The 115,343-nt window shown below is 71.5% G+C and carries 91 protein-coding genes, 3 tRNA genes and 1 pseudogene (2 of these 95 only partly in view); 46 read left to right on the top strand and 49 right to left on the bottom strand.

The window, feature by feature from the left end:
- The 3 genes in view from ACFYMM_RS14405 to ACFYMM_RS14395 are tightly spaced (at most 29 nt apart) and all read left to right on the top strand, a layout consistent with a single transcriptional unit that may run on beyond the window.
- Positions 1–208, top strand: the end of a protein-coding gene (locus ACFYMM_RS14405; RefSeq protein WP_388386206.1) for a hypothetical protein. It extends 1,154 nt beyond the left edge of the window; the window shows 208 of its 1,362 coding nt (coding positions 1,155–1,362); its start codon lies beyond the left edge, outside the window; it ends in the stop codon at positions 206–208.
- 29 nt (positions 209–237) lie between these two features.
- The gene (locus ACFYMM_RS14400; RefSeq protein WP_388386205.1) at positions 238–1,539 is read left to right on the top strand and encodes a hypothetical protein; all 1,302 of its coding nucleotides are present in this window, start codon (positions 238–240) and stop codon (positions 1,537–1,539) included.
- Positions 1,540–1,568: 29 nt separating this feature from the next.
- Positions 1,569–2,471, top strand: coding sequence for a hypothetical protein (locus tag ACFYMM_RS14395; protein WP_388386204.1), 903 nt, complete (start codon positions 1,569–1,571; stop codon positions 2,469–2,471).
- A 42-nt stretch (positions 2,472–2,513) separates the two neighbouring features.
- On the opposite strand, the gene ACFYMM_RS14390 is transcribed toward ACFYMM_RS14395, so the two are convergent.
- A complete protein-coding gene (locus ACFYMM_RS14390) occupies positions 2,514–3,206 on the bottom strand; it encodes a response regulator (protein WP_388386203.1) in 693 nt (230 codons plus the stop codon).
- On the bottom strand, positions 3,200–4,894 hold the full coding sequence (locus ACFYMM_RS14385) for an ATP-binding protein (RefSeq protein ID WP_388386201.1): 1,695 nt from the start codon (positions 4,892–4,894) through the stop codon (positions 3,200–3,202). The genes ACFYMM_RS14390 and ACFYMM_RS14385 overlap by 7 nt, the downstream gene beginning before the upstream one ends.
- Before the next feature lie 257 nt (positions 4,895–5,151).
- Here ACFYMM_RS14385 and ACFYMM_RS14380 point away from each other — a divergent pair, with 257 nt between their 5' ends.
- The 6 genes from ACFYMM_RS14380 to ACFYMM_RS14355 all read left to right on the top strand — a co-directional run bounded on the left by ACFYMM_RS14380 (position 5,152) and on the right by ACFYMM_RS14355 (position 11,659).
- On the top strand, positions 5,152–6,012 hold the full coding sequence (locus ACFYMM_RS14380; protein ID WP_388386200.1) for an ABC transporter ATP-binding protein: 861 nt from the start codon (positions 5,152–5,154) through the stop codon (positions 6,010–6,012).
- Complete coding sequence (locus tag ACFYMM_RS14375; RefSeq protein WP_388386199.1) at positions 6,009–6,884, top strand: ABC transporter permease; 876 nt, start codon at positions 6,009–6,011, stop codon at positions 6,882–6,884. The genes ACFYMM_RS14380 and ACFYMM_RS14375 overlap by 4 nt, the downstream gene beginning before the upstream one ends.
- A gap of 92 nt (positions 6,885–6,976) precedes the next feature.
- Positions 6,977–8,080 carry an ABC transporter substrate-binding protein gene (locus tag ACFYMM_RS14370; RefSeq protein ID WP_388386198.1) on the top strand — a complete coding sequence of 368 codons (1,104 nt, stop codon included), beginning with the start codon at positions 6,977–6,979 and terminating at the stop codon, positions 8,078–8,080.
- Between the two features lie 129 nt (positions 8,081–8,209).
- Complete coding sequence (locus tag ACFYMM_RS14365) at positions 8,210–9,349, top strand: hypothetical protein (protein ID WP_388386197.1); 1,140 nt, start codon at positions 8,210–8,212, stop codon at positions 9,347–9,349.
- The gene (locus tag ACFYMM_RS14360; protein ID WP_388386196.1) at positions 9,342–10,928 is read left to right on the top strand and encodes a polyprenyl synthetase family protein; all 1,587 of its coding nucleotides are present in this window, start codon (positions 9,342–9,344) and stop codon (positions 10,926–10,928) included. The genes ACFYMM_RS14365 and ACFYMM_RS14360 overlap by 8 nt, the downstream gene beginning before the upstream one ends.
- 185 nt (positions 10,929–11,113) lie before the next feature.
- The gene (locus ACFYMM_RS14355; RefSeq protein WP_388386194.1) at positions 11,114–11,659 is read left to right on the top strand and encodes a hypothetical protein; all 546 of its coding nucleotides are present in this window, start codon (positions 11,114–11,116) and stop codon (positions 11,657–11,659) included.
- A 99-nt stretch (positions 11,660–11,758) separates the two neighbouring features.
- Here the strand turns inward: ACFYMM_RS14355 and ACFYMM_RS14350 are convergent, their stop codons facing one another.
- Together ACFYMM_RS14350 and ACFYMM_RS14345 are read right to left on the bottom strand one after the other, a co-directional pair.
- A complete protein-coding gene (locus tag ACFYMM_RS14350) occupies positions 11,759–12,817 on the bottom strand; it encodes a M56 family metallopeptidase (RefSeq protein WP_388386192.1) in 1,059 nt (352 codons plus the stop codon).
- Positions 12,780–13,193, bottom strand: coding sequence for a BlaI/MecI/CopY family transcriptional regulator (locus tag ACFYMM_RS14345; RefSeq protein WP_388386191.1), 414 nt, complete (start codon positions 13,191–13,193; stop codon positions 12,780–12,782). The genes ACFYMM_RS14350 and ACFYMM_RS14345 overlap by 38 nt, the downstream gene beginning before the upstream one ends.
- A 166-nt stretch (positions 13,194–13,359) precedes the next feature.
- On the opposite strand from ACFYMM_RS14345, the gene ACFYMM_RS14340 reads away from it, so the two are divergent.
- The 4 genes from ACFYMM_RS14340 (at position 13,360) to ACFYMM_RS14325 (ending at position 20,249) form a co-directional block, all read left to right on the top strand.
- Positions 13,360–14,754: a glycosyltransferase gene (locus tag ACFYMM_RS14340; RefSeq protein ID WP_388386190.1), complete on the top strand. Its 1,395-nt coding sequence runs from the start codon at positions 13,360–13,362 to the stop codon at positions 14,752–14,754.
- Positions 14,751–15,500, top strand: a complete 750-nt coding sequence (locus ACFYMM_RS14335) for a polysaccharide deacetylase family protein (protein WP_388386189.1) — start codon at positions 14,751–14,753, stop codon at positions 15,498–15,500. The genes ACFYMM_RS14340 and ACFYMM_RS14335 overlap by 4 nt, the downstream gene beginning before the upstream one ends.
- 115 nt (positions 15,501–15,615) lie before the next feature.
- Positions 15,616–18,441, top strand: a complete 2,826-nt coding sequence (locus tag ACFYMM_RS14330) for an AAA family ATPase (RefSeq protein WP_388386187.1) — start codon at positions 15,616–15,618, stop codon at positions 18,439–18,441.
- 179 nt (positions 18,442–18,620) lie between these two features.
- Entirely contained in the window at positions 18,621–20,249 is a 1,629-nt protein-coding gene (locus tag ACFYMM_RS14325) for a protease pro-enzyme activation domain-containing protein (protein WP_388386185.1), read from the top strand.
- 202 nt (positions 20,250–20,451) lie between these two features.
- On the opposite strand, the gene ACFYMM_RS14320 is transcribed toward ACFYMM_RS14325, so the two are convergent.
- Positions 20,452–21,837 carry a glycosyltransferase family 39 protein gene (locus ACFYMM_RS14320; RefSeq protein WP_388386184.1) on the bottom strand — a complete coding sequence of 462 codons (1,386 nt, stop codon included), beginning with the start codon at positions 21,835–21,837 and terminating at the stop codon, positions 20,452–20,454.
- A gap of 325 nt (positions 21,838–22,162) precedes the next feature.
- On the opposite strand from ACFYMM_RS14320, the gene ACFYMM_RS14315 reads away from it, so the two are divergent.
- On the top strand, positions 22,163–23,350 hold the full coding sequence (locus ACFYMM_RS14315; protein WP_388386183.1) for a PP2C family protein-serine/threonine phosphatase: 1,188 nt from the start codon (positions 22,163–22,165) through the stop codon (positions 23,348–23,350).
- A gap of 169 nt (positions 23,351–23,519) precedes the next feature.
- Positions 23,520–23,948 carry a hypothetical protein gene (locus tag ACFYMM_RS14310; RefSeq protein ID WP_388386182.1) on the top strand — a complete coding sequence of 143 codons (429 nt, stop codon included), beginning with the start codon at positions 23,520–23,522 and terminating at the stop codon, positions 23,946–23,948.
- 234 nt (positions 23,949–24,182) lie between these two features.
- Here the strand turns inward: ACFYMM_RS14310 and ACFYMM_RS14305 are convergent, their stop codons facing one another.
- Positions 24,183–24,764: a class I SAM-dependent methyltransferase gene (locus ACFYMM_RS14305; RefSeq protein WP_388386181.1), complete on the bottom strand. Its 582-nt coding sequence runs from the start codon at positions 24,762–24,764 to the stop codon at positions 24,183–24,185.
- A gap of 132 nt (positions 24,765–24,896) precedes the next feature.
- On the opposite strand from ACFYMM_RS14305, the gene ACFYMM_RS14300 reads away from it, so the two are divergent.
- From ACFYMM_RS14300 to ACFYMM_RS14285, 4 genes are all read left to right on the top strand, one after another.
- Entirely contained in the window at positions 24,897–26,171 is a 1,275-nt protein-coding gene (locus ACFYMM_RS14300) for a sensor histidine kinase (RefSeq protein ID WP_388386180.1), read from the top strand.
- Complete coding sequence (locus ACFYMM_RS14295) at positions 26,168–26,866, top strand: response regulator (RefSeq protein ID WP_388386179.1); 699 nt, start codon at positions 26,168–26,170, stop codon at positions 26,864–26,866. The genes ACFYMM_RS14300 and ACFYMM_RS14295 overlap by 4 nt, the downstream gene beginning before the upstream one ends.
- Positions 26,867–26,975: 109 nt before the next feature.
- Complete coding sequence (locus tag ACFYMM_RS14290) at positions 26,976–27,245, top strand: type II toxin-antitoxin system Phd/YefM family antitoxin (RefSeq protein WP_388386177.1); 270 nt, start codon at positions 26,976–26,978, stop codon at positions 27,243–27,245.
- Positions 27,235–27,693, top strand: a complete 459-nt coding sequence (locus ACFYMM_RS14285; protein ID WP_388386175.1) for a type II toxin-antitoxin system VapC family toxin — start codon at positions 27,235–27,237, stop codon at positions 27,691–27,693. Before ACFYMM_RS14290 ends, ACFYMM_RS14285 begins: the two co-directional genes overlap by 11 nt.
- Positions 27,694–28,139: 446 nt before the next feature.
- Here the strand turns inward: ACFYMM_RS14285 and ACFYMM_RS14280 are convergent, their stop codons facing one another.
- Genes ACFYMM_RS14280 through ACFYMM_RS14265 form a run of 4 tightly spaced genes read right to left on the bottom strand, consistent with a single transcriptional unit; the run spans position 28,140 to position 36,353 of the window.
- The gene (locus ACFYMM_RS14280) at positions 28,140–29,402 is read right to left on the bottom strand and encodes a TIGR02679 family protein (protein WP_388386174.1); all 1,263 of its coding nucleotides are present in this window, start codon (positions 29,400–29,402) and stop codon (positions 28,140–28,142) included.
- Positions 29,399–33,520: a TIGR02680 family protein gene (locus ACFYMM_RS14275; RefSeq protein WP_388386172.1), complete on the bottom strand. Its 4,122-nt coding sequence runs from the start codon at positions 33,518–33,520 to the stop codon at positions 29,399–29,401. The genes ACFYMM_RS14280 and ACFYMM_RS14275 overlap by 4 nt, the downstream gene beginning before the upstream one ends.
- Positions 33,517–34,746, bottom strand: a complete 1,230-nt coding sequence (locus ACFYMM_RS14270; RefSeq protein WP_388386171.1) for a TIGR02678 family protein — start codon at positions 34,744–34,746, stop codon at positions 33,517–33,519. Before ACFYMM_RS14270 ends, ACFYMM_RS14275 begins: the two co-directional genes overlap by 4 nt.
- Positions 34,743–36,353, bottom strand: a complete 1,611-nt coding sequence (locus tag ACFYMM_RS14265) for a TIGR02677 family protein (RefSeq protein ID WP_388386170.1) — start codon at positions 36,351–36,353, stop codon at positions 34,743–34,745. The genes ACFYMM_RS14270 and ACFYMM_RS14265 overlap by 4 nt, the downstream gene beginning before the upstream one ends.
- Positions 36,354–36,511: 158 nt before the next feature.
- Here ACFYMM_RS14265 and ACFYMM_RS14260 point away from each other — a divergent pair, with 158 nt between their 5' ends.
- A complete protein-coding gene (locus ACFYMM_RS14260) occupies positions 36,512–36,769 on the top strand; it encodes a type II toxin-antitoxin system VapB family antitoxin (protein ID WP_388386168.1) in 258 nt (85 codons plus the stop codon).
- Positions 36,766–37,179 carry a PIN domain nuclease gene (locus ACFYMM_RS14255; protein WP_388386166.1) on the top strand — a complete coding sequence of 138 codons (414 nt, stop codon included), beginning with the start codon at positions 36,766–36,768 and terminating at the stop codon, positions 37,177–37,179. The genes ACFYMM_RS14260 and ACFYMM_RS14255 overlap by 4 nt, the downstream gene beginning before the upstream one ends.
- A 46-nt stretch (positions 37,180–37,225) precedes the next feature.
- Here the strand turns inward: ACFYMM_RS14255 and ACFYMM_RS14250 are convergent, their stop codons facing one another.
- The 4 genes from ACFYMM_RS14250 to ACFYMM_RS14235 all read right to left on the bottom strand — a co-directional run bounded on the left by ACFYMM_RS14250 (position 37,226) and on the right by ACFYMM_RS14235 (position 39,776).
- Entirely contained in the window at positions 37,226–38,908 is a 1,683-nt protein-coding gene (locus ACFYMM_RS14250) for an SWIM zinc finger domain-containing protein (protein ID WP_388386165.1), read from the bottom strand.
- A gap of 464 nt (positions 38,909–39,372) precedes the next feature.
- Positions 39,373–39,449, bottom strand: a tRNA-Ile gene (locus tag ACFYMM_RS14245).
- A gap of 176 nt (positions 39,450–39,625) precedes the next feature.
- Positions 39,626–39,698: transfer RNA gene (locus ACFYMM_RS14240), tRNA-Asn, on the bottom strand.
- Positions 39,699–39,703: 5 nt separating this feature from the next.
- Positions 39,704–39,776: transfer RNA gene (locus ACFYMM_RS14235), tRNA-Asn, on the bottom strand.
- A gap of 157 nt (positions 39,777–39,933) precedes the next feature.
- On the opposite strand from ACFYMM_RS14235, the gene ACFYMM_RS14230 reads away from it, so the two are divergent.
- The 4 genes from ACFYMM_RS14230 (at position 39,934) to ACFYMM_RS14215 (ending at position 45,575) form a co-directional block, all read left to right on the top strand.
- Entirely contained in the window at positions 39,934–40,239 is a 306-nt protein-coding gene (locus ACFYMM_RS14230) for a YtxH domain-containing protein (protein ID WP_388386235.1), read from the top strand.
- A 95-nt stretch (positions 40,240–40,334) separates the two neighbouring features.
- The gene (locus ACFYMM_RS14225; protein ID WP_388386164.1) at positions 40,335–41,786 is read left to right on the top strand and encodes an FGGY-family carbohydrate kinase; all 1,452 of its coding nucleotides are present in this window, start codon (positions 40,335–40,337) and stop codon (positions 41,784–41,786) included.
- A 127-nt stretch (positions 41,787–41,913) separates the two neighbouring features.
- Positions 41,914–43,647 carry an ABC transporter ATP-binding protein gene (locus tag ACFYMM_RS14220; protein WP_388386162.1) on the top strand — a complete coding sequence of 578 codons (1,734 nt, stop codon included), beginning with the start codon at positions 41,914–41,916 and terminating at the stop codon, positions 43,645–43,647.
- Complete coding sequence (locus ACFYMM_RS14215; protein ID WP_388386160.1) at positions 43,647–45,575, top strand: ABC transporter ATP-binding protein; 1,929 nt, start codon at positions 43,647–43,649, stop codon at positions 45,573–45,575. The genes ACFYMM_RS14220 and ACFYMM_RS14215 overlap by 1 nt, the downstream gene beginning before the upstream one ends.
- A gap of 50 nt (positions 45,576–45,625) precedes the next feature.
- On the opposite strand, the pseudogene ACFYMM_RS14210 reads toward ACFYMM_RS14215, so the two are convergent.
- The 5 genes and pseudogenes from ACFYMM_RS14210 to ACFYMM_RS14190 form a co-directional block, all read right to left on the bottom strand.
- Positions 45,626–46,858 (bottom strand): annotated as a pseudogene (locus tag ACFYMM_RS14210) (RNA polymerase sigma factor).
- Positions 46,859–46,924: 66 nt separating this feature from the next.
- On the bottom strand, positions 46,925–48,823 hold the full coding sequence (dnaG, locus tag ACFYMM_RS14205) for a DNA primase (RefSeq protein WP_388386159.1): 1,899 nt from the start codon (positions 48,821–48,823) through the stop codon (positions 46,925–46,927).
- Between the two features lie 58 nt (positions 48,824–48,881).
- A complete protein-coding gene (locus ACFYMM_RS14200; protein WP_388386158.1) occupies positions 48,882–50,147 on the bottom strand; it encodes an NAD(P)/FAD-dependent oxidoreductase in 1,266 nt (421 codons plus the stop codon).
- A 104-nt stretch (positions 50,148–50,251) separates the two neighbouring features.
- Positions 50,252–51,526 (bottom strand): deoxyguanosinetriphosphate triphosphohydrolase, encoded by a 1,275-nt coding sequence (locus ACFYMM_RS14195; RefSeq protein ID WP_388386157.1) that lies wholly within the window; start codon positions 51,524–51,526, stop codon positions 50,252–50,254.
- Positions 51,527–51,899: 373 nt separating this feature from the next.
- Positions 51,900–52,685, bottom strand: a complete 786-nt coding sequence (locus ACFYMM_RS14190; protein ID WP_388386156.1) for a sirohydrochlorin chelatase — start codon at positions 52,683–52,685, stop codon at positions 51,900–51,902.
- A 195-nt stretch (positions 52,686–52,880) separates the two neighbouring features.
- Here ACFYMM_RS14190 and ACFYMM_RS14185 point away from each other — a divergent pair, with 195 nt between their 5' ends.
- A complete protein-coding gene (locus ACFYMM_RS14185; RefSeq protein WP_388386155.1) occupies positions 52,881–53,561 on the top strand; it encodes a vancomycin high temperature exclusion protein in 681 nt (226 codons plus the stop codon).
- On the opposite strand, the gene ACFYMM_RS14180 is transcribed toward ACFYMM_RS14185, so the two are convergent.
- From ACFYMM_RS14180 to ACFYMM_RS14130, 11 genes are all read right to left on the bottom strand, one after another.
- A complete protein-coding gene (locus ACFYMM_RS14180; protein WP_388386154.1) occupies positions 53,562–54,185 on the bottom strand; it encodes a LysE family translocator in 624 nt (207 codons plus the stop codon).
- A 124-nt stretch (positions 54,186–54,309) separates the two neighbouring features.
- Entirely contained in the window at positions 54,310–55,515 is a 1,206-nt protein-coding gene (locus tag ACFYMM_RS14175) for a cytochrome P450 (RefSeq protein WP_388386153.1), read from the bottom strand.
- Between the two features lie 34 nt (positions 55,516–55,549).
- Positions 55,550–56,062 (bottom strand): diaminobutyrate acetyltransferase, encoded by a 513-nt coding sequence (gene ectA / locus ACFYMM_RS14170; protein ID WP_388386152.1) that lies wholly within the window; start codon positions 56,060–56,062, stop codon positions 55,550–55,552.
- A 41-nt stretch (positions 56,063–56,103) separates the two neighbouring features.
- Positions 56,104–57,366 (bottom strand): diaminobutyrate--2-oxoglutarate transaminase, encoded by a 1,263-nt coding sequence (ectB, locus tag ACFYMM_RS14165; protein WP_388386151.1) that lies wholly within the window; start codon positions 57,364–57,366, stop codon positions 56,104–56,106.
- Complete coding sequence (locus tag ACFYMM_RS14160) at positions 57,363–57,626, bottom strand: acyl carrier protein (protein WP_388386150.1); 264 nt, start codon at positions 57,624–57,626, stop codon at positions 57,363–57,365. Before ACFYMM_RS14160 ends, ectB begins: the two co-directional genes overlap by 4 nt.
- A 51-nt stretch (positions 57,627–57,677) precedes the next feature.
- A complete protein-coding gene (locus tag ACFYMM_RS14155; protein ID WP_388386149.1) occupies positions 57,678–59,228 on the bottom strand; it encodes a class I adenylate-forming enzyme family protein in 1,551 nt (516 codons plus the stop codon).
- Complete coding sequence (locus ACFYMM_RS14150; protein ID WP_388386148.1) at positions 59,228–60,157, bottom strand: 4'-phosphopantetheinyl transferase superfamily protein; 930 nt, start codon at positions 60,155–60,157, stop codon at positions 59,228–59,230. The genes ACFYMM_RS14155 and ACFYMM_RS14150 overlap by 1 nt, the downstream gene beginning before the upstream one ends.
- On the bottom strand, positions 60,157–61,440 hold the full coding sequence (locus ACFYMM_RS14145) for a type III PLP-dependent enzyme (RefSeq protein ID WP_388386147.1): 1,284 nt from the start codon (positions 61,438–61,440) through the stop codon (positions 60,157–60,159). The genes ACFYMM_RS14150 and ACFYMM_RS14145 overlap by 1 nt, the downstream gene beginning before the upstream one ends.
- Positions 61,441–61,707: 267 nt before the next feature.
- Positions 61,708–61,995 carry a hypothetical protein gene (locus ACFYMM_RS14140; protein ID WP_388386146.1) on the bottom strand — a complete coding sequence of 96 codons (288 nt, stop codon included), beginning with the start codon at positions 61,993–61,995 and terminating at the stop codon, positions 61,708–61,710.
- Between the two features lie 67 nt (positions 61,996–62,062).
- Positions 62,063–63,040, bottom strand: a complete 978-nt coding sequence (locus ACFYMM_RS14135; protein ID WP_388386145.1) for a LuxR C-terminal-related transcriptional regulator — start codon at positions 63,038–63,040, stop codon at positions 62,063–62,065.
- A 96-nt stretch (positions 63,041–63,136) separates the two neighbouring features.
- Entirely contained in the window at positions 63,137–63,712 is a 576-nt protein-coding gene (locus tag ACFYMM_RS14130) for a CGNR zinc finger domain-containing protein (RefSeq protein ID WP_388386144.1), read from the bottom strand.
- 308 nt (positions 63,713–64,020) lie between these two features.
- Between ACFYMM_RS14130 and ACFYMM_RS14125 the strand changes: the two genes are divergently transcribed.
- The 3 genes from ACFYMM_RS14125 (at position 64,021) to ACFYMM_RS14115 (ending at position 67,643) form a co-directional block, all read left to right on the top strand.
- Entirely contained in the window at positions 64,021–64,209 is a 189-nt protein-coding gene (locus ACFYMM_RS14125; protein WP_388386143.1) for a ferredoxin, read from the top strand.
- Entirely contained in the window at positions 64,209–65,432 is a 1,224-nt protein-coding gene (locus ACFYMM_RS14120; protein WP_388386234.1) for an NAD(P)/FAD-dependent oxidoreductase, read from the top strand. Before ACFYMM_RS14125 ends, ACFYMM_RS14120 begins: the two co-directional genes overlap by 1 nt.
- A gap of 129 nt (positions 65,433–65,561) precedes the next feature.
- A complete protein-coding gene (locus ACFYMM_RS14115) occupies positions 65,562–67,643 on the top strand; it encodes a molybdopterin oxidoreductase family protein (protein WP_388386142.1) in 2,082 nt (693 codons plus the stop codon).
- Positions 67,644–67,962: 319 nt separating this feature from the next.
- Here the strand turns inward: ACFYMM_RS14115 and ACFYMM_RS14110 are convergent, their stop codons facing one another.
- Positions 67,963–68,406: a gamma-glutamylcyclotransferase family protein gene (locus ACFYMM_RS14110; protein ID WP_388386141.1), complete on the bottom strand. Its 444-nt coding sequence runs from the start codon at positions 68,404–68,406 to the stop codon at positions 67,963–67,965.
- Between the two features lie 174 nt (positions 68,407–68,580).
- On the opposite strand from ACFYMM_RS14110, the gene ACFYMM_RS14105 reads away from it, so the two are divergent.
- The 6 genes from ACFYMM_RS14105 (at position 68,581) to nirD (ending at position 76,066) form a co-directional block, all read left to right on the top strand.
- Positions 68,581–70,224, top strand: coding sequence for a M4 family metallopeptidase (locus ACFYMM_RS14105; protein ID WP_388386140.1), 1,644 nt, complete (start codon positions 68,581–68,583; stop codon positions 70,222–70,224).
- Positions 70,225–70,493: 269 nt separating this feature from the next.
- Entirely contained in the window at positions 70,494–71,021 is a 528-nt protein-coding gene (locus ACFYMM_RS14100; protein ID WP_388386139.1) for a hypothetical protein, read from the top strand.
- Between the two features lie 116 nt (positions 71,022–71,137).
- Positions 71,138–71,758, top strand: a complete 621-nt coding sequence (locus tag ACFYMM_RS14095; protein WP_388386138.1) for a class F sortase — start codon at positions 71,138–71,140, stop codon at positions 71,756–71,758.
- A 146-nt stretch (positions 71,759–71,904) separates the two neighbouring features.
- On the top strand, positions 71,905–73,131 hold the full coding sequence (locus ACFYMM_RS14090) for an NAD(P)/FAD-dependent oxidoreductase (RefSeq protein ID WP_388386136.1): 1,227 nt from the start codon (positions 71,905–71,907) through the stop codon (positions 73,129–73,131).
- Complete coding sequence (nirB, locus tag ACFYMM_RS14085) at positions 73,131–75,719, top strand: nitrite reductase large subunit NirB (RefSeq protein ID WP_388386135.1); 2,589 nt, start codon at positions 73,131–73,133, stop codon at positions 75,717–75,719. Before ACFYMM_RS14090 ends, nirB begins: the two co-directional genes overlap by 1 nt.
- A complete protein-coding gene (gene nirD, locus ACFYMM_RS14080) occupies positions 75,716–76,066 on the top strand; it encodes a nitrite reductase small subunit NirD (protein WP_388386134.1) in 351 nt (116 codons plus the stop codon). The genes nirB and nirD overlap by 4 nt, the downstream gene beginning before the upstream one ends.
- Before the next feature lie 48 nt (positions 76,067–76,114).
- Here nirD and ACFYMM_RS14075 read toward each other — a convergent pair whose 3' ends face one another.
- Positions 76,115–77,047 carry an oxidoreductase gene (locus tag ACFYMM_RS14075; protein WP_388386133.1) on the bottom strand — a complete coding sequence of 311 codons (933 nt, stop codon included), beginning with the start codon at positions 77,045–77,047 and terminating at the stop codon, positions 76,115–76,117.
- Positions 77,048–77,128: 81 nt separating this feature from the next.
- On the opposite strand from ACFYMM_RS14075, the gene ACFYMM_RS14070 reads away from it, so the two are divergent.
- A complete protein-coding gene (locus ACFYMM_RS14070) occupies positions 77,129–77,554 on the top strand; it encodes a TIGR03668 family PPOX class F420-dependent oxidoreductase (protein ID WP_388386132.1) in 426 nt (141 codons plus the stop codon).
- Positions 77,555–77,567: 13 nt separating this feature from the next.
- Here ACFYMM_RS14070 and ACFYMM_RS14065 read toward each other — a convergent pair whose 3' ends face one another.
- The 6 genes from ACFYMM_RS14065 to ACFYMM_RS14040 form a co-directional block, all read right to left on the bottom strand.
- Positions 77,568–79,838, bottom strand: coding sequence for an FtsX-like permease family protein (locus tag ACFYMM_RS14065; RefSeq protein ID WP_388386131.1), 2,271 nt, complete (start codon positions 79,836–79,838; stop codon positions 77,568–77,570).
- Positions 79,835–80,515 (bottom strand): ABC transporter ATP-binding protein, encoded by a 681-nt coding sequence (locus ACFYMM_RS14060; protein ID WP_388386130.1) that lies wholly within the window; start codon positions 80,513–80,515, stop codon positions 79,835–79,837. The genes ACFYMM_RS14065 and ACFYMM_RS14060 overlap by 4 nt, the downstream gene beginning before the upstream one ends.
- 10 nt (positions 80,516–80,525) lie before the next feature.
- Positions 80,526–80,939 carry a hypothetical protein gene (locus ACFYMM_RS14055; RefSeq protein WP_388386128.1) on the bottom strand — a complete coding sequence of 138 codons (414 nt, stop codon included), beginning with the start codon at positions 80,937–80,939 and terminating at the stop codon, positions 80,526–80,528.
- 188 nt (positions 80,940–81,127) lie between these two features.
- Complete coding sequence (locus ACFYMM_RS14050) at positions 81,128–83,350, bottom strand: alpha-L-fucosidase (RefSeq protein ID WP_388386127.1); 2,223 nt, start codon at positions 83,348–83,350, stop codon at positions 81,128–81,130.
- A gap of 665 nt (positions 83,351–84,015) precedes the next feature.
- Positions 84,016–86,736 (bottom strand): pyruvate, phosphate dikinase, encoded by a 2,721-nt coding sequence (gene ppdK, locus ACFYMM_RS14045; RefSeq protein WP_388386126.1) that lies wholly within the window; start codon positions 86,734–86,736, stop codon positions 84,016–84,018.
- Between the two features lie 406 nt (positions 86,737–87,142).
- A complete protein-coding gene (locus ACFYMM_RS14040) occupies positions 87,143–88,339 on the bottom strand; it encodes an ROK family protein (RefSeq protein ID WP_388386125.1) in 1,197 nt (398 codons plus the stop codon).
- Between the two features lie 279 nt (positions 88,340–88,618).
- Between ACFYMM_RS14040 and ACFYMM_RS14035 the strand changes: the two genes are divergently transcribed.
- The 3 genes from ACFYMM_RS14035 to ACFYMM_RS14025 all read left to right on the top strand — a co-directional run bounded on the left by ACFYMM_RS14035 (position 88,619) and on the right by ACFYMM_RS14025 (position 94,382).
- Entirely contained in the window at positions 88,619–90,049 is a 1,431-nt protein-coding gene (locus tag ACFYMM_RS14035; protein ID WP_388386124.1) for a hypothetical protein, read from the top strand.
- Positions 90,046–91,983, top strand: a complete 1,938-nt coding sequence (locus tag ACFYMM_RS14030; protein WP_388386123.1) for a glycogen debranching N-terminal domain-containing protein — start codon at positions 90,046–90,048, stop codon at positions 91,981–91,983. Before ACFYMM_RS14035 ends, ACFYMM_RS14030 begins: the two co-directional genes overlap by 4 nt.
- Positions 91,984–92,318: 335 nt before the next feature.
- Entirely contained in the window at positions 92,319–94,382 is a 2,064-nt protein-coding gene (locus ACFYMM_RS14025) for a CDP-alcohol phosphatidyltransferase (protein ID WP_388386122.1), read from the top strand.
- Between the two features lie 2 nt (positions 94,383–94,384).
- On the opposite strand, the gene dusB is transcribed toward ACFYMM_RS14025, so the two are convergent.
- The gene (gene dusB, locus ACFYMM_RS14020; RefSeq protein ID WP_388386121.1) at positions 94,385–95,524 is read right to left on the bottom strand and encodes a tRNA dihydrouridine synthase DusB; all 1,140 of its coding nucleotides are present in this window, start codon (positions 95,522–95,524) and stop codon (positions 94,385–94,387) included.
- Positions 95,525–95,605: 81 nt separating this feature from the next.
- Here dusB and ACFYMM_RS14015 point away from each other — a divergent pair, with 81 nt between their 5' ends.
- Positions 95,606–97,051 (top strand): MFS transporter, encoded by a 1,446-nt coding sequence (locus ACFYMM_RS14015; protein WP_388386120.1) that lies wholly within the window; start codon positions 95,606–95,608, stop codon positions 97,049–97,051.
- Here ACFYMM_RS14015 and ACFYMM_RS14010 read toward each other — a convergent pair.
- Entirely contained in the window at positions 97,000–97,911 is a 912-nt protein-coding gene (locus ACFYMM_RS14010; RefSeq protein ID WP_388386119.1) for a helix-turn-helix transcriptional regulator, read from the bottom strand. The genes ACFYMM_RS14015 and ACFYMM_RS14010 overlap by 52 nt on opposite strands.
- Positions 97,912–98,012: 101 nt before the next feature.
- Between ACFYMM_RS14010 and ACFYMM_RS14005 the strand changes: the two genes are divergently transcribed.
- Positions 98,013–99,443, top strand: a complete 1,431-nt coding sequence (locus ACFYMM_RS14005; RefSeq protein ID WP_388386118.1) for an MFS transporter — start codon at positions 98,013–98,015, stop codon at positions 99,441–99,443.
- 108 nt (positions 99,444–99,551) lie between these two features.
- Positions 99,552–99,950: a hypothetical protein gene (locus tag ACFYMM_RS14000; RefSeq protein ID WP_388386117.1), complete on the top strand. Its 399-nt coding sequence runs from the start codon at positions 99,552–99,554 to the stop codon at positions 99,948–99,950.
- Here the strand turns inward: ACFYMM_RS14000 and ACFYMM_RS13995 are convergent.
- The 3 genes from ACFYMM_RS13995 to ACFYMM_RS13985 all read right to left on the bottom strand — a co-directional run bounded on the left by ACFYMM_RS13995 (position 99,943) and on the right by ACFYMM_RS13985 (position 103,097).
- A complete protein-coding gene (locus ACFYMM_RS13995; RefSeq protein ID WP_388386116.1) occupies positions 99,943–100,527 on the bottom strand; it encodes a TetR family transcriptional regulator in 585 nt (194 codons plus the stop codon). The two genes, ACFYMM_RS14000 and ACFYMM_RS13995, sit on opposite strands and share 8 nt — an antisense overlap.
- A 25-nt stretch (positions 100,528–100,552) precedes the next feature.
- The gene (locus ACFYMM_RS13990) at positions 100,553–101,575 is read right to left on the bottom strand and encodes an aldo/keto reductase (protein ID WP_388386115.1); all 1,023 of its coding nucleotides are present in this window, start codon (positions 101,573–101,575) and stop codon (positions 100,553–100,555) included.
- A gap of 139 nt (positions 101,576–101,714) precedes the next feature.
- Positions 101,715–103,097 (bottom strand): glycine--tRNA ligase, encoded by a 1,383-nt coding sequence (locus ACFYMM_RS13985; protein ID WP_388386114.1) that lies wholly within the window; start codon positions 103,095–103,097, stop codon positions 101,715–101,717.
- Positions 103,098–103,281: 184 nt separating this feature from the next.
- On the opposite strand from ACFYMM_RS13985, the gene ACFYMM_RS13980 reads away from it, so the two are divergent.
- Genes ACFYMM_RS13980 through ACFYMM_RS13965 form a run of 4 tightly spaced genes read left to right on the top strand, consistent with a single transcriptional unit; the run spans position 103,282 to position 106,431 of the window.
- Entirely contained in the window at positions 103,282–104,238 is a 957-nt protein-coding gene (locus ACFYMM_RS13980) for a metal ABC transporter substrate-binding protein (RefSeq protein WP_388386113.1), read from the top strand.
- Between the two features lie 17 nt (positions 104,239–104,255).
- Complete coding sequence (locus tag ACFYMM_RS13975; RefSeq protein WP_388386233.1) at positions 104,256–105,059, top strand: metal ABC transporter ATP-binding protein; 804 nt, start codon at positions 104,256–104,258, stop codon at positions 105,057–105,059.
- Positions 105,059–105,961 carry a metal ABC transporter permease gene (locus tag ACFYMM_RS13970; protein ID WP_388386112.1) on the top strand — a complete coding sequence of 301 codons (903 nt, stop codon included), beginning with the start codon at positions 105,059–105,061 and terminating at the stop codon, positions 105,959–105,961. Before ACFYMM_RS13975 ends, ACFYMM_RS13970 begins: the two co-directional genes overlap by 1 nt.
- 59 nt (positions 105,962–106,020) lie before the next feature.
- Positions 106,021–106,431, top strand: coding sequence for a Fur family transcriptional regulator (locus ACFYMM_RS13965; protein WP_388386111.1), 411 nt, complete (start codon positions 106,021–106,023; stop codon positions 106,429–106,431).
- Between the two features lie 29 nt (positions 106,432–106,460).
- Here the strand turns inward: ACFYMM_RS13965 and ACFYMM_RS13960 are convergent, their stop codons facing one another.
- The 6 genes from ACFYMM_RS13960 to leuA form a co-directional block, all read right to left on the bottom strand.
- On the bottom strand, positions 106,461–107,312 hold the full coding sequence (locus tag ACFYMM_RS13960; RefSeq protein WP_388386110.1) for an isoprenyl transferase: 852 nt from the start codon (positions 107,310–107,312) through the stop codon (positions 106,461–106,463).
- A gap of 70 nt (positions 107,313–107,382) precedes the next feature.
- A complete protein-coding gene (gene recO / locus ACFYMM_RS13955) occupies positions 107,383–108,132 on the bottom strand; it encodes a DNA repair protein RecO (RefSeq protein WP_388386108.1) in 750 nt (249 codons plus the stop codon).
- Positions 108,133–108,384: 252 nt separating this feature from the next.
- Positions 108,385–108,615, bottom strand: coding sequence for a DUF397 domain-containing protein (locus ACFYMM_RS13950; protein ID WP_388386107.1), 231 nt, complete (start codon positions 108,613–108,615; stop codon positions 108,385–108,387).
- A gap of 199 nt (positions 108,616–108,814) precedes the next feature.
- Entirely contained in the window at positions 108,815–112,771 is a 3,957-nt protein-coding gene (locus tag ACFYMM_RS13945) for a tetratricopeptide repeat protein (protein ID WP_388386106.1), read from the bottom strand.
- A 78-nt stretch (positions 112,772–112,849) separates the two neighbouring features.
- Positions 112,850–113,545, bottom strand: a complete 696-nt coding sequence (locus ACFYMM_RS13940; RefSeq protein WP_388386105.1) for a TerB family tellurite resistance protein — start codon at positions 113,543–113,545, stop codon at positions 112,850–112,852.
- A 186-nt stretch (positions 113,546–113,731) separates the two neighbouring features.
- Positions 113,732–115,343, bottom strand: the 3' portion of a protein-coding gene (gene leuA, locus ACFYMM_RS13935; RefSeq protein ID WP_388386104.1) for a 2-isopropylmalate synthase. It continues 110 nt past the right edge of the window; only the last 1,612 of its 1,722 coding nucleotides appear in the window; its start codon lies beyond the right edge, outside the window; it ends in the stop codon at positions 113,732–113,734.

Below are 115,343 nucleotides of genomic sequence, written 5' to 3'. Positions count from 1 at the left end.
GAGCATCCCGTTCAACACGTCCGTGCCGGTGTCCTGCTGGACGGCCGACGCCTCCGGCATGGCGTCGGTCAACGCGTTCTACCTGATCGGCGGCGGCGCCTGGAAGGGCCTGTACGCCCCGGCGAACACCTTCGCGAACGGGGATCCGGTCGGCGAACAGGGCGGCAGCCACGACATCGACCCGAAGGTCCCCCGGTGCGCTTCATGAACCTCACGAACCGGAAGGAGTCGAGCGGCATGCGTCGACGCCGTACGACAGTGATCACCGCGGCACTCGTCGTGCTCGGCGCGGCCGGTGCCGTCGCCTCGCAGCTGCATGTGGCGGACGCGGCGAGCACCACGCTGCCCGGCGGTCAGGTGCTGGCGGCCGGCGAGTCGCTGCTGTCGGCGGACGGCGACTACGAGCTGCGCATGGGCACGGACGGCGACCTGGTGGAGAACTCCCTGTTCGGGGTCTCACCGATCTACCAGGAGGTGAACGACCGCTACGGCAACGCGTACTTCGGCGGCGGCAACGCGGCCGGCGGCATCCTGGTGGGCGAGCACGTGGAGCCGATCTGGAGCAGCGGCACCGGCGGGCATCCGGGCGCGCGAGCGGTCATGCAGAACGACGGCAATCTCGTGGTCTACGCGCCCGACGGGCACCCGCTGTGGGCCAGCGGCACCGCCGGGCACCCCGGAGCCCGCATCGTGGTGCAGTCCGACGCCAACGCCGTCGTCTACGGCGCCGACCACCGCGCCCTGTGGTCGACCGGCCGGGTCAGCACGACGGACTCCGGCGACAGCGGGCCGACGAACGTACGCAACTGTCCGACCGTGGGCGGCGGTCCGCGGTGCGGTATCAGGGCGTACGTGCCCAACGGCACCGGTGTGACGATGAAGTGCTGGACGACGAGCGAGCCGCCCGCGTACGCCCACGTCCCCAGCGACAAGTGGTTCTACGTCCAGGTCCACGACCCGCGCGGCGACTACTACGGCTTCGTCGACGCGCCGTACGTCGCCGGGCAGATCGCCACCCCGCGCTGCGTCGACCCGCCCGGCCTGGGCGGCAGCGTGCCGCCCGCGCCGACCGTGAGCACCGGAACGACACCGCCCGGCAGTCCGCCGCCGCCCGCCACCACGAGCGCGCCGCCGCCCCCGCCGTCACCCACGGCCACGGCTCCCACCACCTCGGCGGCCCCTTCCGTGTCGGACCCGCCGGTGTCCAGGCCGCCCGTGTCGGATCCGGCCACGCGGCCGCCCGGAGGTTCCGGCGGCCGGCAGGAGCAGTCCGGCTCGCACGGCTCGCCGACGTTCACGGATCCGTACAACGCGTCCGGCGAGGGCCCCCGGGTCCCGGCGATGAGCACGGTGACGGTCGCCTGCCGCGTCTACGCGCCGCAGATCGCCAGCGCCAACCCGGACGGCTGGTGGTACCGCATCGCGTCGAGCCCGTGGAGCGGCACCTACTACGCGGTGGCCAACACCTTCTGGAACGGCGACACGCCCGGGAAGACGCCGTACACGCACAACACGGACTGGTCGGTCCCCGTCTGCTGAGACCGGCCGTCGGGGAAGGGGGGAGCTTCATGGACCGGAACTTCACGAACGGGAACTTCGTGGACGAGGAGGACGGGCGCGGAGAGTCGTACGAGCTGCCCCCGGTGGCACTCACCCGCCGACCGGGCACCGCACGGCCCCGGAGGGCGTTCCGGCGCGGCCTCCCGGACCGGCGCGGCCGGCGTGTCCTGGTGGCCGTCGGGGCGGTGCTGGTGTCGCTGGGCGCCGCGCTGTCGCTGACGTGGTTCCTGACCCAGCCGGAGCACCGGCCCACCGCGCTGGTGCTGCCCGGCCCCGGCCGGAGCACCGCGACACCGACCCGGACGCACACCGGAACCCGGGCACCGACGGCCACGGACACCGGCCCTCGGGCGCGGAACACCTCCAGCGCGTCCGCCTCGTCCACCGGGTCGCCGTCGGGCACCCCCACGTCGACCGCCTCGACGACCGCGTCGACGGCCGCTGCCCGGCCGCCGTCCGGCCCGGCCCGTGCCACCGGCCCCGGTGCCGGCCCCGGGCCGGGACCGTCCGGCACCACGGGCGGCGGCCGGACGACCGGGCCGCGCCACGGCGGAACCGGCACGTCACCGACGCCGGGCGGGAGCGGGAGCGGCACCTCCGCCCCGCCGCGCCGCACCGGGCGGGCCGAGACGGAGGGCAACCGCCATGGCGCCGACACCTTCGCCAACCACACCTCGGCGTCCGGCGCGGGCCCGCACCTCGGCTACCTCGTCACGGTGACGGTCACCTGCAAGGTGTACGACCCGGCCATCGGCTCGGCGAGCCCCGGCGGCTACTGGTACCTCATCGCCAGTCCCCCGTGGTCCGGCGGCTACTTCGCGGTCGCCAACACCTTCCTCAACGGCGACCCCGTCTCCGGCCCGTACACCCATGACGTCGACACGTCCGTGCCCGACTGCCCGGCGTCGTAGGGCCGGCCGCGCGAGGGGCCCTCGGACGACGAGCCCCCGGGCTCAGTGGGCGATCCGGTAGAGGTGCTCGGGGCGGCCCGCGGCGCCGTAGCGGAGTTCGAGGCGGACCATGCCCTCCTTGACGAGGTAGGAGAGGTAGCGCTGGGCGGTGGCGCGGGAGACGCCGGTGCGTTCGGCGGCCTCCGCGGCCGACAGGGCGTCGGGCGCGGTGCGCAGGGTCTGGTGCAGCAGGGCGAGGGTCGGCGCGGAGTGCCCCTTGGCCGGGATGCGCGGTACGGCGGGCGGCCGGGCGGCGCTGAACAGGGCGTCCACGTCGGCCTGCTCGGTCTCGGGCACCGAGCCGAGGGCGTCCATGCGGTGCTGGAGCTCACGGTAGGCGGTCAGCCGCTCGGCCAGGTCGGCGGAGCCGAAGGGCTTGACGATGTAACCCACCGCCCCGAGTTTCATCGCGGTCCGCACGGAGGTGATGTCCCGGTCCGCGGTGATCATGATGGCGTCGGGGCGGTCGCCGCCCGCGTCACCGCTGAGCCGGCGCAGCACGTCGAGGCCGCTGCCGTCGGGGAGGAAGACGTCGAGCAGCAGCAGGTCCGGGTGGAGCCTGGGCACCGCCTCCAGCGCCTCGGCCACGGTCGACGCCCGGCCGACCACCTCGTAGCCCTCCACCCGGGACACGTAGTCGCAGTGGATGTGACTCACCCGGAAGTCGTCGTCCACCACCAGGGTACGGATCACCATCGATCGCCTCCCTCGCCTGCGTCGCCCGCGCCGGCCGGTACCGGCAGGGCCGTCGTGAACAGGGCGCCCGCCGGTGCCGGCGCGTGGTCCGGCAGCGGCAGCAGCACGGTGAACACCGCGCCCGGGCCCTCGCTGACCGTGATCGTGCCGCCGTGCCGCTGCACCAGCCGGTGCACGAGGGCCAGCCCCAGCCCGCGCCGCGCCGTGCCCCGGTCCGGCCTGGTCGAGAAGCCGTCCTCGAAGATCGACTCGCTGGCGCCCGGCGGAATGCCCGGACCGCTGTCCGCCACCCGCACCATCACCTGGTCGACGGCCTCGACCAGCGACAGCCGCACCTCGGGACCGCCCGGCCGGGCCGGTCCGGTCATGGCCGCGTCGATCGCGTTGTCCAGCAGGTTGCCGACGATGGTCAGCAGCCGGCGCAGATGCTGCGGGTCCGCGCCGACGGCGGAGTCGTCGCTGAGGACGATCCGCACCCCGCGCTCCGCGGCCACCGTGGTCTTGGCCACGATCAGCCCCACGAGCAGCGGATTCCCGATCCGTTCGCGTACGGACTCGGTGAGCGCCTGCTCGGCGCCGGCCGACTCGACGGCGAACTCGTACGCGGCGTCGTGGTCGCCGATGTCCAGCAGCCCGGCCATCGTGTGCATACGGTTGGTGAACTCGTGCTGCTGGGCGCGCAGCGCGTCGGTCAGGCCGCGCACCGAGTCCAGTTCGCGCAGCAGCCCGATCAGCTCGGTGCGATCGCGCACGGTGACGACGGCGCCCAGTTCGCGGCCGTGCAGCTGCACCGGCATCCGGTTGACGACCAGGCAGTGGTCGTCGGTGAGCACGCTGAGGTCGGGGCCGGTCAGGGTGCCGTCCAGGGCGCGGCGCAGCCGTCCGTCCGGCAGCACCTCCTCCAGTCGCCTGCCGAGCGCCGTGCCGAGACCGAGCAGGTTGCGGGCCTCGTCGTTGACGACGGTGATCCGGCCGTCGGGGTCGAAGGCGATGACGCCCTCCCGGATGCCGTGCAGCATCGCCTCACGGTCCTGCAGCAGTCCGGCGATCTCCTCCAGCTCCAGGCCGAACGTCGTCCGCTTGAGCCGGCCGGCCAGCAGGAAGGCCGCCGCCGAACCGAGCACGAAGGCGATCGCCGTATACAGCCCGAAGGTGGGCAGCTCGCGCCACAGCTCGCCCAGCACGTAGTGCTCGGGAATGCCCGCTGACACCTCGCCGACCAGGGCCCCGCTGGGCCCCTTCAGCGGGGCCTTGCCGTTGGCGGACCTGCCGGTGGCGCCCTGGTCGGTGCCGACGTGCGGCTTCCCGTCGAGCACCGCGAGCGGTTCGTCCACGGGCCGGCCGATCAGTGCCCGGGTGGGGTGCGAGTGGCGGACGCCGTGCAGGTCGATCACCACGACGTAGGACGCGCCCGACGCCTTGCGGATCCGTTCGGCGACGGTCTGCACCACGTCGCCGCCACCCCCGTACTCCATGGCCCGCTTGATCTGCGGGTCGGCGGCCGTGGTCTTCGCGATGGCCAGCGCCCGCTGCTCGTAGGCACGGTCGATCTCCCCGCGCTGCGCGACCGCGAACAGCATGAAGCCGATCGCGCCGGTGAGCGCGAGGATGACCAGCTGGTTGGCCAGGATCCGCGCGGAGAGCCTCCCCTTCCCGCCGCGGCCGATCCGGAAACGGATGGGTATCAAGGTCTCTCTTCGCCCTGTCCGGATACCGGGCGCGGCCCCTGCGCCGTACCCGTGGTGGCGTGATTGTGCCCCACCACGGACATTCTGCCCACCCCTCGGTCCGCTTGGCAGAACGAGCAGAACCCCGATTAAGGCGAGCAGAAACCCGCTTAACGCCACTAACACGAGATACGGCTGAAACAGCGACGTCACACTCGGGGACCTCTAGCGTCTGCCATCACCTCGAACTGCGAGGTGAGAAGGGAGACGACCCCAAGATGGCTTCGCGAAACGACATCGCGCCGAGCCCGGTCGCCGAGACAGCCGGCCAGGACAGCGCACGAGTCGAGATCTCCGGGCTCACGAAACGGTTTCTGACTCCTGCGGGAGAGGTGTTCACCGCGCTGCAGGACGTGTCGTTCACCGTGGAGCCCGGCCAGTTCTGTGCGGTGGTCGGCCCCACCGGCTGTGGCAAGTCGACGACGCTGAGCATGGTGTCCGGGCTCGACCGGCCCAGCGAGGGCTCGGTCAAGGTCGGCGGCCGTGAGGTGGACGGCGTCGTCGACGGCGTCAGCTTCATGTTCCAGGCCGACGCCCTGCTGCCGTGGAAGACCGTCCTCGGCAACGTACTGATGGGGCCCGTCTTCCGCGGTGTCCCCAAGCAGAAGGCGCAGGCCTCGGCGCGCGACTGGCTGCGCCGGGTGGGCCTGTCCGGCTTCGAGGACCGCTACCCGCACCAGCTCTCCGGCGGTATGCGCAAGCGGGTCGCCATGGCCGCGGCCCTGATCAACGAACCCAAGATCCTGATCATGGACGAGCCGTTCGGCGCCCTGGACGTGCAGACCAAGGCGATCATGTCGACCGAGCTGCTCGGCCTGTGGGAGCAGATCCGGCCGTCGGTCATCTTCATCACCCACGACCTCGACGAGGCCGTGGCGCTCGCCGACCGGGTCGTCGTCATGACGTCCAGCCCCGGGTCGGTCAAGGCGGTCTTCGACATCGATCTGCCGCGCCCGCGCGGTTCGGTCCAGGAGATCCGCTTCCAGCCCCGCTTCATCGAACTTCAGCACCAGATCTGGGACTCGCTGCGCGAGGAGGTGGAGCGCGCCTACGCACGCACCGCAGGAGGTAAGGCATGAGCACGACGACCGTTTCCACCGCTCCGGTCACGGGCGGCGGACAGACCTCGGCCGCGGCCGCGGCCAAACGCAAGGTCCGCAAGCGCGTCGCACTGGTGTGGGCCGGCCGCGTCGGTCTCGCGGCCATCGTCATCGGCGGCTGGCAGGCGTTCACCGCCTGGGGGATCGTCGACAAGTTCTTCTTCGGGCAGCCGACCGGCATCGCCAAGCGGCTGGTCGAGCTGTTCCAGCACGGCACCGAGACCGGCTCCTTCTACTCGAACATCTGGACGACGCTGCAGGAAGCGCTCATCGGTTTCGCCCTCGGCACCGTCGCCGGAGTGATCTTCGGTGTCGCGCTGGGCCAGAGCCGCTTCCTCTCCGAGGTACTCGGCCCCTACATCAAGATCGTGAACGCGATCCCGCGTATCGTCCTCGGTTCGATCTTCATCGTCGCGTTCGGCATCGGCACCCTGCCGAAGGTCCTTCTCGCCGCGGTGCTGGTCTTCTTCATCGTCTTCTTCAACGCCTTCCAGGGCGTCCGTGAGGTCGACCGCAACATCCTCGCCAACGCCAAGGTGCTCGGCGCCTCGCAGCTGCAGATCATCCGGCACGTGACCGTGCCGTCCGCGCTCACCTGGATCATCGCCAGCCTGCACAGCGCCTTCGGCTTCGCCATCGTCGGTGCGCTGGTCGGCGAGGTGCTCGGTGCGCAGAGCGGCCTCGGCCTGGTCATCAAGACCGCGCAGGACCAGTTCGACCCCAACGGCGTGTTCGCGACGATGCTCGTCATCGCGGTCATCGTGCTCGGCGCCGAGTGGCTGATCGGCAAGCTCGAACACCGGCTGCTCTCCTGGCGTCCGCCGGCCCCGACCGAGGCCAACAGCCTCTGATCCGGCCACCCCGTCCCCACCCCTCCCCGTCCCCACCCCGCCCCCTTCTGTTCCTCCCCGGGTTCCACCTCAGCAAAGGAATGTGGCAAGTCATGTCCAGACGACCCGTCGCCGTCGCCGCGTCTCTCCTCACCGTTCTCGCCCTGGGTGCCGTCAGCGCCTGCTCCAGCAACTCCGGCAGCTCCAGCACCTCCGCCGGCAGCGGTGGCTCGGGCTCCGTCCCGACCGTCAAGCTCATGGTCGGCGGCATCGACAAGCAGATCTACCTGCCGTACCAGCTCGCCCAGCAGCTCGGCTTCTACAAGAAGTACGGCGTCAACGTCGAGCTGAGCACCGAGCAGAACGGCGGTATCGGCGCCGAGGAAGCCATGGCCTCGGGTCAGGTGGACATGGCAGGCGCCTGGTACGAACACACCATCGAATTCCAGGTGAAGGGGAAGGCGGTCGAGGACATCGTCCAGCTGTCCGGTGCGCCGGGCGAGCGGGAGATGTGCACCAAGAACAGCGGCGTGCACTCGGGCGCCGACTTCAAGGGCAAGACGTTCGGCGTCACCGACATCGGTTCGGGCACCGACACCCTCACCCAGTTCATGGCCGCGCAGAAGGGCGTCAAGGCCGGCCAGTTCCACCGGATCGGCGTGGGCGCGGGCGCCACCGCCGTCGCCGCGCTGCAGAACGGCAAGACGGACTGCGTCATGACGACACAGCCGACCGTCGCCGCGATGGAGAAGAAGGGCGTCGGCTCCTCCGCCATCAACCTGGCCAGCACCGACGGCGCGAAGGCGGCCCTGGGCGGCGCCTGGCCGGCCGCGTCCGTCATCGCCCAGACCAGCTGGGTCAACTCGCACAAGGACGCGGCGCAGAAGGTCGTCGACGCGCTCGTCGCCACCATGCACTGGATCAACACGCACAGCGCGGCCGACATCGCGAACAAGCTGCCGGCGTCGTACGTGTCGAACCAGCTGGTGACCAAGGCCGACTACATCTCGGCGCTGACCCAGGACAAGGGCCAGTTCCTCCCGGACGGCATCATGCCGGCCGGTGGTCCGAAGACCGTTCTGGCGACCGAGGAACTGGTCGGGCAGGCGACCTCGAAGGTGAACCTCGGCACGACGTTCACCAACGAATTCGCCCTCAAGGCCAACAAGGACGAGGGCTTCAAGGTCACGACGACCCCGGCCGGGCCGACCGGCTGACCTGCCGCCACGCACGGGGCCGCCCGGACGCACCGCGTCCGGGCGGCCCCGCGTCGTTCACCCCGGACCGCGTCCCGCACTTCGGTCACCCTGAGTGTCGAGTCGCTTCACTCCGTTACCATCCGGGGTGTGTCGACGACGCCCACGCTCCGGCCGGGCACCGATTTCGGTGTGTCCGGGCCCTTTCCGCTCGCTCCGCTGAGTCATCCGCTGGACCGCAGATGGCTCCATTACGCCTTCCTGTCGCGGCAGGGCGGCCAGGCGGTCATCGCGAACCTCTCGGTGCTCGGGGCGTCCAGGGGCGTCGCGTTCGGTGAGCCGGGGGCGGCCGGGGAGGGCGGAGCGGAGAGCCGTACCGGCCCGCGACCGCAGCGCACGGCGATCCTGCTCGTCCACCAGGAGGGCCGGGGCTGGTCGTCGAGCCGGTTCGACGCGGAGCAGCCGGCCGCCCCCTGGTCGGCGTTCCGGCTACCGCGCCCGCGTCCGCAGGGCGGCACCGGGCCGCCGGACGGGTTCCGGGTCGCCGGCCGTGGCGTCGGCCCGCTGGCCGACCTGCGGCTGCGCCGCACCGGCAGGCCGTCCGTCTCCCAGTGCGCGTCCTTCGGCGACGGCGAGCACCTGCGCCGGCAGTGCGAACCGGGCGTCCTCGCGACCGGCACCGTCCGGTGGTCGCGCGAGGACACGGACGGCACCGGCGCCGGACGGCCGACCGAGCTGATCGGCTGTCACGAACGGGTGCGCGGGCGGTGGAGCTGGCCCGCGCTGGGCGGCTGGGTGTCCGGCTTCGCGCACGACCCGGCGGGCGACCCCTGCGGACCGCCGCCGTCCGCCGTGGTCTTCACCCTCGTCCAGCCGTCCCGCACGGGCCGCGCCGCCGACGCGGCGAACGGCTCGGTCATGCTGTGGCGGGACGGCCGGCCCGTACGCCACTTCCCGCGTCGCGGCCTGCGCGTCACCGTGCGGGACACCCTGCCCAGGGACCGGGTCACCCTGGTCCCGCCGCTCGCGGGGCTGCTGGGCGCGGCCCCGGCCGCCGCCGTTCCCCGACGGCTGCTCGTCACGGCGCGGATGGGCGAGGACCGGCTCGTCATCGACTTCCTCGCCCGCACGGCGGCCCGGGTCGCCGGTCCGTCGGAGACGGGCGTCAACCCGTTCAGCGTGCACGAGACCCTCGGTGAGTACGTGGTGGAGGCCCGGGTCTCGGGACGGCGTACGTCCTTTTGCGCCATGGGTCTCGTGGAGTTCGCCGGTGGTGCGGGCGATGGCTGAGCGGCCCGTGCCCCGTAGCGGGGCGGCCCTGTTGACGGCCACCGTCGACGAACTGGCGCGGCGGGCGCCGGCGATCGTCGCGGCGGCGGCCGAACAGCTGCGCGGCATCCGGCTCGGGCTCGGCTTCCACGACGGCAGCCGGGTCCTGCTCTCGGCCCGGCACAGCCGCCTGGTCGTCGAACGGCCCACCGGCGGCGCCCAGTTGCCCGGCCCCGATGTCGAGGTCGTCTTCGACGACCGGGCCATGAACCTCCTGTTCGACCTGGAGCACCGCCCGGCGGACCAGCCCCTGCCGGACGGTCTGGACGCCCGCGGCCCCAGGGAGCAGGTGCTGGCGGTCTGGCGGGCGTTCAGCCTGCTCGCCCGGCGCGCCGCCGGACTGCGCTCGGTCCAGGAGCTGTGGCGGTCCTACCGGGACGAGGTGCCCTTCGCGGGGCGCCCGAGGGAGGACGGCAGGGAGCCCGAGCTGGTCGGCGGGACGGTGGTGACCCGGCCGCGCGTGCTGTGGGACGGCCGCGGCGGGTCGCCCTGGTGGCAGGAGTCGCCGGTGCACGACGCCGACCTGCTGGAGACGATGGCGGCCTGCCGCGCCCGCACCGGCGAGGTGATGGCGTCCCTCGTCCCGGACCGTGAGCCGAGGGCCGAGCTGTACGACCTGATGCGGCAGTATCCGTCCCGGCAGGGCAAGGGGCTGCGGCCGACGCTCGCCATCGCCGCCTGCACCGCCCTCGGCGGACGGCCGGAGGACGCCGTACGCGCCGCCGCCGCGCTGGAACTGTTCCACAACGGCTTCCTCGTGCACGACGACATCGCCGACGAGTCCACCCACCGGCGGGGTCTGCCCACCCTGCACGAGCAGCACGGCGTCGGGCTCGCCCTCAACTGCGGTGACGGGCTCAACCTGCTCGCGCTCGACGCCCTCCTGTCCAACCTGGAGACGCTCGGTCTCGCCCGCACCCTGGCCCTGGTGCACGAGGCGGTCCACATGTGCCGGGAGTCCGTCGAGGGCCAGGCCGTGGAACTCGGCTGGATCAGCCGGAACGTGGTGCCGGAGCGCGACGAGGCGTACTTCACCATGAGCACCAAGAAGACGGGCTGGTACACCTGCATCACCCCGTGCCGGGTCGGCGCGGTGTGCGCGGGCGTGACCGACCCCGCGCTCCTCGGCCGCTTCGACGAGGCGTTCCGGTTGATCGGCATCGCCTTCCAGATCCGTGACGACCTCCTCAACCTGGTCGGCCAGGAGGAGCTGTACGGCAAGGAGCTCCTGGGCGACCTGCTGGAAGGCAAGCGCACCGTGATGCTGATCCACCTCTTCCGCACCATGTCCGCCGTCGAACTCCCCGGCATCCGGCAGATCCTGAAGCGCCCCCGGTCCGAGAGGACGCTGGGCGACGCGGAGGAGGTCCTCGCCGCCATGCGCCGCCACGGCTCCCTCGACCACGCCGCCGGCCTCGCCGACCGGCTGGCCGACGAGGGCATCGCCCGCTTCGAGAGCGACCTCGACGTGATCCCCGAGAACGAGGGCAAGGCCGTGCTCCGCCAGATCGCCCACTACGTCACCACGAGGCCCCGATGACGACCGAGACCCCTGAAACGCCCGAGTCCTCCGGGTCCGCCGAATCGCCCGAGACTGCGGAGACGCCGGAGGTACCGGAGGCAGCGGAGCCCTCGGCGACATCGGCGACATCAGACACTTCGGAGAAATCCGATGCTTGCGACGCGCCGGAGACGTCGGCGACCGCGGAGAGCGAGGACGCGGCGGTGCTCGACCTCGTCCGCCGGTCCAACGCCCGCACGCGCGCGGTCCTGTGCACCCTGGCCCGGCTCGGAGTCGCGATGCGCCACGAGGAGCCCGAGCGGGCTGCGCGGCTGCTCGAGGCGCTCGGGGTGTGGCCGGTGTACAAGGGCGGACAGTTCCTGTTCGACCTGCTGGAATGGGAGGACTTCCTGCTCGACGGCACCCCTCCCCCGCCGGTCGGGGCCGAGGACCTCGCGGCCGCGCTGCGCCTGCCGCTGCGGCTGCTGTCGGAGGCCGTCGACACCGCGCCGGCCGTGCTGCGGGGGGTGCCGACGCAGCGCACGGCAGCCGCCTTCGACCTGCCCCTGCGCTTCCTCACCGCCACGGCCAAGGCGGCGCTGGACGGCATCGCGGGCGATCTGGGAAGCATGACCGCTCCCGCCTCCGGCCCGTCCGACGAGCCGGAGCGGGAACTGCCGCCGCTGGAGGCCGGGTTCCACCTCTACCAGGACATCGTCCTCGGCACGGTCGCGACCGCCGGCCCCCTGCTCGACGGCCCTACGGGGTAGGCAGCGGGCGTCGCCGACCGGCGCGACCGGTCCGCCGGGCCAGGGCCGGCGGTATGGGCTGCGAGCGGTGCGTGGTGCGCCGTACGCCGGGACCGGCCGCTACCTGCTGTGCCTGCCGTGGGGGGCGTCTTCCCGGTGGTGGCAGCAGGCGTCCGGCCTCGGGGTCGGGTGCCCCGTCCACGTCACGCCCGTCGCCCCGGCGTCCGCGGCGCACTGGGCCCGCTCCGCGCCCTCGACCAGGTTCTCGCTGTCCGACGCGGCGTTGGCGAGGCAGCCGCAGCACAAGGTGAGCAGGAGGGCGCCCGCCACGAAGGGCAGGGTGCGGCGCGGCGGGGGCGGGGCCAGCAGGGCCCGCACCCGCTGGGGCACCGCCCCGCCGGTCGCGGCCAGGGCGGCGGGGCGGGCGGCGTCGGCGGTGGCGAGAGCCGCCCGGCCGACGGCGCGGGCGACGACCGTACGGCTGCCGACGTGCACCGCGGCCTCCTCGTCGGCCCACCGCTCCAGTACGAACCCGCCCGCCGCGGCCAGCGGTCGCAGCAGCGGGTTGACGGCCGCCGCCAGCCGCCACACGGTCTGGAAGAGGTGGTGGCGGTCGCGCAGATGGGCCCGTTCGTGCGCCAGGAGTGCCTCGCGCTCGGCGTCACCGAGGCAGCGCAGCATCCCCCGGGACACCACGATCCGTCCGGGCGCACCGGGCAGCGCGAACGCGTGCGGCGCCTCGTCGTCGAGCACCGCGAGTTCGGTGTCTCCGGGCATACGTCCGCACTCCCGGCGCGCCCACAGCAGATGGCGGACCTGCCGTGCGGCCGCCACGGCCAGCGACACGAGCCCCGCCGCCAGGGTCACGGCGCTGACGGCGGCGACGGCCAGGGAGACCGGGTCCTGGGTGCGCAGCGTGTCCACCGACCAGTGGGCCTCCCGCGCGACCGGGGGGAGTTGCGCGAAGCCGTTGAACGCCAGCAGGGCCAGGGAGCCGAGCCAGCCGGTCGCCGTCACGAGCGCGGCGCACGCCAGCGACCAGGCCGCCGGCCGGGGGGCCGGCCGTCGGGCCGCCCACGGGGCGAGCACCGCGAGGACCACGGTGACCAGGAGCGGGACGTAGACGCTGAACCTCACCCCCTCACCGCCCGTCGTCGCCGCGTCCGGCGTCGTGCTCACCGAGCAGGCGGTGCAGCAACTGCTCGTCCTCCTGGGACAGTTCGGACACGAAGCGGGTGAGCACCGCTTCCCGGTCCGAGCCGCGCTCCAGCAGGCTGTGCATCCGTACGGCGGTGTCGGACGCCTCGTCCCGGACGGGCGCGTAGGCGTATCCGCGGCCCGCCGGATGCCGTACCAGCCTGCCCTTGTCGTGCAGGCGCGTCAGGATCGTCAGCACCGTCGTGTAGGCGAGGTCGCCGGGCAGCCGCTCCAGGACCTGACGTGCGGTCAGGGGCTCGTCCGCGCCCCACAGGGCGGCGAGGACGCCGCTCTCCAGCTCACCGCGCGCCCTCCTGCCGGACGCCTCGCCACTCTCGCCGCTCTTCCGGTCGCGCACCGTGCACCGCCTTCCCGCTCGGCGCCCCAGCCTACCGGGCGGGCTACTACGGCTTGTAGGAAGCCGGACCGGGACCCGCCGACGGACCTACTACATCTCGTACGAGTTTACCTACTACATGTTGTAGAGTTCGGCCGCCCACTCCACCAGCGGAGGAACGAGCCCCATGCCCTACCTCGGAAGTTCGGTGCATCTGCGCGCCCTGGCGGCCGCCGCTCTGCGTCCCGAGCCGGTGCCCGCGACGGCACGGACCGAGCGCGTCGCGATCGTCTCGGCGAGCATCGGTGCCGGCCACGACGGCGCCGCCGCCGAACTGGACCGCCGGCTCACCGCCGCCGGCCTCACCGTCGACCGGCTCGACCTGCTGGATCTGCTGCCGGCCCGCCTCGGACGGCTCGTCCGGGACGGCTACCACCGCATGCTCGTCCAGGCCCCCTGGGCCTACCAGCGGGTCTACCGCAGCACCGAACGCGCCGGCGGCGGCGGTCCGCTGGCCAGGGCGCTGCTGCGCACCGCCGAGAGCCGCATGCTGCGGGCACTGCACCCCGCGACCGGCGCGGTCGTCTCCACCTACCCGGGGGCCAGCCGGGTCCTGGGCGGCCTGCGGCGCGAGGGACGGCTGGCCGTGCCCGTCCTCACGTACCTCACCGACTTCTCCGTGCACCCCCTGTGGGTGGCCGACGGCGTGGACGTACACCTCGCCGCACACGCCGTGCCCGCCGCCCAGGCCCGGGCCGCCGGGGCACGGGACGTCCGGGTGGCCGGTCCGGTGGTGAACCCGCGGTTCCGCCCCGGCGGCGCGCGGGAACGGGCGGCGGCCCGGACCCGTTTCGGGCTGCCGGCAGGCGCTCCGCTGGCGCTGCTGGTCGCCGGTTCGTGGGGCGTCGGACCGGTCCGTCAGGTCGCCCTTGAGCTGCGCGACTGCGGTGCCGCCGTACCCGTCGTCGTCTGCGGCCGCAACGAGGCGCTGGCAGCCCGACTGCGCGCGGACGGCATCGAACACGCCTACGGCTGGGTCGACGACATGCCCGCCCTGATGCACGCCGCCGACGTCCTGGTCCAGAACGCGGGCGGCCTCAGCTCCCTGGAGGCGTTCGCCACCGGCCTGCCGGTCGCCGGCTACCGGTGCATACCCGGGCACGGGCTGACCAACGCCGCCGCCCTGGACGAGGCCGGCGCGGCCGTCTGGATCCGCGACCCGGCCGACCTGAAAACCGTCCTGTGCGATCTGATCGACGGCCCGCTCGGGGAGCGCCAACGCGCGACCGGGCTCGCCCTCTTCGCCACCGGCCCGGACGGTGGTCCGGCCGCCGAGATAGCGCGCGTCGGCCGCTCGGGACCGCCGCCGCTGCCGCCCCGGCCGGCCGCGCCCCGCCGCCGTCCGGCCCGCCGGCTGGTCACCACCACCGCCGCGGCGTGCACCGTATGGGCGTGCGCCGTCGGCACCGGGATGGCGACCGCGTACGACGGCCCGGGCGTGATCCACGCCATCGGACACGGCCTCGACCTGGACGACCACCCCGCCGGCCGCGCCCTTCACCCGGAAGGCCACCACTCGTGACCGCCGCCCGGCTGCTGCGCACCGCCGCCCTCGCCGCCCTGCCCGCCCTGGTGACGGCCCATGCCGCCCCCGTCGTCTCCACCTTCGGGCCGCTGCGCAACCGCTGCATGCCCCGCCTGTCGGGCCGGGGCCGCCCGGGCCACGTCGCCCTCACCTTCGACGACGGACCCGACCCGTTGTCCACCCCGCTCTTCCTGCGCCTGCTGGCCGAGCGCCAGGTCCGGGCGACCTTCTTCCTGCTGGGCCGCGAGGCCCGCCGCTCGCCCGGTCTGGTCCGCGAGATCGCCGCGGCGGGACACGAGATCGGCATCCACGGCTGGCTGCACCGGCCCCTGCTGCTGCGCGGCCCGCGCGCCACGTACGACGACTTCGCCCGCGCCCGCGACACCGTCGCCGACCTGACAGGGCGTCGGCCCTCCCTGTTCCGGCCCCCCTACGGTGTCATGTCGACCGCCGCCCACCTGGCGGCCCGCCGCCTCGGACTCACCCCCGTGCTGTGGACCAGCTGGGGCGAGGACTGGACCGCCCGCGCCACCGCGGGCTCCGTCCACCGCACCGTCGTGTCCGACCTGGACGGCGGCGGCACGATCCTGCTCCACGACTCCGACTGCACGTCCGCCCCGGGCGCCTGGCGCTCGGCGCTCGGCGCCCTCCCCCGCATCCTCGACACCTGTGAGCAGGAGGGCTGGGAGGTCGGACGGCTGCGCGACCACGGCTGGGCCCACCCGGACGCCGGAGGTCATTGACAAGCCGAATCCCCCGAGGTTGTCATGAACACATGCTTCGATGCCTCGGGACCCGCCGCACCCGCCCGGCCGACCGCTCCGCGCTCGGCCTCAGGGCAAAGGGCGGGCGGCTGCCGTGGAAGTACGGTCACTGACCGGGCGCCGCGAGCTGCTGGACACCGCCAGGGCCGAGTTGGGGGACCGTCCCGGAGTGCTGTTCCACGGTCCCGCCGGGATCGGCAAGTCCGTGCTCGTGGCCGCACTCATGGCGTCCATGACCGCGCCCGGCCGGCCGGCCGGCACGGTGCTGCGCTGCTCGCCGGCCCGGGAGGACGCCCGGCTCCCGTTCGCCGGCCTCCTCGACCTGTTCGCGCACGTGCCGGAGAGCTGCTCGGCGGCCCTGGCGCCCGAGCCCCGGGCGGCGCTGGACGCCGCCCTGCTGCGCGGCCGGGAACCGGCGGTCGACCGCGACCGCCTCGCGCTGCGCGTCGCCGTCCTCGACGTGCTGCGCGCCCTGGCCGCCACCGGACCCGTCCTGCTGGTCGTCGACGGCCTCCAGTGGCTCGACGGGCCGAGCGCCGAGGTGCTCGCCTTCGCCGTACGCCGTGTCGAGGGCCTCGGCATACGGATGCTGGCCGCCGAGCGGGTGGCCGACGGCGAGCAGCCCGAGCGGCTGCGCTGCTGCCCGCCGGGCACCGTCGAACTCCCCGTGCCCCCGCTGACGGACCCCGAGGTGGCCCGCCTCCTGCGCACCTGTGCCGGTCCCGGTGCCGGTGCCGAGCTGTCACCGGCGCTGCTGCGCGCCGTCCTGGAAACCGCCGCCGGAAACCCCTGGTACGCGCTGGAGTTGGCGCGCGAGGCGCGGCGCGAGAAGGCGTCCACCGGCTTCGGCCGGACCCCGCCCGTGCCCCCCAGGCTGCGCGCCCAGCTGCTGGCACGGGTGCGTACGCTGCCGCCGGCAGCGCGGCACACGCTCCTCGTCACGAGCGCAGCCGACCGCCCCAGCCTCACCCTGCTGCGCGCCGCCCATCTCCAGGACCCCGCCGCCGACCTCGCGGCGGCCGACCGGCTGGGCGTCGCGACGGCCCACGCCGACGGCACCGTACGCTTCCGGCATCCGCTGCTCCGGGCCGCCGTCTACGCCGACGCCCCGGAACACACCCGCCGGCAGGCGCACGCCCTGCTGGCCCGCGCCGTCACCGACCCCGTGGAGCGGGCCCGCCACCTCGCGCTCGCCCACCCGTACGAGGACGAGGGCACCGCGCGCACCCTGATGTCCGCGGCCGGGACCGCACGCCACGACGGCGCTCCCGACACCGCCTTCGAACTGGCCGAGCTGGCCGCCCGGCACACGCCCGGCGCCCGCCCCGAGGACCGTGCCGACCGGCTGCTGGCCGCCGCCGAGTACGCGTGCGACGCCGGACAGCTGGAGGCGGCCGGGCAGGCGGCCGGGACCGTCCTCGCCGGGTCCAGTTCCGCACGGCGGCGAGTGCGGGCCCGGCTCGTCCTGCTGCGCAACGCCGGGCAGGCGCTGGACGGCGCCCACGGCCTGATCGAGGAGGGCCTGCGGGACGCCGACGGCGACCCGGAGGCGCAGGGCTGGCTGCACCACTGGGCGGCGGTACGGGGCCTGCTGTGCGGGGAGCTGGAGGAGGCGGCCCGGCACGCCCGGCGCGCCGCCCGGCAGGCGGCCCGGGCGGACGACACCGACACCCGGATCGGGGCACTCGCCACCCTCGCCCGGGTGCGGTCCCTGGCCGGGGAACCGGTCGCCGCCGACGCCGCCCTCCAGGAGGCGCTCGCCCTGGCCGGCGGCGTCGACGCCGGCCCGGAGAGCTGGGGACTGATCCGGATGCGGGCGATCCTCGCCCTGGACTCCGACAAGGTCACCGAGGCCCGGGAACAGGTCACCGGACTCCTGGCGGAGATCGGCGAGTTCGCCGGTGTCGAGGAGGTCGTGGCCACCTTGGTGTCGCTGACCCGTATCCAGGTGCGCTCCGGCCACTGCCGCGAGGCGTTGCGCACCGCCGCCCGCTGCTCGCGCACCCTGGCCGGCACGGGCGTACAGGCGGCTCCGGCGCTGTACGCGGCGGCGCTCGCGGCGACCGCGGGCGGCACCGCCGACGAGGCCCGGCGCCTCGCCGGGCAGGCGGTACGGGCCTCGGAGGCGGACGGCGACCGCTTGTTCCTGCTGCGCGCGCTCGCGGTGCTCGGGCAGGCCGAACTGCTCATGGGCGACTCGCGGGGTGCCGCCGCCGCGGTCGAGGCGCTGCAGCGGGTCAAGGAGATCGGCGAGGCCATGTCCGCCGCCGACCCGCCGTTGCTGCACTGGTACGGCGACCTGGCCGAGGCCATGGTCGTGCTGGGCGAGACGGACGCGGCCGGCGCCGTGATCCGCGAGGCCCGCGCAAGGGTGTCCGGCGACGCGCCCGGGAGCGTACTGGCGGCTCTCGAACGGGCGGAAGGACTGCGTGAGGCGGGGCTCGGCCGGGCGAGGGAGGGGGCGGTCCGGCTGCGCGCCGCCGTGGACCGGCTGCGCCGGCTCCCGTTGCCGGTGGAGCTGGTCCGCACACTGATCGCGCTCGGCGCGGTCGAGCGTCGTTCGCGCCGCAGGAACGCGGCCCGGACGGCCCTCGCCGAGGCACTGGAGACCGCGACGCGGATCGGTGCCGCTCCGCTGGCGGCGCGGGCCCGGGACGAGTTGGCGCGGCTGGAAGCCGGCGAGCGACACGCCGAGACGGGCGCGGGCGGGCCCGAACTCACGCCCACGGAAGCCAGGATCGCCCGGCTGGTCGGCGGCGGGGCCACCAACCGGGAGGTGGCCGCGGAGCTGTTCATCAGCGTCAAGACGGTGGAGGGCGCCCTGTCGCGGGTCTACCGCAAGCTCGGGGTCCGCTCCCGCACCGCGCTCGCCCACGCGATGGCGGTCGCCGTCGACGTGCCGTCCCCGGTCAGGACGTGACATCCCTCGTCAGCACGGGCGTGAACACGAAACGTGAAAACGGGGGGTGAACACGGGACGTGACACTTCTAGTTAACACGTGAAGCAAGGGTTCCCCCGCTTATGCGGGTGGGGCCGGTGTTCCTACGGTGAAGCCGTTCCGCTTCCCGGACATCACCCCCACTCTCCGGAGGACCTCAGTGAAGTCACGCCTGAAACTGGTCGGTCTGGTCGCCGTGCCGGCCCTGCTCGCCGCCGCCGTCCCCGCCGCCTACGCCGCCGGAACCCCCCAGCCGCAGTCGACTCGCGCGGCCGTCACCGGAGACGTCCTCAAGGGCCTCGGCAGGGACGCGACCCGCACCGGAGCGGTCGCCGCCGGGAAGCGGATATCGGTGGCGATCAGCCTGACACCCAGAAACGACAGGGCACTCGACACCTTCGTCGCTGACGTCAGCGACCCGAGGTCGAGCTCCTACGGCCACTACCTGACGAAGCGCCAGTTCGCGGCCCGTTTCGGGCGGACCGACGCCGAGATCGGGCAGCTCAAGGACTATCTGCGCGCGCACGGGCTGACCGTCACCACCGTCCACTCGGGGAACCTGCTGGTCGACGCCAGCGGCACGGCCGCCCAACTGGAGAAGGCCTTCGGCACCAGGCTGTCCACCTGGAAGGACGCCGCGTCGGGGCGCTCGTTCTACGCCAACGACGCCGCACCGACCCTGCCGGCCTCCATCGCCTCCCTGGTCAGTGACGTGGCCGGCCTCAACAACCGCCTCCACCTGCACCACCAGGCGCCCTCCACCGTCACCCCCCACAACGGCCCGGGCGGCGGTTACACCCCGGCCCAGCTCAAGGGCGGCTACAACGTCTCCGGTACGTACACCGGCAGCGGTCAGAAGATCGCTCTGCTGGAGTTCGACGGCTTCCAGCAGTCCAACATCACCAAGTACGACACCAACTACGGTCTGGGCTCGCCCAACCCGACCGTGCAGAAGGTGGACGGCGGCTCCGGCGCGCTCGGTGACGGTCAGGTCGAGGTCGAGCTGGACATCGAGGTCCTGCACGCGATCGCCCCCAAGGCGAACGTCACCGTGTTCGAGGGCCCCAACTCCGACGCAGGCGAGGTCGACACCTACCAGGCCATCGTCGACTCCGGGATCCCGACCACCTCGATCAGCTGGGGCGCCGCCGAGAGCGCCCGCACCACGTCCGGCATCAACGCGGTGGACGCCGTCTTCAAGGCGGGCGCGGCGCAGGGTCTCGGCTTCTACGCGGCCTCCGGCGACAGCGGTTCCGACGACGCGGGCGACGGCGGCACCTCCGTCGACTACCCGGCCAGCGACCCGTACGTCACCGGTGTCGGCGGCACCAAGCTGACCGTGACCTCGTCCAACGCCTTCAGCAAGGAGGTCGCCTGGTCCGGCGGTGGCGGTGGCAAGTCCTCCGTCTTCACGATCCCCAGCTGGCAGACCGCGGTGCAGAAGAGCGCCGGCGGCGGCTTCCGCCAGGTGCCGGACGTCTCGGCCCACGCCAACCCCAGCCCCGGCGTGTCGATCTACTCGCAGGGTTCCTGGTCCTCGGTCGGCGGCACCAGCGCCGCCGCGCCCGAGTGGGCGGCGTTCGCCGCGCTGTACAACCAGCAGGCCGCGGCGGCAGGCAAGGCCAACCTCGGCTTCGCCGACCCCGCCCTCTACACGGCGAGCGGTACCGGCTTCCACGACATCACCAGTGGCAGCAACGGCGCCTACTCGGCCGGCACCGGCTGGGACTTCACCAGCGGATGGGGCTCGTACAACGCCGCCACCCTGGCGAAGAAGCTGCTCGGCTGACACGGCGGCCGAAGACCGGTCGGTGAGGACCAGACCGGTCGGTGAAGAGCGTCGGTGAGGCGCGGGCCGGGGCCACCCCCCGGACCGCGCCTCGGCGTCACGGCGTACGGCGCGCGGCTTCCGGCTTCCGGGTTACGGCTTCCGGCTTCCGGCTTCCGGCTTCCGGCTTACGGGTTACGGCTTACGGGTTACTGCCCCCGGCTCAGCCGCTCCAGGCGTGGCCGCCGTTCATGTGGACCATGGCCAGGGCGGTCGTCGTCAGCAGGAGCCAGCGCAGGAGCGGGCCCCGCAGGAACTGGGCCGCGGTCGCCCAGGCGGTCGCCCCGTACCAGGGCATCGACCACGGCGCCACCAGCACCCAGGCGAAGCTGAGCGCGAACGGCATCGTGCGGAAGGACGGGGCGCCGGGCGGAAAGCGGCCGTGCAGCCACCGGGCGAGCGCGACGGTCAGGACCGGCCATACGACCGTGATGACCGCGCTCGTCCCCCGGGGGCCGAACACCGCCTCGCCCAGGGGCCGGAGCGTCGCCCACAGCGAGGGCGAGGAGACCATGGAGGACGCGCTCGACAGCGACTGCGCCACATGCGGCCAGTTGCGGCCGTACAGCACCACGAGGGTCAGCACACCGGCTCCCGCCGTCCGCGCGGCCGCCCGCCAGCGGTGCCTCAGCAGCAGAGCCCCCACCAGCGCCGCCCCCACCAGCACGGCGCTGATCTTCACCCCGCAGGCCAGCCCGGCGAGGACGCCGACCAGGACGTCCTGTCGCGGCCGGCCGGACCTGCGCGCGCAGTGCACGGTGCAGGCCGCCAGCGCGGCGACGACGGTGTCCAGATGGCCGCCCCCCACCAGCAGCACGATGAGGAGGGGGTTGGCCACCCACATCAGGGCCGCCCGGACGGGGTCGTCGGAAATACGCAGCAGCACATAGCCGGTGGCGAGGAACATCGCGCCGTTGGCCAGCATCAGGAGCCAGATCGTCGTCCTGGCCTCGCTGCCGCCCACCATGGCCGCCGCTTCCTGGAACCAGGTCGCGACGGGACCGTACACGGAGGGCGCGTGCCTCCACGCCGACCCGACCAAGTCGGCGTACGTGCCACCGAGTTCGTCGGGTGTCGTCGTGTACGGATCACCCCCGAGGGCGGCGATCCGGCCGTAGGCCGCGTAACTGGCCACATCGGAGGATCCGACGGGCGTGAGGTTGACGACGACCAGGACCGCGACCAGACCGGCGCCGAACAGACGGCGGGGACTGGGGCGCCAGCCACGGCCGCACGCGGCGAGCATGCCCGCCAGTCCGAGGGAGGACAGGACGAGGGCCGGGTAGACGAGCACCGTGGAACCGATGCCGGGCAGCATGCCCGGCCAGCCCGGTCCGATCCGCGTGTTGAGCGTGTGGTCGTTCGGGGCGCCGGCCCCCACCAGTGCCAGCAGGACGATCCCCGCCGTCGCGAGGCCCACGGCCACCGCCGGCCGGGCGACGATCTCCACGACGCTCCGGGCCCACGTCCGTCCGTGCGGGGAGGGAGCGAGCAGCTCCGCCGGCGCCTCGGCGGGGCCGCGCGGGCCCGCCTCGCTCGGCCGGCTCAACGGCGGCACTTCAGGGACGCGCGCCAGGCACCGACGTCCGGCGGCCGAGTGTCGGTCGTCACGTCACTTCTCCCCGGATCGGCCCGGCACAGCCGCGCACCCGGCACTGACCACCGGGAGCACTCACATGATCACTGTATGTATCCCGGGGGTGGCTCGCAACAGGACGGGCACCGAACCGTCCGCACGAGCCGTCCGCGCCGGTCCGGCCCGATCCGTCAGGTCCCCTCCGGCCCCACCCGCTGCCTGACCAGGCGAAACGGTCCCATGAGGTGATGCCGTGAAAACTCGGGGAATAAGTTGCGGCAGCGGATAGGAGGATGCCGTGGAGGGTGGAGATCTGGAACTGGGCGAGTTGCTGGCCGCTGCGGAGGCGGCCCCGCCCAGCGAGTCTGTCGACGTGATAGCGCAGGACCTGCAAAAGCGGTTCGGTGCGGCACGCGTGTCCTTCCTGTTCGTCGACCTCATCGGTCAGCGGCTGGTACGGCTCGCCGCGACCGGCGCCGAGAGCGCGGACCGCGCCGAGCCGATCGCGCTGCAGGGCAGCGTCTACGACAGCGTTCTGCGGAGCCAGCGCCAGCACGTGGAGCCGGACGGCCAGGAGGGACAGCGCGTCATCACGCCGGTCACCAACCGCGGTGACTGTCTTGGCCTGTTGGAGGTGACGTTGCAGTCCGCCGACGGCACCGTGCTGCGCCAGGTCCGCGACGCGGCACACGCGCTGGCCTACATCATCGTCACCGACGGCCGCTTCACCGACCTGTACCACCTGGGACGGCGCACCACCGAGACGAGCCTGGCCGCGGAGATCCAGCACCAGTTGCTCCCCTCGGCCCCCTGCTGCGAGGCCTCCGAGTTCACCCTCGCCGCCGGGCTGGTCCCGGCCGATGACATCGGTGGCGACACCTACGACTACACCCTCGACCGGGACACCCTGCACCTGTCCATCACCGACGCCATGGGCCACGACACGAACTCCGCCCTGCTGGCGACCTTGCTGGTCGGCGCGCTGCGACGGGCCCGCCGCAGCGGCTGCGACGCCCTCAGACAGGCCCACCACGCCCACCACGCCATGCTGAGCCACGGCCGGGGCCTCGCCACCGGCCAGCTGCTGTGCGTCGACCTCGGAACAGGCCTGTGCGAACTGGTCAACGCCGGCCATCCCTGGCCGCTGCGGCTGCGCGACGGCACCGTCGAGGAGGTCAAGCTCGCCGTGAACATGCCGTTCGGTGTGGCGGCACCGAGCTCCTACCACGTACAGGAACTGCAACTGCTGCCCGGCGACCGCCTGGTCCTGCTCACCGACGGAATGCAGGAACGCGAGGCCGCGACCGTCGACCTGCCCTCACTCGTCCGGGACACCCGCCCATTGCACCCGAGAGAAGCCGTCCGAGCCCTGACCGCGGCGGTGCTCGAAGCCTGCCACGGCAACCTCAAGGACGACGCCACGGTCCTGATACTGGACTGGCACGGCACTCGCCGCACACCACCCGAACCCGGACCCGGGCGGTAGGACGCCCCTGCCTTCGACCGACCTCCGGGGTGGCGGCTCGGTCACCTTCGGGCAGCACGCCGAAAAGGCCCGGGGCGCCCGGAAAGATCGCGTAAGGTCCATCCTGACCAAACCGAACAACTATTGCAGTCACCATCGTTGTGACCGCCAGGGGGAAGGGATGAACCACATGAAGGCATTCCGGATCAGACGCGGCGTGGCCGTCGCCGCCACTGTCGCCGCGCTGGCCGTCGCCGGCGGCGTGGCCACCGCGCCCACGGCCGCGGCCAAGGCCAATCTGCTGGACATCACCAAGGTCTCGCTCGCCAAGCCGGGCCTGCGGCTGGACATCAAGTACTCCTGCGACACCGGCGTGGACATGCAGATGGTCGGCTACGCCTCCAAGGTCACCGACTCGCCTACCGGAAAGCGGAACGCGACGGGAGCCATCGACGCCTCCAAGGTCACCTGTGACTTCGTCAGCCGCAGCGTCCAGATGAATCTCCGCCCGGCCGGCAGCGGCTTCGCCAAGGGCGACAAGGTGAAGGTCACCGTCTTCTACTGGGACGAGAACGGGGGCTTCGGCACTCAGCAGGAGATCACCACCGCGGTCCTCTGACGTACCGCGCCCTGCACGCAGGCCCTCGACTCGACCGACCGGCGCAACTGCGCCCCGCGCCGCCCGAGTCGGGGGCCTCCGGGACACGTACTCGCTCCGCCGACGGCGCACAGTGGTACGTCCGGCGACCTTCCGCCCTCAGGCCGCGGCCAAGGCACCACCGGCCGGCGACGGTGACGGCCGGCGTGGACTCCTCACCCGCGGCGATCCGCCCGGGCAGCCCGGCCTTGCCCCTCACCTCGGTGCGATCCTCGGCCCCAGGGTGGCCCGGTGCGCGAAAGCGGGCGGCAGGTTCGCCCACACCGTCCTAGAGCGTTCCAACCGGTCGAAACGGCAGGCCAGTTCGGCGGTGAAGTGACGGGCGGGCGGGGTCCAGGCCGCGTGCAGATAGGCGAAGGTGGTGAACCGGCCACCGGGCGCGAGGACTTCGGTCACGGCGTCCAGGACGTACCCGCGCCGGTCCTGCGGCATGACCGTCCACGGCAGCCCGGAGACCACCGCGTCGACCGGTTCGCCCACCGCGTCGGCCAGCCCGGCGGCCGAGCCCTGGACCACGGTCAGCCGGCTGTCGCGTCGGGTGGCCGACAGCCGGGCGGCCAGCAGCGGGTTGAGCTCGACCGCGACGAGACGTGCGTCGGGGGCGAGCCGGGCGAGGATCGCGTCGGTGAACACCCCGGTCCCCGAGCCCAGTTCGGCGACGAGCCTGGCCCGCTCCAGGCCGATGCCCTCGGTCATCGCGTGCGCCAGCCGCCGTGAACTGGCCGCCACGGCACCGGTCATGAGGGGCCGCCTGAGGAACTCGGTGGTGATCGACATGGCGGCCATGCTGGAAGCGCCCCGGGTGGCCGCACGTCGTATCCCCGGCCGGTGTCCGTACGACTGCGGGAGGACCTGGTGACGCCCGCCAGGACGATGCCGGGGTGCGGGCCCCGGCCGTAGCGTGAGGCGGTGCAACGGCTGATCGAGACCCTGCCCCGCCTGCGGCGCGAACATCCGTGGCTGACGGACGTCCTGCTGCTCGTGCTGGTCGCCGTGCCCCCGGCGATCCGCCCGCAGCCGGGCTGGCGACCGGTCTGGGTGCAGGCGGGCGTCTACGCCGCCCTGGTGCTGCCACTGCTGTGGCGCCGCCGCCGGCCGGTGCTCGTCGCGGCCCTGGTGACGGCCGCCTTCTGGGCGCAGTACCTCGGCCAGGTGTGGGGACAGGAACCGGGACGCGGGGCCGTCGCCCTGGCCGCGGTCCTGGCCACCCTCACCGTTCGCGGCCTGCGCCGGGCCGCCGCGGCGACGGTTGTCTGCGCCGCCGGCTGCGTCGTGCTGTGGCTTCCCGCCTGGCAGCGGGACTACGGGGGCGCGGGTGCCCGCGGAGCCTGGCTCACCCCGCTCGCGGTGGGGCTCCTGCTGGCCGGGGCCTGGGTGTTCGGCGAGTACGTCCGTGCCCGGCGCGCCTATGTCGCCGAGTTCGAACGCAGGGCCGCGCTTGCCGAGTCGGAGCGTCTCGCGCTGGCCCGGGTCGCCGTCGCCGAGGAGCGGGCGCGCATCGCACGCGAGATCCACGACGTCCTCGCACACGGTGTGAGTGTGATGGTGCTGAACGCCGAGGGCGGCAGGCTGATGCGGCACGCCGACCCCACGGTCGTCGACCGCACCCTCGGGGTCATCAGCGCGACCGGCCGTGAGGCCCTGGACGAACTGCGCCGACTGCTGGAGGTGCTGCGCGCCCCGGACGCGCACGCCTTGCCCGGCGAGCCCGGACCCGGCCCCGGACCCGGCGGGGCAGGCGAGTCCCTCTCGGCCGATCTGCGGCGGCTGGTCGGGCGCCTCGACGCGAACGGCACGCGCGCCCGGCTGGACCTACGCGGAGAGCCGGGCGGCCTTCCGGCGGATCTCAGCGCGCAGACGTACCGCATCGTGCAGGAGGCGCTCACCAACGTCGTCAAGCACGCGCCGCCGGACGCCACGGTCCGCGTACGGGTCGACACCGGTACCCAAGGGCCCGGACGGCTGGTCCGCGTCCGGGTGGAGAACTCGGCCGGAGCCGGAGCGCGAGCCGTCCCGCAGCACCCCGCCCGGCTGCTCTCCCGCGGTCACGGACTCACCGGCATGCGCGAGCGCACCGCCCTGTACGGGGGGAGCGTCGACGCCGGACCCACACCCGACGGCGGCTACCGGGTCACCGCCACCCTGCGCCCGACCGAACCCGAGCCCACCCCGGCGACCCCATGACCACCCCCGCCCCCGCCCCCACCCCCGGCCCGTCGCCGTCGCGGGTGCTGATCTGCGACGACCAGGAACTGATCCGGATGGGACTGCGCATGGTCCTCGACAGCCAGCCCGACCTCACCGTGGTGGGCGAGGCCGCCGACGGCGACGCGGCGATCGCGGGTGCGGCCGCCCTGGCGCCGGACCTCGTCCTGATGGACGTACGCATGCCGGGCCTGGACGGGATAGCCGCGACCGAACACCTCTGCGCGCAGCCCCACGCACCCAGGATCCTCGTCGTCACCACCTTCGACCTCGACGAGTACGCCTACGCGGCCCTGCGCGCCGGCGCGAACGGCTTCCTCGTCAAGGACGCCCCCGCCGAGGAGATCCTGGTGACCGTCCGGGCCGTGCTGCGTGGCGAGGTCATGGTGGCGCCCTCACTCACCCGGCGCCTGGTCGAACGCTTCGTCCTGCAGCCCTCCACGTCCGCGTCCGCCCAGCGCGGCCGCCTGGCCGCGCTCACCGACCGGGAACGGGAAGTCCTCGCCCTGGTCGCCCGGGGGCTGGCCAACGGCGAGATCGCCGACCGCCTCTTCGTCGGGGAGACGACCGTCAAGACCCACCTCGGCCGCATCCTGACCAAACTCGGCCTCCGCGACCGTATCCACGCAGTGATCTTCGCCTACGAGAGCGGGCTGATACGGGCCGGGGACTGAACCGCGACGGGCACGGCGGACCGCCCCCTCGCCGTGTACGCGCCTGCCGACCTCGATGGAGCACCCGGTGTGCTACAGGGTGGCACCTGATAGCACGCAACCTGGACGCATGACCGCGCAACCCGAGATCACCCAGCGCGACCTGCGCACCAAGTCCAAAGAGATCATGGACGCGGTCCAGAGCGGCCAGTCCTTCACCGTCACCCGCGACGGCCACCGCATCGGCGAGCTCATCCCCCTGCGCCGCCGCCGACGCTTCGTCCCCCGCGGCGAGTTCGCCGCCATGTCCCGCAGCGCCCCCGACATCTCCCCGGACGCCTACCGCGCCGACCAGGACGCCACCGCTGAGCAGGGCATGGACGATCCCTATGCCCGGTGAGCACCAGCAGGGCCTTCTCGACACCAACATCATGATCCTGCGCAAGTGGATCACCCCAGAGGAGCTGCCCGCCGAGATGGCCATCACCGCCATCACCCTCGCCGAGCTCTCCGCCGGACCCCATCAGGTGCGCAGCAACGCCGAACAGGACGACTACGACGAACACGTCGAACGCGCTCGACGCACCGACATCCTCCAGCGCGCGGAGAACGAGTTCGACCCCATCCCCTTCGACGCCGACGCCGCCCGCATCTACGGCCGCGTCTGCGCCGCCGTCATCAGCACCGGCCGCCAACCCCGCCGCCGCATCGCCGACCTGATGATCGCCTCGATCGCCATCGCCGAAGATCTCCCTCTGTTCACCACCCACCCTGACGACTTCAAGGGCCTGGACGACCTCCTCACCGTCGTCCCCGTAACCCGACCGAAGGTGCTCCACGACCGGTAGAGGCAGACGGGAGCCGTGCGTTCGCTCCGACCATCACGACGAGCAACCACCGCTCTCGCAGGTCGGGGTGAGCGCCGCGGGCATGCCCAAGGTCCATGAGAGAGCTCCCCACTCCGGCTGGCCGGGCGCCCCGGAAGGGACGTTTCTGCAGGTCAGAAAAATGCACTGGTGGGGCGGGTGGGACTCGAACCCACGGCCGACGGATTATGAGTCCTTTTCGGATCTTCCGATCCGTCCCGGCTCTTGCCTCATCTTTCCTATAGCAGCAGGTCGAAGGCCCTTCGCCGATCTGGCTCTGTCCTGGCCTTCCTGATCCTTCCGGGTCCTTCCGTCCCCTGCGCGTCCCCTGGCGATCACCCGAGCCCGCCATGGGACCACCGTCGGCGAGGCCCCTGCCGCGGCCCTGGGCACGCGGTGAGATGGCTAGGGCGCCCTCGCCGCCCCGCTCAATGGCCGAGATCGGCCAGCAGGTCGCAGAGAACCGTCTCCTCCTCGATGCGCACGCCGAGTTCGCTGAGGGCCGCGGACAGGTCCGGGTCCCACCCGGCGGTGGCCGGCGTGCCGTCCAGGGGCGGGGCCAGCGGGGTGGCGGCGACCGCGGTGCGGTAGTCGGCGGCCGTGTAGCGCCAGGGGTGCCAGGGGACCCGGCGCTGCAGGGCGGAGGCGATGCGCAGGCCGCCCCAGTCGAAGTCGCCGTGGTAGCGCAGCATGCTTCCGTGGGCGTGCAGGTGGCGCAGCAGGGTGAGGGCAGCGGCCGAGGGCTGACCCTGAAGGCAGACCAGCGGCGGGCAGGCCGCGCCCAGGGTGTCGGCCGCGGTGGCCAGGACGGCCGGGTTCTCGCACACGTGGACCACGGCGGGTGCGGTGCGCGGCGGGTGCCGGGTGAGCTGACGCAGCGTGAGGACGGCTGGTTCACCCGCGTCCGCCGTCCACTCCAGAGCCGGGGTGCCGCGCAGGCCCAGGGTGAGGACGGTGGAGGACAGGGCGTCCTTGAGGAGCCCGGCCGAGGCCCATGCCTCCCGGCGCCACTCGGCTCCGCTGCCGTCCGGGAAACCGGTCAGGGCGCGGGCGCCGGACAGGACGAGGGTGGCGAGCGGGGTGCCGTCGTCGAGGGCGTGGGCGTCGCCGAAGGTGCCGGCGGCGAAGGCGGGCAGGGACACTGCGGGCTCGGCCGGCAGCCGGCACAGGGCCTCGGCCGTGTCGCGCAGCAGGTTCGTCGCTGTCTGCGGGGTGCGGGCGAGCCGGCGTACGAGGCCGTCCCCGCGCAGCCGCTCGACCCAGTCGGCCAGTTCGGACCTGTGGGTGCGGATGAGCTCGTCGAGCGGGGCGTACGCGTCCCGCCAGGCGCGCTCCTCTCGCTCGCGTACGTCGGCCAGCCGGGCGACGGGTCCGGTGAGGACGGTGACGGCGGCGCCCAGGCCGTCGGGGCTCACGCCGGAGCGACGCAGGATGGCGTCCACGGCGTCAAGGCGGACAGTCAACGCGCGTCCGGCGCCCGGGGCGCGGCCCAGCAGCCGTTCGGCGGCGGCCCGCTGCCCGGCGGTGGGGGCGGTCAGGGTGACCGGCCCGGTGAGGGATTCGTCCCGCGCCATGCGCCGGCGGACGCGGTCGACCAGCCAGACGAGGTCGGGGCTGCCCAGCAGGCGGGTCAGGCGGTCGCGGTCGACGGGTGCCGCAGGCTGATGGGGGATGTCCATGTACTCGCTCATGTCCACAAGGCATCCTGGGCTTCGGCCGCGTCCGGCGTTGCCCGCGGGCCGGTGTTCGGGCTGGTCTGCGCGGGGATGGCCACCGTCAGGTGGCCCGGTTCACCGCCTCTGGCCCGCGCGGTGCCGTCCCACTCCCAGCGGGTCACCAGGACCGCCGGGATCTCGTCGACGCGGGAGAGCTGGGCGATGGCGATGCCGGGGACCTGCGGATAGCAGGCCCATTCGCGTTCGGATGTCATCACCACGTCCAGATCGAAGGCGTGCAGCAGGCCCAGGCACTTGGCGCGGGAGTCGTCGTCGACGCCGGCGAAGGCCTCGTCCAGGGTGACCAGCCGCGGGGCATGGGGGGCGGCCGTGGCGTAGTGGGAGGAGGCCGCGGCGAACAGCGGCACGCTCACGGCCAGGACGCGCTCGCCGCCGGAGGCCGGCCCGGTGGCGGGAACCCACTTGCCGTGCTGATGGCGTTCGATGCCGAACTCGTGCCAGGCACGGTAGTCGAGGGCCGCGGTGAGCACCTCCAGCCAGCTGCCCGCGGTGTCGTCGGCCTGTCGGCGGGCGATCTCGGCCTGCAGGAACTCGCCGACCGCGGCCCGGTCCTCGGCTGTCCAGGCGTCGGCGGACTGGCGCAGCCGCTCGCGGGCCTGCGCGAGCCCTGCCGGCGCCCTGCGCGAGGGGCGCCACAGAAGCCTCAGTCTCATGCCGGTGGAGGTGGGCCGCTCCCTCAGTTCGGCGTTCATGGCCTGTACCTGGCGCTCGGCGGCGCCGATCAGCTCCTGCAGGGTGCCGGCGACCTCGGTGAGCAGGTGGGTTTCGAGGATCTCCCGCTCGTGCGCGGACAGGATGCGGGTCAGCTCGGCGACTTCCGCGGCGAGGGCCTCGGCGAGGTCGGGGACGGCCCGGGTACGGCCCTGGTAGACGATCTCGACGACCATGCCGTCCTCGGTCATCCGGGCCGAGGCGCTGTGGCCGCCCCGGGAGAGCGCGTCCTGGAGCTTCTTGTACTCCTCGCTGAGCCGCTTCTGCACGCGCTCCCAGGCGCCGTCGGAGTCGTCGGTACCGGACAGGTAGCTCTCGATCGCGCGGGCGAGGGCGATGGTCGGGGTGGCGGCCCAGGGTCCGGTGTCCAGGGGAGGCACGGCCGTGTCGGGCAGGGCGACGGCCAGCAGTCCGGTGGCGGTGAACCGCTGGAGGGCGGCGATGGCCTCGGCGCGGGTCGCGGTGGCCTCGCGGACGTCCACTTCGAGGCGTTCGATGTGCCCGAGCGCCAGATGGGCGCGCCGGTCGGCGGCCGTGTGGTCCTCGCGTGCCTGGCGCTGCTCGCGGTCGCACGCGGCGAGCGCGTCGGCGGTGTCGGCAAGGCGCCGCTCCAGCTCGGCCACGGCGGCGCCGACGGTGGAGCGCAGGGTGGCGTGGCGTTCGTCGGCGGCTGCCGCGACACGGGCGGCCTCCTCGGCGCGCAGCGCCAGCTCCGCCACCCTTTCCCCAGCCCGCACGGCTTCCGCGCGCTCGTCGGTCAGGGCCCGTGCCGCGTCGGCGCACTCGCGCAGCGCGGGCCACAGGCCGGCGAGGACGGCGGTGTGGTCGGCCAGGGCCTGGCGGACGGCGGCCAGGTCCGCCCGGCCCGTGGGCAGGTTCACCGCGGCGGCGGTGTCGGCGAGTTCGGTGGCGGCCCCGGCCTCCTGCCGGGACACCTCGACGAGTTCGGCGGCGCGTTCGTCACGGCGGACGCGGGCCCGGTGAGCTGCGTCCGAGGCCGCGGCGGCGAGGGCGTGCGCGTGGCGCAGGGAGGCGTCGTCGGGGACGCCGGTCAGTTCGGCGTCCAGGGTGCTGCGTCGCCGGGCGACCGTGGCGCGTTCGGCGTCGAGGCGAGCCATGTTCTCGGCATATGCCGCCAGTTCGCCGTGCAGAGCGGTGATCCGGGCGCGGCGGGCCTCCTCGCGGGCGCCCTCGCCCACGTAGACGGCGGTCTGCTTCGACCAGTTGCCGGTCAGCGCGCCGACGCGGAAGCGGCCGTCCGAGCTCACCCAGGTGTCACCGCCCGAGCCGAGGCCGACACCGGCGAGGAGACGGGCGACGGTCTGCTCGCCCACCGCCGCCGCCTGGGGATCACCATGGTCCGCGGCCGGGCGCAGCACGTCGGCGAGCGTGCTGCCGGTCAGCGGACCGGCGGGCGACAGCAGGACATCGTGCCCGTACGCGCGCAGGGCTGTGCCGTCCGGGCACACCCAGGCGTCCAGGAGCCCGGATGCCTCCAGCGCGGCCTCCAGACCCGCCCGTTCACCCGCCGTGACATGGTCCTGGAAGTCGACCAGCCGCCAGAGGGGCGCGCCTGGCATCTGCTCGCGCAGGCCAAGCGTACGGGTGTGAGGCGCCACCGGCCCACGCTGGTCGCCGGCCTCCAGCTCGGCCAGCTCCCGCTCGGCCTCGGCGCGCCGGGCCTCAAGGCCGGTCAGTTCCTGCCCGAGGGCGGCGGCCCGGTCGGCGAGCTGCGCGGCGCGTGCGCGATGGGCGTGACCGGTTTCTTCCCGTGCGGGGTACGGGCCTTGGCAGTGGGTCACCCAGTCCTGGAGGGCGTCGAGCAGCCCAGTGGGATCGGAGACTGTGAGTTCCTCGCAGGCGTCCAGGTGGGCGCGGACGCGGGCGACGAGGTCCGCACCCGCCACCTCGGCACTCTCCTCCGTCTCGGCCTGCCGCTGTGCGGTGTGGCCGGCCTCGGTCTCGGCCTCGTCCAGTCGGCGGGCGGCGGCGCGCCGCTCGGCAGTGGCCCGGTCGACACGGTCCGCCAGCCCCTCGACGTGCTCGATGGTGCGCCGCCTGCGGGCCACCGACTCCCCGGCGGCGCGGCGCAGTTCGGCCTCCGGCGCGCCCTCGGTGCGCGGACCGCGGTCGAGGCGGGCCGCCGCGGCCGTGTCCCGGACACGCGCGGCGATGTCCTGGGCGCGCTCCTCGGCTGCCGCGAGGCGCAGCTCCGCCGTGCCGAGGCGCCCGAGGGCCCGGGTGTGGACCTGGGCCGCGTCCTGGCGGTCGGCCTCGGCACGCTTCAGCTCTTCGTCAGTGCGGCGTGCCTCGGCCGCCGCCTGCTCCAGCTCACGGGCACTGCGCATTTCCGGACCCTCGCGCAACGCGGCCTGCTGTGCCTTCAGCCGCGTGGCGGTCTGCTCCAGCTCCGAGATCCGCCCGGCCGCAGCCTCCCGGTCCCTCTCGGCCTGCTCCCGCTCGGAGCGGGCCTGGGCCAGTTCGCGGTGCAGCTGCTCGTAGCGGGCGTGCTCGCTGCGCGGCAGCCGGGCGCGGCGGCGGGCGGCGATGCGGGCGTAGCGCCGGTAGTGGTCCAGGAAGGCGGAGGCGGCCCGCTCGGCCTCGCTCGCCGCCCGCAGCTCCTCCTTCTCCTCGTCCAGGGAGTGGAACGCCTCGGCCACGTCGGAGATCACGGCCTGGTCCATCGGCGGCAGCGCCTCGGTCAGCGCACGGGACAGGGCGACCTCATTGGGCCGCTTCGACAACTGTGGCTGGCGCAATTGGATGAGCAGGTCGACCAAGGCGGCGTAGCGTCGCTCTCCGAGACCGAACAGCGCCTCGTCGACGGCCCGTCGGTACGCCGTGGCCGTGTCGTACACCATGCCGTGCCCGGCGACCGCCTCCGCGAGCCGGTCCCGCGACAGGGCGGTGCCGGTCGCGTCGAGCAGGCTCAGGTCCTGACCGATGCGCTGGTCGGTGACCGCGTACCAGTGGCGGGCGATGCCGCGGCCCGCCACCGCCTTCAGCCCGCAGGCGAGGGTGCGGAAGTGGGCGCGCCCGGTGTCCTCCTCGACGCGGCCGAACTCGATCCAGGTGTAGCCGAGCCGCTCGGAGTGGGGGTGTTCCCCGCCGAGCAGCAGGTTCCACTCCATACGCTTGCCCGGGTCGGCGTCGGGCTCCACCCGGCGCGGCGACAGGTCACCGTCCAGCAGGAACGGCAGCGTGAGGGCGAGCACCTTGGACTTGCCGGTGCCGTTGTTGCCGCGCAGCAGCAGGCGTCCGTCGCGGAACCAGAACTCCTCGGTGTCGTAGTAGAAGAGGTCGACCAAGCCGATGCGCAGTGGCCGCCACCGGCCGGGCACGGGGTGGGGCAGGGCGGTCACGGTTGCTGTGCCTTTCGCTGGGAGGTGCGGCTCGTGGGTTCCACGACGACGGTCTCCCCGACCGCATAGCGGGCGAGCGCAGGCAGCGGGGCCACGCCGGCGAGCGTGCGCCGCACCAGGCCGAGCGCGGTCAGCTTGGCCAGCGCCTGCTCGACCAGCTCGCCCTCCGTACCCGGCTGCTTGGCATTCTTGGACCAGAACGCGCCGTGGACGGCGGCCAGTTCCCGAACGCGGCGCTCCAGTTCACCCCGGCTGACCTCACCGTCCGCGGCGGCGAGGTGCTCGGCGAGCAGCAGGGTCACGTGCCCGTGAGTGCCCTGTTCGGGCATGCGTACGTCGGTGAGGTCGTCGTGCGGGTCGACCATGGCGATGCCCTCGGCCCGTGCCTCGGGCACCAAACCGGTCAGTTCGCTGACGCGTGCGGTGAGGAAGGCGCGCTGGCGGGTCAGGTAGGCCAGCTCCTCGTCGGTCAGCTCGTCGTAGTACAGCACCGGGTCGTCGAGGAGTCGGCGGGTGAGATTCTGGCGGATCGCGCGGAAGCGCAGCTCGTCGCTGTCCAGGGCACTCTCCGCGGCAAGTGCGGACAGCCGCTCCTCGAATCTTTCGGCGTCGATCAGCGACGGGCCATGGCGGGCGGCCAGCAGCCCGGCCAGCACACGGCGCTCGACGTCGTAGAGCACGTCGCCGGCCCCGCTGACGTAGGCGTCCTCGTCCCCGGCCACCCGGCGCAGCACCCCGTACCGCAGCAGCAGTCGTACGACGGCGGCGAGGTCCAGGCGCTCCTCGCGCCGCTCAAGGGTGAACTCCACGCCGGCAGCAGCCAGATGCGGGTCGGCGGCGTCCAGCACCACCTGTTCGGCGAGGCGGCCGAGCGCGATCTGCGCCTCCCCGCGTTCCAGTGCTGCCAGGGCCAGGCACAGCAGCACATAACGGCGGCGGGTGAACGGCACACAGGCACGGGACGCCTCGCGCGCCGGGTGGGCGGCATCGGCCAGGGTGCCGGGCGTCTTACGCAGCCGGGCGGACTCCGCGTCCACTCGCAGCGACCAGCCGGTGTTGCGCTCGAACCAGTCGCGCAGTTCGGCGGCGTACCGGCGGACCAGGCGGTAGGCGTCGGCGCTCGGGCCGCGGGCGAGCAGCAGCGGTTCCTTCAGCAGGGCGCGGGCGGCCCTGTGGAACTCGGCGGTGCGCCGGTTGTCCAGCACCTCACCCAGGGATGTGGTCATCGTGCCTCCTGCGCGGGAATGCTCTGCGTGAGGTCGGTGATCTCGACGGTGTGGTCGGGTCCCCGGAACACTCCGCCCGGCGTGTGGATCTCGGCCGTCGTCCCGTCGTCGAGGGCGGTGAGGCGGATCTCCATCGTGCCGTCGTTACTGGTCGCCACGGTCGTGGTCGTCCCAGGCCGCCAGGTGGCCAGGGCGTCGCCGAGCAGCCGGAGGAACAGGCCGAAGGCCACCGGGTCCAGCTCACCGAGCGCGGACAGGCGAGTGGTGCTGTCCGTCGCCAGCCGGGCGCGGGCGGCCGCGATCTCCTCCGCCTGTTTCACGGCGAGTTCGGCCAGCAGCCGCCGCTGCTCGGAGCGGTCCTGCACTCTGCGGGGCTTGCCGCGCCGCTCGTAGCTTCCGGTACGGCGCAGCTGCGGGCTGATCCGCAGCGGTTGCGCCTCGGCCCAGGGGGTGGAAGGGGCCACCGGGTGCGCCACGCGTTCGGCGAGGGCGTCAGCGTCGACGGTGAGATGACGGGCGGGATAGAGGCCGAAGGCGGCGCGCCACAGCCGGTGCCGCGCCGCGTCGTCCGGGGCCTCGGCGAACCAGCGGGCCAGGGTGCGCAAGTCCGCCGAGCGGTCGGAGCGTCCGGCCCGCCGCTCGTTCAACTGCCTGACAACGGAGAGGAGTTGTGGGATAGCTCCGAGCGCGCGTCCGCGCAGTAGGCGGGCCTGGGACTCCCGGCCGCCCGCCGACACGAACCATGCGGCGAGTCCTGCCCAGCGCCCCGCCCACCGCTCATACGCCTGCGTCTCGGCGGTGTCGGCTTCGTCCGGAGCGGCATCGGTCGCCTCCCGGGCCGCGGCCAGCCGCAGCAGCAGCCCCACCCCGCCCCTGTCCTCCAGTTCCCCGATGAGCAGTGCGATCCGCCCGCCCAGAGTGATCAGGTCCTGGATGAACCGCTCCAGGTACTGGATCAGCCGGTCCTTGTAGGCGAGGAACACCTCCACCTCGACGCCGTGCAGGTCGATGGTGCGCTGCAGCGACCCCATGAACGCCCGCGCGTTCTCGGCCAGCGCCTCGAACCGGCTCGTCAGGGCGGACAACGCCAGGTGTGCCTTGGCCGCGTCCGGTTCCTCCTCTGCAGCGAGCACGAGCAGCGCGCGCAGATGCATGACGATGTCGTGCAGCGCCACCGCCTGGAGTGCTCCGCGCCGCCCCAGCGCCTCGTCGTACGCGGACAGCGCCTGCTCGGCGGCCTCACCGGCCTGGGTGAGCTGGTAGATGAAGCGCCTGCGGTAGAAGTCCTCGACCGCAGTGACCCGGGACGTGTCTGGATCCGCCCGCAGGTTGCCCCACCCGACGAGGCTGTCCAGCGCCTTCACAACGCCGTCCGGGCCGGCGGAGCGGTACTCCGGTGGGAGCGCGGCGTGCACGTCCTCGGGCCGCAGATGCACCGTGAACCGCTCCTTGGCCGCCAGGAACACACGCATCACCTGGCGGTAGAAAGCGGCGTTGGGTGCGGCGAGGTGGGCGAAGGGGGCGTACGAGGTCTCCGTGGACGACTCCACGGACAGAGCGGCATCAGCGAGGCCGATGCGGTCCGGTTCGGCAGGGCGTGAGGTCATCGTCCTGGCATTCTTCCCGATGAGGCCGCTGCACAGGCAATCCCGGCCATATTCCCTGGGTTGCCCCGCGGAGTCACCTCAGAGCCCGCGAGCACCCACCACCATACATACTGGATCTGGTATATTGATATACGTCGCCGTATATACAAGGGGGCGCCATGAGCCGCACCGTGATCGATCTCGACGACGAGGCACTGGAGGCCGCCGCCAAGGAACTCGGCACCACGACGAAGCGCGACACCATCAACACCGCCCTTCGGGAGGTCACCGCCCGCTACCGACGACTGCGCGCTCTCGGAGAAGCCCGCGAACTGGTCGCCGAAGGCGCCCTGGACATCAGCCTCCTCCTCGACAAGAGCACGTACCGGCCCACGGGCGAGCCGGACGGTGTCCGCGACGCAGGAGCGGATGAGTGACCGTCGCCGACTACCTGATCGACACCTCCGCCGTCGCCCGCGTCCTCCTGGGCCGGACCACGCCCGAGTGGGACGACAGGATCGGCGCGGGGCTCGTCGCCCTGTGCGACATCACCGAACTGGAAATCCTCTACTCGGCACGCTCGGCGGCGGACCGGGAACACGTGCAGCGCACGCTGAACGCCCACTACACCTGGTGCCCCATGCCCGACGGCATCTACCGACGCGCTCGCGTCGTCCAGGAAATGCTCACCATCAAGGGCGAGCATCGCAGTGCGGGTCCCATCGACCTGCTGGTCGCCGCCGCGGCGGAGGAGGCGGGGCTGACGCTGCTCCACTACGACCGCGACTTCGAGACGATCGCCCGTACGACCGGACAGCCGGTACGGATGATCGACCTCAAGGACTGAGAGACGCCACCGGCACGCAGTGAGCGGGCGCCAGGCACGCCCACCGTCACAGCCCGCATCGGTCCAGGATGGTCATCAGCTTCCGCCTGCGTTTCAGTTCCGTCCGCAGACGGGCGAGATACTCGGTGAACGCTTCCTCGGTCCCCAGCGCACGATGGCAGTCGCGGGCACCCAGCAGCAGCCGTGCCAGGCGCTCGTAGGCGCGGTCCCCGGTCGGCTCCTTCGCCCCCTCGACCAGCCGGCGGTACACGTCCAGCGCCTCACCCGGACGCGTCTCACACGACAGGTCGGCGAGCCGCTCCCACTGCCGGTCGTCGGCCCGCCCGGCCGCATCCCGCCAGGCAGCGTCCAGGTCGCCGTCGTCGAGTAGCGCGTCGATCAGCACGGGCCCGCCGTACCAGCCGCCGCGCTCACGGCGGGCGTCTTCTGCCAGGGTGGCCAGCGCGGATGCGCGCTCGCCCTCCCAACACTCCACCGCCTGTGCAGCGGACCGCAGTTGCTGGTAGGCAGGGAGGGACCGCTCGACACGGAACCGGTCCCGGCGCACCGCGACGACGTCGGCCGCCCGCCCCGCATTGGCGTACCGGGCGCACACATAGTCGACCAGACGGCCGTCGACGTGCGTCTCGGCCGCGTACTCCCGCAGTCCGCGCTCCGCCCACACCAGCGCCTCGTCCGCGCGGCCCGCCGATTCGAGTTCCTCAGCGATGCGCAGATGCGTGGCACCGGACGGGTCGAGGTCCTGTGTATACAGGGCGACCAGCGCGTCGACGTCGCCCTCCGCCTTGACCAGACGTTCCACCAGATGCCGCTCCGCCCAGCCGGACGGCCTGCGTCGCCGCGCCTCGGCCGCCAGCTGCCGTAGGCGGGCAAGTCCGCTCGGCCCCAGCACTTCGGCATAGTCGAGCGGATCCAGGTCCGTCACGCCGTCGCTGTCGCCGACCGTCTGGCCGACCAGCCACTCGGCCAGCCGCTCCGGATCGGTGCGCGCCACTCCGCACGCCTCCAGATGGGCCTCGGCCACCGCGGCGGCGGCCTCCCCGACCACGCCGTCGGAGTCGTCGATCTCCCCGTATGCCTCCCCCAGCAGCCGGATCGCCTCCTCGGCCAGACCGACCGCGTGCGCCGCCCGCCCGTGGGCGCTCAGGGCGCGCAGCGCGGCCGCCGCCTCCGCCACCTGCTGCGCATACCCGGGGGCATCCGCGTACTCGACGTCCCCATACCGAACGAAAGGCCGCGGATCGATCAGCGCCAGAATCCGGTCCCGGACGGTGCCGAGGTCGGAGCGAGCGGCAGCGGCCCTCAGTTCCAGTCGCCGACGCAGCCTACGGTCCTCGGCGATCTGCTGCCGCACCAGCGCCAGGAGTTCGTCGCGCGACAGCTCCGAGAGCCACGCTTCCAGCCCGGAAGCCCGTGCCCGTGCAGCGGCTCGCTGATGCGGAATCGTCTTCGCCCGCCGCAGCACGGTGAGCCCCACCGCCACGCAGTGCTTGCAGAAGTTGCCCTCCTGCCCATACGGGCAGTCGCACCACCCCGAGATCCCCTCGCCCCCGCCGAGGGTGAGCTCCACCTCGTAGACATCCGTACCGTGCACCACCGCGGTGACCGAGCCGTCCCCCACCTCAAGACCGCTCACCGCGTCCAGATACCCCTGCCCCCGCTCGAAGGACCGAACCCCGGCCAGCGCCCGTAGATCGTCCTCGCCGAACCCCACCACTTTCCGAGCCACACGGGTATTCAACCGCGAAGGGGCAGGCCCGGGAGACGAACGACCTCGGCTGCCCGCATATGAGAGGCCGCAAGCGACGACTGCACGGTCCGCACCATCAGCGACCCGGACCCCGACCTACCGGACCTGTATGCCTGGTTCCATCTGCGCGACGACGAACGGATATTCGCGCTGTCGCGGATCCACGGGACGATGCCCGTCTGACGCCCCGACGGTGGTTCACCAACGGCCGCTTGCCGCCTCTAAAACCTCGCGTCCCCTGGGCGTCCCCTGGCCGCGGTTCCACTCCAGCCTTCCGCCCCTCCAGCCACTACATCACCTCAGGTCACAGCCCCAAGGACAACTGCAGACCCAGGCGTCCGCCGAAGTGACGCCCAACGGAGACCACTTCGTTGGGTCAAAGTCCGGAATCCGGCAGCCGATGAGACGTATGCGCAGGTCAGAACGTTTCTCTGACCTGCGCTTGGTGGGGCGGGTGGGACTCGAACCCACGGCCGACGGATTATGAGTCCGCTGCTCTAACCGGCTGAGCTACCGCCCCATAGCGGCGTGTCGCGTACATGTGTGCGCGCCGTCTGCCGCAGCATAGCCGCTCATACGATCTCCTGCCTCGGCTGGTCGGCTTCTGCGGTGCCTTCGTGACCTTGAGACTTCGGCACGGGCCCGGTGGTTCCCGCGGGCATGAAAAAGGACCCCGGAGGGTCCTCGTTCAGCATGCTCCCCCGACTGGACTCGAACCAGTAACCTGCCGGTTAACAGCCGGCTGCTCTGCCAATTGAGCTACGGAGGACCGAGCTCCCCCGACTGGACTCGAACCAGTAACCTGCCGGTTAACAGCCGGCTGCTCTGCCAATTGAGCTACGGAGGAATGCCTCGTTGCATCGAACGTACCTACCTGGGTATTCGCCAGGGGGCGGGCGCTCGCTGCGACACATACATTAGCGCAAGCAGGGGGGTGCTCCGCCAATCGGTACTCCCCGGCCCCGACGCCGCACAGAGACCTACACATGGGAAGGGTGGCCGCCATGCGCTACCGGCTCACGTTCATCGCCGGACTCGCCCTCGGTTACGTGCTCGGCACGAAGGCCGGACGCGAGCGCTACGAGCAGTTGAAGAAGTCCGCTCGCCAGGTCGCGCAGAACCCCGCCGTCCGCAACACCGCCGAGACCGCCGCCCAGCAGGGCCGCCAGTACGCGGGGAAGGCCTTCCACACGGTCAGCCACAAGGTGGGCGACCACGTCCCCGCCGCCGTGGCCCACCGGGTCCGCTCGCTGCGCGACCGCAACGCGAACGGCGCGGCGGGGGACGACTGGGGCACCAGCAACACCTAGGGCCCGGTCGGCCCCAGCAGCAATTCTTCGGGCGTCGGCCACATCCGCGGCGCCCACGGCCCAAGCAAGCGCCGCGGTACGGCAGAATTTTCGCCATGGGGATAGTCGCCGGGCTGGACAGTTCGCCCGATTTCACTCGCATCGTCGTCTGCGACACGGACACGGGGGCCGTGCTGCGGCAGGGGTACGCCCCGCATCCGGTGGACGGCCCCGAGGGCGGCCGCCCCAGCGACGTGGACCCGCAGGCCTGGCTGCTCTCCCTCGGCGAGGCGGCCGGCGGCGGACTCCTGGAGGGCGTGCAGGCCATCGGCGTGTCGGCGCAGCAGAACGCGGTCGTACCGCTGGACGCCCAGGGCAACACCGTGCGGCCGGCGATGGTCGGCGGGGACAAGCGGGCGCAGGTCGCGGCGGCCGATCTGATCGACGCGCTCGGCGGACGCGAGGCCTGGGCGCAGGCGGTGGGCTCCGTGCCCCAGGCCGCCCAGCCGGTGACCAAGCTGCGCTGGCTGGCCAAGAACGAGACCGAGAACGCCCGGCGTACGGCCGTACTGCTGCAGGCGCACGACTGGCTGGTGTGGCAGCTGCTCGGGCGGCCGGTGCGGCGGACGACCGACCGGGGCGGGGCCTCGGGGACCGGGTACTGGTCGGCGGCCACCGGTGGCTACCGGCCCGACCTGGTCGAGCTGGCGCTCGGTCACCAGGCCATGCTGCCCGAGGTGATCGGGCCCTCCGACGCGGCCGGTACGACCCCGGAGGGGCTGCTGATCTCCGCCGGGACCGGGGAGACCATGGCCGCCGCGTTCGGGCTCGGTCTCGGGCTCGGGGACGCCGTGGTGTCCCTCGGCGCCTCCGGGTCGGTGATGGCCGTCCACCCCGAGGCGCTCGCCGACCAGTCCGGGATGATCACCTCCCTCGCCGACGCCACCGGCATGCACCTGCCCGTCGTCACCACCCTCAACGCCGTCCGCACCCTGCGCGGCACCGCCGAGCTGCTCGGACTGTCCGACCTGGAGTCGCTGTCCGACCTGGCGATGAAGTCCACGCCGGGCTCGCACGGGCTGGTGCTGCTCCCCTACCTGGAGGGCGAGCGCACGCCGAGCCTGCCGCACACGGCCGGGACGCTCGCGGGTCTGCGGCGCGAGTCGATGAAGGCCGAGCATCTGGCGCGGGCCGCCTTCGAGGGCATGCTGTGCGGGCTCGCCGACGCGCTCGACGTGCTGCGCGGGCGGGGCGTGGACGTTCGGCGGATCTTCCTGCTCGGGCAGGCCGCCGAGCTGCCCGCCGTGCAGGCAGCCGCGCCCGCGCTGTTCGGCGCGCAGGTCGTCGTACCGCAGCCGGCCGACTACGCGGCGATCGGCGCCGCCCGGCAGGCCGCCTGGGCGCTCGGCGTGTCCCAGGGCACCCTCGATCCGCGGAACCCGCCGGCCTGGCAGGGCGCGGCCGCGCAGGTCCTGGACCCCGGCGACGAGCTGGCGGTGGGACAGGCGGTGCGCCAGCAGTTCGTGTCGGTGCGGGAGCAGACCCATCCGGGGGCGTTCCGGCCCTGAGAGCCGACGGGCGGGTGGCCGGGCACTGATGCTGTTGGCTTAATCGGTTGAGGTAACGCGGGTGGAGTGTCCGACGATAGGGGCCAGGGGCAACACCCCGCCCACCGCCGACTCCGAGAGACGTAGCGTGCTCATACGACTTCTGCGGACCTATCTCAGGCCCTACAAGAAATCCATCACCCTCGTGGTGCTGCTGCAGTTCCTGCAGACCTGCGCCACCCTCTACCTGCCCACACTGAACGCCGACATCATCGACAAGGGTGTCGTCAAAGGTGACACGGGTTACATCCTGTCCTCCGGCGCGCTGATGATCGGGATCTCGCTGGCCCAGGTCGTGTGCAACATGGGCGCGGTCTACTACGGCGCCCGCACCGCGTCGGCGCTCGGCCGGGACGTCCGCGCCGCCGTCTTCGACCGTGTGCAGTCCTTCTCGGCGCGTGAGGTCGGTCACTTCGGAGCGCCCACCCTCATCACCCGTACGACCAACGACGTACAGCAGGTCCAGATGCTGGCCCTGATGACGTTCACCCTGATGGTGTCGGCGCCCATCATGTGCGTCGGCGGTATCGTCCTGGCCCTCGGCCTGGATGTGCCGCTGTCCGGGGTGCTGGTCGCGGTGGTCCCCGTCCTCGGCATCTGTGTGACGCTGATCGTGCGGCGGCTGCGGCCGCTGTTCCGGTCCATGCAGGTACGCCTGGACAAGGTGAACCAGGTGCTGCGCGAGCAGATCACCGGCAACCGGGTGATCCGCGCCTTCGTCCGGGACGAGTACGAGCAGGGCCGGTTCGGGGAGGCGAACACCGATCTGACCGAGATGCAGCTGGCCACCGGCCGGATGCTCGCGCTGATGTTCCCGATCGTCATGACCGTGGTGAACGTGTCGTCGATCGCGGTCGTCTGGTTCGGCGCGCACCGCATCGACTCCGGACACATGGCGATCGGCGACCTGACCGCGTTCCTCGCCTATCTGATGCAGATCGTCATGTCCGTGATGATGGCCACCTTCATGTTCATGATGGTGCCGCGCGCCGAGGTGTGCGCCGAGCGCATCGAGGAGGTCCTCGGCACCGACTCCAGCGTGGTGCCGCCGACGGCGCCGGTCGTCGAGCTGCGCCGGCACGGGCATCTGGAGGTCCGCGGGGCGGGCTTCCGCTATCCGGGTGCCGAGGAGCCGGTGCTCAGGGCCGTCGACCTGGTGGCCCGGCCGGGTGAGACCACCGCCGTCATCGGGTCGACCGGCAGCGGCAAGTCGACGCTGCTCGGACTGGTCCCGCGGCTGTTCGACGCCACCGACGGCGAGGTGCTCGTGGACGGCGTCGCCGTCGCGGACCTCGATCCCGGTCTGCTGGCCAGGACCGTCGGTCTGGTGCCGCAGAAGCCGTACCTGTTCGCGGGCACGGTGGCCACCAACCTGCGCTACGGCAATCCGGACGCCACCGACGAGGAGTTGTGGCACGCGCTGGAGGTGGCGCAGGCCAAGGACTTCGTGTCGAAGCTGGAGGGCGGGCTGAACGCGCCCGTCGCGCAGGGCGGTACGAACGTCTCCGGCGGCCAGCGCCAGCGGCTCGCGATCGCCCGCACCCTGGTGCAGCGCCCGGAGATCTACCTCTTCGACGACTCCTTCTCCGCCCTCGACTACGCCACCGACGCGGCCCTGCGTGCCGCGCTGTCCCAGGAGACCGCCGAGGCCACCGTGGTGATCGTCGCGCAGCGCGTGGCGACCATCCGGGACGCCGACCGGATCGTGGTCCTGGACGAGGGACGGGTCGTGGGCACCGGCCGGCATCACGAGCTGATGGCGGACAACGAGACCTATCGGGAGATCGTGCTCTCCCAGCTCACGGAAGCGGAGGCTGCCTGATGGCCGGGCCCATGGGACGCATGATGGCCGGGGGCGGCCCCGACCAGCGCTCAATGGACTTCAAGGGGTCGGGCAAACGGCTCGTCGCCCGGTTCCGACCCGAACGGTTCACCATCTACGGCCTGCTGCTGTGCGTGGTCGTCAGCGTGACCCTGAACGTGATCGGGCCGAAGATCCTCGGCAAGGCCACCGACCTGGTCTTCGCCGGCATCATCGGGCGGCGGATGCCGGCCGGTGCCACCAAGGAGCAGGTGCTCGCCTCGATGCGCGCGCGGGGCCAGGGCTCCATCGCGGACATGCTCAGGAGCACCGACTTCACCCCCGGCAAGGGCATCGACTTCGGTGCCGTCGGCGACGTCCTGCTGCTCGCGCTCGGTACGTTCCTGGTGGCGGGCCTGCTGATGGCGGTGGCCACCCGGCTGGTGAACCGGTCCGTGAACCGCACGATGTACCGGATGCGGAAGGACGTGCAGGCGAAGCTGTCGCGGCTGCCACTGTCGTACTTCGACAAGCGCCAGCGCGGCGAGGTGCTCTCCCGCGCCACCAACGACATCGACAACATCGGGCAGACGCTGCAGCAGTCGATGGGCCAGCTGATCAACTCGGTGCTCACCATCATCGGCGTGCTGGCGATGATGTTCTGGGTGTCCTGGCTGCTCGCGCTGGTCGCGCTGGTCACCGTTCCGCTGTCGTTCGTCGTCGCCACCCGGGTCGGCAAGCGCTCGCAGCCGCACTTCGTGCAGCAGTGGCGCACCACGGGCAAGCTGAACGCGCACGTGGAGGAGATGTACACCGGTCACACCCTGGTGAAGGTGTTCGGGCGGCAGGACGAGTCGGCCCAGCAGTTCGCCGAACAGAACGAGGCGCTGTACGAGGCCGGTTTCCGGGCGCAGTTCAACAGCGGGGTCATGCAGCCGCTGATGATGTTCGTGTCGAACCTGAACTACGTGCTGGTGGCGGTCGTCGGTGGCCTGCGGGTCGCCTCGGGCTCGTTGTCCATCGGTGATGTGCAGGCCTTCATCCAGTACTCCCGGCAGTTCTCGATGCCGCTGACCCAGGTCGCCTCGATGGCCAACCTGGTGCAGTCGGGCGTCGCCTCGGCCGAGCGGATCTTCGAACTCCTGGACGCGGAGGAGCAGGAGGCGGATCCGGTGCCGGCCGAGCGGCCCGAGGAGCTGCGCGGGCGGGTGGCGCTGGAGGGCGTGTCCTTCCGGTACGACCCCGACAAGCCGCTGATCGAGGACCTGTCGCTGACGGTGGAGCCGGGGCACACGGTGGCGATCGTCGGCCCCACGGGCGCGGGGAAGACCACCCTGGTCAACCTGCTGATGCGGTTCTACGACGTCTCGGGCGGGCGGATCACCCTGGACGGGGTGGACATCGCGCGCATGTCCCGGGACGAACTGCGGGCCGGGATCGGCATGGTGCTGCAGGACACCTGGCTGTTCGGCGGCACGATCGCGGAGAACATCGCGTACGGCGCCTCGCGCGAGGTCACCCGGGGCGAGATCGAGGAGGCGGCGCGGGCGGCCCACGCGGACCGGTTCGTGCGCACGCTGCCCGACGGGTACGACACCGTCATCGACGACGAGGGCACCGGGGTCAGTGCCGGTGAGAAGCAGCTGATCACCATCGCCCGGGCGTTCCTGTCCGACCCGGTGATCCTGGTGCTGGACGAGGCGACGAGTTCCGTGGACACCCGGACCGAGGTGCTGATCCAGAAGGCGATGGCCAAACTCGCCCACGGGCGGACCTCGTTCGTGATCGCGCACCGGCTGTCGACGATCCGGGACGCGGACACCATCCTCGTCATGGAGAACGGCTCGATCGTGGAACAGGGCGCGCACGCCGAGCTGTTGGCGGCGGACGGGGCGTATGCGCGGCTGTACAAGGCGCAGTTCGCGCAGGCGGTCGCCGAGGTCGACTGAGCAGGTCGTCCTGATCAGGGGGCCGCTCTCGTCGGGGGCGGCCCCCTTCGTCAGTCCAGGTAGCCGCGCAGCTGGTCCGCGAAGGCGTGGTCCCGCAGCTTGTTGAGGGTCTTGGACTCTATCTGGCGGATCCGTTCCCGGGTCACGCCGAAGATGCGCCCTATCTCCTCCAGGGTGCGCGGACGGCCGTCGGCGAGGCCGTAACGGAGCTGTACGACCTTGCGCTCGCGCTCGCCGAGGGTGGACAGGACCGCCTCCAGGTGCTCCCTGAGCAGCAGGAACGCCGCCGACTCGACGGGAGAGGTGGCGTCGCCGTCCTCGATCAGGTCGCCGAGCGCCACGTCGTCCTCCTCGCCGACCGGCGCGTGCAACGACACCGGCTCCTGGGCGAGGCGGAGCACCTCGCCGACCCGCTCGGGAGGCAGGTCGAGGTGGGCGGCGACCTCGTCGGCGGTGGGTTCGTAGCCGCGCTCCTGCAGCATCCGGCGCTGCACCCGCACGACCCGGTTGATGAGTTCGACGACGTGCACCGGCACCCGGATGGTGCGGGCCTGGTCGGCGAGGGCGCGGGACATGGCCTGGCGGATCCACCAGGTGGCGTAGGTGGAGAACTTGTAGCCGCGGGCGTAGTCGAACTTCTCCACGGCCCGGATCAGCCCGAGGTTGCCCTCCTGCACCAGGTCGAGCATGGTCAGCCCGCGCCCGATGTACCGCTTGGCCACGGACACGACCAGCCGCAGGTTGGCCTCGATGAGCCGGCGCTTGGCCATCCGGCCCATGACGACCAGCCTGTCGAGGTCCTGGGCGAGCTGGCTGTCCAGGTCGGGGGTGGTGCTCAGCTTCTCCTCCGCGAACAGGCCGGCCTCGACCCGGCGGGCGAGTTCGACCTCCTCTTCGGCGGTGAGCAGCGGGATCCGGCCGATCTCGCGCAGGTACTGGCGGAACAGGTCCGAGGAGGGTCCGCCGGTGTCGGCGCGGGCGGCTGCCGCCGGTGCCTCGACGGGCAGTTCGACCGGCTCCGCCGGCTCCGGTTCCGGCTCCACGTCGATCTCCGGGTGGTGCGCGGCACGGCTCTGCGGCGGTACGCCCGCGAGGACGTCGCTCTCGGCGTCCGGCTCGTCCGACGTACCGCTGTCGGTCTGGGTGAGGGTCTGGGTCTGCACGGGGGGCGACCTCCAGGATGATCGCTGCTGAGCGGAACCGCGGGGGTGGGATCCGTGGGGGACGGATCCGCCGCGCTCCGAGGACTCAGGCACCGCACCCCAGTGTGGGGTAAGACACATCGCCGCCACGAGGGGCTTGCGGTGACTTTTTGCGATCGGACCGTGACCGCGTGCTGGGCCCGGCGCTCAGAGAGCCGACGGCCCCTCGTCCTGGAGGGCCCTGTCGTACCTGGTCAGGATCATCATCTCGTTCTGGATGGCGGCCGACTGGGCCGGATCCGAGTGCCCGACCCGGGTCAACGTGCCCTGCAGATCAGTGAGCCGGCGGGCCACGGCCCGGCGACGGACCGTGACGAGCTGCTCGCCCGCGTAGGACTCGTCGACCGTACGGCGCATGATCGCCTCGACCGCCAGTTCCGTGACCATCGCGCGGACGGCGTCGTCGGGGGCCGCCTCACGGACGCGGACCAGGTACTCCTGGGGGTCCCGGGTGCCGTACTCGGCGCCGCCCGCCTCCATGACGGCCAGCCGTACGGCCGCGTAGGGGGGTGCGGTGAACTCGTCGACGCCGTACGCGTCGAAGGCCGGGGAGACCAGCTCGGGGCGCTGGAGTGCGAGTTTGAGGAGTTCGCGTTCCGTGGCGTAGACGGGGTTGCGGAGGTTGAGGGCGGGGCCGGACGGCGTGCGTACGGCCGGGTACTCCTGCGCGGGGCGCCGGGCGGCGGCCGGTGCCGGGCCCTGGCCGCCGCGGTCGCGGGCCCAACGGGCCAGCTGCGCCACCCGCTTGACCACGAACTGGGTGTCGAGGATGCCGAGCATGCCGGCCAGTTCCACGGCCACCTCGTGCTGGGCGCCGCTGTTCTTGATCCGGGCGACGACCGGGGCGGCCTCGTCGAGGGCGGCGGCCCGGCCGGCCGGGGTGTCGAGGTCGTAGCGGCCGACGATGTGCCGCAGGGCGAACTCGAAGAGCGGGGTGCGCGGCTCGACCAGGTCCGCCACCGCGTCGTCGCCCTTGGCCAGGCGCAGGTCGCAGGGGTCCATGCCGTCCGGGGCGATGGCGATGTACGTCTCGGCGGCGAACTTCTGGTCGTCCTCGAAGGCGCGCAGCGCCGCCTTCTGGCCGGCCGCGTCGCCGTCGAAGGTGAAGATGACGCGGGCGCTGCCGTTGTCCATCAGCAGACGGCGCAGGATCTTGATGTGGTCGCCGCCGAAGGCCGTGCCGCAGGTGGCGATCGCGGTCGTGACGCCGGCCAGGTGGCAGGCCATGACGTCGGTGTAGCCCTCCACCACCACCGCGCGGCTGGCCTTCGCGATGTCCTTCTTCGCCAGGTCGATGCCGTACAGCACCTGGGACTTCTTGTAGATCGCCGTCTCGGGCGTGTTCAGGTACTTGGGGCCGTTGTCGGCCTCGTACAGCTTGCGCGCGCCGAAGCCGACCACCTCGCCGCCGATGTCGCGGATGGGCCACATCAGGCGGCCCCGGAAGCGGTCGATGGGGCCGCGGCGGCCCTCCTGGGAGAGCCCGGACAGGAGCAGTTCCTTGTCGGTGAAGCCCTTGCCTCGCAGATAGCGGGTGAGGTGGTCCCAGCCCTGCGGGCTGTAGCCGACGCCGAAGTGGACGGCGGCTGCCTGGTCGAAGCCGCGCTCGGCCAGGAAGATCCGGCCGGTCTCGGCCTCGGGGCCGGTGGCGAGCTGCTCCGCGTACCACTGGGCGGCGATCTTGTGCGCCTCGACCAGGCGGATGCGTTCGCCACGCTGGTGGGCGGGGTTGTACCCGCCCTCCTCGTAGCGCAGCGTGATGCCGGCCTGGGCGGCCAGGCGCTCGACCGCCTCGGAGAAGGAGAGGTGGTCCACCTTCATGACGAAGGTGATGGTGTCGCCGCCCTCCTGGCAGCCGAAGCAGTGGAAGAGTCCCTTGCTGGGGCTGACCTGGAAGGACGGCGACTTCTCGTCGTGGAACGGGCACAGCCCCTTGAGGTTGCCGCCGCCCGCGTTGCGCAGCTGGAGGTACTCGGACACCACGGCGTCGATCGGGACCGCGTCCCGTACCGCCTTCACGTCCTCGTCGTTGATCCGTCCTGCCACGTGGTGATTCTACGGGGGCGGACCGACACTCCCGGGCGTCGGCGTGCTGCTCCGGTGCTCAGGGGACGAGGTTCGCGAGCGGGACGTGCGGGTCGGCCAGGGCTTCGGTGTCCACCTGGGCGCGGGAGCGGATCAGTCGCTGGATGGGCTCTGTGACGTCCCACACGTTCACGTTCATCCCGGCGAGCACCCGGCCCTCCTTGACCCAGAACGCGATGAACTCCCGCTTGCCCGCGTCACCCCGGATGACCACCTGGTCGTAGGAGCCGGGCGGCGCCCATCCGCTGTACTCCATGCCCAGGTCGTACTGGTCGGAGAAGAAGTAGGGCACCCGGTCGTAGGTGACGTCCCGGCCGAGCATCGCGCGGGCCGCCGCCGGGCCGCCGTTGAGGGCGTTGGCCCAGTGCTCGACGCGCAGCCGGGTGTCGAAGACGGCGTGCGGGAAGGCGGCGACGTCGCCGGCCGCGTAGATGTCGGGGTCGGCGGTGCGCAGCCGGTCGTCGACCACGATGCCGCCGCCGTGCGCGCGGTCGGCGACCTCCAGGCCGGCCGCCTCCGCCAGGCCCGTGCGCGGCGCGGCGCCGATGGCCGCGAGGACGTCGTGCGCCGGGTGCTCCTCGCCGTCGTCGGTGCGGGCGGCCAGCACCATGCCGTCCTGGCCGACGATCTCGGTGAGGGTGACACCGAAGCGGAAGCGGACGCCGCGCTCGCGGTGCAGCTCGGCGAAGAGGTTGCCGAGTTCGGGGCCGAGGACGCCGTGCAGCGGGGTGGGTGCCGGTTCGATGACGGTCACCTCGGCGCCGTACTCGCGGGCGGCCGCCGCGACCTCCAGGCCGATCCAGCCGGCGCCCGCGATCACGAGGTGGCCGTTGTCCCGGCCGAGCGCGCCGAGGACGCCCTTGAGCCGCTCGGCGTGGGCCAGGCGGCGCAGATGGTGGACGCCGGCCAGGTCGGTGCCGGGGATGTCGAGGCGGCGGGGCTCGGCGCCGGTGGCCAGAAGCAGCTTGTCGTAGTGGACGAGGGTGCCGTCGTCGCCGAAGCGCACGGTCTTCGCGGCACGGTCGACGGCGTCGACGGTCTGGCCGAGGTGCAGTTCGACGTCGTTGCGCGCGTACCAGGCCGGTTCGTGCACGAAGACGCTGTCGCGCTCCTCCTTGCCGAGCAGGTAGCCCTTGGACAGCGGAGGCCGTTCGTAGGGATGGTCACGCTCGTCGCAGATCAGTATCACCCGGCCGGTGAAGCCCTCGGCCCGGAGTGTCTCGGCCGCCTTGGCGCCGGCCAGGCCTCCTCCGACGATGACGAATGTCTGGTCCGCGTCGACCACTTGATGCCTCCTCGTAAGGGTTCCGCCACATGCGAGCGTCCCGCACGCAGCGTGATGGGGGAAGAGGGAGTGACCCGATCAGGCCACGGAGGGTCACGTTCTTTTCACTTCCGCCCCGTAAGTCTCGCGTGCAACGAGTGGGCGGAGGCGTCGGTGAGGGAGGCGATCTGGTCGACGATCACCCGCTTGCGGGCCGGGTCGTCGCCGGCCGCGTCGAACAGCGAACGGAACTGGGGGTCCAGGCCGTCGGGGGCGCGGGCGGTGAGCGCCTCGGCCAGTTCGGCGACGACGACCCGCTGGTCGGCGCGCAGCCGCGCCTGTTCGGCGCGCTGCATGACGTACCGGACGGCGACCGCCTTGAGCACCGCGCACTCCATGCGGGTCTCGCGGGGTACGACGAGTTCGGCGCCGTAGCGGGTGAGGCGGCCGGCGCCGTACGCGGCGCGGGTGGCGCCCTCGGCGGCCAGGCAGAAGCGGCCGATGAGCTGGCTGGTGGCGTCCTTGAGGCGGCCCTGGGCGATGGCGGTGCCGTCGTAGCCGTGCGGCCACCACTCCTGTTCCATGAGCCGGTCGAGGGCGGCGGCGAGTTCGGCGGGGTCGGTGCCGGCCGGGGCGTACCGGCCGGCGGCGACCTCGAAGACCGCCTGCCGTTCGGGCTCGGCGTGCAGGCAGTTGGGGTCGATGTGACCGGCGTGCAGGCCGTCCTCGACGTCGTGCACCGAGTACGCCACGTCGTCGGACCAGTCCATGACCTGTGCCTCGAAGCAGGTGCGGGTGCCGGGGGCCTCCTTGCGGACCCAGTCGAAGACCGGGCGGTCGTCGTCGTACACACCGAACTTCGGGGAGGCGGGGTCGGTGGGGTGGGCGCCGCGCGGCCAGGGGTACTTGGTGGCGGCGTCCAGGGCGGCGCGGGTGAGGTTGAGGCCGACGGAGCCGTCGGCGGTGAACCGCTTGGGTTCGATGCGGGTGAGGAGCCTGAGGGACTGGGCGTTGCCCTCGAAGCCGCCGCAGTCGTCGGCGAACTCGTTCAGCGCCTGTTCGCCGTTGTGACCGAAGGGCGGGTGGCCGAGGTCGTGGGAGAGGCAGGCCGCTTCGACCAGGTCGGGGTCGCAGCCGAGGGCCGCGCCCAGTTCCCGGCCGACCTGGGCGCACTCCAGGGAGTGGGTGAGTCGGGTGCGTGGGCTGGCGTCCCACGCCTGGCTGTACTCGCCCGGGGTGACCACCTGGGTCTTGCCCGCCAGGCGGCGCAGCGCGGCGGAGTGCAGGATGCGGGCGCGGTCGCGTTGGAAGGCGGTACGGCCAGGGCGTTTGTCGGGCTCCGGGGCCCAGCGGTCGGTTGACGCCGGGTCGTAGGCCAGATGGTGCGCGGGGACTTCCATGGGTTCGACAGTAGAGGTCGGCTGTGACATTCGGGTGTTTTGGACGCCTGGTCGTCCGCCGAGTTGGGTCGCCGGGCGGCGCGCGGGTCGTACGTGGCCGCCGGCGCCCGCGCGGCGAAGCCGCATGCCGGCACCGCCGCGCGTGCCTAGTGCTGTGGCCGGAAAGGTTTACCGAGAAGCTCGCGGCGTCCGGTGCTGGGGGCACCTCCCACGCCGTTCAGGCAGTGGGGGAACACATCGCAAGGCGGAGCGTCGCCCGCGTACTGGATGTACTCGGGTGATGCGACAACGCGGCGTGGGGGTACCCCCGGCCGAAGGCTGGGGGAGTGCCGTGCCGGGCGTCGCGAGCCGGTGAACCCTTCCGGTCGCAGCACTAGGCGGCCGTCCTCACCGGGGCCGCCAGGCTCTGGTCGTAGCGGCTCAGGACCAGGCGGGCCATCGACGGGTGGGCGCCCAGGGGGGCCGACGCGATCCACGGGGCCTGGGCCGCGCACTGGGTCGCGAAGCGGCCCGGGGCCGTGAAACAGGAGGCCACCGCCACCCGGTGGCGGCCCCGGGCCGCCAGCGCGCGGAGGGCCTCGGCGACCGTGGGGGTCGCCGCCGAGGCGTAGGCGGGCAGGACCGGGACGCCCAGGCGGGCGGCGAGGAGTCGGGCCGTGTGGTGGGTGTCGGTCGCGGCGTCGGGGTCGCGGGAGCCGGCGGCGGCCAGGACGACGGCGCTCGTGCGGCGGGTCGCCTCGTCCATGCCGGCGGGCCAGCCGGCCTCGACGAGACGGGCGTGCAGGGCCTGCGCCAGCAGCGGGTGCGGGCCGAGGGGGGCGGCCAGGCGGGTGCGGGCGGCCGAGGCGGCGGCCATCTCGGGGATGTCCTGCTTGACGTGGTAGCCGCGGGCGAGGAGCAGCGGTACGAGGACGGCCGGGGCGTCGCCGAGGGTGGCGAGGGTGTCCGGGAGCAGGGGCTCGTTCAGTTCGATGTGCCCGAGGTGGACGGGCAGGGCGGGGCGCAGCAGGCGGACCCGGTCCATGAGCGCGCGTACGGTGTCCAGCGCGCGCGGGTCGCGGCTGCCGTGGGCCACGAGGACGAGGGCGGGCGGGCCGGGGCGGCGCCTGCCGTTCGACGCGACGAGGCTGAGCGGGGCGCAAGCTGTGGACACCTTCATGCAAGGATCCTGACGCCACGAGGTTGCGCCCCCGTTGCACGGTGGTCACGGGTATTTTCCGGGGGTTCACGGCGGCGGTCGGCGCGGTGTGAGGCGAACCGGATCACGCCGGGCCGCGTCCTCCATGGTCGGACACCGACTGGTCGGACACCGACTGGTCGGACACCGACTCATCGAACATCGACGGGGGACCGCATGAGGATCCGTGGACCGCGGCTGCCGCGCACCCGGGCCGGCCGGCGGCGGCTGGTACGGCTGACGATGTCCGGCTGCGTGCTGGCGCTGCTGCCGGTGACCTGGCTGTTCGTGTCGACGGCCGACCGGCTGCGGAGCACGGCCGACGCGCCGCGCGCCGACGTGGCCGTCGTGTTCGGCGCGGGTCTGTGGAACGGTGAGCCGTCGCCGTACCTGGCGCACCGGCTTGACGCGGCGGTGCGGCTGTACCGGACGGGCCGGGTGAAGGTGGTCCTGGTCACCGGCGACAACAGCCGCCAGGACTACGACGAGCCGGACGCCATGCGCGCGTACCTGGCCGGGCGGGGCGTCCCCGCCTCCCGCGTGGTCACCGACTACGCCGGTTTCGACACCTGGGACTCCTGCGTCCGCGCGAAGAAGATCTTCGGCGTCGACCGGGCCGTCCTGGTGAGCCAGGGCTTCCACATCCGGCGGGCCGTCGCCCTGTGCGAGGCGGCGGGCATCGACTCGTACGGCGTCGGGGTGGCCGACAAGCACGATCTGACCTGGTACTACGGCGGCACCCGTGAGGTCTTCGCGGCGGTCAAGGCGGCCCTGGACGTGGTGTTCGATCCGGATCCGCGGTTCCTCGGGCGCAAGGAGTCGGGGGTGACCCGGGCGCTGGCGGCCGACGGCCGGTGATCAAGCGAGCAGGATCTCGCCGCAGATCGTCCCGGCCAGCAGGACGTAAACGGTGGACGCCATGTAGTTCAGCACGGCCGTCGCTTTGGTCGAGTCGACGAGACGTGCGTGGAAGAATCCCGCCATGACTCCGATGAATCCGTAGAGAATCACCTCCATCAGAATGTCGATCGCACCGAGTATCGTCATCTGCAATCCCGGGTCGTCCGCGCTTCCGATGAACTGCGGGAGCACCGCGAGGAAAAAGAGAATGATCTTCGGATTCGTGATGCTGACCAGGACTCCGCGCAGGTACCAGCGACCCGACTTGACATCATCGTGCCCGCTGATCGCACGACGCGCGTGACGCACCGTCACGTAGGCCAACCACAGCAGATACGCCGCACCCAGAATCCTGACCGCATCCAGCACCAATGGGTACGACCGGGCGATCTCCCCCAAGCCGGCGACGGTGGCGGCGGCGTAGAGACTCATGCCGGTGCCGATGCCGAGGATGGCCTTCACCGCGGACCGGCGACCGCCCTCGAGGCCCACCGCGAGCATGTAGGCCATGTCGGGCCCGGGGGGACCGAGGAAGAGCATGATCACTGCCACGTAGCCCGGCAGCACCGTCAGATCCACCATCGTCAGCGACCTCCCAGTCGAAGCAGAACCACCTAAGGTGGTTCCACCATACACGCGAAGCCCTGATGCACATAAGCGATCTTGCGCGTGGGCCCGTCCACCAGGAGCTTCGCCGTTCACCACATCAGGTACGCGGGGTGAATGTGATCGGCAGTTTCCTCGCGCCCGTGTTTCCGGAATCAGGCAGCCACTCGGCGCCCTCCCCCACACGCAGGTCGGTCAGCCGCGCGGCCAGCGCCGAGAGGGCCACATCGATGTCCGCCCTGGCGACGAAGTGCCCCAGGCAGTGATGCAGGCCGCCACCGAAAGCAAAATGAGGCGAGCGATCGGCGTCCAGGTCGATACGGTCCGGATTGTCGAATTCGGCGGGATCGGTGGCCGAGGAAAGCGTGAAGAGATGGACTGTTGTACCCTTCTCGATCGTGCGCTCCCGGTGTTGGAACGTTTCTGCCGCTTCGCGCGTGATCCACCGGCCGATCGGATTGACGCGGAGCACCTCTTCGACCGCCCTGACCGAGTAGCGGTCCGGGTCCGCGGCCAGCTTCTCCCACTGGTCCGGCTGCCTCGAAAAGGATTCGACCGCCAGCGCCAGCTGGTTCCGGGTCGTGTCGATCCCCGCGAATATGAGCAGGATGATGAGATTGATCAGTTCCTGATCCGAGAGCCTGCCGTCGTCCTCGTCCCTCGTTTCCACCAGGGTGCTGAGGATGTCGTTCCGAGGTGATTCCCTCCTGCTTTTCACCAAGGACTCTGCGTATCGGGTGAGTTCGACGACGGCTTCGTCGATCTGTGCGATGTTCTCCTGGATGGAGATGCCGAGACCGAGCCCGATCGTGGACGCCAGCTGATTGATCTTCTTCCAGTCGCGCTCGTCGATGCCCAGCATCATGCACAGGATCCTGGTCGCATACGGCGCCGCGAAGCGACTGGCGAACTCTGTCTGCCCGTCTTCGAGCCATTCGTCCGTCAGGCTGTCCGCCAGGGCTCGGAACCGGGCACGCAACGGCTCGATCCGGCGCGGAGAGAACGCGGGGTTCACCAGGCGTCGGATCCTGTTGTGCTCGTCGCCCTCCAGCACCAGCAGGGTCTTCTTCCACCAGCTGTCGAAGCGCCCCTCGACCACTCCGTGCTGGGCCGGCCACTTGGCCGACCCCTGCGTCAGACGGGGGTTCTTCAGCAGGAAACTGCTGTCCTCGTACGAGAGGACGGCAATGCCCCAGTCGGTTTCCGCGTACCAATGTGCGGCTCGTGCCTTCCGCACCTCTTCCGAGTCCATGCGGAAGTACTTGTCGTTGATGTCGAGGTGCAGGGGTGCGGGTTGCTGCGCCATGGGAAACGACTCCTGATCGTCGAACACCGCGGAATCAACCGGCGGTCAACGGGCCGATGCGGTAGAGGACCTCGTCGTGGTGGCTGTCGGGGAAGAGGCTGCTGGGGAACAGCACGCGCGTCTCGATGCGGGCCGAGTGCTTCTTGGCGAACTGCTTCAGCACCATGAGGATCGCCTTGTTCTCGGCGGAGACCGTGGCCTCGACGTACCGGGCGCCCTGGGCCACCTGCTGGTCGGCCGCGGCCTGGAAGAGCTTCACCCCGAGGAAGGGAATGCCGTGGCGCGGATTGACGGCGGTCTGCCAGACGAAGTAGGTCTCGGGCTCGTCGGGGCGGCGGTAGCCGGTGAGGAAGCCGACGACTTCGCCGTCCACGGTCGCGATCAGCGAACCGTCGGCGAAATCCCGGAACCACAGCGTGTAGTAGTAGATGCTGTTGGAGTCCAGGCCGGGGGTGTTCTCGACCAGTTTCCACACGGCCGGGCCGTCCTCGGGCACCGGCGCCCGGAAGACCGCCTCGGTCTCCGTCAGCAGCGGCTGGGTCGTCATGGCGGGGTGGATCCTTTCTCCATCGGGGGGACAGGGCGCGGTCATGCCGTTTCGTAGACGGCGCGCTGTACGACGCGCAGCCCCTGGTCGAGTTCGTCGCCGCTGATGGTCAGCGGGGGCAGCAGCTTGACGACCTGGCCGTGCGCTCCGGAGGTCTCCATGAGCAGTCCGAGTTCGAAGGCTCGGCGTGCGGCGCGGCCGGCGTGCCGGGGGTCGGAGAGCTCCAGGCCCCAGACCATCCCGCGGCCGCGGTAGGCGGATCCGCTGTGGTGCGCGGCGGTGTCGCGCAGCGCGGCTTCGATGGTCTGGGCGTGTGCCAGGGTCTGCAGTTTCAGCTTGTCGTCGGCCCAGTAGGTGTTGAGGGCGGCCGCCGCGGTGACGAAAGCCGGATTGTTGCCGCGGAACGTACCGTTGTGTTCGCCCGGTTCCCAGACGTCCAGCTCCGGCCGGAACAGGCAGAGGGACATGGGCAGTCCGTACCCGCTGATGGATTTGGAGACGGTCACGATGTCCGGGGTGATGCCGGCCTCTTCGAAGGAGAAGAAGGCCCCGGTGCGGCCGCAGCCCATCTGGATGTCGTCGACGATCAGCAGCATGTCGTGCTGCTGACAGAGCTGGGCGAGGCCACGCAGCCACTGCGGGCGGGCCACGTTGACGCCGCCCTCGCCCTGGATCGTCTCCACGATCACCGCGGCCGGCTTGTCCAGCCCCGACCCGTGGTCCCGGAGCAACTGCTCGAACCACAGGAAGTCGGGCGTCCTCCCGCCCATGTAGTGGTCGAAGGGCATGGGAGTGGCGTGCACGAGCGGTACGCCGGCGCCGGCCCGTTTGAAGGCGTTGCCGGTCACGGCCAGGGAACCCAGCGACATGCCGTGGAAGGCGTTGGTGAAGGAGACGACCGTCTCGCGCCCCTTGACCTTGCGCGCCAGCTTGAGGGCGGCTTCGACGGCGTTGGTGCCGGTCGGGCCCGGGAACATGACCTTGTAGGGCAGGTCCCGCGGGCGCAGGATCATGTTCTGGAAGAACTCGAGGAACGCGCGCTTGGCCGTGGTCGACATGTCCAGGCCGTGGGTGACGCCGTCGCGCTCCAGATAGTCGAGCAGGGCGCGCTTCAGCACCGGGTTGTTGTGGCCGTAGTTGAGGGATCCGGCGCCGGCGAAGAAGTCCAGGTACTCGTGCCCGTCCTCGTCGTACGTCCGGCTGCCCTGCGCCCGGTCGAACACGGTGGGCCAGCTGCGGCAGTAGCTGCGTACCTCGGACTCCAGGGTCGTGAAGACGCTCAGGTCGGGCTGGATGAGCGTCATGCCGAGACCTGCTCGAGCTGAGTGCGGAGGACGAAGTCGGTGAAGGTGTCCACCGAGACGAAGTCGTCCGCGTCCAGGTCCTCCGGGTCGACGACCAGACCGATGGAGTTCTCCAGGCCCATCAGCATCTCGAGCATGGTGGTCGAGTCGAGGTGCAGGTCGTCGAAGAGCTTGACGTCGCCGGTGAGGCCGGTGACGGGGCGCTCGAGGACGTCGGTGAGGGCGTTCTCGAGGGCGGTGACAACGTTCTGGCGATCCATGGTCATGTCCTTGTGTGAGTGAGGAGTTGCTGCGGTCGGGTGGGAAGAGGATCAGTGGGCGAGGCCGGCCCGCGGGGCCTCGGCGGTGACCGGGGCGGCCGAGGTCTGTTCGATCACGGCGGCCAGTTCCTTGCGGTCGACCTTGCCGTTGCCGTTGGTGGGCAGGGCGTCGAGGCGGACGCAGCGCCGCGGGATCTTGAAGGGCTCGATGTGGTCGCGCATGCTCTCGCGCACCTCGTCCGCGGTGATGTCGGCGACCACCGCGAGGAGCGCGCCCCGCTTGCCCTCGGGCGGCAGTACGGCGGCCGAGGTCACCCCGTCGACGCGGGTCGCGGCGGCTTCCACCTCGGTGGCGCTGAGACGGAACCCCCGCTCCTTGTACAGGTCGTCCCGGCGGCCGGAGAAGTAGAGGTAGCCCTCCTCATCCAGCCGGCCGTAGTCGCCGGTGCGCAGCTCGGGGAACAGTCCCTCGGCACGGGGGAAACGCTCGGCGGTCAGCTCGGGGCGTTTCCAGTAGCCCGCCATGACGTTCGGGCCGCGCACGACGAACTGGCCGGTCTGTCCGGGAGGCAGCCGGTTCCCGTCGTCGTCGATGACGAAGACCTCGGTGCCCGGCAGTGGCAGTCCGCAGGATCCCGGACGGTCGAGGTCTCCGTCCGGCGGCATGATCGCCGTGCGCTTGCACTCCGTGAGGCCGTACATGACCTGGATCCTCAGCCGGGGCAGTGCGGCGCGCAGCGCGGACATGGTGGTTTCGGACAGGGCCGCTCCGGTGTTGGTCAGCAGCCGCAGCCGGCTCGGTCCTCCGCTGCTGCGGCGGAGCAGCCAGGCGAGCCGATCGGCGATGGAGGGCACGGCGGGCAGCACGGTCGCCCCGGCTTCCTCCAGGCTGCGCAGCAGCGGGGGACCTGCCTCGGCGACCGTGCCCAGGTGCAGTCGGGCGCCGCTCAGTGCCGCGAGGTAGACCTGGTAGAGGCCGTAGTCGAAGGAGAGCGGCAGCGGGCAGTACACGACGTCGTCGCTGCGGTACCGCAGGCACTCCTGGATCGCGGAGACGGCGAAGAGCACCTGCTGGTGGGTGCTGACCACGGCCTTGGGCAGCGAGGTGGTACCGGAGGTGTAGATCAGGCTGACCGGGTCCACGGCCAGGGCACCGCCGCCACTGGGGGCGAGCGACACGTCGGTGCCCGCGTCGAGCGCGGTCCGGACGAGCTCGTCGAGCCCGAGGAAGCGCACGTCGTGCTGCGCGGCGGTCCGTCCCGCATCGGGATCGTCGGAGACCAGCAGCTTGGGTTCGCAGTCCCGCAGCACATGTTCCAGAGGCCCGCCGCGTACCTGTTCGTGCAGCACGCTGAAGACGGCGCCCAGGCGGGAGGCCGCGTAGAGCAGCAGGGCGATGCCGATGCCGTCGGCGGCGGTGACGACGATCCGGTCGCCGCGCCGCAGTCCTTCGCGTTGCAGGAGTGCGGCCGTCCTGGTGGCGGCGGTGGCGAGTTCTCCGTAGGTCAGGCTGCGGCTCTGCGAACTCAACGCGGCAGACCGGGGGCTGCGGTCGGCGGCCGCCTCCAGCAGTTCGTGCAGCAGCTGCGCTGTACGGGCCATCAGGTCTCCTCGGCGACGGGGTTGCGGGTGGTCGCCGTGTCCGTCCTTCGGTAGGGGACGACAGTGGTGGCGGTGGCGGAGCACACGAGCTGGGGGGCGTCGAGTACCGCGGCGGCGCTCTCCCCCGCTCCTGGGCGGGCGCTGAGGACTTTGTGCGCCTCGAGTTCGACCACCCGGCGCAGCCTGGTCTGCCGTACCAGTCGCCCGCGTGCCTCGATGTAGTCGCCCGGCTTCACGGGTGCGGTGAAGCGGACGTCGCTGTACTGGGCCAGCAGCCCCTCGTCGCCGTCCGTGCGGATGGTGATCTCGGTGACCAGATCGCCGAACAGTCGCAGGATGCGGGCGCCGTCCACCAGATCACCCCCGTAGTGGGCTTCCTCCTGGCCGACTCGCAGGCGGAGGAAGGCCGTGGTCTGCGGGGTCTGTGCACCGCGGGCACTCTGCTGGGCGGGGGCTGTGGTGTTGATGCTGGGCGGCGACACGGCGTCGGCCTCCTCGGGTTCTGTGGACGCTGTTCGTCCGTTTTCGGCTGAGGCACCGCCGGCGCCGGGGACGCCTATGGCGACTGCGGCTACGACGGTCTGTTTGTGGGTGATGGACACGGAGACGGAGGGCGGGGCCAATTGGGCGGCTCTCCCGCGGAAGCGGACGACGGGGGCGCCGTGCGGTGTGTGCTCCACGCATATCTCCCGTGGCGCCACGCCCTGGAGGAAGCCCATGCCCAGGACCTTGAGGACAGCCTCCTTGGCGGCGAAGCGGCCCGTGAGGAACTCCAGGCGCCGGTGGCCGCCGAGGGTCTCGGCATGGGCCAGTTCCTCCGGGGCGAAGCTGAAGCGCAGGAACCAGGGTCGCTCGACCAGGCGGCGCAGTTCCGAGCAGTCGAGGACGTCCACACCGACCCGGGCGCCGCGGCTTGCCGCGGTGGTCATCAGGACGCTGTGCGGAAGTCGACGAGGTGCTGCTTGGCCAGCAGATCCTCTGCGGTGTCGCGTTCCCGGATGAGATGGGCCCGCCCCCCGTGCACCATCACCTCGGCCGGGAAGCCGTGAGAGAGGAAGAGCCCGGGTGAGGCGGTGGGCCCGTAGGCCCCGGACCGCTCCACTGCCAGCAGATCGCCCGGCCGCACCTCCGGCAGCTGGACCTTCTTGGCGATGACGTCGTTGGGTGTGCACAGCGGCCCGGTCACGCTGTAGGGCCTGAGCGCGCCGGCGGCCCGGTTCGCCACGTGGCGGATCGGGAAGTTGCGCTTGACGAAGCTCCCGACGCCGACGGCGGCCATGTGGTGGTTGGTGCCGCCGTCGGCAACCACGAAGCTCTCCCCCATGGACTTCTTCACATAGCGGGCCCTGACGAGGTAGGTACCGGCCATGGCCGTCAGGAACCGCCCCAGCTCCATGATCATCCGGCTGTGCGGGTTGCGTGCGGAGAACGAGGAGAGGACGTCCGCCAGTCCGGTTCCCAGCGCGGTGAGGTCCAGGTCGTCCTCGTTCTCGAAGTAGGCGACGCCGAGCCCGCCGCCGAAGTCCACGGTCTCCAGGGGGAAGCCGAGTCGTCCGGCCAGATCCTCCGCGGTGGCGAGGATCTGCCGGGTGTTGTGGACGACGTCTTCGTGGTTCAGGAACCGTGTCCCCATGTAGGCGTGCACCCCCTTCACCCGGATGTGGCGCAGGGCCGCGAGTCGGTGCTTGGAATCACGCAGTTCGGCTTCGTCGATGCCGAACTGCCGGGGCTTGCCGCCCATGGCCAGTCCTGACCCCTTGCTGGCGAAGGCGGGGTTTACCCGCAAAAGCACCGGGAACTCGTCGCGGTCGGCGGTCGCCAGCAGCGAGTCCAGCTGGACGAGTTCGTCCAGTGATTCGCAGACGATCGCGTGAATTCCGGCTTCGATGCACGCGGTGAGTTCTCGTTCGTCCTTGCCGGGGCCGAGGAAGATGATGTCCTGGGGCGCGACCCCCGCTCGCAGAGTGGTGACCAGTTCGGCATAGGAGGAGACCTCGGCGCCGGCACCGAACGAGTTCAGCAGTGCGCAGACGCTGACGTTCGGGTTGGCTTTGAGCGAGTAGAAGACATCGACACCGGCGGGGAGCACGCCGCGCAGTTCGCGATACGTGCGTTCCAGGATGTCCGCGTCGTAGACGAACAGCGGGGTGCCGAACTCCTCGGCGAGTGCCGCCACCGCGTTGCCCTGAATGTGGTCATTCGAGGAAGCCATACAATCACTGCCATCCGCCGTCATCGAGTCGTGTCCGCTTTTTCATCGCTCGCCTCTCTCGCCGGTTCGTCGTCCAGCAATCACGATTCTGCGAGCTCTCGCGCGGCAAAGGAAGAACTGACGGGTGGACTGAATCGGTCCTGACCTATTCAGGCCCTGGACGGAGTTGGTATCCGCCCCGCGGGATGTCGGCGATCGCCGATATTCCCCATGTATGCTGAATCAAACTTATGAAAAAGAGCCGGTTTTCTGTCGTGGACCACGATCTCAGTCCCACTCGTAGAGCATGAGCGGCGCTTCGGCGCGTCGCAGGCACCATTCGGCCAGCTGAGGGCAGGCAGCGGCCGCCCGCACCCAGATCAGCTCGGCGGTCGACTCGGCCTCGTTCAGAGACGCGACGCGGAGGAAGAGACCGATGACCGGGTGGGGTCGTGACTGGAGATGCACGCTGACGTGTTCGAGGACGTCCGGTGCGGTGGCTTCCAGCATCTGCCTGATCTCGGCAGGCAGGGGGGCATCGCCTGGAGGGGAGACAGCGAGATGGACGAGGTACATGAGGCAACTGTCCTATTCGGGTCGTCAATCCCTTCCAGTGCTTGTCGACCAGCGACCATACGGACCGTCATGGCCGGATGAGCCCCCTCGCGACCGCGTGGACACCAGCCTGGAAGCGGCTTCGAGCGCCGAGGTGGTCCATGAGTTTCGTGGCGATGCGGCGTGCCGTGCGAGCCGACACACCCAACCTCGCCGCGACGGATTCGTCGGTGTGTCCTTGGGACAACAGCCGCAGGACCTCCGTCTGCTGCGGGCTCAGCCGCTGCGTGTCCGCGGGTAACGCGGTCGCGCCCATCGGCCGGGCGGACTGCCAGACACAATCGAACAGGGCGTACAGCGACGAGACCACTCCTGGCGTCTGCAGAACCACTGCCCCGGCAGCGGTGTCGTCGCAGTCGGCGGCGACGACGGCGATCCTCCGGTCGCAGATGATCATGCGGTTCGGTAAGGAGGGGACGGTTCGTATTCGCCCGCCGAGCGCGGCCAGCCACTCCGCGTGCGCCACCGTGGCAGGGTCGTTGCGGGCGCTGTCCAGATAGACGGTGCGCATCCGCACACCGCGCTCGAACAGGCTCTCGGCGAGCGGCCGCGAACTGCGCACATTGGCCGCCGTCTGGGCTCCGCCCGGAGCGAATGTCAACAGCTCGTCCTCGACCCTGTCGTACAGCGTCGCCAGGTGGTCGCGGACGCAGTCGACCCCGTTCAGGCGAAGTAACTCCTCCCTGTCCTGGGTGAACTCCGATTTGAGACGTACGGCGGCAGCCTTGGCCTCCTGCACACGCTTCTGATGCGCCGCGAGCTCGGCTCGTTGCCTCGCCAGCAGAATGTCCGCGGCCAGGTGCGGTTCAACAGCGTGGAAATTCCGGGGATCTTCGGAGGAACTCCGGATCAGGGCCAGTTCGCTGAGGGTGTCGAGTGCTGTCAGTACCGCCTGCTCGGTGAGTCGGAGACGGCGCATCAGGTCGGCCACACCATCGTGCGGGTGCGCCAGCATCTCCCGGTAGACCACCTCGGCCGTGGCGTCCATTCCCAGAACGTCGAACATGCGATTCCCCCTTTTGGGCAGCGTGCGTAGCGAGACCACGGAGCGCGGGAGTCTCGATACTACGAAGTCACGATGACCAGCCGTCGGAGAGCACGGTCAGTCAGAAAGGCCCGACTTCTTGCGCTTGTTGGCGAGGAGGCGCGCCTTTTTCTCACGGTTTCCACACGTGTTCATGTCGCACCATCTGCGGGTGTGGCCGCGGCTGGTGTCGACGAACGCGGCTCGGCACGTCGGCGACGCACACAACGAGATCTTTCCTTCTCGTTCTTCCGCGAGAAGGCTGATCGCGTCGGCGGCGATCACGCTGAGCGCGTCTTCCACAGAAGCAGAACCCAGCCGCCACTCCCGGCTGCCCTCGGGCGTCAAGATCGCCGAGGCCAGACCGTGAGTACTGCAGTCATTGATGACTTTGACAGCCGAAGAGGGTAGCGGCTCCTGGATCGCGACGGCGGTGGCGGCTGCGTGAATTGATTCCCGTAGCTCCCGGGCGTGGTCGAGCTGGGATTGGCCGCAGGAGTCGACGGCGAGCCCATGGACCGCCAGCCAGTCCGCGAGCCGGGACGGCACAGGAATGCGCTCCAGTGCCTCGCCGTAACGCTCCGACAGGGTCCCTGTGAAGCTGGTCGCCAGCACCTTGCCCAGACGGAACTCGGGAAAATACACAACCGCCATGGAACCACCTTAGCCGGTTGCCACTTGCGACGCAAGCACACGAGAACCCCCACAGATGGTTCTACGCGACTCGGGGATCCCACACCCCTCCGAGGCCAACGCCGGGTGCCCGAGGGCCGGTTGGAGAAACCCGGCATGCGGCGCCGGCTGCGCGGACCCGGCCCGTGGGTCGTCTGCCACGGGCCCGAACAGGCCAGGACCGCTTCAGGCCACCCGGCACTTCTTCCTTCGCCGCGTGGAGGCTCGTAGGGTCGTGATCGCCGGAGAATGGGCCGGCGAAAGGGACGAGCGATGGAAGACCGGGGACCATGAAGATTTTTGTCGACAGGGTCAAGTGTCAGAACCATGGGCAGTGCGCGATCTCGGCCCCGACCAACTTCGAGCTCGATGCCGGCGGGCAGCTTCAATACCAGGAAGCGTTCGATGAGGAGAACATCGGCGAGATCGAGGATGCTGTCGACTCCTGCCCTCTGCAAGCGATCTTCCTGAAATCGTGATGCCGCCGGTGGCCGACGGGCGGCCGCTTGTCGGCGTAGTCGGCTCCGGTATAGCCGGACTGCGAGCGGCCAACGCGATACTGAAATGCAAGGCCGACGCCAGGATCGTGGTCTTCGGAGAAGAGAATCACCGCACTTACAATCGGCCGGGTCTGACGAAGAAGCGGTATCCCATGTCGGATGCCCTCGACATGACGATCGCCGAGGACGTGAAGGTGAACGGAGCCGAGAACGACGCCCTGACCTGGCGTCTCGGCACCAGAGTCGAGAGCGCGGACCTGCGTGACAAGGTTCTGCGTCTGAGTACAGGCGAAACGTTCGCGTACGACGGTCTGGTGATCGCCGCGGGGGTACGCCCGCGTACCTCGGTCCGGGGCAACGGGGAGTGCGAGCTCCATACGCACCGAACCCTGCGCGGCCTGGGCGATGCGCGGTACATCCACCATCGGCTCCAAGCAAGCGAAAAGGTCACGATAGCAGGCGCCGGATTCGTTGCTTGTGAGCTCGCTTCGCTGGCCAAGGAATACGGTTGTGAAGTCCTCATGCTCGAAGCGCTGCGACGCGGACCGTTCGAGAGCATCCTGGGTGAGCCTGTTTCCACGGCGCTCGGCCGCCGGCTCGTTCAGCATGGCATCACGCTTCTGACCGGCGATTCCGCAAGGGAACTCCTCTGTGACGCGGAACCGTCGAACCGGGAGCCCCCGTCCGGTCGGCCTCTTTTCGTCGAGGCGATCGGAAGTGTCCCCAATGTTGAATGGCTGCACGGAAACGGCCTGGATCTGTCCGACGGGGTGCGCGTCGATGAATACATGCGTGTGTCACCGTGGGAGAATGTGTTCGCGGCCGGTGATGTCGCTCGCTACCCCGACCCGTGGGCGGCCGGGAACCTTACCCGCATGGAATTCTGGAAGAATGCGATCGACACCGGTGATCTCGCGGGCAGGTCTCTGGCGTCGTCCTTGGGATACGGTTCGGTGACCTCCCGGATCGGATACTTCCCCAGCATGTCCACGGAAGTACTCGGACTGCGCATCCAGATCGCCGGCAACCCGAGGATGTCGGATTCGATGGAGATCGTCCGCGGAGACCTGGATCAACCGGAACAGGGCGTGCTCGTCGCGTACCTACGGGAAGGCGCCATGGTCGGGGCTGCCTACATGGACAAAGGCGCTCGGTTCAACAGCGCGTACATACAGCTTCTGAAGTCGTTGAGAGAGCGCTGAGAGAGCGCTGAAGGACCCGGCCCCGATCACGGCCTCACCGCGGCCGGGACGGGGCGGGGAGGTCGCCGTCCCGGCCGTGTAACAGGGAACCGTCACGGGACGTAACACGCGCGAAGCACTGTGGGCGGTATGGAGACCACCTCGACGCCCACCCACTGCCCGTACTGCGCCCTGCAGTGCGGGATGACCGTCACGCCCCTGCCGCGGGGGGGCGTCGAGGTGACCGAACGTCCGGACTTCCCGGTGAACCGGGGTGCGCTGTGCGGCAAGGGGCGTACGGCGGCCGAGGTGCTGTCCTCGGCGGTGCGGCTGACCTCGCCACTGGTGCGGTCCGGGGACGCGCTGGTGCCGGCGAGCTGGGACGAGGCGCTGGACCGGATCGCCGCCGGGCTGTCCTCGGCGCGCGCCGGGTACGGTCCCGACGCGGTCGGGGTGTTCGGCGGGGGCGGCCTGACGAACGAGAAGGCGTACGCGCTCGGGAAGTTCGCACGGGTGGTGCTGGGCACCTCGCAGATCGACTACAACGGCCGCTTCTGCATGTCCTCGGCGGCTGCGGCCGGCCTGAAGGCGTTCGGACTCGACCGCGGGCTGCCGTTCCCCCTCGAGGACATTCCGAAGACCGGCTGTGTGATCCTGGTCGGCTCCAACCTGGCGGAGACCATGCCGCCGTCGCTGCGGTTCTTCAGGGAACTGCGCGAGAACGGCGGCACGCTGATCGTGGTGGATCCGCGCCGTACCAGGACGGCCGAGCAGGCGGACCTGCACCTGGCGCCCCGCCCCGGGACCGATCTCGCCCTGGCGCTCGGCCTGTTGCACCTGGTGGTGGCCGAGGGGCGCACGGACGAGGAGTACATCCGGGAGCGCACCACCGGCTGGGAGGAGGCGCGGGCGGCGGCGATGGCGCACTGGCCGGAGCACGTGGAACGGATCACGGGGGTGTCCGTTCCGCAACTCCGCGAAGCCGTCCGGATGTTCTGCGCGCCGGAAGCGGCGATGGTGCTGACCGCGCGCGGTCCCGAGCAGCAGTCCAAGGGCACCGACACGGTGGGCGCGTGGATCAACCTGTGCCTGGCGACCGGCCGGGCGGGCCGCCCGCTGTCCGGGTACGGCTGTCTGACCGGGCAGGGCAACGGACAGGGCGGGCGCGAACACGGCCAGAAGGCCGACCAGCTGCCCGGCTACCGCAAGCTCGACGACCCGGCGGCGCGGCGGCACGTCGCCGAGGTGTGGGGCGTGGACCCCGACAGCCTGCCGGGTCCGGGGCGCAGCGCCTACGAACTGCTGGACGCCCTCGGCACCGACATCCGGGCGCTGCTGCTGATGGGTTCCAACCCGGTGGTGTCGGCGCCGCGCGCGGCGCACATCGAGGGACGGCTGCGCTCGCTGGACTTCCTGGCGGTGGCCGACGTGGTGCTCTCGGAGACGGCGGCGCTCGCGGACGTGGTGCTGCCGGTCACCCAGTGGGCCGAGGAGACGGGCACGACGACCAGCCTGGAGGGGCGCGTGCTGCTGCGCCGCCGGGCGGTCACCGCGCCCGAGGGCATCCGCGGCGACCTGGAGGTCCTGCACGGCCTCGCCGCGCGGCTGGGCGTGGAGAAGGGCTTCCCGACCGACGCCGAGGAGGTCTTCACGGAACTGCGCCGGGCGAGCGCGGGCGGCCCGGCGGACTACTCGGGGATCACCTACGACCGGCTGGCGGCGGAGAACGGGGTGTTCTGGCCCTGCCCGGAAGACGAGGCCGGCGTCCATCCCGGCACCCCTCGCCTCTTCCTCGACCGGTTCGCCACCGGGGACGGCCGGGCCCGGTTCGTCGCCGTGACGCACCGGGGCCTGGCGGAGGAGCCGGACGACGAGTATCCGCTGGTGCTGACGACCGGCCGGGTGGTGTCCCAGTACCAGTCGGGGGCGCAGACCCGGCGGGTGGCCGAGCTGAACGCCGCCGCGCCCGGTCCGTTCGTGGAACTGCACCCGCGGCTCGCGGCGCGGCTCGGGGCGGCCGACGGCGACCCGGTGGCCGTCGTCTCACGGCGCGGCCGGGCGGTTGCCCCGGCCCGGGTCACCACGGCGATCCGCCCGGACACCGTCTTCATGCCCTTCCACTGGCCGGGCGAGGGCCGTGCCAACACCCTCACCAACCCCGCTCTCGACCCGACCTCCCGGATGCCGGAGTTCAAGGCCTGCGCGGTGCGGGTGGAGGCGGTACGGCCCTGAAGGCGTCCGACGCCGGGTCGCGGGGGCCCGGACGCCGGGCGGCACCGGCGGTACGACCGTGCGCCGGGCGGTAAGGCCGGACGCCGGGCAGCGCGGCGGCGCGGCGGCGCGGCCCCGAGGGCGCCTGACGCCAGGCCACGGACGGCCCGGGCGCCGGGCCACGGACGGCCCGGGCGCCGGGCCACGGACGGCCCGGGCGCCGGGTCACCGACGGCCCGGGCGCCGGGTCACCGACGGCCCGGGCGCCGGGTCACCGACGGCCCGGGCGCCGGGTCACGGACCGTCCGGGCGCCGGGTCACGGACCGTCCGGGCGCCGGGTCACGGACCGTCCGGGCGCCGGGCCGCGCGGCTCGTGAGCCAGTCGCCGCCCCGGATGCGTCTGCCCCGGGCCCTCAGGCGGGCGGCGACCGCGGGTGCGGCCAGGTAGACCCAGGCCCGGGCGGTGGTGCCGTCCGGGCGTACGACGTCCCGTGCGACGCGCTCGTAGAGGCTGTCCGGGTCGCCGGGGACGTACTCCTCCAACCGGTCGAGTTCCAGGAGGAGTCGGGCGTAGGCGCCGGGCAGCGCGGTGATCAGGTCGCCGGTGACCGTCGCCCCGGGTTCGTCGACGGCGTACGGGTAGCCGGGGCCTTCGTAGAGGGCCGCGTCCGGCAGGCGGCCGGGTTCCTCGGCGTGCGTGCGGCCGCGCAGGAACAGGGCGTGGTTCGGCTCGCCGGGGCGCAGGGTGCCGTAGACGAAGAAGGGCAGGGCGGGAGCGGTCACTGGAATCCCTGAGGTCACTGGGGTCACCGAGGTCACAGAAACGATTCTGGACCCCCTTCGCCCTCACACACATCTCCATGGCGACGCTATGGACATGACATGTCCGGGCCCCTTGAATCTCAGTCGACACCAGCGCCACCCCCACGCCTTCGAGGCGCCTCCCCAAGGAGTTCGATGAGTCGGACACGGCACACCCGAGGATCCCGTCTCACCACGGCCGGCGTCGCCGCCACCGCCGCCACCCTGCTGGCCGCCGCGCTCTCCCCCGCCGCGCACGCCGACAGCAGGCCGACCCGGATCACCGCGATCGAGAACGCGGCCTCGGCGCTCCTGGCACAGGCCACGAACCTGGGCCTGACCTCCGCCGAGGGCACCTCCGTCCGGGACGTGATCGTCGACAAGGACGGCACCCAGCACGTCCGCTACGACCGCACCTACCACCAACTCCCCGTCCTGGGCGGAGACTTCGTGGTCCACCTGGCCTCGGACGGCGCGTACCGCGGCGCCGACCGGGCGACCAGGTCCGCGATATCCCTGCCCAGCGTCGTCCCCTCGATACCGGCGCCCAAGGCCGCCGACCTCGCGGTGAACGCACTGCGCGCCGTGAACCTCGGCGAGATCCTGCGGAAGGTGACCGCCAAGCCGCAGCTGGTCGTGGACGCCCTGCACGGCAGGCCCAGGCTGGCCTGGCGGACCAACGCGGTGGCCCAGGACTCGCTCGGCAACCCGGTCGCCCGTACCGTCCTGACCGACGCCCGCACCGGAGCCCAGATCGACGCCTGGGACAGCATCGAGACGGCGGCCGGCGACGGCCAGTCCCTCTACAGCGGCACGGTCCCGCTGCAGACCACCCAGTCCGGCTCCTCGTACCAGCTCAAGGACCCGACACGGGGCAACACCTACACGGGCGACGCGGCCAACAAGACCGACCTGTGCATCTTCGGCATCTGCATCAGCCGCGCACCCTCCACGCTGTTCACCGACGCCGACAACCACTGGGGCACGGGCACGAACACCGACCGGTCCTCGGCGGCCGTGGACGCCCAGTACGGCACCGACGTGACCTGGGACTACTACAAGAACGTCCACGGCCGCAACGGCATCGCCGGCGACGGCAAGGGGTCGTACAACCGGGTCCACTACGGCAGCGCCTACAACAACGCCTTCTGGGACGACAGCTGCTTCTGCATGACGTACGGCGACGGCGACGGGACGAGCCTCGGCCCGCTGGTCGCGCTGGACGTGGCGGGCCACGAGATGACGCACGGCGTCACCTCCAAGACAGCGGCGCTGACCTACACGGGCGAGTCCGGCGGCCTGAACGAGGCCACCTCCGACATCCTCGGCACGCTGGTGGAGTGGTACGCGAACAACCCCTCCGACCCCGGCGACTACCTGATCGGCGAGAAGATCGTCCGCCCCGGCTTCGGCCGGGACGCCCTGCGCTACATGGACAAGCCTTCCAAGGACGGCAACTCGGCGGACTACTGGAGCAGTTCGGTCGGCAACCTGGACGTCCACTACTCCTCCGGCGTGGCCAACCACTTCGCCTACCTCCTCGCCGAGGGCAGCGGACCGAAGACCGTCAACGGCGTCAGCTACAACTCGCCCACCTCCAACGGCGCCACGCTCACCGGGATCGGCCGGGACAAGCTGGGGGCCATCTGGTACCGGGCGCTGACGGTGTACATGACGTCGTCGACGAACTACGCGGGGGCGCGGACCGCGACCCTGAACGCGGCCAAGGACCTGTACGGGTCCGGCAGCACGGAGTACAACGCGGTGGCGGCGGCCTGGAGCGCGGTCAACGTGAACTGAACGGCCCGCGCCGCCACGGGCACCACGGCCGGCCCCGTCGAGGGGGCCGGCCCTCACCCGTTCACCCCCGTCGGCCACACCCTTCGTACTCTTTTCTGACCGATTCACGCGCACGCCCCTGACCAGCCGGAATCCCGCCAACACTGGTCCATAAGGGTCTCGCGGGCGCCACCCGTTCATCCCAGTCCTGACGCTCCCTCAGGAAGCGGTCCAGCCCCACTGCCACTTATCTCGGAAGGGCACGGACCGCACAAGCCGTAGGGAGCACCATGCGACGCACCGCCCGTCTGCTGACCGGTACGGCGCTCGCCGTCGCCGCGGCGGGGCTCGCCGCCGCGCCCGCCGAGAGCGCCGACGGCGGCGCTCTCCAGGTGTACCCGGCCACGGCGACCCCCGGCAGCCAGGTCACCGTGAACACGGCGGCCTGCGGGGCCAAGGCCGCCGCGGCGGCGGGCGACGCCACCGCGGTCGGCGCCGGCACCTTCACCCTCGCGCCCAGCACGCACGAGGGCGAGGCGATCGGCGAGTTCCGGGTGCCGCCGAGCGCGCAGCCGGGGACGTACGAGATCGTCGCGAAGTGCGCCGAGGGCGACCGGCGCGTGACGGGCGATCTGATGGTGGCGCTGAGCGGCGCGGGGCACGAGCAGGTGCAGCCGCGCGGCAGCGTGAAGACCGGGGTCGGCGGCGCACTGGGCCCCGATCCCGTGCAGACCACGGCGGGCGTGGCCGCTCTGGCCGTCGCCGCCGCGGGCGGTACCTGGCTCCTGCATCGCCGGGCGAGAGGCGACGGGATCTGACGGACACCCTCCGCTGTCCGTCCGCCGGTACCGCATGTCCCGCCCCCTCCGGGTCCGACGCCCCTCGTGGCCCGGAGGGGGCAGGGGACAGTGCTGTCCTTGGAAGAGGGGTTCTCATGCGCAGGATCGGGGACACCGCGATAGCCGCCGTCACCGTGATCGCCCTCGGCTCGGGGGTCTGGCTGCTCGACGGCCCCACCGGGACGCACGCCCCGCCGCAGCCGCCGGCCGCCGAGGGCCGCCCCGACCCGGGTGCGGAGAGGCTCTCGGCACCCGCGCTGCCGCCCTCCCCGCCGATCCGCATCCGGATCCCGTCGATCCGGGTCGACGCCCCCCTGACCGGTCTCGGCCTGACGAGGTCCGGCAGCCTCGACGTGCCGCCCGCCGGGAACAAGAACCTGGCCGGCTGGTACGAGGCCGGCACCACCCCCGGCGAGAAGGGCACCGCGATCGTCGCCGGCCACGTGGACAACACCGACGGCCCCGCCGTCTTCTACGACCTCGGCGCCCTCAGACGGGGCGCGGCCGTCGAACTCGACCGGCGCGACGGCAGTGTGGCCTTGTTCACCGTCGACGCCGTCGAGGTCTACCAGGCGCGCGACTTCCCCGACGACAAGGTGTACGGCGCGGCCCGGCGGCCCGAACTGCGGGTGATCACCTGCGGCGGCGGATACTCGAAGACCACCGGCTACCAGGGCAACGTCGTCGTCTTCGCCCACCTCACCGGCAGCCGCTGACCCCCGCCCCGGGTCCGCCTCACAGCGCTCCCCCGGTGCCCGCACGGAACCCTCACACCCCGCACCCGCCCCCGCTGAGGGCAGCGTTCCCCGCGGGAAACAGACGTGATGCGGTCGGGTAACACCGGCACCGCAGGCTCCTGGACATGACCTCGAATACGCGTGTGGTGGTGATCGGCGCCGGCCTCGCGGGCGTACGTCTCGCCCGGCGGCTCGGCGAGCTGGGCACGCCCGCGCTGCTCGTCGGCGAGGAGGAGCACCGGCCGTACAACCGGGTGCTGCTCGCCGAGGTGCTGGCCGGGCGGTACGTGCCCGAGGTGATAGCGCTGCCCGCGCCCACCGGCCTGGTCCGCGCCCGGGTCACCGGCATCGACCGCGCCGGGCGCCTGCTGCGCTGCGCGGACGGCTCGGTGATCGCATACGACACGCTCGTCCTGGCCACCGGCTCCAACCCGGTGCTGCCGCCGCTGCGCGGACTGTTCACCCCCGACCACGAACTCCCCGAGGGTGTCCACGCGTTCCGCACCATGGACGACTGCCTGGCCCTGTCCAAGGCGGTCCGGCCGGGCGTGCGCGCGGTGGTCGTCGGCGGCGGACTGCTCGGGGTGTCCGCCGCGCGGGCCCTCGCGGCGCGCGGCGCCCAGGTGGTGCTCGCCCAACAGGCCGAGCGGCTGATGGAACGCCAGCTCGACCCGAACGCCTCCCGGCTCGTCCTGCGCCACCTGAAGGACCTCGGCGTCGAGGTGCACACCGAGTGCCGGGTGCGCGACGTGCGCTCGGTGGGCGGCGCCGTCCGCTCGGTCGAGATGGCCGACGGCTACGCCCTCGACGCGGACCTCGTGGTCATCGCCTGCGGAGTCCACCCGCGCGTCGGCCTCGCCCAGGACGCGGGCCTCGCCGTCCACAAGGGCGTCCTCGTCGACGACGAACTGCGCACCTCCGACCCGCACATCCACGCCATCGGCGACTGCGCCCAGCACGCCGGCACGGTCTACGGCCTCGCCACCCCGGCCCTCGAACAGGCCGAGGCGCTCGCCGAACTGCTCGCCGGGGACCCGGCGAGCGCCACCGCCCGCTACACCGGCACCCGCTCACTGACCCGGCTGACCCTCACCGGCCCCGACTCCCCCTTCGACCTGGCCGCCTTCGGTGAGACCGAGGCACTGCCCGGCGACGACGTCGTCCAGCTCACCGACGCCACCCGGGGCACCTACCGCAAGGTCGTCGTCCGCGACGACCGCCTGGTCGGCGGGGTCCTGGTCGGCGAACTCGGCACCGTCGGCGCCCTCGCGCGCGCCTGGGAGGGAGCAGAGCCGCTCCCGTCCGACGGCGGCCCCCTGCTCCACCTGCTCACCAACGATGGAGGCTCCTGATGTCCACCGGCACCCCCACGATCGTGCTCGTCGGCCACGGCATGGTCGGCCAGCGCTTCCTCGAAGCGCTCGCCGAGCGCGGCCTGACCGCCACGCACCGCGTGGTCGTGCTGTGCGAGGAGCCGCGCCCGGCCTACGACCGCGTCGCCCTCACCTCGTACTTCTCGGGCAAGACCCCCGAGGACCTGTCCATGACGGACATGGGGTTCATCAACGACCACGGCATCGAGCTGTACGTCGGGGACCCGGCCGAGACGGTCGACCGCGAGGCGAAGAGGGTCACGGCCAGGTCCGGCCAGGTCTTCGAGTACGACACCCTGGTCCTCGCCACCGGCTCCTACCCCTTCGTGCCGCCGGTCCCGAACAAGGACGCCGGGGGCTGCTTCGTCTACCGCACGATCGAGGACCTCCTCGCCATCGAGGAGTACGCCAAGTCGAGGGCGACGACCGGTGCGGTGGTCGGCGGCGGTCTGCTGGGCCTGGAGGCGGCCGGTGCGCTCAAGGGCCTCGGACTCACCTCCCACATCGTGGAGTTCGCGCCGCGCCTGATGCCCGTCCAGGTCGACGAGGGCGGCGGCGCGGCCCTGCTGCGCACCATCGAGGAGATGGGCCTGACCGTCCACACGGGCGTCGGCACGCAGGAGATCGTCGTCGACGACTCCGGTGCCGTGACCGGCATGAAGCTGTCCGACGGCTCCGAACTCGCCACCGACCTGGTGGTGTTCAGCGCCGGAGTCCGCCCCCGCGACCAGCTCGCCCGCGACTGCGGCCTCACGGTCGGCGAGCGCGGCGGCATCACCGTCGACGAGCAGTGCCGTACGGTCTCCGACCCGCACGTGTTCGCGATCGGCGAGTGCGCGCTGGCGGCGGACGGCCGGGTGTACGGCCTGGTCGCCCCCGGATACGAGCAGGCCGAGACGGCGGCGGCGACGATCGCGCGGGACGAGGCCGAGTTCACCGGCGCCGACCTGTCGACCAAGCTGAAGCTGCTCGGTGTCGACGTCGCCTCCTTCGGCGACGCGCACGGGGTCACCGAGGACTGCCTGGACGTCGTCTACTCCGACTCCCGCGCCGGCCTGTACAAGAAGCTGGTCATCGGCCGGGACGGCACGCTGCTCGGCGGCATCCTGGTCGGCGACGCGGAGGCGTACGGCACGCTGAAGGCGTTCACCGGCTCGGTCCCGCCGGTCTCCCCCGAGTCGCTGGTGCTGCCCGCCGGCGCCGGCGAATCCGTCCAGCTCGGCCCGGCCGCGCTGCCGGACGACGCGATCATCTGCTCCTGCAACAACGTCCGCAAGGGCACGATCCGCGGCGCCGTCACCGAGCACAACTGCACCACCGTGCCCGAGGTGAAGAAGTGCACCAAGGCCGGTACGACCTGCGGCAGCTGCGTCAAGGTGCTCGGCCAGCTGGTCACCGCCGAGCTGGAGGCGAGCGGCGTCGAGGTCGACAAGGGCCTGTGCGGCTGCTTCTCGCAGACCCGCGAGGAGCTGTACGAGATCGTCCTCGCCCTGCGCATCAACACCTACCAGGACCTGCTGGACCGCTACGGCCGCGACGACGCCAAGGGCGGCGACGGCTGCGAGGTCTGCAAGCCGGCGGTCGGCTCGATCATCGCCTCCCTCGCCCCGTCCATCGGCGTGAGCGGCTACGTGCTGGACGGCGAGCAGGCCGCGCTGCAGGACACCAACGACCACTTCCTCGCCAACCTGCAGAAGAACGGCTCGTACTCGGTCGTCCCGCGCATCCCCGGCGGTGAGATCACCCCCGAGGGCCTGATCGTGATCGGCGAGATCGCCCGCGACTTCGGCCTCTACACGAAGATCACCGGCGGTCAGCGCATCGACATGTTCGGCGCCCGAGTCGAGCAACTCCCCCTCATCTGGGCCAGGTTGGTCGACGCCGGCTTCGAGTCGGGCCACGCCTACGGCAAGGCGCTGCGCACGGTGAAGTCCTGCGTGGGCCAGACCTGGTGCCGCTACGGCGTCCAGGACTCGGTCCGCATGGCGATCGACCTGGAACTGCGCTACCGCGGCCTGCGCTCGCCCCACAAGCTCAAGTCCGCGGTCTCCGGCTGCGCCCGCGAGTGCGCGGAGGCCCAGTCGAAGGACTTCGGCATCATCGCGACGTCCGGCGGCTGGAACCTCTACGTCGGCGGCAACGGCGGCGCCACCCCGCGGCACGCGGACCTCCTGGCCCAGGACCTCTCCGACACCGAACTGGTCCGCCTGATCGACCGCTTCCTGATGTTCTACATCCGCACCGCCGACCGCCTGGAGCGCACCTCGACCTGGCTGGAGCGCATCCCCGGCGGTCTCGACCACGTCCGGGACGTGGTCGTCGAGGACTCCCTCGGCATCTGCGAGGAGCTGGAGTCCCTGATGGCGGCCCACGTCTCGAACTACCGCGACGAGTGGGCGGAGACCATCAACGACCCCGAGAAGCTCTCCCGCTTCGTCTCCTTCGTCAACGCGCCCGACACCCCCGACCCGGTCGTCGGCTTCGTCCCGGAGCGCGACCAGATGAAGCCCGACCTGCCGCTGCTCACCATCGGCCACCGTCCCCTGGAAGGGAGCACCCAGCGATGACCCTGGCACCCGAGACGACCGACCTGAAGGTTCAACTCCAGCTGGAAGACAGCTGGTTCACGGTCTGCGACCTGCACCAGCTGGTACCGGGCCGGGGCGTGGCGGCCCTGCTGCCCGACGGCCGCCAGGTGGCCCTGTTCCGGGACCGGACGGACCGGCTGTACGGCATCGACAACCGCGACCCGTTCGGCGGCGCGGCGGTCCTGTCCCGCGGCCTGACCGGCACCGAAAGGGGCCGCCCGTTCGTCGCCTCGCCCCTGCTCAAGCAGCGCTTCGACCTGGAGACCGGGCAGTGCCTGGACGACGAGGCCGTACGGGTGGCTTCGTACGAGGTACGGGCGCGGTAGCACTTCGGCGGGGGGTGGAACTGTGGCTCGCGGCTCGACCGGCGGGGCTCACGCCTTCAGGGCGCCGTACTCCACCCCCGTCAGCCGCGCGGACTCCTCCCAGAGCCGACGGGCCGCCGGGTCGCTGAGGGTCCAGCGGGCCCGCCAGGACGGCGCCGGCGCCCCCCGCCACCCGCCGAACGCGGGCCCGAAGAAGGAGTCGGGCCGTACGTCCGGGGCGGTCGCCGCGTACAGGGAGGGCAGGGCGCCCGCCTCGGCGGACTGGGCGAAGACCCGGTTGCCGATCCCCATCAGCCACTCGGCACCCCGTCGGCCCTCGGACCGGGGTCCGGCGCTCTGCAGGTTGGTGTCGGCGTACCCGGGGTGCGCGGCGGCCGCGACGACCTCCCCGCCGTGCCCGGCCAGTCGGCGCGCCAGCTCGTGCGTGAAGAGCAGGTTGGCGCTCTTGGAGCGGGCGTAGGCGATCCAACGCCGGTAGCGGCCCTCGCTGTTGAGGTCGTCGATGTCGATGTTGGCCAGGGCGTGCATCATGCTGGAGACGGTCACGATCCGGGCGTCCGGGGCGGCCAGCAGCGCGGGCAGCAGCAGCCCGGTGAGCGCGAAGTGCCCGAGGTGGTTGACCCCGAACTGGGTCTCGAACCCGTCGGCGGTGGTGCCGTACGGCGGGGCCATCACCCCGGCGTTGTTGACGAGCAGATCGAGCCGGTCGTACTCGCGGGTGAAGAGTTCGGCGAAGTTCCGCACGGAGGCGAGATCACCGAGGTCGAGCCGCCCGACCTCGACGTCGGCCTCCGGCACCTCGCGCCGCATCCGCTGGACGGCGTCCCTGCCCCGCGCCTCGCTGCGGCAGGCGAGCACCACCCGGGCCCCCTTGCGCGCCAGCTCCCTGGCGGTGACGTAGCCGAGCCCGCTGTTGGCGCCGGTGACGACGGCACGGCGGCCCGCCTGCTCGGGAATGTCGGTAACGCTCCAGCCGGTCATGTCCGGGCTCCCTCCGCCTTCGACTGTGCCGCGCTCAGCGTAGGCAAACTACTCCGGACGCGGCTGACTACTCTGGACGCCATGAGGCTCTCGCCGCTCACCGCCCGGGAACGCTTCACCGCGTCGAGGATCGCGAGGCTGGCGACGGCGGACGCGCGGGGGGTGCCCCACGCGGTGCCGGTGACGTTCGCCGCCCCCGCCTCCGCCGACGTCCTGTACTTCGCGGTGGACGACAAGCCCAAGAGCACGTGGGACCTGCGGCGCCTGCGCGACATCCGGGAGAACCCGGCGGTGTCCGTACTGGTCGACCACTACGCCGAGGACTGGACGACCCTGTGGTGGGCCCGCGCCGACGGCCACGCGGAAGTACTCCCACCCGGCCTTCCCGAAGTCCACCGCGCGCTGGACCTGCTGTGCGACAGGTACGACCAGTACAAGGAGTCTCCTCCACGGGGGCCGGTGGTCGCGGTCCGGGTGACACGGTGGAGCGGCTGGGCGTCCGCGTGAACCCCCTTCCCCCTCAGTCCCGCCGGATGAGTTCCGGATCGATCCGACGGCCGACGAGGGGAAGCGCCCCGACAGCGGCGACCGCCACGACCCCCAGGGCACACCCGAGCAGGGCAGGCACGCCGGCGCCGTCCCAGAAGATCGCACCGCCTCCGGTGACGAGATAGCTGGACTCGGCCATCTTCCCGGCGGCCACGGCCAGCACGAGGCCCACGGCGAGCGGCAACACGACCTGGGCCACCTGCACCGCCCGCAGCGTGCTCGCCCTCGCACCGAGGAGGGTGAGGGCGGTGACCTGCGGGCGGCGCTCGACGATGCGGTCGATGGCGGCTACGACGTAGGCGGCTGCGCCGATCAGTAGGCCTAGGAGCATGCCGACAGCAAGGAGGGTTCGGATGATGGCGATCTGCTGGAGGCCGGTTACGTCCAAACCCTGGGGGATCAGATCGACGGTGGGAGCGACATGACCAATGCTGTCGAGGACCTTGTGGACGGTCTTCGGATCGGAGCCGCTGATCAGGGTGAGCGTGGCGTCCTGAGGACGCGTTCCGCGGGGCAGCATGGAAGGCGGTACGAGGATGGATCCGTTGTCCGGGAGCGGCAGTTCCGCTTGGCCCCGGTACTGGACGGTTCGCTGAGGGGCCGTGAACGTCACCTGGCGACGCCCACCGTCCAGCTTGAACAGGAGTTTTCCTCCTCCATCGCTCATCCCACCCGAGGGCTGCTCAAGGTCCCGCAACCGCAGGGGCCTCCCGTCGACACACTTACCCATCCACGGCACCACGTTCCGAAGCTGGGCGCAGGTGGCGAACAGGAGCAGCGGCGACCAGGCCAGCTCTGCGGCGCCAACCCGCGCTGAGTTCATGGTGACGAGATAGGTGCGCGTCTCCGGCAGCCGTTCGCGGGATCGCCGCTGGGCAGTGGTGAGCTGCGCGTAGGGCATGTCGTAGAGCTGAACCCGAGCGGTGCTATTGGAGACCTGGTCCAACTGGACCAAGACACCCTGGGCAAGGGATGCCCCGAACACCAACAGCACCAGGCCGGCGGCCACCCGTAGAGCACCTCCCGGCTCGGCCTCGTTGCGCCGCATGGCGAGCCCCAGGGCAAGAGACCGGGTGGACCGGGCAACGTTGCGCGCCAGGAAACGGCACAGGATCGGCAGAGTCGCCACGAGGCCGACGCCGATGAGGATGGCCCCCGACGGGATGAGCAGTGCGGACAGCCCGGTGCTGCGGGGCGCATGCCCGGTCACACCAGCGACGCAGTACCCCACCGCGATGCCCGACCCCGCCAGCAAGGGAATCAATCCCCAGACGGAAGGAGACTTCTCCGGGGCCGCCCTGCGGACGGCGAGCGGATTCGCAGCCGCCTTCCGGGCACTCGCCCGCCCGACGAACCAGGCGAGCACCGGGCAACCCACCAGGCACGCGAAGAGCGTGGAACCGGACAAGGCGCCGTCTACCGGATACCAGGTGAATCCCGGAAGCCCGACCCGGGACACGACTTGGTTCAGGCTCCAGTACTCGCCCAGCCCGAGAAGGGCACCGAGCCCGGCAGCGGCCACCGTCTCGGCGGCGTTCACCCGCTGCACCTGCTTGACGCTCATGCCCAGCAGGCGGAGCGCGGCCAGCCTGCGGGCCCGCTCGGCAGCGGAGAGGCGAGCGCAGACGGAGAGGAACACGGTGAGGGGCAGCAGGACGACGCAGGCCATCGTGAAGCGCAGGATGTCGAGTGTCGACGGCTCGACCGTCGTCGTCGGGGGATACTCCTTACCGAACCGGGACACCGGCCAGCCCTCGGTGAGCTGTTCCCGGCTCATGCCCACGTAGGCGACGAGTTCCTCGGGACGAGCCAGCCCCTGGGCTCCGATCAGTCCCGCCTCCCGACCGGGCAATCGCTGCGCCAATTCTGGTTCGGCGCGCAGCGCCTGGTGCAGCCGCGGGGATACGAAGACCTCTCCGGGCTTCGGAAGGGCCTGCAGCCCCGGCGGCGGCTCTACCGTCTTGGTTCCCCCGGCCATGAAGATGCGGGTGAGGGGCCTGGAACCGTAGGGGTCGGTCCGCTCCAGCCACAGCGGGTAGCTGCCCACCCTGGATGAGGGCGCGTCAATCGGCTGCCGGGCCGCGACCCGAGCGTCCTGTGCCGCCAGGACGCCGGGAATCGTAAGCACGATGGCCAGGCAGCAGACACCGATCGAGCCGCCGATGGTCATGAGCGCGAACCGCACCCGGTTGCCGCGTCCGCTGCCGAACAGCAGTCGCAGCCCCAGAAGGAGTTCCTTCACCGACCCGACCGCCCTTGCAGGGTGAGAACACCGTCGACCATGGTGTACCGGGTGTCCGCACGAGCCGCCACATCCGCGTCATGAGTGACGAGAACGACGGCCGTGTCCTGCGAGCGTGCCAGCGTGAGGAACTCCTCCAGGACCGCCTCCGCGCTGACACTGTCGAGGGAACCGGTCGGCTCGTCGGCGAACACCACTGCCGGCCGGTGCACCAGGGCGCGAGCCACGGCGACCCGCTGGCTCTGCCCGCCCGAGACCTGCGAGGGACGCCGCTCCCGCAGCTCCCCCAACCCGAGGCGGCCGAGCACCTCCCCCGCAGTCGCGAGCGCCTGTGCCTTACGCTGCCCGGCCAGCCTGAGCGGAAGCGCGGCGTTCTCCTCCACGGTCAGTTCGGGCAACAACTCCCCGTACTGAAAGACGAACCCGAACCTGTCGCGCCGCAGCGAACTCAGTTCGGCGTCACTGAGATGGCCCAACGCTCGACCTTCGAAACGGACTTCGCCGTCACTCACTGGCAGCACACCCGCCAGGCAATACAGGAGGGAGGACTTCCCTGAGCCGCTGGGGCCCATAACGGCTGCGACCTCGCCGCGCTGGAGCGCGATACTCGCTCCCTTCACCGCCTGCGAGGACCCGTAGCGGAGATCGATTCCTTGAGCGGCAAGCACCTGGGACATCGCGACCCACTCAGCGACGGTGGAGCTGGTACGTGCTGGTGCAGTTGTCCGGATGGATCGCTCCCTTGTCACGGCACGTCCGGAGGTATGCGTTGTCCGTGTACCGCTGGGCGCCGTCCCAGTTGGAGTGGTGCAGGTAGACGCGCTTCCCCTGCTTGCCGTAGTAGCGAACCCAGTCGTGACCTTCGACACGGACCTCCATGTAACCGTTGTGACCGTCGTTCGGGTCCCCGTCGGTCAGGAAGCCGTTCCATTCGATGGAACCGTGGTTCCGCTCGGGCGGATTGAACTGGTAGTTGCCATGCTGAAAGTACGCTCCAGTCGTCAGCAGATCCGGCAACGGCCGCCAAGCCGAAGCCAACGCCGTCCCCACCCCCGCAAGAAAGACCCCCGCCGCGACAACGCCCACAACAACCTTCTTCACGCGCACACCTCTCCACACCCCGACCACCCCACCGGCACCCGGAGTCACAGAACGTAGCGGATCGATAACGCGCTGAAACCTTAAGGCATAAGATCGCCACCACATCAGGTGATCCAGAACCGGCCACCGCCGGGACAGCCCGCCCGGCTCGGTCGCCGAAGGCTCCTCGCCGGGCAGCGCGTGTCCGCTCAGACCGCGGTGAAGGTCCACTGCACGTTGGAACTGCTGTTCCCCGACCACTGCTTGGTCACGGAGCCCGAGGGCACGTTGCCGCCGCCGTCGAGGACGAGGCCGGTGGCGCGGTTGACGATCCAGTACCGGCCGCCGCCCTGGTACTTGAGCTGCCACTGCTGGGTGTTGCCACCGCTCCAGGTGGCCTCCAGGGCGGCGGAGCCGTCCGTGGTGGCGCCCCCTCCGTCGGCGACCATGCCGTTGGCGCGGTTGACCAGCTTGTAGTAGCCGGTACCGAGCTCGACGGCCTGCCACTGCAGGTTGGTGCTGCCGTTCCAGGTCCACTGCTTGAGGTTGGAGCCGCTGGGGACGTTCCCGCCGCCGTCCAGCACCAGCCCGTCGGTGACGTTGGTGATCCTGAACCACGCCGAGGGGTCGAGCTGCACCTTCATCGACACAACGGCGTCGTTGTTGCCGGTGTTCCGAAGATCGGCGTTGTCGGCGGTGAAGGTCCAGGCGGTGCCGGTGAAGTTGTCACCGGAGTAGCCGATGATCTGGTAGCCGGGGGCCGGCTTCAGCGAGGACAGGCTGCGGCTGGGCAGACCGGCGAGCGACAACTGGTCGGCGGTGTAGTTGCCGAGCTGGAGCACGGAGGAGCCGCCCAGGTAGTTGACGTCCTGGTAGACCACGGCCCCGGACAGTGGCTGCAGGGGCGGGATCTGGCCGGAGAAGGTCAGCTTCACGACGTAGGCGAGTGCGGCGAACGGCGCCGACGACGACGGCAGGGTCACGTGCAGCCCGGCCGAGTCCTGCGTCGGCGCGGGCAGGTCCGTGTAGCTGCCGGCGGTGGAGTTCAGCAGCTTCGCCGAGGTCAGGGAACTGGCGTTGATCCGGGTCGAGTTGAGCGACGATATCCTCAGCGTGCTGCCCGGCCAGCCGAGGACCGTGGCGTACAGGACGGTGTTGTTCTTGTTCCGGGTGAAGCGGATGTCCTGCGCGGTGCCGACCTGCGGGGCGGTGAAGGCGCCGCCGCCCATGTGCGTGGGACCTTCGCCGTACGCGGTCCAGGCCCGGGTCGAGTAGATCGACTCGCCGAAGCGCTTCAGGTAGTCGCCGATGCCGAGCAGGATGTCCTTCTGGGCCTGGGGGATCGTGCCGTCCGCCATCGGGGCGATGTTGAGCAGCATGTTGCCGTTCTTGCTGACCCGGTCGATCAGTGAGTGCAGCATCTGCTGGGTGCTGTAGTAGCCGATGCCGTTCGTGTAGCACCAGCTGGAGCTGGAGATGCTGTCGTCGGTGAGCCAGTAGGGGGCGGTGATGTCGGCGGGGCCGCCGCGCTCGTAGTCGAAGACCTCGCCGTGGCCGTCGAAGCCGTCCTTGTAGGTGGCGACGACTTCGCGGCCCCACGCCTGGGCCTGGTTGTAGTAGTACGACAGGAAGTTCAGCCGCTGGGTCTGGTCGACCTTGTTCAGGTCGAAGTCCTCCCAGATGATGTCGGGCTGGGCGAGGTCGATGACCTCCTTGAGCTTGTCGTACCACAGCTGGTTCTCGGCCGTGGCGCCCAGCTGCCCGTAGAGCTTCTGCAGGCTCGGGTCGGACTGCGCGGGCACGTGGTCGTAGTAGCCGTTGAAGTTGAACGCGTGGTGCATGGCCACCAGGAGCTTCAGCCCCTTGGCGCGGATGGAGTCGGTGAACAGCTGGAGCAGGTTGAGCTGGGGGCCCTTGGCGACCGAGTTCCACTCGTTGACCGAGCTGTTCCACATGGAGAAGCCGTCGTGGTGCTCGGCGACCGGGCCGGCGAACCGGGCGCCGGCGTCGACGAAGAGCTGCGCCCACTCGTCCGGGTCGAACTTCCCGCCCGCGGACTTCAGCTTCGGGGCGAACTTGTTGAAGTTGCCGTTCAGGTCCTTCGCGCCGTTGATGAAGTTGTGGTACGGCCACGCCGACGGGTCGCCGTAGGTTGCGATGTGGTGCTGGTTGCACGGATCGCCGCTGATGTACATGCGGCGCGGGTACCACTCGTTCCCATAGGCCGGAACGCTGAACACGCCCCAGTGGTAGTAGATGCCGAACTTGGCGTCCTTGAACCACTCGGGAGCCGGGGTGTGCTGGTCGACCGAGGCCCATGTGGCGGTGTACGCGGTCGCGGCCCGGGCGGCGCCGGCGGCAAGGACGTCGCCAACGACCGCCGCCGCCGCGACACCGGTGGCGCTCGCCAGGAACTGGCGTCTGTTGATCATGGTGGTACCTCCGTCAGAGCTGTGGTGGGAGACCGGGGCCGGCGGCCAGGGGGCGTACTTCAGGTGGCGGGAGTGCGACGTACGCGAGCACTCCGGACCGGAGGCGGTCGGCGGGCGGTTGACTCGGCGCCACGGCGTGCGGGCGACGATGTCCGCGGTGAGACGGGTGGATGGAGCAGCGTCACCGGCTGGGAACGGCGACGGAGCCTGCGGACTCCAGGGGGCTCCCGGCGGAGCAGTCTCCCGACATGTCCTCACTCCGTTCCCGTACGGCAGCACCGCCGCGTACCTCTTCGGCTCCCGGATCCTCTCGGAGACCTCTGAGCCGCGTGTGCCGGATGTCACGCATGAAATTGCGGCACCCACCCTGCCCGTGTCAACGGGTGTGCAGGGATGAAAGACGCCTTTCCGCTGCACTTTTTCCCAGGTATGTGCGGCAATCAGCCGTTTTCTCCCTGCGTAGACATGGCATGTCTACCCGTCAGACACCGGTGCTCCCGGGCCGGTTGACCGCGTCCCCCAAAGCCCGGTCTCGACAGTCGCCGCAGCTGACGCACAGAAGGGCGGCACCCCCGCACAGGGTGCCGCCCTTCTTCTCGCGCACCGGAGCCGCCGCCGATCGGTGAGGGTCGGGGACCGACGGCGGCTCCGGGGTCTACGGAGCGTCAGCGGTGGTCGCTGCCCTCCGACTGGGTGGCCGCGCGGCCGGCCTCCAGGCGGGCCACCGGGATGCGGAACGGTGAGCAGGAGACGTAGTCCAGACCCACCTCGTGGAAGAAGTGGACCGACTCCGGGTCGCCGCCGTGCTCGCCGCACACGCCGAGCTTCAGGTCGGGGCGCGTCTCGCGGCCCGCCTGCGCCGCGGCCTTGACCAGGGAACCCACGCCGTCCTTGTCGATCGTCTCGAAGGGGGAGACGCCGAAGATGCCCTTCTCCAGGTACGCCGTGAAGAAGGAGGCCTCCACGTCGTCGCGGGAGAAGCCCCACACCGTCTGCGTCAGGTCGTTCGTGCCGAAGGAGAAGAACTCCGCCGCCTCGGCGATCTGACCGGCGGTCAGCGCGGCGCGCGGCAGCTCGATCATCGTGCCGATCGACAGCTTCAGGCGGACGCCCGTGGCGGCCTCGACCTCCGTGATGACCTGGTCGGCCTCGTCGCGGACGATCTCCAGTTCCTGGACCGTGCCGACGAGCGGGATCATCACCTCGGCGCGCGGGTCGCCCTTGGCGTTCTTCCGCTCGGCCGCCGCCTCGGCGATGGCCCTGACCTGCATGGTGAACAGACCGGGGATGACCAGGCCGAGGCGTACGCCGCGCAAGCCCAGCATCGGGTTCTGCTCGTGGAGGCGGTGGACCGCCTGGAGCAGACGGAGGTCGTTCTCGTGGGACTCCTGACGGGACTCCGCCAGCGCCACCCGGACCGACAGTTCGGTGATGTCGGGCAGGAACTCGTGCAGCGGCGGGTCGAGGAGGCGGATCGTGACCGGGAGGCCGTCCATCGCCTCGAACAGCTCGACGAAGTCCTTCTTCTGCAGCGGCAGCAGCTCCGACAGGGCGGCCTCGCGCTCCTCCTCGGTGTCGGCGAGGATCAGCTTCTCGACCATCTCGCGGCGCTCGCCGAGGAACATGTGCTCGGTCCGGCACAGGCCGATGCCCTGCGCGCCGAACCGCCGCGCCCGCAGCGCGTCCTCGGCGTTGTCGGCGTTGGCGCGCACCCGCAGGCGGCGCTTGCGATCCGCGAACGCCATGATCCTGTGGACCGCCTCGACCAGCTCGTCCGCGTCGTCGGCGCCCGCGTGCATCCGGCCCTCGAAGTACTCCACCACCGGGGAGGGGACGACGGGCACCTCGCCGAGGTACACCTTGCCGCTGGAACCGTCGATGGAGATGACGTCGCCCTCCTCGACGACGTGACCGCCCGGCACCGTCATCCGGCGGCGCTTGGTGTCGACCTCCAGCTCCTCCGCGCCGCAGACACAGGTCTTGCCCATGCCGCGCGCGACCACGGCCGCGTGGGAGGTCTTGCCGCCGCGGGAGGTCAGGATGCCCTCGGCCGCGATCATGCCGTCGAGGTCGTCGGGGTTGGTCTCACGGCGGACCAGGATGACCTTCTCGCCGGAGCGGGACCACTTGACGGCGGTGTACGAGTCGAAGACGGCCTTGCCGACCGCCGCGCCCGGCGAGGCCGCGATGCCCCGGCCGACCTTCTCGACCTTCGCGTCCTCGTCGAAGCGCGGGAACATCAGCTGGGCCAGCTGGGCGCCGTTGACGCGCTGGAGGGCCTCCGTCTCGTCGATCAGCCCCTGGTCCACCAGCTGGGTGGCGATGCGGAAGGCCGCGCCCGCCGTGCGCTTGCCGACGCGGGTCTGCAGCATCCACAGCTGGCCGCGCTCGATGGTGAACTCGATGTCGCAGAGATCCTTGTAGTGGTTCTCCAGGGTCTCCATGATCTGCATCAGCTGGTCGTACGACTTCTTGTCGATCTGCTCCAGCTCCGCGAGGGGGACGGTGTTGCGGATGCCCGCGACCACGTCCTCGCCCTGCGCGTTCTGCAGATAGTCGCCGTACACGCCCTGGTGGCCGGAGGCGGGGTCGCGGGTGAACGCGACGCCCGTGCCGGAGTCCGGGCCGAGGTTGCCGAAGACCATCGAACAGACGTTGACGGCCGTGCCGAGGTCGTGCGGGATGCGCTCCTGGCGGCGGTACAGCTTGGCGCGGTCGCCGTTCCAGGAGTCGAAGACCGCCTTGACGGCGAGGTCCATCTGCTCGCGCGGGTCCTGCGGGAAGTCCCGGCCGGCCTCGGTCTTGACGATCTTCTTGAACTTGGTGACCAGCTTCTTCAGGTCGGCCGCCTCGAGGTCCGTGTCCACGGTGACCTTCTTGGCCGTCTTGGCCGCCTCCAGGGCCTCCTCGAAGAGGTCGCCGTCGACGCCGAGGACGGTCTTGCCGAACATCTGGATGAGGCGGCGGTAGGAGTCCCAGGCGAAGCGGTCGTCGCCGGCCTGCCGGGCGAGGCCCTGGACCGACTTGTCGGACAGCCCGATGTTGAGGACCGTGTCCATCATGCCCGGCATGGAGAACTTGGCGCCGGAGCGCACGGAGACCAGCAGCGGGTCGTCGGCCTGGCCGAGCTTCTTGCCCATCTTCTGCTCGAGGCTGTCGAGGTGCGCACTCACCTCGTCACGCAGTGCCGTCGGCTCCTCGCCACTGTCGAGGTAGACCTTGCAGGCCTCGGTGGTGATGGTGAAGCCGGGCGGGACGGGAAGACCCAGGTTGGTCATCTCGGCGAGGTTCGCGCCCTTGCCCCCGAGGAGGTCCTTGAGGTCCTTGTTGCCCTCGGTGAAGTCGTAAACGAACTTCGCTACGTGGGGATCTTTGTTTTCCGACACGGGTCTCGACTCCTTGAGGCCGCGGTGGCTGCCCTGACGGCCAGGAACATACCCAGATCGAAGGCGTCTGGGTACGTCCACTTGTGCGTCATGCGCCCGTAACCGGTCGTCCGCCAGCAGATCGAAAGTCAAAGCTTGGCAAGCCGTGGAGGCCCTATGTTTTCACTTCTTGAACGCACAGCCGTCCTGCGAGGCGATTTTCCGCTCAGGTGAGCGGACTGTATGCACGTCTGATTTCGATCGATGAACGATCAAAGGATGGCACCCAGTGCCACCCTTTGAGGAAGTGCAGTCGCCCATGATCCGCTCATCTGAGCGCTGCCCTTATCAAGGGTGGCGAGAATCACGCTGCCACAGGCGCTCGGATTTCACCATGCGGACCGGCCCGCGGACTGGTCGGTGCACCTCACACGCCCAGCGCCGTGAGCCGTTCCTCGACCCGCTCGGGTGCGTACAAGTGCTCGACGACCAGCGCCCCGGCGCCTATCAGCCCCGCCCGCTCCCCCAGCCGCGAGGTGACGACGTCCAGGTGGGCGGTGGAGCGCGGCAGCGCACGCTGGTAGAGCAGTTCGCGTACGCCGGTCAGGAACGCGGTTCCGGCCAGATCGCCGGCGATCATCAGCACGCCGGGGTTGAGCAGGGTGACGACGGTCGCGAGCACGTCACCGACCCGGCGCCCGGCCTCCCGGGCCAGCGCCGCCGCCTCCGGGTGCCCGGAAGCCAGCAGGTCGCGCACGTCCGAGCCGGAGGCCGCCGGCACGCCCGCCTCCGCCAGCCGCCGGGCCACGGCGCCCCCGCTGGCGAGCGCGGCCAGACAGCCGTAGGAGCCGCACCGGCACAGCGCCTCGGCGCCCTCCGGCACCCGGATGTGGCCGATGTCGCCGGCGCCTCCGTCGATGCCACGGTAGATCGAGCCGCCGACCACGACCCCGGCGCCTATCCCGGTCGAGACCTTGACCAGCACGAAGGCCGAGCAGTCCGGGTGTCCGCTGCGCTGTTCGCCGTACGCCATGAGGTTGGCGTCGTTGTCGACCAGGACCGGTACGGCGGGCGCGCCGGTGTGTTCGGTGAGGGCGCGGGAGAGACGGCCCCTTATGTCGTAGCCGTCCCAGCCGGGCATGATCGGGGGCTGGACCACCCGGCCCGACTCGCTGTCCACCGGGCCCGGCACAGCCAGCCCGATCCCGCAGACCTCGTCCGCGCGGTGTCCCGCCTTCTCCAGCAGTTCGCCGAACCAGCGGCCCAGCTCGCCGAGGACGGTCTCGGGGCCGTCCTCGACGACCAGCGTGCCGGAGTGCTCGGCGAGCAGCTCGCCGGTGAGGGAGAGCACGGCCGCGCGGGCGTGCCGGGTGTCCAGGTCGGCGGCGAGGACCACGGCGTGCGAGTCGTCGAACTCCAGGGTGATGGAGGGGCGGCCGCCGAGCGGCGAGTCGACCGGGCCGCCGGCGCCCTCGCGCAGCCAGCCGGCCCGGAACAGCCGGTCGAGGCGGTTGCCGACGGTGGCCCGGGACAGTCCGGTGGCCTGCTGGAGGGCGCCGCGCGTGGTGGCTCGCCCACTGCGCACGAGTTCGAGCAGTTCACCGGCGCTCGCCTGACTCCCCACCCTGCTCGGCCCTCCCGCCCCGCCGACCCGTCCGGCCCCACCGGTCCCGCCGGCCTCTCCGGTCCTGACCGGCCCGCCGGCTCTGCCGGCCTCCCGGGTTCTGCCGGCCGTGCCCGTCGTGCTGGCCCTGCCTCCGGTCCTCCCGGGCCGTCCGGTCATGCGCACCCCCTTGTGTTTCTCAAGCTTGCATTACATATTGAGTTTTGCGTGTTAAATAGACGTAACCCTACGGTAGACCTGGCCGAACCAGACCTTCCGGACGTCTTCGGGGAGCCCCGAGTGGATCGCACCGCCCAGCTCACAGCCCGTTCCACGGAGTGCGGGATCGCATACGATCCTCCGCCTCCGGGCGGGTCGCTGCACCTCAGAGCGGCCCAGGTGCTGCAAGCCAACTGGACGGGCGGCTCCACGGTCCCCTCCCGGAGCCTGTATCCGCACCAGTGGTCCTGGGACTCCGCGTTCATCGCGATCGGGCTGCGGCACGTCTCGCCGCTGCGGGCCCAGACGGAGCTGGAGACGCTGCTCGGCGCCCAGTGGGCCGACGGGCGCGTCCCGCACATCGTCTTCAACCCCTCCGTACCGCTCGACGCGTACTTCCCGAGCCCCGACTTCTGGCGCTCCTCGACCGCGGGGCGCGCTGCGGGCGCCCCGCGCACCGTACAGACCTCCGGCATCGTCCAGCCACCGGTGCACGCGCTGGCGGCCTGGCTGGTGCACCGGTCCGACCCGGTCCTCTCGCACGCCCGGGGCTTCCTGCCCCGGGTGTACCCACGGCTGGCGGCCTGGCACCGCTATCTGCTGCACCGGCGCGACCTGGGCGGCGGCGGTCTCGCGTCCGTCGTGCACCCGTGGGAGCAGGGCATGGACAACAGCCCCTGCTGGGACGCCCCGCTCGCCCGGATCACCCCGGCCCCGGCCCGCTCCTTCCGCCGCGCCGACCTCGACCACGGCGCACCCGAGGACCGGCCGACGGACCTGGACTACGGGCGGTACGTGCGGCTGGCGGCGGACTACCGGGACGGCGGGTACGCCGACGGGGAGGGCGAGTTCGCCGTCGAGGACCCGGCGTTCAACGCCCTGCTCGCCGCCTCCGAGCACGCGCTGGCCCGGATCGCGGCGGAACTGGGAGCGGCGGCCTCGGCCCGGCACGCGCGCGCGGAACGGCTGACCGGCGCGATCCTGGACCGGCTCTGGGACCCGGCGCGGGGCATGTTCTTCTGCCGCGACGTGCGCGGCGGCGGACTGGTTCCGGAGCGCGGCGTCTCCGGTCTGGTCCCGCTGCTGCTGCCCGGCCTGCCCCGCGAGATCTCCGGCGCCCTGGTGCGCACGCTCAGCGGGCCGCACTTCGGCCTGGGCGCCACCACCGCCCTCGTCCCGTCGTACGACCTGCTCGGCGAGGCCTTCGACCCGCACCGGTACTGGCGCGGCCCGGCCTGGTTCAACACCGCCTGGCTGCTGGAGCGGGGCCTGCGCACGCACGGGGAGCCGGCGCGGGCGGACGTGCTGCGGGAGGCGGTGCTGAGCCTGGCCGACCGCACCGACTTCGCCGAGTACGTCGACCCGTACACCGGCGAGGCCTGCGGCGCGACCGGCTTCGGCTGGACCGCCGCGCTCACGCTCGACCTGCTTCACGAGGCCCCGGGGCACACCGTGTCCCCCGCGGGCCCCGGCACGTTCGACAGGAGTGACAAGGGAGGGGACCGGGCATGACGGACCGGCATCATCTGCTCGTGCACGGCGCGACGTTCGCCGCCGTGGGGGACCGGGGCGACATCAGCGGCGTGCGGGGCGGCAGCTCTCCGGACGGGTTATTCGTACGGGACGCCCGGCACCTCAGCCGCTGGCAGCTCACCGTCGACGGCGCGGTGCCCGAGGCGCTCACCCCGGTCGCGGACGGCGACGGGGCGCGCTGTGTGCTCGTACCGCGCGGCGGGCGCCAGGAACCGCCCGCGCACACGCTGTTCCGGGAACAGGCCGTCGGGGACAGCTCCTTCGTGGAGTCGCTCCGGGTGACCAGCAACCGGCCGGTCCCGACCACCGTGCGGCTCGCGATCACCGCCGACGCCGACTTCACCGACCAGTTCGAACTCCGCTCCGACCACCGCACCTACGCCAAGACCGGCGCCGTACGCTCCCGCCAGGTCCTCGACGACGGGCTGGAGTTCACCTACCGGCGCGGCGAGTGGCGGTCCTGTACGACCATCACGGCCGACCCCGCTCCGGACGCCGTCGAGGAGACCGGCACCGGCGCGCGCCGGCTGGTGTGGGCCCTGCACCTCGAACCGCACGGCACGGCGGAACTGGTGCTGCGGGTGATCGCCCGTCCGCACGGCGAGAAGCGGGCCCTGCGGGTGCCTCGCTCCCCGGCCGCCGTGAACGACCAACTCCTCGCGATGGAGGAGGAGTTCGTGGAGGGGGTGGCCTTCCCGACGGGCTGGCCGGAACTGGCGGCGGCCTGTGCGCGCGGTCTGGCCGACCTGGCCGCGCTGCAGGTACCGGCGACCGGCCCGGACGGCGAGGAGCTGCGGGTCCCGGCGGCCGGCGCCCCCTGGTTCCTGACCCTGCTGGGCCGCGACGCCCTGCTGACCTCCCTGTTCGTCCTCCCCTACCGGCCCCGGCCGGCCGCCGCGACGCTCCTCGCGCTCGCCGCGACCCAGGCGACCGAGACCGGTGTGTCCTCGGTCGCCCAGCCCGGCAAGATCGTGCACGAGGTACGGCACGGGGAGCTGGCGCACTTCGAGCAGGTGCCGTTCGGCCGGTACTACGGCTCGGTCGACGCGACCCCGCTGTTCCTGATCCTGCTGGGCGCGTACGTCGAGCGGACCGGGGACACGGCACTGGCCCGCGGTCTTGAGGGGCACGCCCGGGCGGCCATCGGCTGGATGCTGGACCACGGCGGGCTCACCTCGCGGGGCTACCTGGTCTACCGCGCCGACCGGGGCGGCCTCGCCAACCAGAACTGGAAGGACTCCCCCGGCGCCATCTGCTCGGCCGACGGCACCCGGCCGACGGGGCCGGTGATGGCGGCGGGCGCGCAGGGGTACGCCTACGACGCGCTGCGCCGCACGGCGTGGGTGGCGCGCACGGCATGGGAGGACGAGAGGTACGCGGCGCTGCTGGAACAGGCCGCCGCCGATCTGCGCGACCGCTTCCAGCGGGACTTCTGGATGCGGGAGCGGTCCTTCCCGGCGCTGGCGCTCGACGGTGCGGGCCGCCAGGTCGACGCGCTGGCCTCGGACGCGGGGCATCTGCTCTGGTCCGGTCTGCTGGACAAGGAGTACGGCGAGGTGGTCGGCCGCCGGCTGCTGGAACCGGACTTCTTCTCGGGCTGGGGCGTGCGGACGCTGGCGGCGGGACAGCCGGCCTACCACCCGCTCTCCTATCACCGGGGCTCGGTCTGGCCGCACGACAACGCGCTGATCACGCTCGGGCTGGCCCGCTACGGCCTGCACGACGAGGCCCGTACGGTCGCCCACGCCCTGGTCGACGCGGCGACGGCGGCCGGCCACCGGCTCCCGGAGGTGCTGGCCGGCTACGGCCGCGACACTCATCCGGAGCCGGTTCCCTACCCGCACGCCTGCGTCCGCGAGTCCCGCTCGGCGGCGGCGCCGCTGGCCCTGCTGACGGCGGTGGGGGGCGCCTAGAAGGGTCATGAAGATCTTGGTGACCCCTCCAGTGCCACAACAGGCCCGGTGTTGACGAGCCGTTTGCCGGGTGTTTGCCCTGGTCGCTGAACGGGCACCGGGGGCGAACCGTACGGAATGGCGGCGGGCCCCAGCCTCCCCGCGTGGCCCGCCGCCGCCGTCACGGGCCTCGCACGGAAGGACCCCCTGGGTTGCCTCAGCACACGAGCATTCGCCAGCCGGAAACGGACACCTCCCCCGCACGCGCGGATACGGAGGGTGTCGAGGGCGACCTCGCGGGGCCGACCACTGGGGAGCCCACGGCGACCGGGGCCGAAGCCGCCGACGCGGAGGCCGTGAGCGCTGTCGACGACCGGACCGAACCGGTCGAGGAGACCGCCACCGAGGACATATCAGTGGCCGACGCCCCGGAAGCCGCCTCCGAGGACGCCCCGCCGAAGGCGGCCTCCGCCGAAGACACCCCGCCGGAGGCCGCCTCCGCCGAAGACACCACGTCCGAGGCCCCTTCCGCCGAAGACACCCCGCCGGAGGCCGCTTCCGCCGGGGAGGAGCCGCCGTCGGAGCCGGCGGCGACCACCACGTCCGAGTCCGTCGAGGACACCCCGGCTCCGGTCCCGGCCACGGCCCCCGGCACAGCCGCCGCCACCCCGGACCCCACCGCCGACTCCCCCGTCTCGCCCGACTCCCCCCGCCGCCCCAGCCTCCCCTACTGGCCCGGCTGGAGTCGGCGCAGGCGGCGTGAGTGGAAGGCGGCCTACCCGACCGCCGCGAACGTGCTGAGCATCGCCCTCAACCTGCTCGCCGCCGGGCTCGTCGTCGCTGCGCTGCTGTTGCCGGACACCATCGTCGGGCTCAGGTTGAGGCAGTTCGTCCGGATCCCGGCGGAGGCGATCATCGGCGCCGCCGTGCTGACCGCGCTGCCGCGCAGGCCCAGGATCGTGCTGGCGGCCGTGTCCGGTGCCGCGCTGGGCGCGATGAGCCTGCTGAACTTCCTCGACATGGGGTTCAACCAGTACCTGGGCCGGCCCTTCAACCCCATCCTGGACTGGAGCCTGCTCGGCGACGCGCAGTCGTACCTGAACGACTCGCTGGGCCACGCCGTCACCCTCGCCGCCACGGTCGGTGTCGTCGTCCTCGTCCTGGCGCTGTTCCTGCTGCCGGCCCTCGCCACCGTCCGGCTCGGCAACCTGCTCGCCCGGCACACCGGCACCGCCACCCGGGGCACCCTGATCGCCGGCGTCGCCTGGATCACCTGCTCCTCCCTCGGCATCCAGCTCGCCGGCATACCCCTCGCCTCCGACCGCACCGCCTCCGCCCTGAAGGTCCAGGCCCACCAGGTCGCGGCCACCCTGCACGACGAGGCGGAGTTCGCGAAGGTCGCCAAGGTCGACGCCTTCGGCAACACCCCGCCCGCCCAGCTGCTGCCGGACCTTCGCGGCAAGGACATGATCTTCACGTTCATCGAGAGTTACGGCCGTAGCGCCGTCGAGGACCCGATCATGGCCCCCGGCGTCGACAGCACCCTCGACGCCCGCACCCAGGCCCTGGCCAAGGCGGGCTTCCACGCCAAGAGCGGCTGGCTGACCTCGGCGACGTACGGCGGCAGCAGCTGGCTCGGCCACTCCACCACCATGTCGGGCCTGTGGATCAGCAACCAGCAGCGCTACCGCACGGTGATGGCCAGCGACCACCTCAGCCTGACCGACGCGTTCAAGAAGACCGGCGCCTTCGACACGGTCGGCGTCATGCCGGGCGTCCAGAAGGCGTGGCCCGAGCAGAAGTACTACGGCCTGGACAAGGTCTACAACGCCTTCGAACTCGGCTACAAGGGACCGAAGTTCAGCTGGTCGACCATGCCCGACCAGTACGCGCTGCAGCAGTACCAGGACCGGGTGCACAGCAAGCTGCCCGCCGACGGCAAGGCGCGGATGTCGCTGCTCATCCTGACCTCCAGCCACCAGCCCTGGGCACCGATCCCGAAGATGGTCGGCTGGGACCAGCTGGGCGACGGATCGATCTTCAAGGGGATCCAGGCGGCGGGCAACAACCCGGCCGACGTCATCGCCGACACCACCAAGTCCCGTCAGGAGTACGGGAAGACGATCCAGTACTCGGTGACGGCCCTGACCGAGTGGCTGACCCGCTACGGCACCAAGGACACCGTGCTGGTCTTCCTCGGCGACCACCAGCCGATCGCCCGGGTCAGCGGCAACCACGCCAGCCGTGACGTGCCGATCTCCATCGTCGCCAAGGACCCGAAGGTCCTGGACAAGATCGCCTCCTGGAACTGGACGGACGGTCTGCGCCCCGCCCACAACGCCCCGGTGTGGAAGATGAGCGCCTTCCGCGACCGCTTCCTGGCGGCCTACGGTTCCACCCCGCACCCCAAGCAGGGCTGAGTTCAGCCCCCGGAGGTGTCCAGCTCGGCCTCCTCGCCGACGCCGGCGCAGTCGTAGGGGTCCTTCAGCCAGCCGTCCGGCAGCACCACCCGGTTGTTGCCGGACGTACGGCCCCGGGGCCCGTCCGCGCCGGCGGGCCAGGACTGGTCGAGGTCCAGCTCGTCCAGTCCGGCCCGGAGTTCCTCCAGCGAGGACGTGATCGCGAGCCGCTTGCGCATCTCGGAGCCGACCGCGAAGCCCTTCAGGTACCAGGCGACGTGCTTGCGGAAGTCGACGACGCCCTTCGACTCGTCGCCGATCCACTCGCCGAGCAGCGTGGCGTGCCGGACCATGACGTCCGCGACCTCGCGCAGGGCGGGACGGCGGTAGTCGTCGCGCCCCTCGAACGCGGCCACCAGGTCCGCGAACAGCCACGGCCGCCCCAGGCAGCCGCGCCCGACCACGACCCCGTCGCACCCGGTCTCCCGCACCATCCGGAGGGCGTCCTGGGCCGACCAGATGTCCCCGTTGCCCAGCACCGGGATCTCCGGCACATGCTCCTTCAGCCGCGCGATGGCGTCCCAGTCCGCCGTCCCGCCGTAGTGCTGGGCGGCGGTGCGGCCGTGCAGCGCGATGGCCGTGACGCCCTCCTGGACGGCGATGCGGCCGGCGTCGAGGTAGGTGATGTGGTCGTCGTCGATGCCCTTGCGCATCTTCATGGTGACCGGCAGGTCTCCCGCGCCGCTGACGGCCTCGCGCAGGATCGCCCGCAGCAGGTTCCGCTTGTAGGGGAGGGCGGATCCGCCGCCCTTGCGGGTCACCTTGGGGACCGGGCAGCCGAAGTTCAGGTCGATGTGATCGGCGAGGTCCTCCTCCGCGATCATGCGGACGGCCTTGCCGACGGTGGCCGGGTCGACGCCGTACAGCTGGATCGAGCGCGGCTTCTCGGTCGCGTCGAAGTGGATCAGCTGCATGGTCTTCTCGTTGCGTTCGACCAGCGCCCGGGTCGTGATCATCTCGCTCACGAACAGGCCCTTGCCTCCGCTGAACTCACGGCACAGGGTGCGGAAGGGCGCGTTGGTGATCCCGGCCATGGGGGCGAGGACGACGGGCGGCTCGACGGTGTGTGGGCCGATCTGCAAGGGGGACACGGGCGTGGACATTGCCCCATTGTCGCGCATCCCCGGAGCCCCGGGACAGTAATTAGTTAGACACACTATCGAAGCGCGTGTACGGTGAAACACATGCCCGAGCTGAGCCATCGCCGACGTCTGCTGGTGCTCGCGATCTGCTGTATGAGCCTGCTGATCGTGAGCCTGGACAACACCGTCCTCAACGTCGCCCTGCCCTCCATGCAGCGCGAACTGCACGCCACCACCTCCGGTCTGCAGTGGACGATCGACGCGTACACGCTGGTGCTGGCCTCGCTGCTGATGCTCTCGGGCTCCACGGCCGACCGCGTCGGCCGCAAGAGGGTCTTCATGGCGGGCCTGGTCGTCTTCTCGGTCGGCTCCCTGCTGTGCTCCCTCGCGCCGAACCTGACCCTGCTGGTCGCCTTCCGCATGCTCCAGGCGGTCGGCGGCTCGATGCTCAACCCGGTCGCGATGTCGATCATCACCAACACCTTCACCGACCAGCGTGAGCGCGCCCGCGCCATCGGCGTGTGGGGCGCGGTGGTCGGCATATCCATGGCCGCCGGCCCGCTGGTCGGCGGTCTGCTGGTGGAGTCGGTCGGCTGGCGCTCGATCTTCTGGGTCAACCTGCCGGTGGGCCTGGCCGCCGTCCTGCTGACTCTCCGCTTCGTCCCGGAGTCCCGCGCGCCCAAGGCCCGCCGCCCCGACCCGGTCGGTCAGCTGCTGGTCATCGCCCTGTTCGGCTCGCTGACGTACGCGATCATCGAGGCACCGGACTCCGGCCCCGGCACGGTGCTGCCCTTCGCGGCGGTGGCCCTGGTCGCCCTGCTCGGTCTGCTCCGGTACGAGCCCCGGCGCGAGGAACCCCTCATCGACCTGCGTTTCTTCCGCTCGGCTCCGTTCAGCGGCGCCACCGTGATCGCGATCAGCGCGTTCGCGGCGCTGGGCGGCTTCCTGTTCCTGTCGACGCTGTACCTGCAGAACGTGCGCGGGTACGACGCCCTGCACGCGGGGTTGTGGATGCTGCCCATGGCCGCGCCGACGTTCCTGTGCGCGCCGCTGTCCGGGCGGCTGGTCGGCACCCGGGGGCCGCGGTTGCCGCTGCTGATCGCGGGGGCGGCGATGACGGTGAGCGGGGTGCTGTTCGCCGCGTTCGACGCGGAGACCTCGAACACCACGCTGTTCCTCGGCTACATGATGTTCGGCATCGGGTTCGGGTTCGTGAACGCGCCGATCACCAACACGGCGGTGTCCGGGATGCCCCGGGCCCAGGCCGGTGTCGCCGCGGCGGTCGCCTCCACGAGCCGGCAGCTCGGGCAGACGCTGGGAGTCGCCGTGCTCGGAGCCGTGCTGGCGTCCGGGGTGGGCTCCTCGCCCTACAAGGACGTGTTCGTGTCGGCGGCGCGGCCGGCCTGGTGGATCCTGACGGCCTGCGGGCTCGCGGTCCTCGTGCTGGGGGCGGTGAGCAGCGGGCGCTGGGCCCGCCGCACCGCCGAACGCACGGCTCAGCGGCTGGAGTCCGACGAGGTGAGGGAAGCGGCGGGCATCGGCTCCTGAACGAGCCGGTACAGCTCCTCCAGCCGCTGCCTGCTCTCCTCGTCGGTCGGGACGTAGGTGACCATCCGCGCCCCCGCCTCCGGGCTCAGCCACAGGTCCGTGTGGTCGAGGGTGAGCAGGCCGACGTACCGGTTGCGGAACTGCTTGGTCTTGGAGCGGGCGCCCACCACCTCGTACCGCTCCCAGTTGGCGCGGAACTCCGGTGACTCCTTCAGCCGCTTGACCAGCATCTTCCAGGCGGGCTCGGCGAGGTGGCCGGCCATCGAGGCGCGCAGCCTGGCGGCCATCAGCCGCATGCTCTCCTCCAGGTGGACGACCGAGGAGCGCCACCGCGCGTCGGTGTGGATGAGGAGCATGCAGTTGCGGTCCTCGGGCGGCACGGAGTCGAGGTCGGTCAGGAGATGTGCGTAGGTGCGGTTGTAGGCGAGGATGTCGTACCGGCTGTTCTGGATGCAGGCGGGGATCGGCTCCAGCCGGCGCAGCAGCTCGCGCTGGGCGTCGGTGACGGGCGAGCAGTGGGAGGCCGGGGTCGGGTCGGTGGCGCCGGCCAGCTGGAAGAGATGGGCGCGCTCACTGGCGTCGAGCATCAGGGTGCGGGCCAGGGCGTCCAGGACCTGCACGGAGACCTGGATGTCGCGGGCCTGTTCGAGCCAGGTGTACCAGGTGACGCCGACGGCGGAGAGCTGCGCGACCTCCTCCCGGCGCAGTCCGGGCGTACGGCGCCGGGACCCGCGGGGCAGCCCCACCTGCTCGGGCCTGATCCGCTCCCGTCTGCTGCGCAGAAAGGCGGCCAGCTCGTGCCGCCGGATGTCCGAACCCCGACCGGCCGGGGCGGCCGTCTCCTGAGCGCTGGTGGTCATGCGTCCAGGATGCCGTCTCACGGATCCTGTTGCCAGGTACTTCTTGTACCAGGACAAGGACACTCTGGTACCCGTCTGCGGGGCGCGGCAGGCTCGTTGTCATGACCGATACCGTCACCACACCGGCCGTCCGATCACCGTCGGCCGCCGCGCCCTCCCTGGGCGGCCCCGGGCTGTTCACCGTGCTGCTGGCCGCGGCACTGCCGCTGGTCGACTTCTTCATCGTCAACGTCGCCCTGCCGACCATCGGCTCGGAGCTGCGCGCGAGCGAGGCCGTGCTCGAACTGGTCGTCGCCGGGTACGGCGTCGCCTACGCCGTGCTGCTGGTGCTCGGCGGCCGGCTAGGCGACCTGTTCGGGCGCCGTCGGCTCTTCCTCGGCGGGATGGCCGCCTTCGGGCTGACCTCGCTGGCCTGCGGGCTCGCCCCGGACGCCTGGAGCCTGGTCGCGGCCCGGGTGCTGCAGGGCGCGGCGTCCGCCGCGATGCTCCCGCAGGTGCTCGCCACCATCCAGTCCGCCACCACCGGCGCCCGCCGCGCGAAGGCGATGAGCCTGTACGGCGCCACGGCCGGCCTGTCGATGGTGGCGGGCCAGATCCTCGGCGGGGTCCTGGTCGCCGCCGACCTGGCCGGCACCGGCTGGCGGGCGATCTTCCTGGTCAATGTGCCGGTCGTGGTCCTCGGCCTGGTGCTGGCCGCCCGTTTCGTCCCGGAGACCCGTTCCCAGCGCCCCGAACCGGTCGACGGTCCCGGCACGGTCCTGCTCGCCGTCTCCCTGCTCACCCTGCTGGCCCCGCTGACCGAGGGCCGGGCGGCGGGCTGGCCGCTGTGGACCTGGCTGTCGCTGGCCGCGTTCCCGCTCGCGGCGGGCGCGTTCTACGCGGTGGAGCGCCGGGCGGACCGGCTGGGCCGTACGCCGCTGGTGCCGCCGAGCCTGTTCGCGGTGCCGTCGCTGCGCCGGGGGCTCGCGCTGATGCTGCCGTTCTCCATGGGCTTCAGCGGGTTCATGTTCGTGATCGCGGTGTCGCTGCAGCGTGGTGCGGGTCTCGGCCCGGTTCAGGCCGGTCTGGCGCTGGCGCCGATGGCCGTGGCGTTCCTGATCGCCTCGCTCGCCGGGCCGCGCCTGGTCGCGCGGTTCGGCAGCCGGGTGGTCACGGCCGGATCGGTGCTGCAGTTCGTCGGCGTGGGGCTGATCGCGCTCGCCGCCTGGCGGGACTGGCCGGGCCTCGGCCTCGTCGGGCTGCTGCCGGGCACGGCGGTCGCCGGTGCCGGGCAGGCGCTCCAACTGCCGGTCACCATGCGGATCGTGTTGTCCGAGGTGCCGCCCGCGCGGGCCGGCGTCGGCAGCGGGGTGATGGCCACCACCCAGCAGTCCGCCTTCGCCCTGGGCGTGGCCACCCTGGGCACCCTCTTCCTCTCCCTCGTCCCGCACCTGGGCATGCGCGACGCCCTGGTCGGCACACTGCTGGTGCAGCTGGCCGCTGTGGTGCTGACCGGGCTGCTCAGCCTGCGGCTGCCGCGGACGGTGGGGTGAGACGGTCGCGACTCGCCTCGCGACCGGTTCCGACTCGCCTCCGCGACGGTCCCGCGAGAGCCTTGAGGTGTCCGTGGGGGCAATGTTCCCAGAGTGGCAGGAGGGCTCATGATGCATTGCGCACTCAGCAGCCGCACCGCCCGTATGCTCGCCGCCGGTGCCCTGTCGGCCGCGCTGGTGTCCGGCGGCACGACCGGTGCCTTCGCGACCGGATCCTCGCCGATGCCGACCACCGCCGCCTCGATCACGATCAGGGCCAACAAGACCACGGTGAAGGCCGGCAACGCGGTGAGGTTCACGGGGCGCACCAAGGGCCTGAAGATCGGCAGCGTGCTGGTGCTCCAGCACCAGCAGGGCACCAAGTGGACGAACCTGAAGGCCGGCACGAAGGTCAGGAGGGGCAGTAGCTACTCGCTGACCGCCAGGCTCAACACCAAGGGCACCGAGCACCTGCGCGTGGTCTCCGGCATGACCCACTCGCCCGTGGTGACGGTCAAGGTCACCTGAGTCCGCGTATCAGCAGGTCCACGAGCGCGGCGAAGTCGTCCTCGGCTCCCGGCCGCTCCCACTCCCGCGCGTGGCACGGGTCGTGGAAGCGGCCGGTGGCCTGGAAGAGGGCCCGGGCGGTGGTGGCGGGGTCCGTCGCGGTGAAGCCGCCGGCGGCGACGCCCGCCTCGATGATCCCGGTCAGCTGCCCGGTGAGGTCGGCGAGGTGCTCGCCGACCGCCGCGCCGTCGTCGTCGGCCAGCGCCAGGTAGGTGGCGAACAGTTCCGGGTCCTCGCCCGCCTTGCGGCGCTTGGCGTCGAACAGGGCCCGGAGCCAGTGGCGCAGCCGGTGCTCGGGGTCGGTGTCCCCGGCGGCGATCACGGCCAGTTCCCGCACCGTGCGGTCCAGCCACCGCTTCGTCACCGCGTCCCGCAGCGCCGCCTTCGTACGGAAGTGCCGGTAGACACTGCCGTGGCTGACGCCGAGCGCGCGGGCCACGTCGACCACGGTGGCCTTGGCCGGTCCGTGCCGGCGCAGCACCTCCTCGGTCGCTTCGAGGATGCGCTCGGCGGTCAGGGTCTCGGAGCTGGCAGGCATGGCTAGACGGTACCCGGCACCGCGGTCAGCGTTCGCTGTCGAGCATGGTCATCTGTGCGGGGGCGTAGCGCTCGCCGGCCGCGGCGTCCGCCGGTACGGCCGCCTCGACGGCGGCGAGGTCGGCCGCGTCCATGGTCACGTCCAGGGCGCCCAGCGCCTCGCCGAGCCGCTCACGGGTGCGGGCGCCCACCAGCGGCACGATGTCCGTGTTGTGCCGCGGGCCCTGGGCGAGCACCCAGGCGACGGCGATCTGGGCGACGGAGACGCCCTTCTGCTCGGCGATCTTGCGCAGGGCCTCGACGAGCGTGAGGTTGTGCTGGAAGTTGTCGCCCTGGAAGCGGGGCGAGTGGGCGCGGAAGTCGTTCGCGGCGAAGCTGCGATCGGCCGTGACGTGGCCGGAGATCAGCCCGCGCGCGAGCACCCCGTAGGCGGTGACGGAGATGCCCAGCTCGCGCAGGGTGGGCAGGATCTCCCGCTCGGGGCCGCGGGAGATGAGCGAGTACTCGATCTGGAGGTCGGCGATCGGGGCGGTGGCGGCGGCCCGGCGGATGGTCTCCGCGCCGACCTCGCTCAGCCCGATGTGGCGTACGTAGCCCTTCTCGACGAGTTCCGCGATCGCGCCGACGGTCTCCTCGATCGGCACGTTCGGGTCGAGCCGGGCGGGCCGGTAGACGTCGATGTGGTCGACGCCGAGGCGCTGGAGGGAGTACGCGGCCCAGGTCTGCACGGCCGCCGGACGGGCGTCGTAGCCGTGCCACGTCCCGTCCGGGCCGCGCTGGGCGCCGAACTTCACGCTGAGCAGCGCGTTCTGGCGCAGGGCGGCCGGGGCGGTGCGCAGGGCCTCGCTGATCAGCAGTTCGTTGTGGCCCATGCCGTAGAAGTCGCCGGTGTCGAGCAGGGTCACGCCGGCCTCCAGGGCGGCGTGGATGGTGGCGATGGACTCGGCACGGTCCGACTCTCCATACATACCGGACATGCCCATGCAGCCGAGGCCGAGGGCGGAGACCTGGGGGCCGGTGGTTCCGAGGGTGCGGGTCAGGATCGTCATGGTTCCCACCATCGCACGACGACTGACAGATTTCCATATCTGTCAGTCGCCACTCTCCCCCCGCTCGCGGGGAAACGACGAACGCCGGGCGGGGCTGATCGATTCAGCCCCGCCCGGCGCCCGTTCGCCCGTGGATCCCTCAGCAGCCCAGCAGGCGGCTGGCCAGGTAGCCCTCGATCTGGTCCAGGGACACGCGCTCCTGCTTCATCGAGTCGCGCTCGCGGACGGTCACCGCGTTGTCCTCGAGGGTGTCGAAGTCGACCGTCACACAGAACGGGGTACCGATCTCGTCCTGGCGGCGGTAGCGGCGGCCGATGGCGCCGGCGTCGTCGAACTCGATGTTCCAGTTCTGCCGCAGCGCCTGGGCGAGGCCCTTGGCCTTCGGGGACAGCTCGGGGTTGCGCGACAGGGGCAGGACCGCGACCTTCACCGGCGCCAGGCGGTGGTCCAGGCGCAGCACCGTGCGCTTCTCCATCTTGCCCTTGGCGTTGGGCGCCTCGTCCTCGACGTAGGCGTCGAGCAGGAAGGCCAGCATCGCACGGCCGACACCGGCCGCGGGCTCGATGACGTACGGCGTCCAGCGCTCCTGGGCCTCCTGGTCGTAGTAGTGGAGGTCCTGGCCGGAGGCCTTGGAGTGGGCGTTGAGGTCGTAGTCGGTGCGGTTGGCGACGCCCTCGAGCTCACCCCACTCGTTGCCGCCGAACTGGAAGCGGTACTCGATGTCGGCGGTGCGCTTGGAGTAGTGGGAGAGCTTCTCCTTCGGGTGCTCGTACCACCGCATGTTCTCCTCGCGCAGGCCCAGGCCGGTGTACCAGTTCCAGCGCTGCTCCATCCAGTACTCCTGCCACTTCTCGTCCTCGCCCGGCTTGACGAAGAACTCCATCTCCATCTGCTCGAACTCGCGGGTGCGGAAGATGAAGTTGCCGGGCGTGATCTCGTTGCGGAAGGACTTGCCCATCTGCGCGATGCCGAACGGCGGCTTCTTGCGCGAAGCGGTCTGCACCTGGGCGAAGTTGGTGAAGATGCCCTGCGCGGTCTCGGGGCGCAGGTAGGCGACGGAGCCGCTGTCCTGGGTGGGCCCGAGGTGCGTGGAGAGCAGGCCCGAGAACTGCTTGGGCTCGGTGAACTGGCCCTTGTTGCCGCAGTTGGGGCAGTTCACGTCCGTCAGGCCGTTCTCCGGGAGGCGGTGGTGCTTGGCCTCGTAGGCCTCCTCCAGGTGGTCCGCGCGGAACCGCTTGTGGCAGGAGGTGCACTCGGTCAGCGGGTCCGTGAAGGTGGCGACGTGACCGGAGGCGACCCAGACCTCGGAGGCCAGGATGACGGACGAGTCGAGACCGACCACGTCCTCGCGCGACGTCACCATGTAGCGCCACCACTGGCGCTTCAGGTTCTCCTTGAGCTCGACACCCAGCGGTCCGTAGTCCCAGGCGGCACGCTGACCGCCGTAGATCTCACTGCAGGGGAATACGAAGCCACGGCGCTTGCTCAGGCTGACGATGGTGTCGATCTTGTCGGCGGCCACGGTGCTCTCTTCATTACGACGACGGGCGACGAAGCGAGACGCTTCAGAGCGAATGCTTCAGGGTACCGGCGGGTCCTCCCCCTCGACCAAATCGGTCCCGCCCCGAGGCCCTCTCCAGGCCCGCTCCAGGCCCTCTCACCGAGCTTGTTGACAACGGTTTCCAGTTTCGATGAAAATGACTGTCATGAACGTACGACGACACCTCATATCCGCGGTGACGACGACCGCGGCCGCCGCCCTCGGCATCGCCACCCTCTCCGCCTGCTCCGGCGCGAGCGCCGCCGACAACACGGGCAGGTTCGACGTCGTCGCGTCGTTCTACCCGATGGCCTTCCTCGCCGAGCAGATCGGCGGGAGCCACGTCCACGTCACCAGCCTCACGCAGCCCGGCCAGGAGCCGCACGACCTGGAGATCAGCGCCCGGCAGACCGCCCGGCTCCAGGAGTCCGACGCGGTGCTGTACCTCAAGAACCTCCAGCCCTCCGTCGACGACGCGGTGGCCCAGTCCGAGGTCAAGACGAAGATCGACGCCGCCGCCCTCACCTCGCTGGAGAAGCACGGCAACGAGGTGGGCGGCCACGCGGCCACGCACGACACCTCCACGAACAGGGAACTCGCCGGCCTCGACCCCCACATCTGGCTCGACCCGGTGCGCTACGCCCAGGTCGCCGAGGGCGTCGGCAAGGCCTTCGAGAAGGCCGACCCCCGGCACGCCGGCGACTACCGGAAGAACACCACCGCCCTGGTGAAGAGGCTCGACGAGCTGAACACCCGGTTCAAGGACGGGCTCGCCCACACCAGGTCCAAGGTCTTCGTCACCACCCACGCCGCCTTCGGCTACCTCGCCGAGCGCTACGGCCTCACCGAGGAGGCCATCAACGGCCTCGACCCCGAGTCCGAGCCCAGCGCGGCCCGGGTGAAGAACCTCGAGACGATGGCGAGGGCCGACGGCGTCACCACCGTCTTCTACGAGACGCTCGTCAGCGACAAGACCGCGAAGACCATCGCCTCCGACGCCGGACTGAAGACCGACGTCCTCGACCCGATCGAGGGCATCACGGCCAAGTCCCGCGGCAAGGACTACTTCTCGGTCCAGGAAGCCAACCTCAAGGCCCTGCAGACGGCCCTGGGATCCAAGTGACCGCCACCGAGGGCGACATGGCCGCGACGGAGGACGACATGGCCGCAGTGGACGACCCCCAGCCCGTCATATCGATGCGCGGGGTACGCGCCGAACTGGGCTCCCGCCCCGTCCTGCGCGGCATCGACCTCAGCGTCGGCCGCGGCGAGGTCGTCGCGCTGCTCGGCGCGAACGGCTCCGGCAAGTCGACCGCGATCCGCGCCCTCATCGGCCAGGTCCCGGCGAGCGCCGGCGCGATCGAGCTGTTCGGCACCCCGCGCCGTACCTTCCGGGACTGGGCGCGCGTCGGCTACGTACCGCAGCGCACCACCGCGGAGGGCGGCGTCCCGGCCACCGTCACCGAGATCGTCTCCTCGGGCCGGCTCTCCCGCACCCGCTTCGGCCTCTTCCGCAAGGCCGACCAAACCGCCGTACGCCGCGCCCTGGAGCTGGTCGGCATGGCGGACCGGGCCAAGGACTCCGTGACCGCACTCTCCGGCGGCCAGCACCAGCGGGTGCTGATCGCCCGCGCCCTGGTCGCCGAACCCGAACTGCTGATCATGGACGAGCCGATGGCGGGCGTCGACCTGGCCAGCCAGGAGGTGCTCGCGGCGACCCTGCGCGAGCAGGTGGCGGCCGGTACGACCGTCCTGCTCGTCCTGCACGAACTGGGCCCCCTGGAGCCGCTGATCGACCGCGCGGTGGTGCTCCGCGACGGCTGCGTCACCCACGACGGCCCGCCCCCACGCGCCCTCGGGCACCATGCCCTGCCCGGCCACGACCATGTCCACCCGCACGCCCCCGCGGGCGCCGGACCGATCCGCACGGGACTGCTGAGCTGATGGAAATCCTCGACTTCGCCTTCATGCAGCGGGCGCTCCTCGCCGCCGTCCTCGTCGGCGTCACCGCCCCCGCCATCGGCATCTACCTCGTCCAGCGCCGCCAGCCCCTGATGGGCGACGGCATCGGTCACGTCGCCATGACCGGCGTCGGCCTCGGCTTCCTCCTCAACACCTCCCCCGTGTGGATGGCCACCGCCGTCTCCGCGCTCGGCTCGATCCTGATGGAGCTGATCCGCTGGTACGGCAGGACACGCGGCGACATCGCCCTGGCCATGCTCTTCTACGGCGGCATGGCCGGCGGCGTCATGTTCGTCAACCTGGCGCCCGGCGGCTCCAACGCCAACCTCGGCTCGTACCTCTTCGGCTCCCTGTCGACGGTCTCCCCCTCGGACGTCACGGCCATCTCCCTTTTGGCCGCGTTCGTGATCCTGGTGACGCTCGGCCTGCGCCGGCAGCTGTTCGCGGTCAGCCAGGACGAGGAGTTCGCGCGGGTCACCGGCCTGCCCGTGCGCGCCCTGAACCTGCTCACGGCCGTCACCGCCGCCGTCACCGTCACCGTCGCCATGCGGGTGGTCGGCCTGATCCTGGTCTCGGCGCTGATGGTGGTGCCGGTCGCGGCGGCGCAGCAGCTCACCCGGTCCTTCGCGGCGACGTTCGCGATCGCCGTCGCGCTCGGTGTGACCGTGGCCGTCGGCGGCACCGTGACCTCGTACTACCAGGACGTCCCGCCCGGCGCGACCATCGTCCTGCTCACCATCGCCGCGTTCGGCGCGATGACCGCGCTGGCCGCTCCGCTGGCCCGGCGGCGCGCCCGCGCGGCCGCCGCCGCACGGCCCGCCCAAGACCCGGCCGAGTGCGCCGTTCCGGCCGCCCGCGGCACGGCCGACGAGGTCGGCGTCTGACCGCGCACGGCCCGGGCTGGCACAATGGGCCGGCAGACGCAGATCCGAGGAGGCAACCGGTGACGACCGCTGGACCGCCCGTCAAGGGCCGCGCGACCCGTCAGCGGGCCGCCGTGGCGGCGGCCCTGGACGAGGTCGACGAGTTCCGCAGCGCACAGGAACTCCACGACATGCTCAAGCACAAGGGCGACTCGGTCGGCCTCACCACGGTCTACCGCACCCTGCAGAACCTCGCCGACGCCGGCGAGGTCGACGTCCTGCGCACCTCCGACGGCGAGTCCGTCTACCGCCGCTGCTCCACCGGCGAACACCACCACCACCTCGTCTGCCGCGCCTGCGGCAAGGCCGTCGAGGTCGAGGGCCCGGCGGTGGAGAAGTGGGCGGAGGCCATCGCGGCGGAACACGGGTACGTCAACGTGGCGCACACCGTGGAGATCTTCGGGACCTGCGCGGAGTGCGCCGCGCGCTGAGGCGGGGGCCGGGGCGCGGCCCCCGGTGATCACGAGGTGGCCGGTCCGCCCCGCATGTCCCGTTCCATGGCGAGCAGTTCCTCGTTCGGCACCGCCCCGCCGAAGCGCCGGTCGCGGGAGGCGAACTCGACACAGGCCCGCCACAGGTCACGGCGGTCGAAGTCCGGCCACAGCACGTCCTGGAAGACCATCTCGGCGTAGGCACTCTGCCACAGCAGGTAGTTGGAGGTGCGCTGCTCGCCGCTCGGCCGCAGGAACAGGTCGACGTCCGGCATGTCCGGGTAGTACAGGTACTTGGCCAGGGTCTTCTCATTGACCTTGGACGGGTCGAGGCGGCCCGCCCGCACGTCCTCGGCGAGCGCCTGCGCCGCGTCGGCGATCTCCGCCCGGCCGCCGTAGTTCATGCAGAAGTACAGGGTGAGGCGGTCGTTCCCCTTGGTCTGCTCCTGGGCGACCTGGAGTTCCTTGGCGACGGACTTCCACAGCTTGGGCATACGGCCCACCCAGCGCACCCGGATGCCGAGCGCGTCGAGCTGGTCGCGGGTCTTGCGGATGAAGTCGCGGTTGAAGTTCATCAGGAAGCGGACCTCGTCGGGCGAGCGCTTCCAGTTCTCCGTGGAGAAGGCGTACAGGGAGATGCTCCCGACGCCGACCTCGATCGCGCCCTGCAGCACGTCGAGGACGCGCTCGGCGCCGACCTTGTGCCCCTCGGTGCGGGGCAGCCCGCGCTCCTTGGCCCAGCGGCCGTTCCCGTCCATGACGATCGCGACGTGGTTCGGGACGAGTTCCCCGGGCAGCTTGGGCGCGCGGGCGCCGGACGGGTGCGGCTCCGGCGCCTGGTACTCACGCCGCTGGCGGCCCAGGATCCCACGTACGACCATGGTTGCTTCTCGTCTCTCTCTACTGGTTGTGCTCTACGGGTTGTGCTCTACGGGTTGTGAAGCTGACTGCTCACGACTTTTCCACGTACCGCAGCGAGCGCAGTCCGCGCTCCAGATGCCAGTGCAGGTAGGCGGACACCAGCCCGCTGCCCTCCCGGACGTACCGCGCCTCGCACGCGTCCGCGGTCTCCCAGTCTCCCGTGAGCAGCGCGCCGAGCAGTACGAGGGTCTGGGGCGAGGGTACGACGCTGCCGGCCACCCGGCAGTCGACGCAGACGCTGCCGCCGGAGGCCACGGAGAAGAAACGGTTGGGCCCGGGCATGCCGCACCTGGCGCAGTCGCCGAAGCTGGGCGCGTAGCCGTTCACGGCGAGTGACCGGAGCAGAAAGGCGTCGAGGACGAGGTGCGGGGCGTGCTCGCCCCGGGCGAGGGTGCGCAGCGCGCCCACGAGCAGCAGGTACTGCTGTACTGCGGGCTCGCCCTCGTGGTCGGTGAACCGCTCGGCGGTCTCCAGCATGGCCGTCCCGGCGGTGTACCGAGCGTAGTCGGTCACGATGCCGCCGCCGTACGGGGCGATGGTCTCGCTCTGCGTGCACAGCGGCAGGCCGCGCCCGACCAGCTCACTGCCGCGGGCGAAGAACTGCACGTCCACGTGGGAGAAGGGCTCCAGCCGGGCCCCGAACTTCGACTTGGTCCGCCGCACCCCCCGGGCCACGGCCCGCACCCGCCCGTGCCCCCGGGTGAGCAGCGTGATGATCCGGTCCGCTTCCCCGAGCTTCTGGGTGCGCAGCACGATGCCGTCATCCCGGAACAGACTCACAACCCACCCCCGCAATCCACCGGCCGGGGGTCCGGGGGTCGCCCCCCGGGCAAGCACAGCATGATCCGGTCCGCCTCCCCGAGCTTCTGGGTGCGCAGCACGATGCCGTCATCCCGGAACAGACTCACAACCCACCCCCGCAATCCACCGGCCGGGGGTCCGGGGGTCGCCCCCCGGGCAAGCACAGCATGATCCGGTCCGCCTCCCCGAGCTTCTGGGTGCGCAGCACGATGCCGTCATCCCGGAACAGACTCATGGGGTCCATTGTCCACGAGGCCGACGGCGAGCCCCACCGGCGAAGCCTTCCTTCAGGGCTTCGAGGAAGGGGCTGAAGGCGGTGGCCGGGAAGGTGGGGGTGGCTGTGGCGGGGGTTTTGGAGTCGCGGATGGATATGTGGGTGTCCTGATCGGCGACTTCGACGCAGTCGTTGCCCTCGCATCCACCGGAGAATGACGACTTCTTCCACGCGGTGGAGGGGATCATGCCGGTCCTCACAGCTCCTTGACCAACTGGTGGATGAGGTCACGCGACTCCCGCGGGGGGCAACGCCTCGTCCCTCACGCTGTGGGGCGCGTCACGCACGGCGGTATCCAGCCGGGGGACCACTCCGCCCAGGTGCACCACCAGGTTCGGTGGTCGCGGCAAATTTGTGATGTGAACTCGCGGCGGCATAGCTCGTCGATCAACTGCGGACGCGGCGGGCGGAGCGCAGGAGGCGCCACCGGCCGATGGCCAGGCAGAAGAGCACCTGGCGGCGGGCGAGCCGCTTGACCTGGACGCTGTCGGCGCCGAAGACGCGGGCCTCGTCGTGGAGCAGCGCGTCCGCGAGGACCGCGGCCCGGCGGGGATGGAGGGACCAGAGCGTGGCGTACGCGAGGTCAGCGCGCGCCGCAAGGGTCAGTGGGTGATCCGGTCCGTGCAGACGGGTTCGGTCGTCGACCAGGTGCTCGAACTCGGTGCGGGCGGTGCGGACCCGGCCCGTGCGGCGGGCCGTGACGGCCACCAGGCAGCGCGCCGCGAGCGTCCAGAGGTGGTCGGGGCCGTACCGCCGTTCGCAATCGGTGACCCGGTCGCGGGCCACGGCCAGAGCCTTGCGCCAGCGGCCCGAGCAGCGGAGCGCGTGGCACCACCAGTCCCGCTGCCACAGCACATCGGGGTGGTCCGGGCCGAACCGCGTGGTCAGCTCGTCCAGCAGTCGCTTCTGTACGGCGGCGTTGCGCCACACGAGGCCGACGGACGCGTAGGCGGTGCCCAGCCGGCGGCGGGCACCGAGCGAACCGCCGTCCAACGGCCCGCTCCTGGCCAGGTGAGCACGGAGTACGCGGTGCCGGATCCGGAGGGCTTTCAGCCGCCGCTGCACTTCGCGGTAGCTGTCGGCGGCGTCGTCGAGACGGTAGATCGTGTAGGGATGATCGGCTCCCCGCACGTGCCGGGTGCGTTCGTACAGTGCGCGGAACAGGCGGCGCGCCTCCCGCCGTCGCCCGGCAGCGGCGAGCGCCCCCGCATGCTCCAGGCCGGCGCCGAGAGCGACGGGGCTGCCCGCGCCGAACAGGGCCTCGGTGTCCTGGAGCGCCTGGGCGGTCAGCGTCAGCCGTTCTGCGTGTCGTCCCGCCCTCGCGCAGGCAGCCGCCAGCCATCGGCGGGCCCGCACGGTGGCGGGGTGGTCCGCCCCCCGCAGGCGGGCCAGGGAATCGACGACCCCGCGGTGCAGGCCGAGCGCCTCTTCGTGTTCCTCCGCCCAGGTGAGGGCATCGGCGAGGTCGCTGCGGGCCCAGACGACGCTGATGTGTTCCTCGCCGTACACCCGGATGTAGTCCGTCACGTTCTTCTCACGCAGCGCCCGGGCCTCGTGCGGCTCCCCTCCGGCGAGCAGTACGCCGGCGAGGCGCGCGCGTGCGGAGAACGTCTCCGGGTGTCCGGGGCCGAGTGCCCGCTCGGCGTCCTGGAGCGACCGCCTGAGCAGGTCGACCGCTTCCGTGTGGTGGTCGGCGTCCGCCAGGGCGTCGGCGAGGGCGGCGCGGACATCGAAGGTGTGCGGGTGGAACGGGCCGTGGACCCGTTCGTGGTCGGCGAGTACCTCACGGGCGTACGCGATCGCCTCCTGGCTGCGGCCGTGACGGCTGCAGAGGTGGATGTGGAAGCGGCGCACGGCGAACGTCGCCGGCACGTCCGGGCCCAGCAGCCGCTCATGGTCCGCGATCAGCTCCACCTGCGCCTCGTAGGCCTCCGCGAAACGCTCCGACTTGTCGAGTGACCAGACCAGGGCCGCGCGGGCGTTCAACACCTTGGGATGCTCGGCGCCATGACGGGCGATCCGTTCGTCGACCACGCGGCGGAACAGGGCCACGGCCTCGTCGTTGCGGTTGTTCCACTGCAGGCAGGTGGCCAGGGTGTCCCGGACGTCCATCGTGTCCTCGGAGTCCGGGCCGAACACGCGCTCGGCGTCCGCCAGCGCGCGTTCCGCGGCGGCGAGACCCTCGGTGTAGAGGGTGGCGTCCATGCAGTGCATGGCCAGGTTGTTGCGCGCCCAGATCGTCTCGGGAGCGTCGGACCCGTGCGCGGCCTCGCATTCCGTCACATAGCGACGCAGCAGCGCCGCGCTCTCCCCTTCCTGCCCCATCGCACCGTAGGCGTCGCACAGGTTCTCCAGGGAGTCGAGTCCCGCGAAGGACGGCCGGGCGCCTCCTTGGGCCCAGTCCGCCCGCATCCGGTCCACGGTCCCGGCCGCCTCCCGGAGCCGTCCGGCCGCCGCATAGGCGTGCGCCAGGTCGTGGACGGCGTTCTGCACCAGAACGTAGTCCGTTTCGAACCACCGCCGCACATCACGTTCCAGGTCCTCGTACATGGGCACGGACAACTCGTAACGACCCGCTGTCTGGTACGACCGCGCGAGGTCCGCGCGCGCCAAGAGGCACGTCCTGTCCTCGGGGCCCAGGCAGCGTTCGGTCACCTCGAGGAGTCGGCGGCGGGCCCCGATGGCCTGTTCGGTGCGGTACAGCCAGTCGCACATGTCGCCTTCGAGTTCCAGCGCCAGCCGGAAGGCCGCCGCTTCCTCGCCCAGCGCGTCCTCGCACAGCCGCCGGGTCTCGGCCGCCCACTCCGATGCCCGGGCGGTGGCGCCCACCCGGCTGAGATGCCCGTACGCCGCCCACCGCCGCAGCCGTACCAGGGCCTGCTGCTCCTCCTCTCCGTACGACACCAGGTCGCCGCGCGCGACGTTCCAGAGCGCCTCGGTCTGGTCGACGAGCTGACCTCCGGACTCCCTCTGCTCCCAGGCCTCGGTCACGGGTATCAGTACTTCCTCCAGATGCCGAGCCACCGTCGCGACGACGGTCCGCACCTCTTGCCCCGCCCGCTCCCGCATCACTCGCTGCACCAGCCGGTGCGCGGCCACCGCGTCAGCCCCGGCATCGGTGGCCAACGACGCCCGGACCAGGGCACCCAACCCGGCCTCCACCACGGCCCGGTCCTCGTAACCCGACTCCTTCGCGACCCCGTACAGCAGTTCCCGGGGGACGCCTGCCGGGGACAGCACCGACAGCGCCTCCAGCAGGGCCCGCACCACGCCCGACGGGTCGCGTCCCTCCACCTGTTCCGCCGCGAGCAGCACGGCCTCCGCCACGCGGTGCGGATAGCGCTCGCCCGGCACCTTCTCCAGCACCGTTTCGAGCGGGTAGCCGCGCAGCCGTTCGAGGTAGGCCCGATAGCCGGTGCCGCGGGCGCGGATGACATGGGCGGCCTGCGCCAGTGCCAGCGGCAGGCGGCCCAGTTCGTCGGTGACCGCCCGGGCGCCCGGGTCGTCGGAGTCCAGCCCGGTGCGGCGCCGCAGGAAGTCCAGAGCCTCCTCCGGTGTGAACACCGTGACGTCGACCCTGGCTCCGGCGAGGTTCTCGAAGGCCTGGGCGGTGGTGGTCACCAGAACCTGGGCCCGGCCGGCTGTCGGCAGCCAGCGCGCCACCTCGTCGGGGTCGGTGGCGTTGTCCAGGACCAGGAGGCAGGGGTCGGGGTTGCGGCCTATCCAGGTGAGGGCCGCCTGAGCGGCCGCTGCGGTATCGTCGCCGGCCTCGCGCACGCCCAACTGGTCGGCGAGTTCGGCGAGTCCGGAGGTGAGCTGGCCGCGGCTCTCCGCCGTGATCCAGGCGACCACGGGCCACCCCTCCGCGATGCGGCGCCGGGCATAGGCGGCGGCGAGCTGTGTCTTGCCGACCCCCCGAGCGCCGGTGACCGCGTGCACCACGGTCAGGCCCGGCTGCTCGGCCGCCCCCGTGAGCTGGGCCAGCAGGTCCTCGCGGGGCTGGAAGCCGACCGGTTCGCGGGGCAGGTCGCCCATCCGCACCAGGAGGCGCGGAGGCTCCTCGGGTGGGCTTCCGCTGACGGTGACCGTCGCGTGCGGCAGTTCCAGTCGCACCGCGCCCGGCGTCGGCTCGGGCACGGTCCGCTCGGCACGCGGCGCCCACCAGGCACCCCAGGTACCGCCCACCGTGGCGGCGACGGTCGCGGCGGCCACTCCCACGGCGACCCGGTTGTCGTCCGAGCGCGGCAGCAGCGGCACGTGGGCAGCGTAGAAAAGGAGGAACACCCCCGCGAACGCGGCCACGCTCAGGGCCGCCACCAGCACCCAGCGCCCGCCCAGCCTCATGCGCTCCCCCAGTCCCCCAGCGCGCCTCCCGGCAAAGACGATTGTGCTCCTCGCGAGCGCGGCGTGGGAGCGGTGGAGTCAGGACGGTGTGCGGGCCGCCGCCAGGAGGCGGGTCACGTCGTCCGTGCAGATCGTGAGGGCCGCTCCGATCGTGGTGAGGGCGTCGCGTTCGGCGGGGGTGTAGGGGCCGTCGGCCAGGGCGATGCGGGCCGCCTGCAGCAGGAGGGACTCGCGGCCGGCCGGGGCCAGGTGCGGGGCGAGGGGGTCGAGGGCCTCGTGCAGCTCTATGGCGAGGCTCGCGCCGCAGGGCTGTTCGAAGACCCGGCCGGTGTCGGCGGCGAGCGCCTCGACGAGGGCGTCGAGCTGGTCCTCGGTGCAGTCCTCGAAGCCCGCCGCGCGGACCGTGGCGGCGGCCGCCTCCAGGGACGTACGGGCACAGGTGCCGCCGGCGGCCAGGACGGCGAGGGCGACCGTGTGCACGGCGTCGCGGAGCATCGCGGAGAAGCGGGAGGTGGTCGGATGGTCGAGGACGTCGGTGCCGAAGTGGTGGCGGCAGGCCGCGCACTCCACCACCGGTCCGGTCGCCCCGCGCGGCAGGACGGGCACGCCGAGGAGGGTGAGGCGGCGGCGGCCGGTGAGCCGCTGGTAGTTGCGGTCGCCCCCGCAGCCCGGGCAGAAGAACTCTCCGTCTCCCACGGGCGTCCAGGCGGTGCGGGTGCCCAGGACTCGCACGGTCCTGGTGGCACGGTCGTCTTGTCCCCGTACTGGCAGCACGTCGCACCTCCGTCACGACACGGCAACATCGCCGTGCTGGCGTGATGTTAGCCACATAGATGAGGTGGAGTCAGTACCCCGTACGAGACCTTTTCGTGACCTGCACGAACAGATGGCCGATATGCGACGGTGCCCCGACCGCCCGATGAGGCGGCCGGGGCACCACAGGCGCAGGTCAGCGCGGGGTCAGCGGCTGGCCCGGTTCACGGCGGAGACGACCGCCTTCAGGGACGCACGCGTCGTGTTCGCGTCGATACCGATGCCCCACAGAACCTTGTCGTCGATCGCGCATTCGATGTACGAGGCGGCCTGCGCGGAGGCGCCCTCGCTCATCGTGTGCTCCTGGTAGTCCAGCAGGCGTACGTCGACGCCGATGGACTGCAGGGCGTCGAAGAAGGCCGAGATCGGACCGTTGCCGGAGCCGGTCAGAACGGTGTCCTCGCCGTCGACCGTGGCCTCGACGGTGAGGGTGTCCACGCCGTCGGTGTCGGTGGTCGACTGGCCCGTGCGGACCTGGATGCGGCCCCAGGGGTTCTCGGGGTTGGGCAGGTACTCGTCCTGGAAGACGGCCCAGATGTCGCCGCCGGTGACCTCGCCGCCCTCGGCGTCCGTCTTCGCCTGGATGATCTTCGAGAACTCGATCTGCATCCGGCGGGGAAGGTCCAGCTTGTGGTCGTTCTTCAGGACGTAGGAGATACCGCCCTTGCCGGACTGCGAGTTGACCCGGATGACCGCCTCGTAGGAACGGCCGACGTCCTTCGGGTCGATCGGCAGGTACGGCACCGCCCACTCCAGGTCGTCTACGGTGACGCCCTTCGCGGCGGCGTCGGCCTCCATCGCGTCGAAGCCCTTCTTGATGGCGTCCTGGTGGGAGCCGGAGAAGGACGTGTAGACCAGGTCGCCCACGTACGGGTGGCGCGGGTGGACCTCCATCTGGTTGCAGTACTCCCACGTGCGACGGATCTCGTCGATGTCGGAGAAGTCGATCTGCGGGTCGACGCCCTGCGAGAACAGGTTCATGCCCAGGGTGACCAGGTCGACGTTGCCGGTGCGCTCGCCCTGTCCGAACAGGCAGCCCTCGATGCGGTCGGCGCCGGCCATCAGCGCCAGTTCGGCCGCCGCCACCGCCGTACCGCGGTCGTTGTGCGGGTGGACGGAGAGCACGACGTGCTCGCGGCGCGACAGGTTGCGGTGCATCCACTCGAAGCGGTCCGCGTGCGTGGACGGCGTGGAACGCTCCACGGTGGCGGGCAGGTTGAGGATGATCTCGCGGCCCGGGCCGGGCTGGTAGACGTCCATCACCGCCTCGCAGACCTCCAGGGCGAAGTCCAGCTCGGTGTCGGTGAAGATCTCCGGCGAGTACTGGTAGCCGAACTCCGTCTCCGGGCCCAGCAGCTTCTCGGCGTACTCGACCACCAGGCGGGTGCCGTCCACGGCGATCTGCTTGATGTCGTCCCTGGAGCCGCGGAAGACGACCCGGCGGAAGACCGGCGCGGTCGCGTTGTACAGGTGGACGGTCGCGCGGCGGGCGCCCTTGAGGGACTCCACGGTCCGCGCGATCAGGTCCTCGCGGGCCTGGGTCAGGACGGAGATCGTCACGTCCTCGGGGATCGCGCCCTCTTCCTCGATGATCGAGCGCACGAAGTCGAAGTCCGTCTGCCCGGAGGCGGGGAAGCCGACCTCGATCTCCTTGTAGCCCATCTTGACCAGCTGGTCGAACATCCGGCGCTTACGCTCGGGCGACATCGGGTCGATCAGGGCCTGGTTGCCGTCGCGCAGGTCGGTGGACAGCCAGCGA

Source organism: Streptomyces sp. NPDC006739, from assembly GCF_042869815.1.
Lineage (GTDB): Bacteria > Actinomycetota > Actinomycetes > Streptomycetales > Streptomycetaceae > Streptomyces.
Note: the sequence above shows the minus strand (reverse complement) of the source record. Positions and strands in the feature narration are given on the sequence as shown.

Bases quoted from the DNA above. Each gene is read 5' to 3' on its own strand.
- ACFYMM_RS14360 (WP_388386196.1), top strand. From the start codon at position 9,342: ATGGCTGAGCGGCCCGTGCCCCGTAGCGGGGCGGCCCTGTTGACGGCC.
- ACFYMM_RS14305 (WP_388386181.1), bottom strand. From the start codon at position 24,764: ATGTCGATCACCACCGAGTTCCTCAGGCGGCCCCTCATGACCGGTGCC.
- ACFYMM_RS14075 (WP_388386133.1), bottom strand. From the start codon at position 77,047: ATGACCGGCTGGAGCGTTACCGACATTCCCGAGCAGGCGGGCCGCCGT.
- ACFYMM_RS14370 (WP_388386198.1), top strand. From the start codon at position 6,977: ATGTCCAGACGACCCGTCGCCGTCGCCGCGTCTCTCCTCACCGTTCTC.
- ACFYMM_RS14280 (WP_388386174.1), bottom strand. From the start codon at position 29,402: ATGAGCGAGTACATGGACATCCCCCATCAGCCTGCGGCACCCGTCGAC.
- ACFYMM_RS13980 (WP_388386113.1), top strand. From the start codon at position 103,282: ATGAACGTACGACGACACCTCATATCCGCGGTGACGACGACCGCGGCC.
- ACFYMM_RS14310 (WP_388386182.1), top strand. From the start codon at position 23,520: ATGAAGGCATTCCGGATCAGACGCGGCGTGGCCGTCGCCGCCACTGTC.
- ACFYMM_RS14140 (WP_388386146.1), bottom strand. From the start codon at position 61,995: ATGTACCTCGTCCATCTCGCTGTCTCCCCTCCAGGCGATGCCCCCCTG.
- dusB (WP_388386121.1), bottom strand. From the start codon at position 95,524: ATGTCCACGCCCGTGTCCCCCTTGCAGATCGGCCCACACACCGTCGAG.
- nirD (WP_388386134.1), top strand. From the start codon at position 75,716: ATGACCCTGGCACCCGAGACGACCGACCTGAAGGTTCAACTCCAGCTG.
- ACFYMM_RS13975 (WP_388386233.1), top strand. From the start codon at position 104,256: ATGGCCGCGACGGAGGACGACATGGCCGCAGTGGACGACCCCCAGCCC.
- ectB (WP_388386151.1), bottom strand. From the start codon at position 57,366: ATGACGCTCATCCAGCCCGACCTGAGCGTCTTCACGACCCTGGAGTCC.
- ACFYMM_RS14295 (WP_388386179.1), top strand. From the start codon at position 26,168: ATGACCACCCCCGCCCCCGCCCCCACCCCCGGCCCGTCGCCGTCGCGG.
- ACFYMM_RS14115 (WP_388386142.1), top strand. From the start codon at position 65,562: ATGGAGACCACCTCGACGCCCACCCACTGCCCGTACTGCGCCCTGCAG.
- ACFYMM_RS14105 (WP_388386140.1), top strand. From the start codon at position 68,581: ATGAGTCGGACACGGCACACCCGAGGATCCCGTCTCACCACGGCCGGC.
- ACFYMM_RS14000 (WP_388386117.1), top strand. From the start codon at position 99,552: ATGATGCATTGCGCACTCAGCAGCCGCACCGCCCGTATGCTCGCCGCC.
- ACFYMM_RS13960 (WP_388386110.1), bottom strand. From the start codon at position 107,312: ATGGTCGTACGTGGGATCCTGGGCCGCCAGCGGCGTGAGTACCAGGCG.
- ACFYMM_RS14135 (WP_388386145.1), bottom strand. From the start codon at position 63,040: ATGTTCGACGTTCTGGGAATGGACGCCACGGCCGAGGTGGTCTACCGG.
- ACFYMM_RS14100 (WP_388386139.1), top strand. From the start codon at position 70,494: ATGCGACGCACCGCCCGTCTGCTGACCGGTACGGCGCTCGCCGTCGCC.
- ACFYMM_RS14030 (WP_388386123.1), top strand. From the start codon at position 90,046: ATGACGGACCGGCATCATCTGCTCGTGCACGGCGCGACGTTCGCCGCC.
- ACFYMM_RS14230 (WP_388386235.1), top strand. From the start codon at position 39,934: ATGCGCTACCGGCTCACGTTCATCGCCGGACTCGCCCTCGGTTACGTG.
- ACFYMM_RS14195 (WP_388386157.1), bottom strand. From the start codon at position 51,526: ATGGAAGTCCCCGCGCACCATCTGGCCTACGACCCGGCGTCAACCGAC.
- ACFYMM_RS14375 (WP_388386199.1), top strand. From the start codon at position 6,009: ATGAGCACGACGACCGTTTCCACCGCTCCGGTCACGGGCGGCGGACAG.
- ACFYMM_RS14090 (WP_388386136.1), top strand. From the start codon at position 71,905: ATGACCTCGAATACGCGTGTGGTGGTGATCGGCGCCGGCCTCGCGGGC.
- ACFYMM_RS14155 (WP_388386149.1), bottom strand. From the start codon at position 59,228: ATGGCCCGTACAGCGCAGCTGCTGCACGAACTGCTGGAGGCGGCCGCC.
- ACFYMM_RS14260 (WP_388386168.1), top strand. From the start codon at position 36,512: ATGAGCCGCACCGTGATCGATCTCGACGACGAGGCACTGGAGGCCGCC.
- ACFYMM_RS14070 (WP_388386132.1), top strand. From the start codon at position 77,129: ATGAGGCTCTCGCCGCTCACCGCCCGGGAACGCTTCACCGCGTCGAGG.
- ACFYMM_RS13990 (WP_388386115.1), bottom strand. From the start codon at position 101,575: ATGACGATCCTGACCCGCACCCTCGGAACCACCGGCCCCCAGGTCTCC.
- ACFYMM_RS14395 (WP_388386204.1), top strand. From the start codon at position 1,569: ATGGACCGGAACTTCACGAACGGGAACTTCGTGGACGAGGAGGACGGG.
- ACFYMM_RS13945 (WP_388386106.1), bottom strand. From the start codon at position 112,771: ATGAGGCTGGGCGGGCGCTGGGTGCTGGTGGCGGCCCTGAGCGTGGCC.
- ACFYMM_RS14175 (WP_388386153.1), bottom strand. From the start codon at position 55,515: ATGGCGCAGCAACCCGCACCCCTGCACCTCGACATCAACGACAAGTAC.
- ACFYMM_RS14120 (WP_388386234.1), top strand. From the start codon at position 64,209: ATGCCGCCGGTGGCCGACGGGCGGCCGCTTGTCGGCGTAGTCGGCTCC.
- ACFYMM_RS14285 (WP_388386175.1), top strand. From the start codon at position 27,235: ATGCCCGGTGAGCACCAGCAGGGCCTTCTCGACACCAACATCATGATC.
- ACFYMM_RS14190 (WP_388386156.1), bottom strand. From the start codon at position 52,685: ATGAAGGTGTCCACAGCTTGCGCCCCGCTCAGCCTCGTCGCGTCGAAC.
- ACFYMM_RS14180 (WP_388386154.1), bottom strand. From the start codon at position 54,185: ATGGTGGATCTGACGGTGCTGCCGGGCTACGTGGCAGTGATCATGCTC.
- ACFYMM_RS14095 (WP_388386138.1), top strand. From the start codon at position 71,138: ATGCGCAGGATCGGGGACACCGCGATAGCCGCCGTCACCGTGATCGCC.
- ectA (WP_388386152.1), bottom strand. From the start codon at position 56,062: ATGACGACCCAGCCGCTGCTGACGGAGACCGAGGCGGTCTTCCGGGCG.
- ACFYMM_RS14185 (WP_388386155.1), top strand. From the start codon at position 52,881: ATGAGGATCCGTGGACCGCGGCTGCCGCGCACCCGGGCCGGCCGGCGG.
- ACFYMM_RS14130 (WP_388386144.1), bottom strand. From the start codon at position 63,712: ATGGCGGTTGTGTATTTTCCCGAGTTCCGTCTGGGCAAGGTGCTGGCG.
- nirB (WP_388386135.1), top strand. From the start codon at position 73,131: ATGTCCACCGGCACCCCCACGATCGTGCTCGTCGGCCACGGCATGGTC.
- ACFYMM_RS14125 (WP_388386143.1), top strand. From the start codon at position 64,021: ATGAAGATTTTTGTCGACAGGGTCAAGTGTCAGAACCATGGGCAGTGC.
- ACFYMM_RS14390 (WP_388386203.1), bottom strand. From the start codon at position 3,206: ATGGTGATCCGTACCCTGGTGGTGGACGACGACTTCCGGGTGAGTCAC.
- ACFYMM_RS14010 (WP_388386119.1), bottom strand. From the start codon at position 97,911: ATGACCACCAGCGCTCAGGAGACGGCCGCCCCGGCCGGTCGGGGTTCG.
- ACFYMM_RS14150 (WP_388386148.1), bottom strand. From the start codon at position 60,157: ATGACCACCGCGGCAAGCCGCGGCGCCCGGGTCGGTGTGGACGTCCTC.
- ACFYMM_RS13995 (WP_388386116.1), bottom strand. From the start codon at position 100,527: ATGCCTGCCAGCTCCGAGACCCTGACCGCCGAGCGCATCCTCGAAGCG.
- ACFYMM_RS14005 (WP_388386118.1), top strand. From the start codon at position 98,013: ATGACCGATACCGTCACCACACCGGCCGTCCGATCACCGTCGGCCGCC.
- ACFYMM_RS14340 (WP_388386190.1), top strand. From the start codon at position 13,360: ATGCCCTACCTCGGAAGTTCGGTGCATCTGCGCGCCCTGGCGGCCGCC.
- ACFYMM_RS14060 (WP_388386130.1), bottom strand. From the start codon at position 80,515: ATGTCCCAGGTGCTTGCCGCTCAAGGAATCGATCTCCGCTACGGGTCC.
- ACFYMM_RS14160 (WP_388386150.1), bottom strand. From the start codon at position 57,626: ATGGATCGCCAGAACGTTGTCACCGCCCTCGAGAACGCCCTCACCGAC.
- ACFYMM_RS14145 (WP_388386147.1), bottom strand. From the start codon at position 61,440: ATGGCTTCCTCGAATGACCACATTCAGGGCAACGCGGTGGCGGCACTC.
- ACFYMM_RS14015 (WP_388386120.1), top strand. From the start codon at position 95,606: ATGCCCGAGCTGAGCCATCGCCGACGTCTGCTGGTGCTCGCGATCTGC.
- ACFYMM_RS13970 (WP_388386112.1), top strand. From the start codon at position 105,059: ATGGAAATCCTCGACTTCGCCTTCATGCAGCGGGCGCTCCTCGCCGCC.
- ACFYMM_RS14225 (WP_388386164.1), top strand. From the start codon at position 40,335: ATGGGGATAGTCGCCGGGCTGGACAGTTCGCCCGATTTCACTCGCATC.
- ACFYMM_RS14215 (WP_388386160.1), top strand. From the start codon at position 43,647: ATGGCCGGGCCCATGGGACGCATGATGGCCGGGGGCGGCCCCGACCAG.
- ACFYMM_RS14400 (WP_388386205.1), top strand. From the start codon at position 238: ATGCGTCGACGCCGTACGACAGTGATCACCGCGGCACTCGTCGTGCTC.
- ACFYMM_RS14270 (WP_388386171.1), bottom strand. From the start codon at position 34,746: ATGACCACATCCCTGGGTGAGGTGCTGGACAACCGGCGCACCGCCGAG.
- ACFYMM_RS14265 (WP_388386170.1), bottom strand. From the start codon at position 36,353: ATGACCTCACGCCCTGCCGAACCGGACCGCATCGGCCTCGCTGATGCC.
- ACFYMM_RS14380 (WP_388386200.1), top strand. From the start codon at position 5,152: ATGGCTTCGCGAAACGACATCGCGCCGAGCCCGGTCGCCGAGACAGCC.
- ACFYMM_RS13950 (WP_388386107.1), bottom strand. From the start codon at position 108,615: ATGATCCCCTCCACCGCGTGGAAGAAGTCGTCATTCTCCGGTGGATGC.
- ACFYMM_RS14290 (WP_388386177.1), top strand. From the start codon at position 26,976: ATGACCGCGCAACCCGAGATCACCCAGCGCGACCTGCGCACCAAGTCC.
- ACFYMM_RS14050 (WP_388386127.1), bottom strand. From the start codon at position 83,350: ATGATCAACAGACGCCAGTTCCTGGCGAGCGCCACCGGTGTCGCGGCG.